We start from the raw sequence: 114856 nt of genomic DNA, 5'->3' as shown, positions 1-114856 counted from the left end.
TATCCTCAAAGAGTGAAGTAAGAAAATCGTTAAAAATTCGCGCTGGCTCAACCCCACGGTTTCTACCGTCGCAGACAGTTTCTCCCCTTTCTTCACAGTCATTCCCCCCTTAATACTGTATATAATTAAATATTTCTTCCTTCCCCTTATTATCCTGTGCTGCCACATAATAGTAAAGTTTTTAATGCCAAACTGCCTAGTACCAATTTTTTGGATTCGATCTATTGTGGGATAGGAGAATTCCGAATATTCTGTCGAGGTTTATTGTGAAATAGTTTAAAACTAAAAAAGAAACGGCCTATGATAAGGCCGTTTCAGTTTGTAGACAAAAGGGGTTCGGAATTAAAAAATTCTGAACCCCTTTTGAAATTCCCTTTGAATTTTCGCCTAAAGTTTAGAGATTGGGGCTCTACGAGCCCACTATGTTAGGCCATTTTTGGACCTTGCCATGTCCAATTGGCCATCTTCTTTAAATTAATGGCAGCGAAAGTAAGCATCGCCTGCATCGACAATTTTTTAAGTCCCCTTAAAGTAGTCCAACGCATACCATGCTTTTCTTTTGCATCTGCGAATACACGCTCAATCGTTTCTTTACGTTTTGCATATATAGGTTTTACATCTTGATGATGACGCAGATGATCTGCTTCTTCCACATGTGTTTGCCAGATATGCCGTGTCACCACTTTTTGACAGTCTTTGCTTTCTGTACACCGAGATAAAAATGAGCATGTTGTACAAATTTGTTTTGGCGATTTGTACTCGCGATAGCCCTCTTTATTTGTTGTTGAGTACTTTAAAGTTTCGCCCGAAGGGCAAAGGTAACAATCAAAATGTTCATCGTATACATAGTCCTGTTTGCGGAAAAATCCTTCTTTGGTGCGAGGACGTGTATAAGGTAAAGCCGGTATGATTTCTTTGTTAAATAGGTAGCTTGTAATCGCTGGTGTTTTATAAGCTGCATCTGCGGCAACGGCTTCCGGTTTTCCAACTTTCTCAATCACTTGTTCAACTAGTGGCTCTAAGATCTGACTGTCATGTGTATTTCCAGGTGTTACAATCGTTCCCAATACAAAACCGTTGCGGTCTGCGGCCGCGTGGAATGAATAGGCAAACTGTTTTGTTCGTTCATCTTTCACATAGTAGCCACTCTCAGAATCCGTTGTACTTTCTTTAATCTCTTTGGTCTCTTCTTTATCAAATTTATCTGGTGGAAAAGGCTTTTTTCCATGGTTTTCACGATCTTGATTGATTTCTTCTTGAAGACGTCCTTGATACGCTCGTGTTTCTTTACGAACGATTTTCTTTTCAAATTTCCGTTTATTCGCACTGGCTTTCACATGTGTGGAATCCACGAAAACGTGTTCAGCACTTATTAACTTTTTATTAGCAGCTGTCATTAAAATGCGATAGAAAATCTGTTCAAACAGATCTGTATCTTTGAAGCGTCGCTCATAATTTTTCCCGAACGTAGAGAAATGAGGTACTTTATCATGGAAACCATAGCCTAAGAACCAACGGTAAGCCATATTGGTTTCAACTTCTTCAATCGTTTTACGCATGGAACGAATACCGAAGGTATATTGAATGAAAGTCAGTTTAACTAAAATAACTGGATCAATACTTGGGCGTCCTACCTCTGAATACATATCTTTCACCAAGTCATAAATGAAAGTGAAGTCAATGGCAGCCTCCATTTTACGAACCAAATGGTTCGGTGGCACCAGTTGATCTAAAGTAATCATTTCAAGTTGATCTCGCTGAATAGAATCATGTTTAGAAAGCATCCTCATCACCTCAAGTTTTAATACTTCTATTTTAAAACAAACATGACTCCAGGCAAAAGTGTTCTATCTAAAAGGTAAGACAAAGTTGATTGGAACGGAAGGTACGAGACTCCTGCGGGAAAAGCGCGTCTAGGGGAGACCCCGCAGGCGAAAGCCGAGGAGGCTCCCCGACCGCCCGCGGAAAGCGAGTGCCTGGAGTGGAAATCAACGTCCAAATTGTACAAGCCATAAAAATAGACAAACTCGATTTTCATCGAGTTTGTCTACAGTCTGAAACGGCCTATGATAAGGCCGTTTCTTTTTTTTCTTACTGTTCCGTTAAAATGATCGGATCTTCTTTTGTAATGACGAGGGTATGTTCATATTGGGCGGAAAGCTTTCCATCTGCCGTTCTCGCCGTCCAGCCGTCTTGGTCCATTTTCATATGCCATGTTCCTGCATTCAGCATAGGCTCGATCGTGATGACCATGCCCTCTTTTAAACGGGCACCTTTACCTGGCTTACCATAATGTAGGACGGTAGGGTCCTCGTGCATGGTTTTGCCGATTCCGTGTCCTGTAAAATCGCGGACAACAGAAAACTTTTCACCTTCTGCATATGACTGGATTGCATGCCCGATGTCCCCGAGACGATTTCCTGCCCGTGCAACTTCAATGCCTCTATATAAAGCATTCTTGGTTACATCCATTAAGCGCTGAGCTTCTTCGGAAACTTCTCCGACTGCATATGTCCAAGCTGAATCCGCCAAACCGCCGTTAAGGTTCACCACCATATCGATCGTGACGATGTCTCCCTCTTTTAGGGCTTTCTTTTGCGGAAACCCGTGACAAATCACATCATTCACTGATGCACATGTTGCATATTTATAACCGTTATAGCCCTTTTGTTCTGGGGTAGCACCATGCTCTGCCAAGTACTTATCTACAAATTCTTCGATTTCCCAAGTCGTGATTCCCGGTTTTATCATTTTTGCAATTTCTCTATGCGTCGCAGCAAGAAGTTTGCCCGCTTCATGCATCAAATTTATTTCTCGTTCACTTTTAATGGTTATCATGTAAAATCCTCTTTCGTTTTATAACTTATCTGCTTGAGACTCCTTATTTATCATATGCCTTTTTTTATATAAAAAGCAACCAAAAACCCGGTAAAAATCACCGGGTTGATGAATTCATGAAATTTTCTGTACCTGTAATTCTGATAAATTAAGCTATAAATTACAAAAGCCTAAAAAGGATCTAGCGATTACTTATTTACCCGATTAAATATTCCAGGTGTGAATCTATATAGGCCCGTGTGTATTAATTGGGTACAGTTTCCCATTCAATGCAAATGAAACTCTTCCTGTTTCCTCTGATACTACCAATACAAGGGCATCACTCCGTTCAGATAAACCTAAAGCAGAGCGGTGGCGTGTTCCCAGTTTCTTTCCCCCGGTTGACCTGTCTGAAAGCGGAAGGACATTTGCTGCGGAAACAATCTGATTTTGACTAACCAAAACGGCACCATCATGCAGTGGATTTCCAGGAAAAAAAATCGATTCCAATAAAGAATGGGTTAACTCCGCTCCTATTGAAATGCCGGGTTGAATCAATGAATCAAGGGGATCTCCCCGTTGAATTACAATCAACCCGCCATGTCTCAAATTCGATAAATTTTGAACGCAAGTTGATAATTCGGGATATTTGTCCGTAAATGGTGACAAATAACAGTTTAAATAAAATGTTGCTGCTTTCATATCAATGTATATGAATTTATCCTTTATTTTCTCGAAATTTCCAAGAAGACAATAATTTTCATCACCCATTGCTTCTAAGTTATCCTGTAATGCCGATATTACTTGGCGTATCTCCTCTTTTAACGTTTGTTTCATTGGTGAAAAATCACAATGGCCATTATTCACAGGCATGCACCTCCCTTTAATTATTCGACATCTTAATTGCCTCTAAAAGACCATGCTTATTTTCCCTAGCTTTATTTATCCCTTGTTCCATTAATAATTATGAATGTACTTAAAGTTTGTCTTCACGATAATTAATTATTCATCTTTACTATCAATCAGCAGTGACTTCACATTTTTTTATGTCATATGGACAAGTTAAGAGAATAGTTATATTAATGACCTGTTGATAGATATCCTATAATAAGAGGTGGTATAAGATGCCTTATGTAACAGTATTTGACCAAGGAACGTTTGAAGTTGAAATGGGAAAAAAAATTAGTATTGGCATTGGAAGATAACGGAATAAATATTCTCCACCGATGCGGTGGGAAAGCTAAGTGTACAACTTGCAGAGTGGAAATATTGGCAGGTGATTTTTTGGAGGTCACACATAAAGAAAAAAAGGTCTTTGAGGAAAAAGGAATGGAAGATCATTTGCGTTTATCTTGTCAAATTTACGTGAATGGAGACATAACCATTCGGCCGATCAAAACGGTTGAGAACTCTGGACTTCCTGCTGGGCCAAGGCCTGAAGACTAACTAGTTACATAAAGAGGGTAGTTTTATCAAAAAACATCAAAACGACTAAAAATATTTTTTCTAGTCGTTTTGATGTTTTTTACCTAAAGCTAAATGATTTACTTTTTTCCATGACCGCAAAGTAATTATCTTCATTATCAGCAAAATTGAAGACTCTTCCAGATGGCATATTTACAAGTTCTCCCACTTTGATATTTTTCTCCGAAAAGTCTTTATATAATTCATCAAGATTTTCCGAGTAAAACATTAATGAAGGTGTAGCAAGATTTAATTCAGGCTGCATTTTAGCAATGAATTCCTTATTATGCAGGATGATGCTCGTTTGTGCATCCTTTGTTGGGGCTATTTCAATCCATCTTAGCCCTTGGCCGTTATCTTCTTCAGAAATTACGCTAAATCCGAATTTTTCCGTCCAAAATTTCAATGACTCATCTTGGTTATTAACGTATAACATAATTTGACCGACTTTATTAATCATTGGCTTCTCTCCCTTTCTGCTTGTTCCGTAATTAATTGAATCGTTTATGTATAAGCATCATGCTGGTTGGAAAAATATAACTGATTAAATCGTATAATAAATGAAAGATTTAATCAATATTTACAAAAATTGAATTTTCCCTCTTTTGGGAAGATTTTTGAAAACCAACACAATTGTTTAAGGAAAGCAGATATCTCTTACGAATTTCGCTTAATTGTTTCTTCTACATATTCCAAGAAATCTATATGTGCCGAACTCCCTTCCAGATGTTGAGCTACCACAGTCAATGGCACTATAACTCTATCTCTCTTTTTGGAGTAAAGAAACGTCTCTGTTTTAATCCCCTATTCACTTCAATCAAGTGCAGAAGAAAAATGATATACAGAATCATATTCATACCATTTATAATCTTGATATATATTCCTTTTTATAACTTCTCCAATATACGCACCTATCCTTACCACAAAATTATCAAAATGATTCTTTAAAAGTTCTCTCCCCATTTGAGTAGTGCCTAATCTTTTCGTATAAGCATCTATATAACGAATGCTTTCAATAGTAAAATCCAAATTTCTCTTTGTTAGGTTCTCTTGATCCCAATTGTCATCTGACACATCCTGATACATTAATTTCGCAATGCCTTTTAAATCATTTTTTATTAATTTAGTTTTATTTAAGGAACCGAACATATGACATTTCCCCTTTTTACTTTATCGATTTGTTAATTATACATTAATGGAATTGCTCCATTGTTTAGTAAAAAAGCTATGCAATCTTTATATTCAGGAATTTGCAGGACTTTTCGATTTTTCACAGAACTTCTATACAGAGTATTGATCAAATGAGAGTGAAATGGTGGTTCTTTCGAAAGAGGGTTTGTTAAATATATTGGAAGGCAACAGGAGATTGACGTTGCGGGTGGTTGAAGCTTTCCCTGAAAAGGAATTATTCCATTATACACCGGCCGGGAAGCTTCGCCCTTTCGCAGAGATGGTTAAAGAAGTCATGAACATTGAGACTGGATATATGCGTGGAATTGCACTGGGTATTTGGGAGTTTCCAGATTCCTTTGCCGTAATTTCCACCAAAGAAGAACTCGTATCAGCATGCGAAGCAATAAGGGATGAGACGAGGAAATTGTGGGAGGAAATGACCGAGGAAACGCTTGGAGTGGTTGAAAAAGATCCTTTTTTCGGTCCCTCACAAAGCCACTTTGATAGACTTCAATATGCCCTGGAAAATGAGATCCACCATAGGGGACAGGGTTATATTTATCTTAGAACCCTTGGAATTGAACCACCGGAATTTTTCGTAAGGTAATCATGCATTAAGTAATAAATTTGGCGCAATGAAAAATAAGAAAATAGGAGTGAGATACATGTCAGTTGATGCATATCTTAATTTTAATGGGAATTGTCGACAAGCAGTAGAGTTCTACGCAGAGGTTTTTGGAACGGAACAACCAAATATCATGACCTTTGGGGAAACACCGCCTAATCCAGAATTTCCCCTGCCAGAAGAAGCGAAAGATTTAGTCATGCATACAAGGCTTACTATTAATGGTAGTAATATCATGTTTTCAGATACTTTTCCTGGTATGCCTTTTGTAGAAGGAAATAATATCAGCCTTGCATATGTCGGTAATGATGTGGAGGAAATTAAATCGATCTTTAACAAACTAAGTGAAGGCGGCACGGTTGGTCTAGAGCTGCAGGAAACATTCTGGAGTAAAATTTACGGTCAGTTAACCGATAAATTCGGAATCCAATGGCAATTCAACTTCGAAAGCTGAGAAACGGAATTTGGATATAGGACTTTTCACGGTTGAAAAGTTTCTATATCCTTTTGTATTTCCATCACCTTGAGTCAAGGATATCGTAACAAGCAAAGGAAAAAGGGGATTAGTTAAATGATCGGTTGGAATACACAAAACACAACCTAACCATACATCATTATCTTGGTTCATCATAAATGGTGTATAGTAAAAGGGTACTTTCAAGGTATTTAATCTTATCGAATCCATTCTCATTTCCATGATCATATAGCAAGGATGAAAACAAAAAAGGAGAAAAATGATGAAAAACAAAATTCAAAAAATCACAACTAACCTTTGGTTTGATTCACAAGCCGAAGAGGCGGCAAAGTTCTACACATCCATCTTCGAAAATTCTAAAATCGGAAGAATCACTAGCTATGGAAATGAAGGAAATCAAATCCATGGAAAGACATTGGGTTCAGTGATGACCGTGGAATTTGAATTGGAAGGACAAACATTCGTAGCATTAAATGGCGGTCCGCAATTCAAATTCACAGAGGCAATATCATTTATCATCCATTGCGAGGATCAAAAAGAATTGGACTATTATTGGGGGAAACTCTCAGAAGGCGGAGATGAAAAGGCGCAAGTGTGCGGTTGGCTGAAAGATCAATTTGGCGTGTCATGGCAAATCATCCCAGAAAACCTAACCGAGATGGTAAACGACTCCAATCCTGAAAAATCGGAAAGAATGATGAAAGCGCTGCTCCAAATGAAGAAAATTGACATTAAAACTTTAGAGCATGCGTATCAAGGATAAGTTCCAATAAACAACATTCTGGTAGTGAACGATTTTGAAATAGTTAAAGCCTAATTTCTCGGTACTTGTGAAATTAGGTTTTGAAATTTACCAATGTAGAAAAGAAACAAATGGCATAATGATCTAGATGGTTTTTAAGGGAGAAATAGAATGATGGACAAAATATTCACAACAGCACTTCAACGTGGCGATGAAATAATTGAAAGAAAAATCCGCTATGACTCTTTAGTTGTAGAACATACCTGTTTGCTGTTAAACGCACAAAATCAGCATGTTGTGCTTTTTCATGAAATCATGGATGCGTTCACGATGAAAGCGGGTCCTATAGAATTAAACATACCCATTGGAAGTTATACGATTGCTTATTATTGGAAGGACCGCCCTTATAATTTATACATTTGGAGAGATAATGAAGGCAATTATTTAGGTTCCTATTTTAATATTGTAAAAAATACATATATGGCTGATAAGTTGTTATCCTTTGAAGATTTGATCATTGATATCATGGTGCTTCCGGATGGGTCACATTTTATTTTGGACGAGGAAGAGTTACCTGTGCCCTTAGAGCAATTTGAGAGTGGTTCTGTTAAACAAGCCTTAAACTCTTTACTTGATTCCATTGATATCCTTCTTTCACAAATCATTGAGGAATCCGGGAAACTCTATAAACATTACGACCTCCTTCCATGGTTGAACAATAAATGACAATGGTTTTGATTCTTTGAACTCCGCAAAAGAGGTAGCATTACCATGAAAAAAAGCCTACTTCATTCAGTAGGCTTTTTGTTCCCCTCACTCACCATCAGCTTGAGCCGATATACTGTCGCCAAGCTCCTCAATGTTCTTAGATACCTTTGCACTGTATGAGTAGTCACCGTAACAATATGGGTACCGAAAATTATCCTTGTCCCCGCCGCAATCATAGAGCTTGGGGTTCTTTTCGACCTGAAGCATGGAGAACTTCTTCGCAAGCTCTTCATTATGCTTGCCCCCTTCATTCGCCACGAAATCAATATAACCAATTCCCATGTTATATGCTTGAATGATCGTGGCAAAATCCACGCCCTTTTCATTGCCATATTCATTGATCCTCTTAAAATGTTTCACCCCATACTTAATGCTTTCCGTTGGATCTGTGATTGTATTTGGATCAAGACCCGCTGACTCAGATGCCTGCATTGGGTCACCGCCCCGTCCTCGGCTTTCCTGCTGCATCAAAGCAATCAATGTCGAAGTATGCTCCTCAAGTCCGTATTTAGCCAACTCCCCTTGAAGAAGTGAGCTATACTTTTTTACGTTCGCGAAAGAATCAAGCGTATTTACTGATGTGGAAACATTTTCGGAATAGGGGGTTTTCATGATTTCCTTAATGAGCAAAAATGCAAAAACCAGGATAAATATGACAAAAACTTTCTTTGATTTCTTACGTTTCTTCTTCTTCACATTCTCTCTCCGATATCTCTAAGTTAATATATTTATATCTTAACAAATAGTAAGACTAATAACTATTTAGAATACCCAATTAAATGTTTTGCAAATGAGATTACCATGCATATTTTATCGAACAATGAGACACCCTATTGGTTGGAGGTGATATGTATGGACAAGAAGAATGAAAAAGAAGAAATCCTTGATGATAAAAAGAAAAAATATAGAAACGAGTTTGGAGCAGATCCGGATGAACAAGAAATGAACGGTCTGTATGGTATGTTGGAAACTGAATATGAAGATAAGCTTCATGATAAAGAAAAGTAACGATTGGCTTCTTAAATGTTTGTTAAGCGCCTTAATATGGCGTTTTTTTTTATGAGTTCCGTTACTATTCTAATGGTTCCTATTTCGTTTCATATGTTTTGATTTTTAAAGTTTGAATTCATTTGGTCATTAACTAAAAGGATACGATTAAAAAGGGAGTGACCTAATACTGTCACTCCCTTTACACTTTTAGTATTGTGAAGATTGTCCGCCATCAATCGGAATGACTGCCCCGTTGATGAACTCCGATTCCCCTGATAATAGGAAGGCGACTAAACGGCCGACCTCTTCAGGTTTACCAAAGCGTTTCATAGGATTCACACTGATGAAATCCGCCATTGCTTCTTCCCAATTTTCCCCGCCTATTTGCCTGAATGAACCTTCTACCATTGCCGTTAAGATAACTCCTGGTGCAATGGCATTAATGCTGATTCCATATTGACCATATTCTATGGCAGCTGTTTTCGTTAAGCCTGCAACAGCATGCTTACTCGCAACGTACGCACTTTGGTTAAGCACAGCACGAATTCCACCTACGGAAGCCACGTTCACCACTGCCCCTGATCCTTGTTCTTTCATGATTGGCAGAATGTATTTCATACCATAGAATACACCATTGATATTGATGTCCGTTACTTTGTTGAAAACTTTGCTATCGTATTCAGCCATAGGGGCTTGTTTACCTTCAATACCCGCATTATTATAGAATGCATCGATTCTGCCATACTTGCTGACTGTTTTGCCTACATAGTTCTTTACTGCTTCTTCATCCGATACATCTGCAGTGACCAGAAGCACGTCCGCTTTTGGTGCAATTTCCAAGATTAATTTTTTTGTCACTTCCAAAGATGCATCGTTTAAATCAACTAATGAAAGTTTAGCCCCTTCTTTAGCCAATTCCAATGCGGCTGCTTGTCCTAAGCCTGAGCCTGCCCCAGTAATGATTACAACTTTGCCATCGAATCGTTCGCTCATTTGTCAAAACTCCCTTTTTAAGTTTTCTCGAAAATCCTTTGATTATAATTATCCTTTAAAGCTTAAGAATCCATCATCAACAGGGATGACCTGTCCATTAATGGCGTCCGCTTTTTCAGAGAACAAGAACGTTACAACTTCAGCAACTTTTTCTGGCTGAATCAATTTTTTCCTCATATGAAGCTGAGCCAAACTGTCCAGGAACTCTGGATCTTCACCAATGATCGGCGTTTCGATAAAACCTGGTGCAACGCCGACGACACGAATCCCATATTGCGCAAGTTCAATTGCACCGGATTTAGTCATGGCGATGACTGCAGCTTTTGCGGCATGGTAATTAAAGCTGCCAATTGAAACCATCGTCCCATATATAGAAGCAGTATTAACGATCGTTGCCCCAGTTACACCAAGCTCCACCATCTTCCTTGCTGCATAATACATGCCATAATATACGCCGTGTTGGTCAACATCAACAACTCTGTGGTATGATTCTGGATCCATTTCCAAAAATGGTTTTACTAGCCCAATTCCAGCGTTGTTGAATATGCCGTTGATGGTGCCATGATTGGCAATTGCTGATTCGACCATCGCTTCCACTTCTTCCGCTTTAGCTACGTCCACTTTCACAAAAGATGCCGTACCTCCCTTTTGTTGAATAGATTCAGCCGTTTCCTTAGCGGCAACATCATTATAATCAGCCGCTACGACAATAGCTCCCTGTTCAGCTAATTTATATGCCGTTTCCTTACCAATTCCGCTGCCCGCTCCTGTAATTATTATGACTTTTCCTTTTAAACTCATGTATGGGTCCCCCTTTAATAAAGATTTTTGCTTATCAGATTAAAATGGCCCCTCCGTCGATTACAAGTTCTTGACCAGTAATGTGGCTGGAAAGATCGGATACTAGATACATCATTAGATTTGCGATTTCCTGAGGCTCAGCATACCGGCCATCCGGAGTCGTTGCTTCCAACTGTTTTCTAGCCGTTTCTGCTGCCGCGGAATCACCTTGGCCAAATCCGCTTTCAATCGACCGCATCATAGCCGTGTTGACGACACCTGGGCAGACCGCATTCACCCTGACACCATGTGGAGCAACTTCGACACCAGCTGTTTTCGTCATTCCAAGAACCGCATGTTTACTTGCGCCATACGCCACCATGTTTGGCGTTGCCAGTAAACCCGCTCCAGAAGCTGTATTCACGACTGCCCCGCTTTTTTGTTCAATCATATGGGGCAATACATGTTTTAAGCCCAAGAAAACGCCGCGTACATTTATTGACATTAATTGATCGAAAACCTCAGTAGGATAATCGATAAGAGGCATTATTTTGCCTTCCCACCCGGCATTATTCAAGAAAATATCGATTTTGCCATAGGAATCTATCGTTTTTTGAACATAATTTTTAATGTCGTCTTCCTTTGTAACATCGGCCTTTACGAATTTCGCTTCGCCGCCGTTTTCTTTGATTTTATTTACCGTTAGCAAGCCAGCCTCTTCGGAAAGGTCTACAACAACCACTTTGGCTCCATTTTCTGAAAGTGTAATAGACGCTGCCCGGCCGATACCCCCGCCGCCGCCGGTAACAATTGCTACTTTTTCTGTAAAATCGAATGCTTGCATAATATTCTCCCTTTCTCCCTTTAATCTTGGTGATGATATTCTTGTTTGAATACGATTACATCATAACATTACTTTTGTCGATTGTCGACAATTTGGTTTTAGAGTCAAAGACTCTACATCACTCCACGACTCAAGGCTTCATGAATTTCATTTTTTGCTTTAACGAAATCATCTTCTAGAATGGCCTCAACGGACATTTTTAATCTGAAATGGAAGTTTTCCATCGTTTCCGTATTCCATTGACTTTGGGCAAAAACCATGAGAATATGACTGGCTTCTTCAAAAAATCTTGATAATGCTTTATTATTAGCGATTGAAAAAATATAGCGAAATATCTGTGTTGCCCTTTTCTGATACTCGATTACATTGCTATTTTCACACTCATCTGTCGCACTTTCCAAATGCCTTTGTAATGATTGTTTATATTCTGCGTGCCACTTCCCTTGGGAAAAATCAATGCCCATCTGGATCAGCCCGATCGTAACATCATTATATTCAATGATTTCCTTTTGTGAAAATGGCTTGACGATCGTTCCCCGCCGCGGCATCCTCTCAACAATACCGTCAACCTGCAATAGATAAAGGGCTTCCCGTACGGGTGCACGGCTAGTGTTCAATTCTTTGGAAATGTCTTCTTCGACGATTTTCTCTCCAGCTTCTATTTCACCTTCAATGATTTTTTTTAAAATGTGTTTAGCGATTTGTTGTGGTAACGATTCTCCAAAATAAATGCCATCTGTCAAATTGGAAGAATTTCCAAACATCTTTCAGCACTCCTATACATCTATAATTAATTTTAGTTCTTCTAGTATAACATAAGGATAGGAATTAACTTCCTTTATAAATCACATCCATTAATGGTAATCAACAAAAAAAGCACATATAAAGAGCCCATTTAAGAAAGGGCTCCATGAGGTGCTTTTTTATTCGACTAGCCTCGGTTTCGCTGGATCGCAGTTTGGCTTTTCCATGTCTGTCGATTCAGCGAGTTTCGTTAAATAATAACATTCTTCGCGCCACATATGATCGGCCATTAATGGCGAAAGAGTTCCAAGAGCCTGGGCACTGAGGTCAAGCTCCTCCAATTCAAGCAGGAAGTGCTGGAAGAATTTAATTTCCAATGTGACGTCCGCATTCATTTTTTCCAATGCTGGGAATGTTGACAGATTGGTTCGTAAAAATCCAGCCATTTCAACAGCTTTTAAATAAAAATCATTAAAATGTTTTTTATATTGCTCACTTTTCTCTTTTAATCTTTTTTCAATATCATCCATATTGGATGATATTGCACCTGCATGTCCTGCTGCATCTAGCAGCCAAAGCAAATGATGATGAAGTTCATGAAAAACCGGTGGCATTTGATTTGCATTGAAATATTTCAATAATCTTAAATATTCTTCTAATTCGTTCACCATATGATTAATGAATGAAGGTGAAAGATGTATCTTAATTTTACCTACCAGATGCTCTTTTATAAGACATAGCTTAAACTCCCGAAATCTTAATGTCTCTTGTTCTGCTGTGGCAGTAAGTTGCGAAATCTCTTCCGAATTGGCTTTACCAAGGAGAGTATCAAAAATTCGAATGAATTCTGAGGCAATTTCAATGTATTCCACTTCGACCGGAGCTAATGACTCATGGATGAACCTGCCATGGTCTCCTAAGATTTGCAGCCAAAACCGATGCTCGAATCTTGCTGTTTTCTCCAAAAACTCGTTCATTTGCTCTCCCCCATAATTTAAAGTATAAGAAACTCACTTATAATTTGTATTCTTAAACCTACAAACATATTAATATAAATTATATGGGGCGTAATCAATCTAAAATTGATTCATTAACCGCATGATTGTACATCGACCGAGACAAAATCCTGTCACATCCCCAGTGAGTCAAACGTGTTCATCCTTCTCCCAAAACGTTCATTTGTGTTCTAAATTAAATCTCTGGCAGTATAACTAAAAAACTAGTGTTCTTCGAGTGGTGAAATTTGCAAATCAGGTCGATAGGAGGAAGGTAGATTGTCAAAGGAATTAATGAAAAAGCCTTTCCCATATTCCTTGTCAATGGTTAAATCACTCTTTAAAACCAAAGCATAAAATACATTTATACATTTGCAAAGGAGATAATTCCATGAACCATTCATACCAAGACGCACTAGCCATTATTGGAATCGAAGGGGCACACCCTGGTGGATTTGAACTGACTAAGCAACTCTTAAAAAATGAAAAAATCGATCATTCGTCAAAAATCCTTGATGCCGGATGCGGAACTGGGCAAACCTCAGCTTTCTTGGCAAAAACGTTCCTTTGCCGAGTATCAGCGCTTGATCATCACCCTGAAATGGTGAAACATGCAAAAAAAAGATTCCAACAAGCTAACTTAAGCATCGACCTATATGAGCATTCAATAGAAGAACTGCCTTTTGACGATAATTCTTTTGATTTGATCATAGCCGAATCAACGACTGCATTCACTGATATACAAAAATCACTCAGTGAATTTTACAGGGTCCTCAAACTAAAAGGAACTTTGTTATCCATTGATATGACAGCGGAAGCCAGCCTTGATTCTGCCTCAAAAAAGGAAATCATGAACTTTTATCATTTAAGAGAATTATTGATGCAATCCGAATGGTTAAATTCCTTCCGACAAAACGGATTTTCAGATGTAAAAATCTTGAGATCGAGTACCGTCTTAGAGGAATTAATGAATTCTTCAGCTCCAAATAGCCCCCTTCAGCCTTTGAATGAATCTTTGGAACGAGTCATGGACGAACATTACCGCCTCATTTTTTCTTACGGAAACAACCTCGGTTATAGAGTATACAGAGCTAGTAAAAAGTAATCTCCAGATTCAAAAGATACGGAATTTGTTTTTATACACGGGTTACTGAATATAGCAATTATGAGCACAATGAAAAAACCTAGAACAAGTTCAAGGTTTAAAGGAATGATAATATAGTCTTAGGCTATGATCCGTACACAATTTCGGCCATTCTTCTTTGCGGCATATAAGGCTTGATCGGCCAGTGGCATCAATGTTTGGATGGAATGGCCTCGATCTCCAGCTTCAATTGATGCATGAGTCACACCGAAACTGCAGGTAACGGAAATCTTCTCTCCATTAACCTCTGAAATACTTTCAGAAACCTTTTCCCTTATAACATCGGCCAACTCATATGCAGTGGGTAAAGCGGTATTCGGCAAACTTACGATAAATTCTTCACCACCATAGCGCCCCAATAGATCTCCTTCCCGAATATATTCTTTTGCAGTATTTGCAACATGCATTATGACTGCATCCCCTGCTTCATGTCCAAAAGTATCATTAACATTTTTAAAATGATCGATATCAAACATGATGATTGAAACACTGCCGCCTTCCCTGCTTAGAGCATCGAATAAAATTTCCGATTTTTTGATGAAAAATGTTCTATTCAATATTTGGGTTAATCCGTCCAAGCTGGCAAGTTGTTTCAACTTTTCCAGCATGAGCACTCTTTCAGTTACGTCGGCGAAGGTAATGATCTGTCCGATAGGCAGGTTGCTTTTATTGAACACGGGTGAAAAACCAATATGGTAATGTTACCATATCACCATTTATGCTGCATGTAAAATCACTGTCTTGCTTAAGGTCGATTATTTCCCTAAGATGCTGATTCCCATTTAGCAAACTTGTAATCGATTTACCTATAGTATGTTCATCCAACAAAGGTATGACTTTGCGCATTCCATGGTTATAATCAACAATCAAACCCTGTTGATTTAAAACGATGACACCCTCTTTCATACTTTCAAAAACCGTTTCCCTGGCGATCGGTGCTACATTGAACATTTGAAAAGTCAATAGTGCCGCACCATGAAAGATAAACGTTATACTCATGGATACAGGACCAAGATCGATACCATATGAGCTTAATCCATTTATATAATAGTAATTTGCTAATATAGGAATAAGCAGACCTGCCACCATCATTGATATTTGCATCCTGAATCTGAATGAAGAATTTTTCAACTGCCTTAGCAATATGATTATACTTATCATCACACATAAAAAAAGAAACAGGGAGTGAACGTAAAACCAAGGGCCGCCCACCAGTTTAATTATTGGAAAAGGGCTATCGCCTCTCAATCCCATTGATTTGTAATAAAAGTGATGAGAATCATTTGTATAATGCATGAAAATGGTGATGAACGGTATGATGAAGAGTGCATATTTCCATACCTTCTTGATTCTATGCCCTATATATTCTATGCACATCAACAAAAGGAAGACTGGAATGAAAGGCAAGGCCAAGTACTCGACCCTTAACCAGAATATGATTTGTTCCAAAGATGTACTGGAAAGTTCTAAAGCATAGGAAAAAGTAAAAATGGAAGACAATAATGTCACGATAATATAGGGTTTTGCTCCAGGTGCATCCTTGATCTTTAATAGTGCAAATAAACACAGGAACAAACTTAAAGCACCTGCCAATATAATTACGAGTATGTATAACGATAATTCCCGTGGCATTGCGAATCAACTCCGTTTAACAAAAAAATACTTTTTTCGTATATTATATAGCACTTTATGACTAGGTGACTAGCGTTTATTCGGGGAATTCTGAATTTTAAATGACTGATTTATATGCCGTATTAGGAAGCTATTTACTAACTCCCAAAACTTAAAAACCCCTGCTTCATCACTTTGAACGTGAGCGGCAGGGTTTCTTCACTTATAAAAAAACGTATTATACCTTCTCTGTTACTGCTGTGAATCGCTTTAAGAAGGAGAGTATTTTTTGATAGACGGCAATTTCATTTTCTTTTTTGGAAAATCCATGTCCTTCATTTTCTAGAAGCATATAATCGACATCTCTTCCTTTATCCTTCAACGCTTGAACGATTTGATCCGATTCCTCTTTGACGACACGGGGATCATTTGCCCCTTGAATAACAAGCATTGGCTTTATCATGGATTCTAGATAGGTAATAGGCGAAAACTCGATTAGTTTTTCTTTATCTTTTTCCGGGTTTCCTACCCATTGGTCCATGACTGGCTTCCAGTCTTCAGGTACAGAATTGATAAATGAGAATAGGTTGGATGGGCCGAAGATATCGACAACCGCCTTAAAATAATCCGCATGTCGCCCGTGCAGCAGAAGGGCCATGTAGCCTCCGAAGCTTCCGCCCATCAAAAGAATGTTGCCTTTTTGTGCATGCCCTTGGTCTATCAGCCAATCAAGGCCGGCTACATTATCAAGTCGCGGTCCATTTCCCCAATCTCCCTCTACCATTTTCATGAATTCCAAACCATAACCAGTAGAACCGCGGAAGTTTGGCGCGAAAATACTGTAACCGTTATTCAGGAAAAATTGAAATGAAGCTCTAAAAAACTTCCGTTCTGCAGCTTGAGGTCCTCCATGAGGCCAAAAAATGACTTCACCATTGTCATTTTCCTTTTTTGCCCTAAAAAATAACGATTCGATCTCCCGGCCATCAAAGGAAGGGTATGTAATGATGTCCGGTTCAACCAATTCATTAGAATCGACGCCAGGAACAGTATATTTAGTTAATGATACCCACTCATCACCTGTATTTTTATAGATATTATGAGGCTTGGTTGCACTCATGCCAAATAAGTAAAGCGTGCCTGATGCAGCAACTTCAAGTTTATTAATGACACTGCATGGCACAGGGATGTTTCTCCAATTTTCATTTTGCAGATTGATTTCATATAATTGATCCTCTACACCCTTTTGACTGGTTATATATAATAATTGATTCTCTTTACTATAAGTAATGGCAGTAAAACTCTCATTCTCCAATTCTTTAACTTTACAGAATTTGTTTGTTTCAAGGTTGTATGAAGCCAAATAAGTATAGTCCGAATCATAATCAGTCAATAAATATATCATCGAATCCGAAACAAAAACCCCATCATTCACTGTGTGTTGTTTCTCTGTCGGCGGAGTGAGCAGGATATCTTCGTTCCCTTTTTTTGCATAGAGAAGAGTATATGTATTAGCAAAGTGTTTATAGTAAAGTAAGGTTTCTTCATCAGGGCTGAAGCCAAATAAATAGGTCGCTGCATCTTTCCCCTCCAGTACCAGCCTTTCCTGTCCTGATTCTAAATCCAAACAATAGGAATTCAGAAAGGAAGGATTTCCTCTGGATGTCGTGTAATAGAGCTTTTTACTGTCATTCGATAATTTTGGCATGAAATTACGTGTATTTTCATGATTAACGATTTCCTTCATTGTCCCTCCATTCAAAGGAACTCCGTAAAACTGGGTATTTTCATTACCGTCTTGATCGAAACCAGCAATGATAAACCGGCTCTTCTTATCATATATAAGCCCTTGGCAGCTTTGATCGATGGATGTTAGAGGATAAGGAAAGGAGTTTGGCAAATCCATTCCCCATAAATTATACTTGCCGCTCAAATTGGTACTGAAAACCAGATGTTTTTCATCTGGACTTACAGCAAAATCAGTAATGGAAAACGTTCGTAAAAATTGCTCAACATCAGGTTTTGGAAAAGTGATCATCATTGGCAACCCCTTACTTTTATAATATTAAGAAATATCTGTAAATAATTATACCATATTTTTCCTCGCGACTACAGGTAAATATACTCCCGCAAAAATTGCTGCCTGATAAATGAATTAATCAGCTACGATCAAAACATCAAGGTGTCTGACTTCTCGTAGAAGACGAGCTACAATAGATCCACCGACAATTTCTTGCCATCTCGTTCTTGCTGATTGTCCTAAAATGATTTGTGTTGCTTTTTTGGTCTGTAATTGTTTCTTGATCTCCTTGAACACAGATCGTCTATCCCTCGTTGTATATAATTCAAAAGTGCCTCCTAAGCGGTGTGTAAGGCTTATCAGTTTATCAAGTATCAACTTTTCATCAGTTTGCCGTTCATTTGGATGTTTGACGAAAATAACATACCACTCCGCTTTAAGTCTGTAGGCTATGCGGAATCCCCTTCTAATTAAACGCTCAGAATCCGCTCTAAGATTGACACAGACAAAAATCACTTCATCTTTTCGCCATGGTCCCCTTACTCCTTCCTTACGTTTCTTTGATTCTAATCTGTCATCCACATCATCCGCCAATTCACGGAGCACAAGTTCTCTCAACGCTATAAGGTTCTGTGTCTTGAAAAAATGGCTAAGGGACTGTTCCACTTTATCCATGGCATATATATTACCTTCCTCCATCCTTTTTCTAAGCGCATTTGGTGAAATATCGATCAGCTCAAGTTCATCCGATAATTGGAGAATGCTGTCAGGTACTGTTTCTCTTACAGAAACACCTGTAATTTGCTTTACGCTATCTTTCAAACTTTCTATATGTTGAATATTCATCGTGGAAATAACCGAAATTCCAGCGTCCAAAATGTCCATTACATCTTGATATCTTTTATGATTTTTGTTACCCGGTACGTTCGTATGTGCTAATTCATCAATTAAGACCACTTCAGGATTCCGACTGATAATGGCATCTAGATCCATTTCCTCCAATAATACGTTTTTATATCGAATTCGTTTTTTAGGCAGGATTTCCAAGTTTCCCACTTGGGCAATTGTCTCTTTTCGACCGTGTGCCTCCAATAGACCAATCACAACATCCATTTCGTTTTCCTTCAACTGATTTGCTTCCCTTAGCATTGTATAGGTTTTACCAACACCAGGAGCAGCTCCGATAAAAATCTTAAATGTCCCTTTTTTTACCCGTTCCACTTTATCGCGCATTTCATCATTGGAGAGTCTGCGATAAGGATTTCCCTTCTTTTTATCCTTCTTGATTGCGGGGATGGTCCTCTCACCAAATGCTTTTACAAGGTCTGCCATAATATATACATCGATGCTCTTGGACTTTCTCATTATTTTATTGACTATTGAACCGTTGACCGCTTCTTCCCACACTGACTTTTTTGAATGACCCAGGATAATTCGTGTTATTCGATGCTGCATGGAAAATACGACTATTCCTTCAGCTATTTCGTCTCCATTCATTATAATCTCAAAAAATCTCCCATTTAATTTATTGACCAGTTTTTGCATGGAGCTTTTAAAGATTTCTTCCTCTTTTGATAATTTTTTTGCTAGTGGGATAAAGCTGGCGATTAAAAATTCACCGCCCAACCGCTTGGCAATTTGATCTCCTCTTCTTATTAATATGGAGCCATTCCAATGATATTGTACACAGACCAATATTCTTTCCGTAGCACCAGAAGGCCCCATTAGCCCTTCTTGTTCCCTGTGTTCAGTCAGGTCCACTTCAACTTCTTCCGCTAAAAACCTGAGTGACAATTCCCTAAGAGTGGCTAGATTACCATTGTTGTAAAACTGTAATGGGCACTCGTCTTGTTCACTTATCTCCCCTTTTTGCAGACGTTTTAATATGGCTTCAGGGGTGACGTCCAATAAACGTACTTCATCAGCTTTGGTCAATGTATCCTCTGGAAGCGTAACCTCTACGTGGAGTGAAACATTCAGTAATTGCTCTGCGACTTTCTTCACTCCTTTCAACTCATATATATTCAAGGTAGTAATAACACTGATTTCATTATTAATTAATTCCTTTACATCATCCAAACGGGTGGCGTTTTTTGCATGTATATGGTTTTTATGTGCCAATCGATCAATTAAAACAACTTCGGGATTCCGTTTATAAATCTTTTCCAAATCAATATCCTGTTCTATGTGTCCATTTTGCTCCCATTCTATAGTCGGAATAAGTTCAAGACTGCCTAATTGTTTAAGTGTTCCACTACAGGACTTGTTGACCACACCGACAACTACATCAATCCCACGTTCCTTCAATTCATTTCCTTCAAGCAGCATATGGTAGGTCTTGCCTGAACCGCTTACCGCACCAAGTATAATTTTGAGCCTTCCCCTTTTGATATTGGAAATCGACTCTAGAATTTCGCCTGGTGTTTTCCTTCGAAATTGTTCCGACATATTGGCCCTCCAATTCTAGTAAAAGGAAGTCTACTAAACTCTCCAGAACATGGTTATTTCAATTCATCCAATGCCATATTCAACTCCAAAACATTAATTCGGGGTTCACCAAAAATCCCAAGTGATCGGCTGCTCGTATGTTTTTCCACTAGAAGATATACTGTTTTTTCGGATAATCCCCTTTTAAGAGCAATACGAGGAACCTGTACCTTCGCACCATTTGGGGTAATATTGGGATCAAGACCTGAACCCGAATTCGTCATTAAGTCAGAAGGTATCTCTGCCTTATCGATAGTAGGGTTTTCTTTTAAAAACTTTGAAATGTCTTTTTTTGTCCGGTTTATGAATTCTTCATTTGAAGAAGCAAAGTTCGGCGTACCTGAACCAGCCGCATTATATTCAATAGAAGATACACGGCCATGAAAATACCCAGGATCTTTAAAAGTTTGACCGATCATTTCCGAACCGATCAATTCACCCGAATTATTTTTAATTAAACTGCCCTCTGCTTTTGCGGGCATCATCAACTGTGCCATTCCTGTCATCAAAATCGGATAGGCCATTCCACAAATGATTAGAAGCACCATAACAAATCGGAAATTTTTCAACATGTATTTCCACCCGTCCTTACTTTATATTTTCAAGCCACTTTTAAGACTACAAGAAGCAAATCAATTAATTTAATTCCCAAGAAGGGGACTAACACGCCTCCTAATCCATACAAGAACAAATTCCTGGTCAATAATCTTGATGCGCTCATGGGAACATATTTAACACCTTTCATTGCCAAGGGGATAAGCAAGGGAATGATGATGGCGTTAAATATTAAAGCTGACAATATGGAACTTTGGGGTGTCGCCAATCCCATAATGTTCAGGGCTTCCATTTGAGGTATTGCATGCATGAACATGGCTGGTATTATCGCAAAATATTTAGCTACATCATTAGCGATGCTAAAGGTTGTCAATGCCCCCCGGGTCATGAGCAGCTGTTTACCAATGGCTACCACTTCAATGATTTTGGTGGGATCTGAATCTAAATCCACCATATTAGCGGCTTCCTTCGCTGCGTTTGTCCCTGTATTCATCGCCAATCCCACATCTGCCTGCGCCAATGCCGGCGCATCGTTTGTACCGTCTCCAGTCATGGCAACAAGCTTGCCATCCGCTTGTTCACGCTTGATTACAGAGATTTTATCTTCAGGCTTAGCCTCGGCGATAAAATCATCGACACCAGCTTCTTTGGCGATTGTCTCAGCTGTTAACGGGTTATCCCCTGTGCACATAATGGTTTTAATACCCATTTTCCTTAATTCATCAAAACGTTCCTTCATGCCTGGTTTCACTGTATCTTTCAAATATATAGTGCCAAGAATACGGCATCCCTCTGTGACAACCAATGGAGTGCCGCCTTTTTTGGCCACTTCATCACAAGTGTCTTTCAAACCGATAGGCACTTTCCCTCCCTCTTGCACTATATATTTCATTATCGTATCAACTGCACCCTTTCTGACCCTTTTTCCGTCAGGAAAGTCCGTTCCGCTCAATCTGGTTTCCGCCGTAAATTCAATACCTTCCGTACCGTTTTTATCCAGCCATTTTTCAGGTAATCCATTTTTTCGGGCTAATTCCAAGACTGACCGGCCCTCAGGAGTTTCATCATGTAAAGATGCATATACGGCATATTGGTTAAGCTCTTCCTGACTAATGCCGATAGCCGGGATTAAGGCAGATGCCATCCGGTTACCATGTGTTATTGTTCCTGTTTTATCAAGGATGATCGTATTAATATCGCCTGCGGCTTCCACCGATTTTCCAGACTTCGCAATTACATTGAATTGAGTTACCCTATCCATACCTGCTATTCCTATCGCCGAGAGTAAGCCCCCGATTGTTGTGGGAATCAGGCAAACCAGCAAAGCTACCAGGGTAGCGGTTGGAAGGGTAACTTGAATATATGACGCAATCGGTACCAGAGTGGTACATACAAGTATAAAGATGATGGTTAAGCTAATCAGTAATGTACCAAGTGCGATTTCATTCGGTGTTTTTTGCCTTTTTGCTCCTTCAACCAAATTAATCATGCGATCAAGGAAGGATTCACCAGGGTCTGCACCGACTTTCACTTTGATAAAATCGCTGATGACTTTTGTACCTCCTGTCACAGAACTGAAATCCCCCCCTGGTTCTTTTATTACGGATGCCGATTCACCCGTAATCGCTGATTCATCGATAGCAGCCACTCCTTCAATGATTTCTCCATCCGCCGGTATTATATCGTTTGCCTTCACTAAAACAATATCGCCTTTGCGTAATTGCAAGGCATCGACTATCATTACGGAACCATCTTTCTGAAGCAACCTAGCTTTAGCATCCTGCTTTGTCTTTTTGAGACTATTGGCTTGTGCTTTTCCACGTCCCTCTGCAAGAGCTTCGGCGAAATTAGAAAAAATGATCGTTACAAATAAAATGATGGATACTGCAACGTTATACCCTCTATCAGACACTCCGCCAAGAAGCGCAGGAAATATTGATAGAAGAAGCGTAATGGCAAACCCCACTTCTACTACAAACATGACGGGATTGCGTGACATAACTTTTGGATTCATTTTTTTAAGTGCATCTATACCAGCCTCGTAAACCATGTTCTTATTTACATTCGCTATTTGCACTATGCTCATTTGAAATGCCCCTTTTCAACATTTATCTTATCGTAAGCCACTCAGCAACCGGTCCAAGCGCAATGATTGGAAAGAAAGTCAAAGCTCCAATAATCAAAACTGAAGCCAAAAGAATGACAAAGAACGTACCATTATCCGTTTTGAACGTTCCTATAGTCTCAGGAACACGCTTCTTTACCAGTAATGATCCTGAGACGGCAATCATGGCAATCATTGAAAAATAACGTCCGAATAACATGACTAAACCAGTGGAAACGTTCCAAAAAGGGGTATTGTCTCCTAATCCTTCAAAACCCGAACCATTATTTGCTGCTGATGAAGTAAACTCATAAACTACTTGAGTAATACCATGAAAGCCCGGGTTTGATATAGCAGCTGAACCCATTTGTGTCGCTAAAGCGATGGCAGATGGAACTAATATGATCAATGGGTGGATCAGAATCGCTATAGCTATTAACTTCATCTCCCGGCCTTCAATTTTCTTACCCAAAAACTCAGGTGTACGTCCCACCATAAGTCCGGCAAGAAATACAGCCAATATTGAGTACATGAGAATATTGACCGTACCCACACCATCCCCGCCGAATACACAATTCAACATCATCATTGCAAGTGGAGCTATACTTCCCAGCGGTGTTAGGGTATCATGCATATTATTTACCGATCCTGTAGTTGCAGCTGTAGTTATACTTGTAAATAATGCACTCTGAGCCACCCCGAAGCGCACCTCTTTCCCCTCCATACTTCCCTCAGTTTGTGAGAGGCCAATTTGCTCCAAAGCTGGATTACCATTTTTCTCATTAATATACGTAATGCTTAAGAAGATAAATAACATGAATGCCATCGCTGAAAATAGGATCCAGCCTAGTTTCTTATTCCTCGCCATATATCCAAAAGTCAACGGAAGGGCAGCGGGTATAAGAAACATGGATAGTATTTCCAAAACATTCGTGAAACCATTAGGATTTTCAAATGGATGGGCAGAGTTGACCCCAAAGAACCCTCCCCCATTAGTGCCTAAGTGCTTAATGGATTCTAGTGCCGCTACAGGTCCCCTTGCTATATTTTGGGTGTCTCCTTCCAATGTTGTCGCTACTGCCGTCGGGCTAAATGTTTGCGGTACGCCTTGGGATACTAGGACTAAACAAATCAATATCGATAATGGTAGCAGAACCCGGATAATCGTTCGTATTACATCCACATAGAAGTTTCCTAGACTCCGCTGGCTGGTTAAGCCCCTAAAAAAAGCCATACATAAAGCAATGCCGGTAGCTGGGGTCGTGAACATCAGGAATATGATCACTGCCATTTGAGATAAATAAGTAAGTCCCGATTCCCCACTATAATGCTGTAAATTGGTATTCGTAAGAAAGCTTGCAGCCGTATTCAATGCCAACAATGGCTCCATGTTGGCAATCTTACTGGGGTTGCCAGGTAACTCCCCTTGGAAGCGAATGATAATATAAGAGATAATAAACATCACTAAATTACTTATCAGAAGTGCCTTGGTGTACTGCTGCCATTTCATATCTCCCGTCTTTAAGCCGGATAGCTTAAAGATAAACCTTTCCATCCCTCCAAACACGCGATCTTGTTTCGTTAATTCAAGGGAATAAACATCCGTTAAATATTTAGCCATTGGTATCGCTAATACAACCGCAATTGCCAATACCACAACGATTTGCAATAAATCCATTTACTTCTCCTCCGTAAGTCACCCTTAGTATTTTTCCGGATATATGAGGGCATGTATTAAATACAACGTTACCGCCCCGACGATTATCAATAAGAACATCTCCCTACGCTCCCTTTGCAATTACCGTTTATATTCTTTTTAGGATTCATTCATTTTTGTAATAGCCACCAACGAAATGGATATATTATCTATCCCCTTCTCTTTTCCCGCAATAATAAAGCCTATATTCTCCTTCACCTCCTTTAAGATAGGTTCCATTAAACTGTTCTTTTGCTCAGACAGACGTCCTTTAAGGCATAAAAAAATAGACCAATGTTACTTTTCCCCAAGTTTGCAGCACTGCACAAATGCAATCTCCTTCCTACAGCGTCATGAACCATGACGAATCAGAAAAAGAAAGATATACAGAAACAAACATTTAGTTGGAGAAAAAGTAATCATTGGTCTACTTAACGCCCAGCAAGCATTAGAGCCTACTCCACGATCCGTCTTCCAAGAAACCTTTTCAATTATAGGCATAATAAAAAGACCTACGGAAATGTCAGATTGCCATTTTGCTATAGCATAACAAAAAAGCCTCCTGAATCAAGGTGGTCTTATGACCTCCTTCGCTTTAGCCGACGAAGTTAGCTGACGGGTAGGATGGCGAAAGAGTATCTCATCCCTTCTGCAAATGCAGAATTAACCCCATAAATAGTGGGTCCTCCGTTCTCAATCACTTGAGATTTGGCCGGTATCTAATTGTTTTTCATGAGGATTATTGTACGCTCCTCATTCAAGGTTTGTAAACTCATAAAAACCATTAAAAACCTTCATATTTGATTAATTAAGACGATATTCACCCAATTCATCGTTAAAAATGATATATTTCTTCAATTTACTAAATTTTTCACTTTTTTCTAAAGTTTTACAAACAGTTATTGACAGGAACTTATACGTGGCATTATGATAAATCCCATAAATTCGTCGATGAACTGGAGGCATTATGTCAAGTACAAAGAAAAGGATCGAAGCTGAAATAAGCGAAGCATTCATTAAATTCCAGCGTGAATTGATTGGAAGAGGACCTCAGGAAACGAAAACTTATATAATCAATGATATGTTGATAACCCGCTTCAAGGGAGTCCTTACTGTAGAGGAAAAGCACCTTGTGAGTCACAATTCAGGCAAAAAACTTGTGAAAAAAATGCGTTCATTACTTCGTGAAATGTACACTAAGGATTATGAAAAAATAGTTGAAGATCTTACGGGGTGTAAAGTACTTTCATCTCACAGTGATATAAGCACTAAAACAGGTGAAAGAATCGAAGTTTTCATTATGGATAAGGATTTGGAACGTCTTTTTGAAACCATCAAATAAAAGGTGCAATTCTTCTAGTTAAATATTATATTAAAATATTTTTAACTGAACTTGTATTTAGAACCATCAGTAGGGGAAAATCATTATTTTCCCCTACTGATGGTTTTTATGGATAATTTTTCTTTTAACCATCTTTCATACATTCTCCCATTAAACCACCTGCTAAAAAACGAATATAAACGGTAGATTAATCTTCTTTTTGAATAAAATTCCAAAAATTCTTATACCAATAAAAATTCTTATTTTTCGATTATTGTCAGAATCATCACCTTGGATTCTGCAGTAATTTAAACTATTAAAATAATAATCTATTTCTAGTTTATCTCCATTGAGCATCAATCGATATATCTTCTTGCTCCGGCATATTCCTCTCCGTATCCTGATGTTTTTATTTCATCTATCCTTACATGTGTTGAGCTGTTAGGAGAATGGATCATTTTGCCGCCACCAATATACATTCCGACATGATGCACCTTTCCTTTCCCTTTATCATGGGCAAAAAATAGTAAGTCACCTGGTTGTAGATTTTCTTTTTCAACCTTTTTGCCATGCTGAGCCTGAATGGAAGAGTCCCTTGGGATCGTTATTCCATTAGCATGGTACATCGTATACGTAAATCCAGAACAGTCAAATCCAAAACCGGACATTCCAGCCCATAGGTAAGGTAGCCCCAAAAAAGCTTTTCCTGATTCAACGATGTCCTTACCGGTCGGGGCTGGTATTTGATTTTCATTTTGATAGACTGACACGTCTTGCTTTTCCATCCATTTTGCCCCATTACCCGGTGTCATCACCTTCACTTTATCTCTTTTCACCTGCAATAGCGGAAGGCGGGTATTGAAGCTGACTTCCATGAATTTGGACCGAAGTTTCGAATCCGAATAAAGCCATGTCTTTGGGGCATTTATAAGGGCAAATCCTCGTTTAAATTGCTTCTCAAAAGAATGCCCGTCTTTTAATTGTGCCTTTGGCATCCATCCTGGGTAACCAATATCATTACGGGGTGTAGGTTGATTGGCAACGGCTACTTTCACCCATCCACCCCGTTCTTCAAGAATCGTCACTTTAGAACCATATAAAGCTTGTGTTTCCAGGTTACCTACAAGCCACAGCTTGTCTTCATATTTCATTGAGCCGATCCATTCATTCAAATCAGCGGGATTCGATGCAGAAGGGGCATCGATTTCCCTTAATAATCCCGGCTCAGTCCAAAGAGTGGCCACGTTCACATCAACATAGGCAATTCTCTGCTTCTCCCTGGAACTAGCTTCATTGGGACTGAATACTAAAATACCAAAAGCAAATAAAGATAAAACAAAAACGGTTAACCTTTTCAAATCATTCACCCTTTCGAAATTGTTTTTATTGAGTAAAAGAGGATTTCCTCTTGACTCCCAGTCCAGGTTTATCGGAAATGAGAAGTTGATCTTTCATAAATTGAATGCCTTCAAATGGCTCATTCTTAATCCATAATGGGGCATCTAAATCAATCTTCGTTATATTTGGATGGGCGGTTGCCAGATGAGCCGCGGCCGCTACACTAACGGATGATTCCATCATACTCCCGATCATGCATTCCACCCCGGCTGCTTCTGCCATATCGGCGATTTGGAGTGCACGTCGAATTCCGCCAGTTTTCATTAATTTGATATTAAGGAAATCAACAGCATGTTCATTCAGGAGCCTCATGGCATCACGTGGGGAAAACAAACTTTCATCGGCCATGATCGGCACTTGGACAGAGCGTTTTATTTCTTTCAATCCTTCGATATCATGGGCTTGCACGGGCTGTTCCACCAAATCAACGTTCAGCTTTCTTTCTTCGATTTCATGAATGATGGAAATCGCTTGTTTTGTTGTCCACCCTTGATTTGCATCAATTCTGATCATAACCTGTTCGCCAACGGCAGCACGAATGCAGGCAACGCGCTCCACGTCATTCTTCCAATCCTTCCCCAGTTTTATCTTCATCGTAGAGAATCCGCTTTCGATAAGGGACAATGCCGCCTTTGCCATTTCTTCAGGTTCATCAACGCTGATTGTCATATCATTTTTCAGGACATTAGATTTACCGCCAAGATATTGATATAATGGGAGCTGCCATCGTTTGCTGACTGCGTCGTACAATGCGATTTCAACAGCAGCTTTTGCACTTGTGTTAGCTACACAGGATCGTTGGATCAGCTGAGACAATGCATTGATATTCTCGATGTTGCGGCCAATTAGATGTGGTGTGATTACTTCTTCAATGACCGTCATGATTCCTTTTGTAGAATCACCTGTGATGGCAACCGTTGGGGCTGCAGCCCCCAAACCTTCCGTTCCATCCTCCAATTTTACGGAAACCATGATGTTTTCAATTTCCATTGCAGTGCGCAATGCAGTCTTGAATGGCTTGACAAGTGGCAAGGTTTCCACTGATACTTGTAAACTTTCAATCTTCATATTAACAACCCTTCCTTAAAAGCTTGAGAGTATATATGATGTAAGAATTCCAAAATAGGTGCCCAGAAGACTGCCAAGTACTGCCATCAATATCCCGACCGGTATTAGCGCCCGGTTGAATGCACCTGCCAATATGGGGGCCGATGCCACGCCCCCTATGTTGGCCAAAGAGGCAACTCCCATTGTAAATAGATCCAACTTAAAGATTTTGGCCAAAATGACCATGATCAATCCATGAAAGAATAGAATCATAAAGCCGGAAATAATATACACAGGTGCTTGAAACAACTGTGAAAAATCGGCATGGGAAGCAATTAAACCAATGACGATATAAAGCATGACTTTGGAAATTTCCATGGAACCGGCAATACGCCCAACCTTCGTGACAGCCAGAATTAATCCTACGGTCGAAGCGATGATGATCGTCCAAGTGGTTCCATTCACAGCGGCACCGAGTACCGGCAGTCTCTCCCCAATTTTGGTTGCACCTGCTGAAACAATTAAAGCCAGCGCCAAGAAACCGATCAATTCCACGAATCCAAATTCCGTCTTGGCGGTTTCCCCCGCTTCAAGCTCGGAAGTCATTTGATCAATGAAAGATGTATCCGCTTTTGTCCAAATATTGAATTTACCAGCAAGAGGCACCAGCCAAAACAAGAACATGACCCAAATGGAATAATTGACTGTATCCATGATCAACGCATAGCCAAAAATATTTTCAGGCACATCGAGTATTCCTTGCAAGATCACCATATTGGCAGAGCCCCCTGTCCAGCTTGCGCTCAAAGCCGAGAATGCCTTCCAAGTTCCTTCCGCATAAAAGCCGTTCATTAAAACGTAAGTAAGAGTGAACCCTCCAATAATGCTGAATGAAGCCGCAAAAAAAGTTAAAATCATCTTTGGTCCAAGCCTGATGATTTTCCGCATATCGCATTGTAAAAGCATAAGCATCAACATGGCAGGCAGCAGGAGCCCCCGTATGGTGCCATATGCACTTTCGACTGACTCACTATCTGAAAAGACCCCGAATGTTTTCATCAGAGCCGCTCCAATATAAATAAGGACAATACCAGGAACATACTTGAAGAACTTTCCTCCTATCTTTTTTTCCACAACCGCAATCACGGCAGTAAATGCCAATAAAAAGCAGACAAACATCACACCATCTTGAACCATATTCCATACCTCCTTAAATTTTATAACATAAGGTAATTTCCATTTTATTCACACTCATCTATTAATTCTTGCATGGCACTAATAGAAAAATCCAGCTGCCAAAGAGCGCGTACGCACTCTTTAACAGCTGGATTTCAATTGCGACTGACAAAAGAAGCAGCTATAACTTATAAAGTTGCTGATATTTGATGCTGGCATTCCTTAGGGCGACGGTCAGTGCTTTCTGAGATGAACCAAAATACCGTTGCTCAATTTCTGTCTCCAATTCATCGGGCCGAAGAATGGATTTACCAACTAACATGGATTGAATGAAGCGTGATGTAATCGATATCGTGGTCGAGCATTCCGCATCCACTATTTCATGCGTATCACGATCAATGACGAACCCGATGAAAAAGCAGTTGAATTGCTGTGTAATTGGATTATTGGACGGTGCCTTCGATTCGCCAACTATATATACTGTATTCTGTTGAAACATGATTGTTGTGCCTCCTGCCATTACAGACATCATAACAGGTATAAATAGGGTGACTATCTATATTATTACAATATGAAATGGTTATATATATTTTAATATATATAGCAATCATTTGACAATATATTTTGTATATTAAGTCAATTTCCGATTCCTTCGGCCAGAGCATAGATAAGTTCTATAACTAATACACCTATCAAACTGGAAAATCACGAAGAATAACCAGGTATTGTAAAAGGACTCGTTTCAGGGGTCATTTTTTTTAACCTACCCCCGCACTTTATTGGACCTACATTCGGACGACAATGGTTCGGGATCCAACACATCATTTCAGCCCTTCGTATGGCTCATATTTCGCATACATACCTTTTCGGCGATTACGATCCTTGAAGGTGGTTGCTGCACCACTTTTTCGATTCTCATAAAGTTCGTCCATATCCACTGTACCGGTAATGATGGTATGTTCATTCATTACCGCCTCGGCCACTATTCCATTAGCAGGCCAAGCGCTGTCACAGGGGCTAAGGATACTGGCACGGCCATATCCGTTTGGTAAGGGTGATCCTGGTTCACCAACAGTGGGGCAATGAACAAAATATACCTGATTTTCGATTGCACGCGCATGTGCGCAATGGCGAACTCGCCAAAAACCAGCCTCTGTAAATGTGTATGATGGGCAAAAAATGATGTCGGCCCCGTTCACTGATAATATCCTTGAAATTTCAGGTATCTCCGCTTCATAACATACCGCTATTCCTATCTTGACCGGACCCACGGAATAAACCTCCAGTTCATCACCTTCAGAAGTATGCCAATTCGCTTCAGCAGGAAAGATATGAGTCTTTTTATGCTCAACGACTGATCCGTCTTCATCAAAAATATAAGCAATATTGTAGTATTCATTTTCGCGGCGCTCCAGATGAGTGCCTGCAATGATGACCTGTTTTCTTTTTCTTGAAAGTGACCTGAAAAGATCTTTGTATTGATTGGTATATTCATCGATCCTGATAACGGACGAAGCATCCTGTTCTCCAAAGGCCGCTGATAATCCGATAGTTAACAGTTCAGGAAAAATGATATAATCCGAGTTTACGGGAACTTGGGTGATCAAGTCTTCTACTTGTTCCTGAAATTCAAGGAAAGTTGACACTTTTTCTACACGAAATTGACAAGCCGTTATTTTAATTTTCACAAAAGCCCTCCCATATCATGTTTTTTCAGTTCTTCCAGACTTTTAAATGAAATCAGGATATCTTGTCCAAATCAGTCATTTCGGTCTGTTGCATGGAGATATGTTTAGTCAGGGCACTTACAAGGAATGTTACTAGTAAATTAATCAACAAAGCAATGACGCCTGTACTGATATCATTAATTACATGTGGGGTATTTGGCAGGAATGTAGCAACCTTCACATCTGCAATTGTCGCATATAAAACAATCAGGACACCTGCCAATATTCCAGCCATCGCACCATACTTATTGATTATATTGGTTTTTGGCAAACTGAAAAACAAGGACGGGGCCAGTTGCGTAATTAAACTGTAAGACATGATATTCAGGATGGCCAAAGCCTCGCCGCCTGTAACCGTTACAATTAAAGCAATGATTGAGATACCAATAATGATTATCCTTGAGACAATCAATTGATGTGTTTCAGTCGCAGCAGGGACCAGAACTTTGAAAAAGCTATTTGTCAGACCTACAGATGCAGCCATTAGCATGACTGAAGCCGGTACTAGTGCCGTCAATAAACCTGCAGCTCCGATAACCCCTATCACCCATGGATCGAATGTTTGAATCGCCAGCCTTAAAAGTGAGAGATCACCATCCGCCCCTTGCAAACCCGGGATTTCCATGATGGCTGTAAATCCAATGAAAAAAACGAACAGCAGCAACAATGTGTATAAGGGTAAAGCAATCGCATTTTTGCGAAGGGTCCTTTCCCCATTGGACGATAATACGACCATGAATGTTTGTGGCAGCAAATAAAATCCTAGTGCATTCAGCAAAACGGTGGACACAAACCAGGACTGACTCAATCCCTGATCCGCCAAAACCAACATTTCCGGTTTAGCAGCTTGCACGGACTCGAACATTGGCTGTATGCCTCCGAAGTAATGAACTGGAATGTAAATCCCTAAAAAGATGACGACCACCAAAATCATGAAATCTTTCAGTATGGCTGTCCATGCGGAACCATGAATGCCTGAAATCATTACATAGGTAGTTACGACCACAGCACCGATCACACTTGCAGCAACTGGTGAAATTGCTCCGTATGATGCTTCTGAAACAATGATACCCAATCCTTTGAGCTGTATGACTATGTACGGCACGAGGGCTAAGCTTCCCAATACAGCAACGATCATCCCCATAGACCTGCTTTTATATTTAGATGCAAAATACTCTGGTTGAGAGATGATGGAATGTCGTTTTGAATATCTCCATATTTTAGGGACGAGCCAATATGATAGGACATAAGCTAAGAAAATATAGGCGGGAACATAATAAGCAGCGGCACCTTTTGAGTATGCCCACCCACTTCCGCCCAGGAATGTAAAAGTAGTATAAATTTCACCTGCTATCAAGAGAAAAATGAAGAATGTACCGAAGCCCCTGCCCCCTACGGCAAATTGCTCCATATCCATATCCTTCCCTTTTCTTGCTTTAATCCCTAAATAAAGTGCTAGAACCAAGAATATGGCAATAATGAACAATGAGAGATTCATTCAGATTCACTCCCTTTATTATCAGGATCGAACTTATAGACGATCATTAAGATAATCGATGCCATCACCATCCAAAATGCAACCCAAAATAACAAAAAAGGCATTCCCCATATGTACGGTTCTATTTTATTTGCATAGGGCAATAAACCTAAAAACCCTATAAATGGAACAAAAAGCAATAGCTTAATTGCATCCAAATTATACCCTCCCCCATTTAGGTTCCTTACAGGATGCATCACCATCAGTCAAGCTGACTTTCATACTGAACTGATGGTTTGATAGCACCCTTCGGTCACTGTTATTTACTGTATTCAACCAACCATATTTCCGCTTAAGATGACTGGATGGCAAGGACCGTTTCCAATATTACATTGACGCCTTTTTCACAATCTTCCCAAGTAGTAAGTTCCTCTTCGCAATGGCTTTTTCCGTTGATGCTTGGGACGAAAACCATGGCAGTAGGTATATAACTGGCTATAAACTGTGCATCATGTCCTGCACCGCTTACCATTCTTTTATAGGGTAGGCCTAGATAATTGGTCGATTGCTCAAGCAAATTGCAAATGGATTTGTCGAACCAAACGGTATCCCTGTCCCACAATTTTTTCGCTTGGATGTCACAGCCGTCTTCTGAACCTGTAGTTATAAGGCTTTTAATGACTTCCTCCACCTTTTCGATGACTTTGGAATCTTTATGTCTTGCCTCTAGCGAAAAAACCACTTTATTAGGGATGACCGTATGGATATTCGGAAACACATTCACTCTGCCCATCGTAAAAACCAAATCGTCACCAAGCATGCCTAGCTTCTGACGAGCCTCCATAATCAAGCTATTCGCAGTGAAGAAAGCATCTTTTCTCATATTCATCGGGGTGGTTCCTGCATGATCGGATTCGCCTGTAACTTCTATCTCATAGCACACCATACCAAGGACACATTCAACGACACCGATCGTGAGAGATTCACGTTCAAGAATGGGCCCTTGTTCAATATGCAACTCTAGAAATGCAGTCGCTTCTTTTAAACGAGACTCTTGATCCCCTGCATATCCAATGGCATTCAAAGCACTTTCGAAAGTGATTCCTTCACTATCCGTCTTTTGCAGCATGACGGATTTTTCGAATTTACCCGAAAGAACTCCCGAAGACATCATGGAAGGTTCGAATCTGGCTCCCTCTTCGTTCGTAAAATTGACGATCATTACCGGAATTTTAGGCTGGATATTATTATCGACCAGAGTACGCACGACTTCCAAGCCTGCAGCTACACCCAAGATACCATCAAACCGCCCGCCCCTTTTTACTGTATCCATATGGGATCCCATTACAATAGGTGGTTTGTTTTCAAGTCCCGCTAAAGTGGCGTAAATATTCCCCATATCATCAACCTTAATGGTCATACCCAATTCTTTACAGCAAGCGCAAAAATAATCACGGACTAATCGATCTTCGTCGGAAAGGGATAGCCGTGTGACCCCGTTGTTTTCTGTGCGTCCAAAATCAGCAAATTTCTCTAGCGTACGACTCAGCCGCTCACCATTAATTAATAATTTTTGCTTTTTCATAGCGAATATCCCCCTTTTAGATAACCTGCTAAATCCTCTTCGTTCGCTTAAGCCAAAAAAATGTAAGTGAAGGTCTTGTTGTTTTAGAATAGTCACGCTAGATTATATTTCCACCATTGTTTCCCTATGATAAAGAATCTCCCCATTCAGAATCGTCGATTCAACTTTCAAATCCTTGATATTTTGGGAATCCACTTTCAATATACTATCATTCAATACTACTAGATCGGCCAGCTTCCCTGCCTCCAGGCTGCCTTTGACTTCTTCATCGAAACTAGCAAACGCACCATTCCATGTGTAAAGTTTAATGGCTTCCAATACGCTAATCGATTGAATCGCACCTATTTCCGTACCAGACCTGCTTGTTCTATTAACAGCAACGTGTATGCCTAATATAGGGTCGTGATCAGTAACGGGAGCATCTGAACCGGCTGCGGCCAAGATGCCATTATCAATAAAATCACGGGCAGCGTACATATGGTTGACCCTATTGCCGTAATGTTCAATATATATATCACCGAATTCATAAGGAAATGGGGGGTTGGGGATTGGGATGACTCCAAGTTCTTTCATCCTCTTTTGTAAATCTGGCGAAGCTATTCCAGCATGCTCAATTCTATGTCTATGATCTTTTCTGGGCGATTCATTCAAAGCCTTTTCCACGCAATTTAAATACATCTCTATTGCCCTGTCTCCTTGGGCATGGACTGTGATCTGAAAGCCTCTTTTATGTGCCTGACCTAATACTTGATAGATCTCCTCTTCTTTATAATAAAGAATGCCGGAATAACCAGGATCACTCGTATAAGGCTCACGGGTGGCAATTGTCGGACCGGTACTGCTGCCATCCGTAAACAATTTGGCTGGTCCGATTTTGAATCTTTCGTCCCCCGTTCCGGTTATCACTCCCGAATCTACCATTTTATTCACGAATTCATGAGAATTATTCAATGAACCGACCATCGCATAGATACGGACACGTATATCCTTATTTTTTATGGCCTGCTGCATTAAACGGAAACTTTCAGGACCATGAGCACCAGCTTCATGAATGCTTGTAATGCCTGCTTCAATGAAATGCTCCGATGCTATTTTGACTGCCTTCAACAGTTCACTTTCTGAATAGCTTGCGCTGTCGGCCATTATCATATTTGCTGTTTCAATGAGTTTTCCTGTAATCCTCCCCGCTCCATCCTTTTCAATGATCCCTCCAGTGGGATTCTCTGAGTTTTCATCAATTCTAGCAATCTCTAGCGCCCTGCTATTCACCACGCTTATATGGCTGCATGTGCGGTTCACTATAATGGGATGGTCTGTTGAAATAGCATCCAATTCCGCTTTTGTTGGATAACGTTTTTCTTTCACTGCGGTCTCATTGAAGCCCCAAGCGCGGATCCACTCACCTTTAGGGATCGTCGAAGCTTTTTTCTTCAGATCGATTAACAAATCTTCTACAGATTTGATATGTTCAGCTTTACAGCTTACTGCCAATTGATTGACACCATACAAGATAAGATGAATATGTGAATCTATAAACCCAGGAAGTAATGACTTTCCCTGTAAATCAATCACATTTGTTTCTTCTCCGATAAATACCTTGATTTCCTGATTCGTTCCGACTGCCGAGATACGGTCACCGTTAATTGCCAGGGCTTCCGCGACTTCATTTTTTTGATTTACGGTTATGACTTCGCCGTTTATGAACACGATATCAGCTTTCAACCAACACACCCCTTCCTTTTTGTTTCACCCTCAGTTCTGCCACTTCTTCCTTTGCTGTCCCCGTCGCCGCTTATCGGAATATTCTGTTTTCAACAGATTCATTATATCCACAACAGATTGTGAAATCATTAGACAAATAGTTAAAAATATCATCGTTTTTTTATACCTTTTATATAATTATGTCTTATTTCCCATGGTTTGCTGGCACCAGCCCCCTCTATTCCTAAGGGGACTATAACCAATCAAAAAAGGATAGATTCAGCTGCTTATTTGCTTATCTATCCCACCATTATTCAATTACAACCGATTGTTTCTCCCGATAATGCCAATGGTCAAATACTGTTTGTTTTCTTGAAAATCCCATGGCCAGTATCGAAGGGTTAATTCGCTTTTATCCACTTTTTCAATAAACGTTTTTACCCCTATCAAGGCTGCCCCATATCCCACGTTCGAGGCCAATGCAAAGATGGCATTCAGCCCTTCGTTAATGGTATCCATATACTCAGGTTCGATTTTTAAGATATCAGTCCATGTAATACAGAATCCATTTTGCTTGGTACATTTAGAAATAGAGTGATTCACTGTACGAACGATTTCATCCCTTACATCCAAAATTCCATTCTTCATCTCTTCTGCATCTTCTTTCCGATAGTGGTTTGCATGATCGGAAAGAAGCTCCATGGCCCAATTATAAAATAGTTGAGTATAAATGGCGGAAGTTGCCACGATATCAAAATCATTATAATAATTAGCAAAAACACGGTCAGAAAGCTGACCTAACCGATTCTCGGTATCTTTTAGATACCGAATAATTCCCTTTGCCGTTTCACCACGATACAGCATGGAAGATAGGTGGTGATCAAAATCCACTTTATCGAGGCCTGTTACATCAATTTCAATAAGTTGAATTTTCTCCCGGGTCCGTTCAGGCAAATTTGCCGTACCCTTTTCCATACTTTCCATATCAATATCAAATAGGAATATGGAGTTACATTTAGTTGCCAGATACTCTATATCCAAATCATCGCAATTGCCTGCTCCGACGATTGCCACTTTATCTACGAACGCTTTTTTCGAAAAAACGGCATCGAATAAACCTGTAACTTGTATACGATGCTGTTTCCACCGCAACTTTCTGTATTCATCCCGATTATGGTTCATTTTTCTTTGATAGGTTTCCAAGTCAATCTCTCCCTTTAGGGTACTAAGGATTTATTTATTGTAACAAAGTATCCCGATCTTTTGGAGGGCTGGTAATTTAGATTTCGCACTGGGGAAAAGATAGGCTCAATTTCCATAGAAAAATGAGCGATAAAGATGTTAGAATAATATGGGAATTATTTTAAAGTAGCAGTAATTACAGGAGGGTGTTCCTTGAGCAAAACAAAGAAGATTTTACTTACTTTATTAGGTGTTTTTTCAATCATCTTGGTCGGTGTGGTGATCCTTTTGTTTTCATTCACACAGAGCATGAAAGCAGATCCTGATGAAGAAAAGAAGATCCGGGTTCAAGCTGAAAGATATTTAGAGGAAACTTTTGATGAAGGAACCGAAATATATGATGTCCTATATGACAATATGGGAAACCGGGGCTATTTTGAATACGCAGCTAAAGTGAAACATGAAAAATATGGTACGAAATTTCTCGTTTTCTTTAATGGTGAAACAGGGGAAATGGAGGATACATTTCTTTCTGATAAATGGCAAGATGATGCAGAGAAGGAAATTAGGCCATATGTTGAAAAAGAACTGGGTGACGTGTTGATTTCGAAAGAAATGGAAGATATTGCAGAAAGCGAAGATTGGGAGGAGATTCAAGAAGAAATAGGCGATTATAATCAATTACTCTTGGTCTTTGATGAGGGGATCGGTAAAGAATTGAAGATTGATCCGAATAAACCAGCCAGCTATAAAGATTACGAAGTTTCCCCAACCATTCGGATTACCCTTTCACGTAAGAAACAGGATGCAGATGAAGACCGCTTTACCTCAGTTATCAATGCCCTAAAAAAAGATAGAATCCTTAAACATGGAAATATGATTGTAGAAAATATTAGTACCAATGGTGTGCCACTTGAAGATGACGAATGGCATAAAAAGTTTTAAACCATCATATAGTTTAACAGGAAGGTAAAGAGCAGTTGCTCTTTACCTTTTTTGTATATGGGAAACAAACCCTTCAAAATGGCTCTTTCCTCTAGTAAACTATCCAATTTTTTGAAATGAATCGTTTATCGCGGTTAACCACATTGGCGAAAAGTTCTTATTCTCACGTCAAAAAAATTTTTTTAATATAAAAACGAAGAATCCTTCCATGCATTTAAGGTGAAACCGCTACTTTTTATGAATAAATGTAACTAGTAAAATATATTCAATATCTTCAGAATCTTCCTTCGGCCACCGATTCCGATTGGTAACGCTATCACTTCCATTCCTGGAATAAAAATCTTAACAATCTCAGATTTCAAAGGATTTCAGCCAATCCTCATTATACCCTCGGTGGTAATATACTCTATTCATAAATAATCAATAATAGGAATTTTAACCCAGGACTTTTACCCTTTTTTCAATCGTATAAATATTCAAAAAAATGTCGAGTTGAGTCATCTATCCTTTTACCCTTATACTAGGGTAGAAAAATCGAAGGAGGAATTACATATGAAAAAGGAAATTTCAATCATTGGTGTGCCAATGGATCTTGGTCAAACTAGAAGAGGAGTGGATATGGGGCCAAGTGCCATCAGATATGCAGGATTAAGTGAAAGACTTGAAAACATTGGCTATACTGTCCGTGATGAAGGTGATATTAAAGTAGAAATACAGGAAAGAGCACAAAGTGATAGTGACACAAATTTAAAGAATCTGCAGGATGTAGCAGAAGGTAATGAAAAATTAAGTCAAAAAGTGGATGAAGTCATCCAAGCAAATCGTTTTCCTTTAGTTTTAGGGGGAGATCACAGCATTGCTATCGGGACATTAGCCGGTTTAGCGAAGTCTACTGAAAACTTAGGGGTAATATGGTATGATGCACATGGAGATTTAAATACTGCCGAAACTTCCCCATCAGGAAACATACACGGTATGTCCCTAGCCGTAAGTTTGGGTCTTGGCCACCCTGCACTGACTAACATCGGCGGATATTCTCCAAAAGTCAAACCAGAGAACATTGTCATCATTGGTGCCCGTTCTTTAGACCAAGGTGAGAAAGAGTTAATCAGGGAAAAAGGAATTAAAGTCTATACGATGCATGAGATTGATAGAATGGGTATGACAAAAGTGATGGAAGAATCGATTGCCTATCTGAAAGAACGTACGAATCTTGTACATTTATCACTTGATCTTGATGGTCTTGATCCAGATGATGCACCAGGGGTCGGTACGCCTGTAATGGGAGGCATTAGCTACCGTGAAAGCCATCTTGCCATGGAAATGCTGGCTGAAGCTAATATCATTACATCGGCAGAGTTTGTTGAGATAAACCCAATATTGGACGAGCATAATAAAACGGCTGAAGTTGCTGTCGCATTAATAGGCTCATTGCTTGGGGAAAAATTACTTTATGGAGCGGAAGAACATATCACTCCTGATTTATTGGCTCAAGTTAAATAATCGGACACTTTGTTTTTGATAGAAAGATAGAGAGTCCTTTAAAGTGATACTCCATAGGAAAAAGCCCATACTTCATTTATGAGCTTCTTCCTCCATTGGCGGATGATCGACTTGAATCAATTTACATCCCTAGTTTCCTGACGCTTGGCTTCCTTTTCTTTAATAAGCGGCGCTTTCGAAATTAATTCTGCATAGGTACCTATGTATATTGACTCATGCTTATTTAATGCAGAAGTAATCTCCTTTCGGAGGGAATTCGACATCATCTAAGAATCAGATTCTAAGCTATTAGACTTGTGAAAACAAAAATTCCCTAATAACGTCCATAAATGAAACCGTTTGCACCCATCAGGTAAAGGAGTTTTTCAATGAAAACAGCAGAAAATCAACCAAATGAATTAAAACGGAGCATGAAAGCAAGACATTTATTTATGATTTCAATAGGGGGATGTATTGGTACGGGCTTTTTCATCGGTTCGGGCTATACCATTCATGAAGCAGGAGCTTTCGGCGCTATCCTCTCTTACATAGTCGGCGGCTTCATCATGTATTTAACGATGCTTTGTCTAGGTGAACTTTCCGTTGCGATGCCTGTTTCCGGTTCGTTTCAGACATATGCAACAAAGTTCATCGGTCCTGGCACCGGGTTTGCCATTGGATGGCTTTACTGGTTAGGTTGGGCAGTTACAGTTGCCTTGGAGTTCCTGGCAGCTGGCCAGCTTATGCAAAGATGGTTCCCTGAATCACCCGTTTGGATGTGGTGTGCAATCTTTGCTTTTCTCATCTTTTCACTAAACGCCTTATCAGCAAAGGCATTTGGCGAATCGGAATTTGTTTTTTCTAGCATAAAAGTATTGGCCATCATTCTGTTCATCATCGTTGGCGGTGCTGCTATGTTTGGTTTGATTGATATGAAAGGTGGACAAGAGACTCCATTTTTCTCAAACTTTTTCGCTGAGGGTCTTTTCCCTAATGGGATATCGGCCCTGCTAATCACAATGATTACAGTGAACTTTTCCTTCCAGGGCACAGAGTTAATCGGAATTGCCGCTGGAGAAAGTGAAAACCCTGAAAAGGTCATACCAAAATCCATCAAACAAACGGTGTGGAGAACCCTTTTCTTCTTTGTTCTTTCGGTCACTGTACTTTCGGCGTTGATTCCAAGGGAAAAAGCAGGTATCTCAGAAAGTCCATTTGTTGTTGTACTGGATAGTATCGGGGTTCCGTATGCAGCTGACATCATGAACTTCATCATTCTTACAGCACTATTGTCAGTGGCGAACTCCGGCCTTTACGCTGCAACGCGTATGCTTTACTCGCTTTCAAGGGAAGGTATGGCAAGTCCGAAGCTTGGTTTGGTGAATAAGAGAGGAATTCCGCTTAATGCCCTGCTCATCACCCTGGCGATTGCCGGTTTGTCTTTACTTTCTAGTGTAGTAGCTGCAGACACTATATTTGTCTTTCTTCTCTCCCTTGCAGGATTAGGTGCACAAATTGGCTGGATTGCCATATCTGCTAGTCTTCTTGCTTTTAGAAGATCATATACCCGCCAAGGTGGAAAGATAGAAAATCTGAAATTCAAAGTTCCGTTATACCCATTCATCCCCATTCTTGCTTTAGTAACAAACTGCATCGTCATGATCAGTTTAGCATTTGTTCCTGAGCAGCGAATGGCCTTGTATTGCGGGGGAGCATTCTTCCTTGGATGTTATGCGGTTTATCACTTTAGAGTGAAGAAAAACAAGACCATAGAAACGCCTAAGCAGGAAGTTGAATTAAATGCCGGTAAAAAAATGGTCATTTAATCCAGAACGCTGCGAAGTATAGTAAGTGGTGAAAAGCGATTTTTACAATCCATCAAGATTGCTTTTCAAAGAAGAAATACCCTGGATGTTTACACACCCAGGGTATTTCTTTTATTTAGTCACCATTCCTGCGAGCTACCCAATGGTAAACCGCTTTCCAGCTTTTTTAGTTCCCCTAACTGCCCCTGTATATAAATAGGAAGTTAAATTTCAAGCTCCATCTGGGCAATAAAAACAAATATCAAAACAAAAAAATCATCTTAATCGATGATTTTATATTGTGCAAATTCCTTTAATTTAGGCAGGATTGGCTCTAAAATTTCCTTGGCTATGTAATCGGTATCCAATCCAATGAAGCGTTCACTTTCCATGTCGACCGATCTCGCATTTTCCGGGTCATCACAAAAAATAAACGATATGATTCCGTTATCTTCCGTCATATCTACATATTTAAATGCAATGTCATGTTTCGTAAGACAACTTTCAAACGCAATGCACAATTCATCTATATTTGATTGACTAATAGATGTGAATTTCATATTGATCATCCCCTCTGCTAAAGGATAGCAAAATAAAGCATGAATTTCAAAGCGAAATTCGTGTCCCACTCTTATGTTCTTCTGACACTTTCGACCGAAGGAACCATGGCAACAGAAAAGCCCTCGTTTGGAATATCACCTTATGAAGCCTTTTGATAAATGTCATGGCTAATGATTTCTCCATAAGAAATGAATGTAACCAAATCGATTTCATTTCCAATTCCCGAGCTTACCCTTATTTAATTTTTTATCTTTCAACAGCGATCAAGAAGGATTGCCATAGGCATAATCGCACTTTGTATTGCCGAGATCTGCAGTTCCTCATGAATATTCCATGGCATGTCTCATATCTTTATACAAACACCTTGTTAGGAGTGGACCAACATGAAATCTTTTTATAAAGGAACGCTCATCTTGATTGTCGCAGCGTTTTTTGGTGAATGTATCGAATTTTTAGTGAACATGCTCCTAGCCAGGGAATTACACGAGGAGGGCATGGGGCTTTATATGTCCATATTGCCAATTTTCTTTTTGATATATGTGATCGCCAGCCTTGAATTACATATTTCCATCTCGAAATTCGTTGCGGAAAATAAACAGGCCATGCATTATAATCTTATCATTCATGCACTTAAGATGGCTGCAGTCGTCGTATTGGTAATGTGTGTAGTCATGCCTTTCATACTTTCCTTCTCATCCATAATGGACAAATACCATCCCTATATTAAATGGCTGCTCATCACATTGATCCCAATAGTTGCCTTTTCGTCGATTGCAAGAGGCTATTTCATGGGTGTCCAGCAAATGGGGAAGATCGCCTTTTCCAACTTTTTAAAAGATATCATTCAATTCGGCTTGCTTTTCCTCATCTTTAACTTATTTCATTTTAACCAGGAAAAGTCATTATTGATGGCCTTTTTTGTTTTGATCGGCAGTGAGTTCCTCGTTTTTCTTTACTTGATCAACCTTTTGATTCTTCAAATGCGGATCATGAGGCGCGGTACGAACTCATGGACAACCGGTAAACATGCACGGCAAAAGTTATTGGCGGTTTCTCTGCCCACCATGGGGTTAAGGATATTCCATGCGATAACAAATGCCATCCAACCTTTTTTGATCCACACTGCCCTTCTCTCGGCAGGATTCGGTGCGGTAGTGGCTACAGAGCATTTTGGGATGCTTACTGGAGTTGCAATGACGATCGGCTTCTTTCCAGCCTTTATCGCGCATTCCTTAATGATCATGCTCATTCCGAATGTTTCGAATGCTTACAAGAGGCAGGATAAAGAAAAATTGAGGGTTTTATTGCAAAAATCGATGTCTTTCACCGTATTGTATGGAGTTCCGGCCGTGATTTTCATTTATTTCTTTGCGGAACCTTTGACCTCCCTCTTTTTTTCTTCAACATCTGCCGCATACTATTTAAAATTATTATGTCCTTACTTCCTTTTTCATTTTTTTGTCATTCCCATGCAAGCCTATCTCATCGGCCTGGGTTTAGTGAAAGATGCTTTCATCCATACGGTATGGTCCCATATTGTTGCCTTTTTAATGATGTATATCCTAGGGTCTCAGGCTTCTCTTAATATGGGAGGAATCATTTTAGGAATGAACACTGGTGCGGTATTATTAACCTTCATGCACTACTTGACCATTTGCAAAAAAATCGGCATAAGCATCTTACTGACGAAATCAAGATCGATATCGATAAAGTGAAGCCAAAAGCAAGTTCCGCACGGCAAAAACCTTGCTGTTATTGGTTTATAAAGATTTAGATTAAAAATATTGAGCCTTTCCCTGTACATATCCCCTTCGTTACTGTATATTTCAACATACTTGGGTAATAATCAAGTAAAATGGTTTAAACTAACCATACAATAGTAATGGAGTGATTTCATGAGTAAAGCTAAGGCTAAGAGCGGAACAGGTAAAGGTACGGGCACTGGAACGGGCAAGAAGGGCTGGAATCGTTGGAAAACAAGTGCCAACAAGAAAAAAAGCGCCAAACCATATGTTAGTAAAGGCGTCAAGCATTCCAGTGATTCAAAAACATCCGGCCATTCTACAGGTGACAAGACAGAAAAATAATTTCTTGTCCTACAAAACATACAAAATTTATGTTTGTTCCATATTCTCATACAGGGTGTTAAGAGATCTGTATGAGAGAAATGGGTCTTATAGATATAAACCACTGGCGATATCCATATGAGGCATAAGAGTACGGCCATTATACATACCATCAAAAAAGACACTCCAAAACCGGGCAGTGTCTTTCATTTTTATTTTTTTCTTTTTTATCTAATTTGGCTTTTGGGTTTGATAGCATTGATTTTTTTCGGGGAAAACTCTGTACGGAAGCCGTTAGTGGCTTTTTTAACAGAGTTTGTAACTGAATGTATCGCTTCACCAACATCCTGTGCAGAATCCAATAATGGTTCAACCGTTTTCATTTTAGTTTTTACATCGTCGGTGATTTCATTTGCAGTTTGCAATAGTTGTTTCGATTCGCCGGACAAATCGTGGATGGCATTTCGCACCTCAGCCAATGTTTGATTGGCTTCCCCTATCGTGACCATTCCCTTTTGAAGTGTACTTATTAAAAATACGACCAACCAAATGAAGGCTAAAGCGATTGCAGCCACACTATATTGAATAATCAAGATAAAGCTCCCCCTCTGAATTAAATAGTAGAAACGATTATTTTAATAGGTTAGTGAATCCCGGGGTGCCTGTTTTTAAAGATAAATGATGATTCTATTTGAGTTTTATTTGAACCCCCCCACCTTTAGTTCGAGTTGAAGGAGCTGACGGTGTGGATAAATCCTTGGGTCGGCTTTCCAAACTGGCTTCTTTCATGGAATTGGTTACATTATGAATCATTTCCCCAACATCTTGAGCGGATTCCAGCAATGGATCTACATTTTCCATCTTCCCTTTTACATCCGCTGTGATTTGATTGGCAGAGTGGATCAGTTGTTTGGACTCTTGCGTCAATCCATGTACAGCATTTCTTACCTCTTCCAGTGTCTTATTTGTTTCTTCCAGCGTTCCCATTCCTTTACGCAGCGTCTGGTTGACATTATATATCAAATACACGACGGCTCCGGAGACACTGGCCACACTTAATTTAATGAACATTTTCATATATCCACTCCTTTCATTTAAATTTATGCATTGTCCCTTTCATTCATTCCCTATAGTCCATTACTTGTCCAATCAGTTTTAAAGAACCATTTACCTTTTCCCAATAGAAGTTTAAAGGATAGTTTAATGGATAATAGTAAGGGAAGACCATATTAGGAGAGATTGTTCATGTCACATGAAAATTATTCATCTGTTATCCAAACTTTAAATGATTGTATCACCGCGTGTAATCATTGTTACGACGCATGCTTAAAAGAAGAACATGTAAACATGATGGTGAAATGCATTCGCTTGGATCGGGAATGTGCGGATATTTGCTCTTTTTTAGCACAGGCGATAGGGAGAGGAACCCCGTTTATTTCAGAGTTGGCTGAAGTTTGTGTCAAGATTTGTGAAAGCTGCGGAAATGAATGCAAAAAACACGATCATGAACATTGTCAAAAATGTGCCGAGGCTTGTTTGAGATGCGCAGAAGAATGCAGAAAATTAGTCGCTTGATGTATGGAATAGCATTAGCTATTCCTTTTATTATCCTTTCGCCTTACTAACCGACTACTTTTTGAACCTATTAAAGGATGATGATATTTTTTATATATTCTAGCGAGGTATTTGTTGAAATTTATATACCAAGAATTTTTCAAAAATACGAAAAACAGCTATTGAAAACCACCCTTTTTAGGCACACTAGTACTAAAAACAGGAGGATATTATGACACCTCGGAATGTTCCTGCTAAAGATGATTTAGAAGTGAAAGATACCCCCGCTTCACCTGATAAGGAAAGTGAAGCAGCTAAACTCAATCGATTATTAGGTGCGGTCATGCGATATTTATCAGATGATGAGCAAGAAGAAATAGATATAGAGTATCTTCTCGAAAACACCGAAGGGCTGCGGGATTGGTGGAGCGAATATAGGGAGCTTGACCGAAAACGGGTCGAAGAGGAAATTAAAAATTCCCTAACGGATCTATCCCTTGAAGAACTTGAAAACATCCGTGAACAAATCCGTACAAAGGCATAAAAAAAATCCCTGCATAGGGATTTCAGTTTGTAGAATGGTGTGCTACCTAAAATATATAATAAGACTAGAATATCCTTCATGTTTTTTTACTGTAATCCTTATTGGATTGAACAAATTTGCGACACTCCTGCCGATTTACTGGCTAGCCGGACACCGCAGCCGCTTTGATGTGGCTTGGCAGACAATAGGCGGAAAGGGAATGGATTTCCGAAATCAACTGAAACGTTTTTTATTTAAAAAACGGCAGTCAAACTCGCCTTTTTTTCGAGCTTGTCGTCTTAAATCCCTGCATTGCGATAAACCAGATCATGCATGATTTTTTTTCATACTCAAAGACATTTTTTGAATTTAACAATCATTCCGTTCATCCGGCACCATACACCCTAGGATTTAAACGCCACTCAAGGAACTTAGTTCTAGTTGATGTATCATGGAATCAACTAATGCATGCAATGGATTTAAAACTGTCTGTCCTGTCTGAAGTTCATATCTCCTTGCTGCTTCGACCATTGATAGTTGAGCTACAGACAGCCGTCTATTTTCGTTTTTAAACTGGGATAGGCAATTCATGATTTCCTGATTATATCTTTCTCCCAATCCCTGCATAATGAATTCAAAGGCACCGTCGATAATGATGACTTCAAAATCCACAGTCCCATATTTTTCAGCATGTGCAGTTAAACGTTTGACTGTTCCTTCAACAGTGGCAGGGTTCGTGAATAATATCATATGCGGTTGCTGCAATTGGCAAATTTGCTCAAAATATGGTTCATCGATTTTAATGATGGGCATGGGTAAAGATAGTTGTTCTTCGTTTAATAAAGCAATATAGTTTGTACAGGTTATCAGGATGGCATCCACTTTACATTCGGCAATCCATTCGACCTGTTGTTTAACCTTTTTTTGAGCAACCGAATAATTAAAATTTTCATCCGTTGACACCCGCTGCATTAATCCCGGATCTACAAAATGAAGCCATTCAATATCGAATTTCGAGAATGCGGTTTCTATGTATTCTATATTTGTATAGTGTGCATGCAAACAGCCTATCTTTTTTTTCATAAATCTCCCGCTTTCGTCAGTTAGTATTCTGATTATTCTAACACAAAAAAACCGCGACACATTGACCGATGGCAGCAAAAACGATGATTAACCATGTCCCTCCTGTTATATCGGGGTAAAAAGACTGCTTCTTTGAGCCAGATTGCTCAGTAGGTATGAATCGGGCTATTGAGCATATATTTATCAAGGCGATTACTAGAGGAATCATCAGGAAACTGGAACATCAGTAATCAAATTGCTGCTCATTTAAAGTAAAGTAACCATTAAGAGAAACAAACCGAAGTCAGATAAAAATCATTATATTGGAGAGTGTTCACCATTCTTTACTTAATTGCGATTATTTTCCCTCCATTAGCCGTATTATTGGCCGGTAAACCCATTCAGGCTGTGCTTAATTTGGTCCTCACACTATTTTTTTATGTCCCTGGATTAATTCATGCAATCCTGGTGGTGCATGACAAGAAAGCGGATAAACGAATGAAGCAGCAAGCAGTAATTATAGCTAAATCGAAACGAACGACTAAGTGATTTATGCAAACACCAATAACCCGAATGCAATTCATTCGGGTTATTATCAAAAGAATTCGTTTAATTGAATCTGTGCGTCTTTCTAATCCCTCTATGATAACAAGCGTCACATATTTGAAAACGTGAGTCATCAGGAAGCCTTTTTCCACAGCGCTTGCATTTTTTTTGATAATTCAACATTTCATCTTTTAACTGATCATGAACGCCATCACTGATTTCTTCACGGATACGCTCCCAATAAACAGCTTCCGTACGCTTACCCATCCGATATAAAAATAATAGATGAAGACCTATCGCTTTATAAGATAGCTCCAATTCCTCAAGATTCCTTGTCTTGATGATCGGTTCAGGAAGGTCACTGTTCTCGGCAATCGCTTCGACCGTTTCCAGCCACTGTCTGATCAGACTTGGTTCTTTTGCCGAAAAAGGAATATGCAGGAAACCGTATAAATCCATTAAAGAAAAACGAGCTTCGATTTCTGTATCCCGTATCAGTTCGTAAAGCTCCCTTTCTTCCGATAGCGAAGCCTTTTTCGTGCCTTTAGGAGGCTCAAACCTCTCCCACATTTCGAAAAATGTCCCCAGGTTCCGGTAATATTTTTGAAAACGTTCAAATACAGCAGAGGTTGGTGCGATAGTGAAGGTTTGAACTGGCTCATCTACCTGTTCCAGCAACTTATTCATGATTTTGATTTCTGCTGTAAAAGCTACCTTCCCCGTGTCATAAATCCCTTTTCTACCCGCTCGGCCTGCGATTTGCTTGATTTCTTGAGAAGTCAATCTTCTTCTTCGTGTCCCGTCGAATTTTTCATTTTCAAGAAAGACGATGCGGCGTATTGGCAAGTTCAATCCCATTCCAATCGCATCGGTGGCAACGACAACTGATGTTTCACCGCGATTGAATAATTCTATTTGCCGTTTTCTATTTTCAGGAGGCATACTGCCGTATATCATGCTGACATTATGTCCACTCTCTTTAAGCCGGGATGCTGTTTCCAGTACCTGCCTTCTAGAAAAACAAATGAGGGCATCCCCTTTTTTGGTATACTTCAGTCCAAACTCCCTTTGTTCCACCTCAAGCGGTATTTCCCGTCTGTATTCGTGAAGTTCTAAGTCGGCTTCATTCAGAAGGTTCAGAAGCATCTTTTTGATATTATTGCTCCCGATTATGTGTACTTCTTTCGCATTAGCTTGCGTAATTGCCCTAAACCAAGAAAAGCCTCGATCTTTATCGGCAATCATTTGGGCTTCATCTATGACGATTACTTCATGGTAGTCTTTTTCATGAAACATTTCAACGGTACTGGAGACATGATTAGCACCCTCAATAGCCTTTTCTTCTTCACCGGTTTTTAATGAGCAAGGTACACCATCCGCATTTAATTTATCAAACACTTCAAGTGCAAGCAGTCTAAGTGGAGCCAGGTACATACCGCTTTCCGCTTGTTTCATTTTTTCCAGGGCCTTATGCGTCTTCCCTGTATTGGTCTCACCGATATGCAAAACATATCTAACTTTTTTTCCTAATGATGGAGTATAGGCCTTACCGATGATGTCATCGATCATCCTTTGCTCTTCTGCCCGCTTCCTGGCTTCTTCTGCCAATACTTCAGCTTTTCTTCTTTCTCTGTTCTCCACGTCTATTTCAAATATTTCTTCGTGCAATATTTCATTAAAAGGAATTCCTTCAAGCTTCAGTAAATCAGAAAGGTATTCTTCCTGAAGCTCATCAAAACAGGACTGAGACAACTCGGCCAATTCATCGCTTAGTATACCTTGAAGGGCATCAACCGTCAGCCTTTCCCCATAGGACTCCAAAAAATCCTGATGCAGTGCGGCAGATAGATGGTTCAAGTATTTGTCAGGGGCTAATTTCATTATGAAATCCGAAACTAACCTTTCATACCTGTAGTAGTAATTTTCATATTCATAACGGTTCCGGCCCCAACCGATTAACGAGTGGATATCGCCTGTCAGCTCTTCGAAAAAGTCAGTGACCATTAGGTATTCGGCAGCTTGAAAGCCGCCCTCTTCAACCAATTGTTCTTCAAGCAAGTACGGATCGACATATTGGAATTTCGGCTTATTCTTAAGATCTTTTGCCAAAATACCGGCAATATAATACCTGACATGTAAATATAAAAGAAGTGAGTTATTTTCGAAAAATGAATTGGCCTCTTCTTGCAGCCTTGCGCGTATTTTCCAACGCTGCTTGGCAAGCCGCTGTTCTTCTTGTCGCCTAAAGAATTTCTCCCTTGCATTTTTATATCTCTTCAGCCAATCCTCTTGATTGTCGGCAAAGGTTTTTTTAATCCACGTTAAGCCATCAAATGGGCGATACTTCTTTAATTCGTTCCGGAACATGCTATTGATCAGCTTATGATCTGAACCTTCCGTTACAAATCCCCTTTCGCTTAAAAAAGCCTTTTTTTCCTTTCTGGGCACATCGTTTGATGCTTTATTTAACCAAACATTTATCCAAATTTGCTCAATGAAAGTCGTCCTGTCTGATATATATTTTGAATAAGAAGGCATTGTCTCTTGATTCTCTAAATAAAAATCCATATCCTGGATTATTTTTTCTTTTGTATTCTCTATAGCAATAGGATATATAGTTTCTAATTTTCCCATAATGATCCCCTTTTGAATTATCCAATATGTACTTTATTACTTCCTTTTATCCTCCCCAAATTTTTTGTTAAAATGAGCGCAATACATTCGTTTTATCTATTTAATTCATGTGCTCCGTTATCGAGAAGGTGCAGAAATGCCAAGTTGCTTTACCTTTACGCTCATGGATAAATATGAAAAATGCGCTAATTACGTACATCCAAGGTGCACTTACCATTTCATTTACAGTATAATTCTTGATGAATAGACTGATCATTGACATAGATTTTATGGATTATGAAATGAAACCCATCCCGGAAATCCAGAAACGGATACAGAAATTCAGCTAATTGATAATCAGGCAAATAAAAATTTAATGATATTAAAAAAGCCGAAAATAAAGTAAAGTTCTCAATTACAATATTCATCGATAAAACGAATCCAACCCCTTAATTGAGTTTAGTGGAAATCCGGACAACTGTCACGATATTCAGATTCCGCTTTTATGTCTTTGTCGTTCAATATGAGAAATAACATCCGGAAATCTAAAAAGACTATTGATAAAAGAGGAGCCTGAGAATGATTCAGCAAGATATCAACTATTATAAAAATTTTGATTCCATCGCTAAAGAAGTATTAGCACTATTAGCTCAAACCATTGAGGTCAATACATTTTTCCTTTCTATAGTGAATCCCATCCAGAGTTTCATGATCAAGTCCTTCAATAGACATGCAAAGTTGATTTGTGAAGGTGACATCCTTCCTTATAATATGGCTTATTGTAAATTAGTTGTTGAAAATGGCTTGGAACCACTTGTTATCCCGAATTTGGTGAAACATGAATTGACTAGTGGCCACCCTGCAACGAGGTTTATCGGGAATGGTTGTTTTATGGGAGCTCCCCTTATAAATGAGGGTGAAATCATTGGGACATTATGTGCATTCGACATTAATCCTCATGTTTTTAAAGAATATGACCTAACCCTCATTAAGTCTATGGCAGCTTTGATTAGTCATGCCATCAATCTTGAAAAAGGGATTATCAGGGATCCTTTATCAGGTCTTTATAATCGGAACTTCATTTATAATTATTTTGATTATCATCAAGATAAAACGAACGAAGAAATGGCCCTTCTTTACATCGATCTTGACCATTTTAAATTTTTCAATGATTCCTTTGGACATGTTACTGGTGACGACGTCATCAAAAAGGCTGCCGAATGTTTTTTGCAAACCGTCCCCGAAGGCAGTCAGGTGGCTCGAATCGGTGGTGATGAATTCATTGTATTATTAAATCCTTCGCATTGTGAGGATTTAATGAAAAGCACTCAGCAAAACGCTGAATTATTATTGAACCATTTATCCACCATGCCCATTACCATTAATGGAAAAGATCATTTTGTATCAGCTAGCATAGGGATTAGCTTTTATCCTCATCATGGTACGGAAATGGAGTCCCTTTTGAAAAAAGCGGACCGGTCCATGTATATGGCCAAAGAGTCTGGACGGAAAAATATTCAATACTTCCACCCGCAGTGATCATCCGCAAAATAAAAAAACCAGTTCTCCTTAGAGACTGGCTTTCTTTTACCTTAAAAAAATCCAACGTTTAGCTTTCAGCTTTTGTAATAGCTTGAGCAGATCAGCATTTCCCTTATGTATCCGTTTCTCGGATGGTGAAGCGGAGGGGACCGGGATGTTAACTCTCTCGGGCTTTTTGTTCATATTCTGAAAGACCCTTCCTATTCTTTGATTATGAATAGTATATGCGGGTTAACCATTAAATATCATAAGGAAAGGAAAAACCCCTTCCTTCTTATAAAACATTTTTTAACCGGCTGAAACGTGCAGCTTTTTCTTTTTGTTTCAGGATAATGCGTTCGTTCTGTTTCATCACTTTTTTAGTGTGGGGACTTAAACCTACATCGGGTATTTTAACCTGTGGTTTGATTACGGTAACTGACACGTCGTTGCCGGCTTTATCATAAATGCTCATTTATCCTTCACCACCTGGTTTTTGTTTTATGACCATATCGAACATCATGATTAATAATGCTATCAATAAACAATCGACTTCTGAAACGAAGCTTTCTGATTTAACGTCAAGGATATAGGGTTCCATCAAAATACTGACAGGCTGCAAAGCCATTTTCTCTTCATCATTATAATACGTATCTTCTCTTTCCAATGTAGCACGAATGGTACTGCCATTCAAGTTCGGAAGCCCATTTATCACCGACTGCTTGTCCTGTTCGGTTTTGAAAGGAAGGATTTTCACGTTCATCCCTTCCTTTGCTGCATATGCTTGAAGGAGAATGCTCAAATAAGCCAAGTATTCCTTATTCGTTTGATAATACTCAGGTATTCCTTCTTTCTTTAGGAGATGAAACATATTCTTGACCTTTTCCCTATTATCCGTTAATAGTTTATCACTTTCCGCAACGGCTTTTGTTGCATAGGATAGCTCGTTATCGCCAATCTTCGATATATACATGCTCAAGAACACAAACATATCAATCAGGATGAATACGATAGCCATGATCAAGAAATTTTTCCACTCATTAAAAATGCTCATCGGATAGAAATTCCAATAAATCAGTGCTCCCAGTATAAAAATGATATACCAGGTTTTTCGAATCGCTTCAATCCTTTTACTAACCTTGTCTTTATATTTCCAAGAAAGAATGACATAGGCTAATAAAGCAATAAATACTACCCATACAAAGACTCTGAAAAACATTAACAATCGATTTATCACCCTACCCTTCAGCTGCTACATTCCTTATGTCCTCTATATTATTCATTATATATATCTCTATTCCCTGCCTGAGACGGGTGAAACTTAAACATTTGCCATAAGAAAAAACTCTCCACCCAATGTAATTTTACAGTTTATGAATCATATCTTTATCATTTATCTTGTGGGACATCATAGTAAATAACTGTATAAATTCTGTGATATGATATGTATTAATAAAAGCTATGATTACTATTGGAGGAAGCTATCATGATGAAAATTATTAAGATCCTCATTTCTACTTTTATACTATTGTTACTTTTCCTTAACCTCTATCCTCCGCTTGGAAGACGGACAAACAAAGAAAAAGTAAGAAGTTTCACTACTAAAGAGAATTTTTCCAAAGGGAAATTCCAAAATCAGATTCCTGCCAGTCAAGCGATGAGTCTTAAACATACTGGTTCCATTTTACGTGATTTCATAAAACCTAATCCAAAGAGGAGGCCCGACAGTCCCATTGTAATTGGAACAAAAGAACCCGCTTCTAAGAATTCCAATAAAATCACCTGGTTTGGTCATTCTGCATTCATGTTGGAGTTAGATGGGAAAACCATTTTAGTGGATCCCATGTTTGGCAAAGCACCCACTCCCTTTCCATGGTTCGGGAACAAGCGCTTTAGCGGGGAGCTGCCTTTTGATATCGATGTGCTTCCTCCTATCGATGCCGTCCTGCTCTCACATGATCACTACGATCATTTGGATTATTTCTCGATAAAGAAGTTAAAAGATAAGGTCAGTCAGTTCATTGTCCCACTCGGTGTCGGTGGACATCTAGAAAGATGGGGCGTTAAACAAGAACTGATTCAGGAACATAATTGGTGGGATGAAGCTTCATTCAAGGACTTGCAATTTATTTGTACGCCTGCAAGGCATTTTTCTGGTAGAAGTATAGGCGATGGCAATACGACACTTTGGTGTTCTTGGATAATTAAAGGAAAACAAGAAAAGGTATATTTCAGCGGCGATAGTGGTTATGGCAGCCATTTTAAAGAAATCGGCGAAAAATACGGTCCTTTTGATTTAACCTTAATGGAATGCGGCCAATATGATGAACGTTGGTCAACCATCCATATGCTTCCGGAAGAAACTGTTCAAGCACACATCGATGTACAAGGAAAACGGATGATCCCCATTCATTGGGCAGGTTTCACATTGTCTTTTCATGACTGGACAGATCCGATAGAACGGGTAACAAAAGCAGCCAATGACCTGGGTGTCCAGATCTGCACCCCTCAAATAGGCGAACCGGTAGTGCTTGGTTCGACGGATTTCCCTCAAACAAGATGGTGGAAATGAAAAAAGGGGTTCGGAATTAAAAAATTCCGAACCCCTTTTAAAATTCCCTTGAAATTTTGAGTTTTGGCGATTTGTACTCGCGATAGCCCTCTTTATTGCTGTTGAGTACTTTAAAGTTTCTCCCGAAGGGCAAAGGTAACAATCAAAGTGTTCATCGTAAACATAGTCATGTTTGCGAAAGAATCCTTCTTTTGTACGAGGACGTGTAGGGTAAAGCAGGCGTGATTTCTTTGTTAAATAGGTAGCTTGTAATCGCTGGTGTTTTATAAGCTGCATCTTCGGCAACTGCTTCTGGTTACCTTTCTCAATCACTTGCTCAACAAGTGGCTCCAAAATATGACTGTCATGTGTATTACCAGGTGTTACAATCGTTGCCCATACATAACCGTTGCGGTCTGCGGCCGCGTGGAATGAATAGGCAAACTGTTTGTTTGTTCATCTTTCACATTGTATCCCCTCTCAGGATCCGTAGTACTTCCTTTAATTGCTCTGGTTTCTTCCCTATCAAATTTATCTGGTGGAAAAGGCTTCTTTCCATGGTTTTCACGACCTTGATTGATTTCATCTTAAAGACATCCTTGATATGCTCGTGTGCGAATAATCGCAAATTTGAAAAGAAAATCGTACGCAAAGAAAAATTTTAAACATAGTTGATTGGAACGGGAGCTACGAGACTCCTGCGGGAAAAGCCCGTCTAGGGGAGACCCGCAGGCGAAAGCCGAGGAGGCTCCCTGACCGCCCGCGGAAAGCGAGAGCCCTACGTTCCAATCAACGTCCAAATTTATACAAGCCAAAAAAACTGTAGACAAACTTGAACTGCCCCGTAAATGTTAGACACCAAACTAACATTTACGGGGTGTTTTTTATGGCTAATTTTTCTGCCCAACAGAAAATATTCATTGTACGACTTTACCTTGAAGGAAAGCACAGCTATATGGATCTTCAGAAAATATTTGAAGTTTCTTATCAAATGATTCAAGGATGGGTTCGTTTATACCAAATTCAAGGAGCCGATGGATTTAAGAAATCCTATACAAGTTATTCTACGGAGTTTAAAATGGATGTACTTAATTATATGAATGAAACGGGTATATCTTCTTACGACGCAGCCGCAAGGTTTAATATTTCATCTCCAGCGCTAATTCGGACGTGGAGAATAAATGTTAATGCCTATGGATTAGATGCCCTAATTTCTAAGAAAAAGGGGAGACCATCCATGAAAAAAGATATCAATCCATCCAAACAAATTGAAGGTTCGGTTAAAGAGCTTGAAGAACGAATTAAACAACTGGAAATGGAGAATGCGTATTTAAAAAAGTTAAATACTTTAGTTCAAATGCAGGAAAAATTACAACCAAAATCAAAGCGCAAGTAATTTATGAACTAAAGTCCATTTATGAGGTTGTGGCCTTAATTAAAGTCGCTGATATTCCACGTAGCACGTACTATTATTGGGAAAAACGCTTGAATCGAGAAGATAAGTATTCGAAGGTAAAAGCCACTATTCAGTCTATCTATCATGAACATAAAGGACGTTACGGTTATCGTCGTATCACAAAAGAGTTAAAAAAATATGGGTTTTCTCACAATCCAAAGACCATCAACCGCCTCATGAATGAAATGGGCGTAAAATGTTTAGTCCGTATGAAAAAGTATCGTTCGTATAAGGGGCGTGTTGGTCGAATTGCCCCCCATATTTTACAACGTGATTTTCAAGCCGAGAAAATGAATCAAAAATGGGTAACAGACGTAACGGAATTTCATTTATTTGGGGAGAAACGTTACTTATCCCCTATCCTTGATTTATGTAATGGTGAAATTATTGCCTACAAAGTGATGAAACGGCCTGTTTATAAACTTGTTGGAGATATGTTAGATGAGGCGATTAAACACCTAAAACCAGAAGATACGGTCATCCTCCATTCGGATCAAGGGTGGCATTATCAAATGAAGAAGTATCAAAAAACCTTAAAAGATTCCCGCATTATACAAAGCATGTCCCGTAAGGGAAATTGTTTAGATAACGCAGTCATGGAAAACTTTTTTGGCTTGTTAAAGTCTGAATTGCTTTATCTCCAAGAGTTTGAAAGTATGGAGCACTTTGAAAAGGAATTAGATGATTATATTCATTACTATAACCACAAACGAATGAAGGTAAAATTAAAAGACCTGAGTCCGATAGAATACCGAACTCAGGTCTTAGAAGCTGCTTAAATTATATGTCTAACTTTATTGGGTCAGATCACTTGATTTTCATCGAGTTTGTCTACAGTCTGAAAGGTCCATTCCTATTGGGATGGACCTTTTTCATTCATTTACAATTTCCCTTCATTATACTCAAGATTCACTTTTATTGAATGCTCTCTCTTCACTCCAAAATAATTCGTGCCTATTACACCTAAAATGATTAGTATCGAACCCAATATATCATAGATCGTAAGCTTTTCATTTAGAATGAGAGCTCCTGCTGCAATCGTGACAACAGTGGAAAGATTTGCAAACACACTCATTTGGGACGCTTTTATTTTTGATAAAATCGTATTGGATAATAATGAAGTGACCAATGAAGCCAATATTCCCAAATACAAAATGGAACTGATGAATTCCATGCTCGACCATGGTGTAAAGAATTCCGGCATCGTACCTTGTTTTAAATGGGTAACGAGTGCAGCTGCATTAAAAATGACAAAGCCTGTTCCCATCATGAAAAAGGACATTTCACCTGGTGTATAGTCCTTGGCAAGTGAACGGGTCATCGTTGTATAACAAGCCGTTGCAATACAGGATAGCAGGATCAACACCATCCCAAGCATGTCGGAAAAATTGATGGTGCTCCCTTTCATCACAAAAATGAAAATGACCCCAACTACCGACAAGACAATCGAAAGTTTTTGATATAAAGATGTTTTCTCCTTAAGGAAGTATCCAGCTATCATCAATGTTAGAATTGGAGTGACGGCAGAAAGAATTCCAGCATCGGTGGATTGCGAATACTTAAGCCCGAAAGTTTGAAAGGCAAAGAAAAGAGTTGGGAATAATAGAGAAAGCGGTACAAGATTTTTAATCGACTCCCAAGAATAGTTCACCTTAATGACTTTTACGGCGACCAGCAACAAAATGATGGCGAAAGAAACCGTGAACCGGAACGCCAAAGTATCAAGGGGATTCGATTCAGCAATCGCCATTTTCGTGAATAAGAAAGATAGGCCGACAATACTTGAATGAAATAACGCTAACATGTATGCAAATGATCGGGATTTCATGGCTGCAACTCCTCAACTAGATTACTATATTCCTATTTAGGTATAGTACCCTTTGCATCTGTATTGCAACCCAAGTTAGAGGTAAAAAACTGGTCTTTTTCTGGATATTTAACGAATTAGAGCCTATTACAATAATGTATGGTCGAATTAAATCCGAATGCATAAATCGTAAGTAATATTAATCGACAATGACAGAGTTTTTTGGATAGGTTTCTTCTAATTCAATACTATTGTAGGCAATTGGTTCTTCAAAGGATGTCCGACTTTTCTGTTTTCTTTTCAAATACATACTGATGGCATAAGCAACTGTGAAGTTTATCAATAAAGCGATTAAGCCAATATTAATATTCAAGAAATTCATCTGAGCCAGATGCATACCTATGGCGAACAGATCCCCTGTAATGAGGCCGGCTGCAATACCTGCAGGTCTTATGGAGCGGAAAAAGAAAATCGATAATAATCCAGGCAGGAATTGCCCAAAACCATAATAGGCTGTGTTGATCAAGTTCAGCATCAAGCTTGGCGCCAGCAATGTTAACCCCATCGAACACAACAGATAGAAGGACAACAAATCAGCACAAACAACATGATAACAATATCTCTTTTATGAAGAATCATATTCATGCCTTAACGGTGATGCCCAGTTAATTTAATAACAACACTGTAAAGAATGATCATTTACCGTTTCATCTATGATAAAATTTCAACGAGGAAGCGAGGTATACATATATGTTGGTTACTATTGTAATTTTCGTTATGGCTGGTCTGGCGGAAATTGGCGGCGGTTACCTTATTTGGCTTTGGTTAAGAGAAGGTAAATCCATTTATCTAGGCTTAGCCGGAGGTTTCGGGTTGGTGTTATACGGCATCATTGCAACATTTCAAACCTTCCCTACCTTTGGCCGTGTATATGCTGCATATGGCGGGGTTTTCATAGTTCTTTCTGTTTTATGGGGATGGGGCATCGATAAGAAAACCCCTGATTTATATGATTGGATTGGAGCTGCAATCTGTTTAGTCGGGGTTTCAGTTATTTTATGGGGCCCTAGACAGTGAAAAAATTAAAGGGCACAAGGCCCTTTGGTTTTTTTACCATACCTCCAAATGTTGTTTTGACTGATTTTCATTAGATTATTTCCATACAGTGATCCAGCTTGGGTGTACATCATATCAATTTCTTTTCCTGCCTGTTTGCCGTCAAATTGCTGAAGTTATCCTGTATGAACCAAATCGCCATTGCTGCAATTATGCATGGTATGGCAAAAGCTAAAAAATTGACTTGCAATGACAACTTCATATCAAGCAGGACCCCACAGAAAGTAGGAGCGAGTATTCCGCCAATTCTGCCGATACCCAATGCCCAGCCGACACCTGTAGAACGGATTTCATTCGGATAATACTGGGATACATATGCATTCGTTACGATTTGTGTACCTGTTGTCGTACCTCCTGCAATGGCAATCAGTATATACAGCATGACCATGCTTGGCTTGAAGCTCAGCATCGTGAGGGTAATGAATCCTATGACCAGGAAAGTAACCAGAATCCTCTTGGAACCATATCTATCTGCAAGCTTCCCTCCAACGATCGCCCCAAAAACTGCTCCAAGGTTCAATACGACTAAGAATGTCAGGCTTGAACCTAATTCATATCCTGCCCCTCCCATGATTTTTGGCAGCCATGTACTCAAACCATACATTACGAACAAACACATGAAAAATGCAGTCCAGAACATGAGGGTGCTCAAAGTCCTGCCATTTTTGAACAACTGCTTAACTGGAAACCCTTTCATTTCACTTTTGAGTTGCTCCTGAAGGACAAAATTATCATTAATGGTGTATTGCCCGTCTGCCTTCACTTGATTCAGAACGCTCACCAATTTGCTTTTCTTGTTTTTTGTCATGAAATAAATTATTGACTCAGGCAGCAATTTATATAGTATGGGCATGAAGATCAACGGGAGTGCACCAAGCCAAACCACTGCCCGCCAACCAAAGTTCGGAATTAGGTACATCGCCCCCAATGAAGCGACAACTCCCCCTAGTGCGTGTCCGCTGAACATGATCGCAACCAGGGTACTTCTAAGTTTTTTAGGAGAATATTCAGTAATGATTGCAATTAGGTTCGGCATGACTCCTCCCAAGCCTAATCCTGCAATAAAACGTTGGATTCCAAAAGAAGTTGGATCATCGGCAAAACCTGAAGTAAAGGTAAATACGGAAAAAATGACCGTACAAATCAAAATGACTTTCTTTCTGCCGAATTTATCCGCCAGCGGTCCAAAGACCAACGCTCCTATCATCATTCCAAACAATGCATAGCTGCTGAATAACCCCGCCTCTACAGCAGTTATCCTCCACTCCGCCATCAAAGATGGCAGAATCGTCCCAAGCATGAACATATCATACCCGTCACAGATGATGATAAAGATACAACATAATAAAATCTGTAAATGAAAACGGTTAAATTTTTGTTCATCAATCATTTCAGACACTTGGATTGTGCGCATTTCCTTCCCCTCTTTCTGCTTTTAGTTAAAATACAAATTATACATATATAGAACTAAGTTCACTATATATTAACCTATTTTTTAGAATATTGTCAATAATCAAAGTTTGATTAGCCATATTAATCAACAAAAAAACCCTCTTATCAAAGAGGGCTTTTTTGTGTATAAGGATTAAGCTTCCAAGGCTTCTTTACGCTTTCTTTTCCTTGATTCTGTTATTAAATCATAACCAAGATAAAGGATGATGGCTCCGCCTAACAATTTAACATATAACGGAATGTCCGCTACAAAGAAGTAAATCATAGAGAATAATGTCCCTATAATGCATAACCAAAAAATTACATGTTTTAAAATTTTCAAAGTATTGACTCCTCACAAAAGATGAGATTAATTTCTAGTTCGCTCCACTTTAAGGGAGAATTAATTATCCGTACCTTCATTCTAACATTTATTCTTTATAGTAAGAGTGACTCATATTGCGAAATTATGAACATTTAAGCAACTTTTCTCAAAAGTAGGTCACGCCAAACAATTTCTGGAAAACCTTTACGCTATTTCTGGTCTATTCGCCATTTCATTACTATGGCCAAAAAAGGCCAATAAAACAAATAGGCAGGGGTATCCCAGCACTGCATTTCATGCATGTAGTTCACAAGACGTTCATTTTATTGGATTCTACGACCATTTCTTCCGTTGGTTCCGAATGATCCTGTTTATAATAAGCCATTTTCACTGGAACGAATGATAAGGCAACCGCAGCAATGAGACCCGGAATGGCGAAGGCGATGAAATTCAATTGGATGGGTAGCGAGATGGATAATAAAAATCCGCCGAGTATGGGCCCGAGCATACCGCCAATCCTTCCGATACCAGAAGCCACCCCTAGTGCAGTCGATCTAATATTTGGTGGATAGTACTGGGAAACATAGGCTTGTACAAGGTTTTGGGTACCAATGGTACAGGCTCCTGCAATCGCTACCAATGTGTAAATCACAAATGAGCTTCCGCCCATTCCCAATAGTGTCAAACTTACAGCCCCAAGCGCATACATCGGCACAAGCATTTTCTTGGAACCATAACGATCACAAAGTTTAGCGATGATAAGCGTGCCCACGATAGCGCCGCCTTGAAGGACGATCAAGAAACCTAAGCTTGAATTCAGCGCATACCCTGCCTCGATCATTAGCTTTGGAAGCCATGTATTCAATCCATATACCATCAATAAGCACATGAAAAAGGCGATCCAGAACATCAATGTGCTAAGAGCACGGGAATCCTTAAACAAACCAACAATCGGCATATTGGCTTCTGTTTTTTTCACTTCCACAAGTTCGTCCTTGATGTCGAATTTACTTTCCGGACTTACCTTGGATAATATTCTGATTAGTTCTTCCTTTTTGTTAATTCTGATCAGATGGGTCGAAGCCTCTGGTAAACGTTTCATCATGAAGGGTAAAAATAACAATGGCATTCCGGCAAACCAGAATATTGATTCCCAACCTAGTGTCGGCATAACCAGGATGCCCAGTATCGGCGCAAGCATCCCTCCGAATGAGTAACCGCACAAAACGATTGAAACGACCATGCTCCGTATCGTTTTCGGTGCATAATCCGTCAATAAGGCAATGACGTTCGGCATGATGCCCCCAAGCCCTAATCCCGCAAGAAATCGGAAAGTCGAAAACATCGTAGGCGTATCCGCAAATCCACATAAAAGCGTAAATAAACTAAATAAAATAAGTGTAATCGCGATTACGTTTTTCCTGCCAATCCGATCTGCTAATGTACCAAAGAAGATGGCCCCGAACAACATTCCAAATAGACCGTAGCTGCCCATAGCCCCCGCTTCCACGGAAGTAAGGTTCCATTCCTCCGTCAATAACGGGACGACTGTCCCGTATACGACAAGGTCATAGCCGTCAAAAAGGATAATGATAAAACACCATGCCAGCAATCCAAAATGAAAGCGGTTAAATTTACTGTTGCTAATTACCTCGGTCGTATTAACTTTAGCCATAAAATTTTTCTCCTCTCTAGGTGACTGCATTAATTCCATCCAAATGATAGCGCTTACGTAATCATTCAAAAAATATTCGACTTGTATATTTTATATAAATAGTGAACCGAGTTATCTAATTGTTATTATAAATGCTAATTATCTGATATTTCAATAAAAACTTTCACAAATTATTCATAATTCGTGAAGCCTTCACATAACCAGGTTAATTACTGGGTATTTACGATTTCTGATAACATCCTTTTTATCCGATTTTCAACGATCCAAACCGTAAAACGACAAAAAACCAGTCCCTTATCGGACTGGTTTCTAATTATAAAAGTAGTAAGCCGCAATTGCCGTATTCAAGTAAGAAAGTTTTAAACCACCACTCCTCAAAGTGGGTGTTTGCAGAAGCAATCCTGTTGTCCAAGTCAGTGACGAGGCATAACATTCCTGTTTCAATATAAAACTCCCTATTACAGCTTAAAGGTTAAAACTTAATTATCATTACGAACAACGCAGCTTGTATAGTTATAATACCGAAATATCTTCAAACTTGCAAGTTTTATCATTCCCATGCAACAAAAAAATTTCATGCCACACATTAAGCTGGTGTAGCCAAATCAGTTACATGCCCAAAACGTCAGACGTCACTCTGGTTTACCCTCCCCCACTTTCATTGAAATCTTTTTAGGGGAATAACGTAATTGGGTAAGTAAATATTAATAAAAAGAATGTGCAAGATAGAATGGTGAGGGAATTGAAGTGTTTGCCTTGCGAAGATCATCGGATGTTGATCACTATAATATATTCTAAATACCATTTGCAAATACATGGAAGGAGTCTATAATATTAACTAATAGATTTGATTGGAGTGACTGGTTATGCTTTCAAACATTGGTTTTCCCGGTTTAATTTTAATCCTTCTTTTAGCTTTAATTGTTTTTGGACCGAACAAGCTGCCTCAAATCGGACGGGCAGTCGGCACCTCGCTAAGGGAATTTAAGGATGCAACCAAGGGAATAACAGAAGAAATACAAGAGGAATTCAAAGATGACGTACAAGCTGCAAAAAAGGAATCGATAAAATGAAAAAGACGCCTGCACGCAGCAGGCGTCTTTGATGCGTTTGTGGCGCAGAACCGTCAGGCCACATCCCGACGTTTAGCTAAAAGCTTGTTCTTCGACTTACACAAATTAGCTCATCGCTTTATTAATATAACATTAAACTTATATTTTATCAAGTGATTTATTGAGCAGCCTGTTAACGGCATCCAATGGGAAGTGATTTAAATCCCTGTTTATAGTTTGTTCATATTCTATAGACCGCTTTGGGGGTTTTTAGAAATATTCTATCGAGTTATTTATTAAAATACAAATTAGCCTATAGAGCTGATCTCAAAAACCGTTCAACTTCATTACAAGTTCATTGTCAATTGAGTCAATTGATCCGAGGAAACGGCCACTTGATTGAACGCTTCATTAATTTCCTCGAATATATCATTCAGCTCTGTCATTTCCTTGGTGATCTTAATATTCTGCTCTTTAACAGAAAGCATGGCCTTTGCTATATCAGTAAAAAATATGCCCGTTTCATTTCCTTGTTTTGTACCTTTAGTAATTTCCCCGCTAACCATGGAAATTGACGTGTTCATGACATTGGTAAAATGAGCGATTCCATTAATCAACTTCACTACTTCAGAAACCGAGTCCTTGGTATTTTCTGATAGCTTCCTTACCTCACCAGCCACAACCGCAAATCCTTTACCATTTTCACCAGCTCTTGCCGCTTCAATCGCTGCGTTCAACGCCAACAAATTCGTTTGCTCGGCAATTGAGGTGATGATCGTGACAATTCGTTCAATTTCCTTTGAAGTATTGGAAAGCTGCTCCATATCTTTTGAAATGATCGTCATTTGCTCCTGCGTTTTTACCAATCTTTTCTCTAATCCCTGTAACAGTTCGACTCCCTCATTTGACTTTCCCTCTGCATGTATGGCTATTTCTGACCCCTTTTGGGTGAAATCATGAATTTCCCCTACCTTACTTGCCATTAATTGAGTTGCTGAACTGGTCTCTTGACTGATTGCTGCCAATTCCTCTGCATTATGATTGACCTGTAGTTTAATCGTCTCTTTTTCTGCTAAGTTTTTTTGGCGAATCTTCTCATTTTCAAGTTCATATGCCTCTAAAACTATTTGCTGCTCTAAATTAAAAATTTTAGTGACAGCCAGAATGTTATCTTGATATTGCTCAATATTTTTTATGTTGGAAATCACATGAATGATCAATGATTGCAATAAATCCTGAAATGCACTCATATACCATTTTGGCTGAAGTCCAATTCGCACATGTACTTGTGCGATAATATAACGCTGTTTAATATATGCATCATCAATGGTTCCGCTAAACATTTCGAACATATGACGATGCAGTGTCTTTTTCAACCTATCAACAGAACCATTGTCCTTAATGATTTTTATTAAAGAGGGTTCATTTTCTAGATTTTTATAAAAATCCCCTACAATTTGTGTCAAATGTTCCTTCACTTGTTCCTGTAAAGAACGAATTATGCACAAATCCTCGATGGTCAAATGAATCATGTCCACTTGATTCAATACGCTCGGATAATCCCTGATATTGATACCGACGTGTTCTTTATATTGCATATAGTCTATAGAATCTATCTTTTGTTTATTTCTCCATATTCTTTTCATGATTGAATTGCCCCCCATTTTTTACCCCATATATACTATTTCGACATAAGTCTGTTTATCTTAATTCACTTCGAGAAATTTTCTTCTTTTACATAAGACTTATGAACGATATATGTCCAAACAAAAAAGACACTCCAGAGAGTGTCTCAGATCGTATACTTTTTTGAGAGAGTGTAGGATATGAACGTTGATTTCCACTTCAGGCACTCGCTTTCCGCGGGCGGTCCGGGAGCCTCCTCGGCGCTCTTTTCCCGCAGGAGTCTCGTACCTTCCGTTCCAATCAACTGGAATCTATTTTAAGAATAAACTGTAGGCTGGACTCATTTCGAACACTTGAATAAGACTAGTTTATATTTTTTGGTTTTTTACATCTCTATGAAACCCTCACAGGATTGAAGAAATTCGCGACACTCCTGCTGAATTTAACTGGCTAGCGAAAAAACAAAAATACATGAAGGATAACCAAGCTTTCATTTAAAATCTTGGTTCGGGGAGATAGCCTTCAGCCTTCCTAACCCCTTTAGTCGTCAAACTGAAACTCTCAAAAAGTGTTTTTTCAATGATCATTTTCCTGCTGGTTAAGATTGGAATGCTTACGGGAATAAGCGAAGTAAATGACTACTCCGATAGCCATCCAGATGAAAAACCTTATCCATGTATGACTCCCTAGCTGAATCATCAAGAATACGCAAAAAACGATGGCCAGGCCGGGAACGAGCGGTACTGCCGGACAATAAAAAGCTCGTTTCATATCCGGTCTTGTTTTCCGTAAAACGATGACCGCTACGGAAATCATCGTAAAAGCAGTCAATGTTCCGATGTTGACCAACTCTGCCAATTCACCAAGAGGTATGAATGCTCCCAATACGGCCGCTATCATACCAAATATCCATGAAGCTGCATAAGGTGTTTTATATTTTTTATGAAGTTTTGATAAGGATTTTGGCATCAGCCCATCACGTGACATCGCAAACATGATTCGCGTTTGTCCATACAACATTACCAAAATCACCGTTGTCATTCCGAGGAAGGCACCTAGATCGATGATTCCTGCAACCCAATTTTGTCCTGCGCTTTGCAAGACCAAAGAAATCGGGTGATCAAGAGCCTTACTGAATTGTGCATACGGTACCACACCTGTCATGATTAAACTTACAAGCATATAAAGCACAACACAAATGACCAAGGAACCGAGGATTCCGCGTGGTAAATTCTTTCCTGGATTTCTTGTTTCTTCAGCAGCAGATGCAACTGCATCAAAGCCGATGAAGGCAAAGAACATTAATGCGGCAGTTGAAAATACTCCATCGATACCAAATGGCATGAAAGGCTGCCAGTTTTCCGGTTTCACATAATAGATAGAAGAAACGATGAACAACAACACTACCAACACTTTAATAACGACCATTATATTATTGATTCTGGTCGTTTGTTTCGTACCTATGGAAATCAAAAAGGTAATCGCCATGACTATCAAAAAGGCCGGCAAGTTCATATAAGTCGTGACACCTTCGACCGAACCTGGTGCTGCCGTCAATTTCTCTGGAAAGTTAATTCCGAATCCACTTAAAAATGATTGGAAATAGCCCGACCACCCAGCCGATACGGCACTAACAGCCAATAAGTATTCAAGAATTAAATCCCATCCGATTATCCAAGCGGCGAATTCACCTAAAGTTGCATAAGCATACGTATAAGTCGAACCGGATACCGGCACGGAAGCTGCAAATTCTGCATAAGAAAGTGCAGCGAATAAACAGGCAAGCCCAGCAATGACGAAAGATAATGAAAGTGCAGGACCAGCATTCACTGCACCAGTACCTGTTAATACAAATATGCCTGTCCCAATAATCGCTCCAATTCCTAGCATCGTTAAATCCCAAGCCCCTAGTTCCCGTTTCAATCCCTTACCGCCGGAACCGGCGTTTTTCAACAAGTCCTCAATGGACTTCTTCCTAAAAATACTCATGTTCTTTCCTCCGTAAATTTTATAAACTATTCTGAAAACTACAGACAAATAAATTCACTTTCATTTATATCGAAGAAATTTCGACAAATTTCTACAATTCCTGAATTGTCTGACTTTCAAATTATACGTATTACCCCTTCCTTCGTCAATGATTTATTATTGTAAAATTCTGTTTTTTGAATTTTATTTGGAAGGTAATCCTTAATATTCAACAGGAATATCAATATTTAACAAATAAGGATTAACAATTCATTATTTTAATATTAATAAAGTGCGCTACTTGTATAAGTTTCTAATATTTTTAATCCAATATAAGTTCATTCGTTATTTTTGTATAAGTATTATTATGAAATAATACTCCAATATTATCCTGATCATTCATGCACCAATAGTTTGACGGAATCAAAGTACATCACTATACTTATTAAGTCTTAAAAAAAGTACGGGAATTATGCTTAATAATTGAAGAAGGTGACATTCATGGATTTTGCAATTACCTATCTGTCTTTTTATTTAATCCAAGTCGAAGGAAAAGGCGATCAGGCTGATAAGCGTTTTAAACATTTCCAAACTCTTGATACAGAAGAATACGAAGAAAGTCCTCTAAAGGATTTTTTGGATGGGGAATTGATGAAGATTTCCAAACGGAAAGTCGACCGTCATCCAAAAACTGAACAAATACCAACGAAAATTGGTTCTTTTATTGTCGAAGAAGGACATGCACTTGATTCCAACCCTAATTACAATGTATTTAACCGTGTTCGATATGCAAAAACAAAACAGGAATTCCAAGAGGAAAATGAACAATTCACGCGGTCTTATATTGATACGAGTGCCGTCCGTGGCGGTGTCTTCATAATCGCATCGGCAAAATTAACGAAATATCTTGATGAACCATTCGTTTTCTTACTAAAATGTGATTTCGAGCCGAAAGTTGCTTCCATTTCGGATGAACGGACCTTGATTAGGCACGTTGAAATGGCAATCACCACTAAAAATATGAAATCCATACAATACCCCTACATGCCCGAAGAAGGAATGGTCGAAGAAGGCGAACTGAAAATCCACCAGGCCTCACATGCCCGCTACTTCGAGGACTTCTTGAAGTTCGTCGAATATGGGGAATCGATGCCTGAAATCATGAAAAACCAGGTTATCCATATGGTTCATGAACATGTATCCGCTCAATTCGAAGAAAACAGTGACGAATTGCACAAATTCGAACAGGACCTGGAAATCTGGGAAACAAGCGATAAACGGGAAATCCAGGAACGCCTTGAAACCCACCAGGTCGTCGAAGCCACAGCCCAAATTGTCGAGCATACACCTGAAGCCGAAATGCGAATGAAACTAGGCAGTACATCCGTCAAAGGACTGTTAGCCGATTTTGGCGAAAGCATCCATTTAGGAAAGATTAATGGGAAGTATGTATTGATGATAGAATCCAATACAATAGAGTTCGATAAAGGCGTTTCGCCGATTGAATTTCATAAGCCGGATGATTTGCAAATACTAATCGAAAAAATCATAAATAAAAGTTGATTCTTTTTAATGTATGTGACCATAAATTGTGACCAATAAATCATGTAATTATTGCTTTATAACAATGGTTTCAGTCAAATCTGTGACCAATTTTGTGACCAATTTTCAAACTAAAATTCAAACTCTCAAACCTCTATTATTTACTCTAAATTTGACCATACTACTAACTTATAGTTAGTAGTTTTTTCTTGTAATAAAGTATTGATCTAGTTTCTTCTATATATGTTAATCCCCCAAGCTAAACCCCAAATCAGTTATCTTCTCTAAATAATTCACTTCGAATGTCTTCACAAAAACGCCATAGAAGTATCCGAATTTATCCCTCCCTTACCTTTCTCTCTATAAATTATAAAAACTCCACTCGTTTGGAATGGAGTCATAACTTTTCATCTTTTCGCCTCCTTTTAAATGTTACGAGATCGCAAGGTTTTATAAAAACATTGTACTGTAATCCATGTAGTCATCTGCTTCATCGAAAACTGAGATATTTTCGCATTTGTGATTCCAATTGTTTATGTTAGGCACAATGACTGTTCCATCGTTTAATGTAATTTTCATTTCAATAGTAGAAATTCCTTCAAGTTTATATAACGCTTCAATTAGTGCTTGTTTTTGGTTGTCCGAATTTTGGTTAAAGTTAAGTTCAATGCCCAAGTTTGTGAATACTCCGAAAGTTTCTCTTACCATTTCTTTACCTTCTACTGCTACTGTTTGATTTGTCATCCCTTAATCTCTCCCTTTGTTTTGTTATATCGAATATTATGTCTGTTTACTCGAATGATATCTTCGCTTTTCTAAAGCTAATATACCATTTACCAAATATGGATGTCAACACCAATCCGAAAAAGTTTTATATTTTTTTAAAGCTATGGTACACTAAACTAAAGATATTCAATATAAACCTAAAGGAGTGGGTTACATGTTCACCTATGCACCCTTAATGGCTACACTACACAAACGTAAAATAAGTAAGGTTGATTTACAGAAACAAACTAAAATTTCATCATCTACATTGGCTAAGATAGGAAAAGATGAATTTGTATCAATGAAAGTTCTTAATGAAATCTGTGATGTACTTCATTGTGAAATCGAGGATATAATTGCTCATGTAAAAGAAGAAAACCACCAATCTTAAATAACTGGTGGTTTTTTGTATATAATGGAATTTTATTGTAAATGATATTATTATCACTAGCTTTTCTTTTTCATTATTCTCCCTTAACTGAGCTGAGGAATATTCCTTAGCTTTTTTTCATTTTCTCACCATTCGATCGTTTATCAATATTTTTTGTTTGATGTTACAAGTTCGAAAACGCCATTGCCATTAACCTTAAGTTAGGTTCATTTTTTCTTTTTACTGTAAAAGGAGGCTTATCCATAGCTTTATGTTTATTCTCTTCTTGTTTAGTCGATTTTTTCTCCATGAAATAGTCCTTTCAATTAATCTTCATTATTTTTCATCGTCAATCTTTTTGGCTAATTTCTCGTATAACTCTAAATCCTCTTGTTTTCTTTTTTCAAATTCCTTATTTGCTTTGACTACTTCCTTTCTTATTTCTTTTGCATCCAGATTATGCTTTTCAGCAAGAAGGGCGTATTTTTTTAATAAATAAGCCTTAACAGAAAACTCTCCTAAAAATCTAGTTTCTCTTATCCACAACCCTTTATATCCTTCAGGTTTTTCGCATATTAGGGTAACGACTCCATTTTCATCAATATATTTTTTACATTTAGCATTTCTTCCATCAACATATTCTTCAACAAATACTCCAACGTAGTCAGTTATTGTTTCATTATTTTCATCCGTATGCTCTTCAATTAATCTCCCATGTTCATCTATGTATTTTTTATAAGCCATATATACAAATCAGTCCTCCCATAATAGATAAATCACTTATTTTTAAATACAAGATAACCTGTTTTCTTCTTCGGCAATAAACTCAAGAAGTTTCTTTCTCATATATTCATTGATATCAATTTCTCCCGAGCAAATTACTTTTACATCTGTCATATCGACTTCATCAAGATTAACTTTTTTATTTTTTTATCCAATTACTCATCACTCCTTATCTAATATTTGTGATTTTTTAATCTTAACTTTTTCCTCTATTTGTTTAAAATAATCTGCTGCCTTATTATCATCACCACAAAATTTCGCTAAAAATAATTTTCTTCCTATCGTATCTAGTTCATGATCATTAAATCCTCCATCAAAATGTTTGAAATAGGCATCACTAAGCATTTGAGCCATTCTCTTCAAATTTGGTTTTCCTGTTTCCCATGCAATTCCAGCACCTTCAACGTAAATGTAATTATCTTTGTTTGCTTCATCTACTCCCATTATCTTTCTTAACCTTTCAATTTCTTCCGCATCCATCTTCTTATTTACTTTCTTAACCATCAATGAACACTCCCTTGTTGTTGGATTCTTCACCCTTCACAACTTAATAATCTCCAAACAAAATAGCTTATATTCACTTTTCATTAAATTTTCTATAAAAATAGAAATACATAAAATTATATAAAATATAAGAATAATACGTAAAATTATATAATAGGAGAAAGATGGAATTTCCAATAAAACACCTTCACTCCCTTACTTCTACCGCTACAAGGTCTTCAAACTTCACCTTAATAATATGTCCCTTCTCATTTTCCAGCTCCAAATATATCGCCTTTGTGAATGGATCTAACCTATGTATCATCCCAACATACTCCCAATCAAAACCATCTTCCCAAACAGTAAACTTTACAGGTGAAGCAAACTCCATTGCGGTATGTATCTTGTTTTCAAACTCCTCTATTTGGTATTCGTCTAGAATTGGCTTTACTTGTCGGTAATAATCCTTATTCACATCGTTTAATAATTTAACGTATTCAGGTAGCATCAAAGCTGGTTGCCATTTAAGCTTTCCACGATCTTTTATTGACATAAGAACATCTCCATTCATTCTATAAATACATTATAGAACATTTGTTCTTATTTTAGTCAAAAAAATGAAGGGTAAAATTTCCCTTCTATTGATAACGGAAATATCTTTCCTGTAAAAGTGTTTTAATTAACCCCTCTAAGTCTAGAGTACCCTCTTCAGTAGCTGTACCAATTCCCTCTATATAAGTGTATTCTTCTGTATCAATTATTTTTAAGCCTTCTAGGTTGCGCATGTTTATTCCTCCAGATATCAATCGATAGACGTCAAAATTACATTATTCAGTTTTTCAAATTCCTTTATTGCAAATTGGATTGCTTCTTCTTCACTATATTTTTCACGGCACAACTTCACAGGCATACAATCATCAGCCATTAAGAATACATGATCATCAAATAACTGTAACTTAGCCTTTATGTAACCGGTTCGCTCAAAACTCAATTCTTTCAATTTCACAAAATCAGCCTCCCTCATAGCCTATATATTCATTATATAGGTAAAAAGTCCTTGTGACAGTATTGTGAATAGATTAGCAATATTTTTTATTTGTGACAGAAACGTAACAAACACGTCTTAATCAAGAGTGTTTCTTCTGTATTTCAGATTCAATTCGAGTAATTACCTTGCTCATATTCCCATTGATGGTACTTCCACTGAACCGCAGCGTTTTCCATCCAATTGATCTTAAGTATGCATCTCTCTTCCTGTCATGAGCCTTCGCTTTTTTACTTGAATGAAAATCTTTACCATCACATTCAATGGCTAGTCGATATTCTGGAAGTGCCACATCAATTCTATATCTTCTTATTGGATACTGTGCAGTTGCTTTATAATCCCTTATCCATAACGCTTTCAATACCCTCTTCTCAATAGGACTTTGACATTTATCTAATTCCACAAAGTATGGGGGAATGTATTGATTCACCTTCACTCCTCTGCTTCTTCGTATGTCCAAGCATAGAAAGACAAACCCTGATATAACAAGTCCAAAAAACACCACATATTCTACCATTGTAAATAAATTTCCCCTTTCTCGTAGGTACAAGCAACATCTACGAACTTTCTACATATCATTTACCAAAGTCGATACGATTTCTTTAATAAATTACCTACTGATTATTTGAAAAAAATCAGATAATTACCGACTGTTCAGATACTTTGTTTTTACTAATTATCATTACCAATGAAATACAAGTTTAACCCGTTGGTATCACTGCATTGAAGGAATTTGTTAAGAGTGAACGTAGTGAGGGATTAAGGGGGAGCGCGAGGGGATTTATTTAATTTGTAATTGACTGAGTATTTAAAAGGAGGAATTATTTTTATGAGAAGAAAGCATATTATAGAGTTGCATTCATTTATGGACAGAAGTTTTAAAAATAAAAAGAAGGTAAATAGGAAAACTAGTCCGAATATTAACCTATATTCGGTAAGTCCACTTATCTTATTAGATCCTACAATTTGCCTTATGGGTGTTGGCCTTGTATCCATTGCCTTATTGGAAAAGTTTTTTGAATATCAAGGAAATTATGATGTAGCTGAAGCCCTACACATAGGAGTTAATATTGCTATACCTTGTATAGCATTCGGATTTATATGGAAATTAATGCTCGCTGTTAGTGGTGCGTTCCTATGATGAAGCTATGGAGAGCAAAGATGAAGCTGCGAGGTTCATTGATGAGGGCATTTAAACTTGGTGGAATCCATAAACAAACTACAACGCAATCAAAGACGTATACACGTTATCCAAAGATCCATGATGTCCATATTGATGAGGAAAATGAAGCTGTCCGATTTACATTCACTTTACCTGATGGTGCTAATCCTGATTTAGTTTTGAAGCAAGAATGGGTATTCAAACAGTGCTTTGGAAATAACATTGAAATAGATGGTAAGGTGAAGAAGTTTATCTTGTGGTGCTATTCAAAGGACATGGAAAAAGATATTCCATACGAGTTTAAAAAGATTCAACCTCATTGTAAGGATAAAATAATCCCTATTATGTGTGGTGTAGATAGGTCAGGTAAGTTGAATGTTAAGGATATGGCAGAAGAACATCATATATTGCTCACAGGAACAACTGGAAGTGGTAAGAGCTCATTAATTAGGGGAATATTGACCTCATTGATTCTGCATAAGTCACCAAATGAAATACAGTTCTTACTTGGTGATTTAAAGTTTTCAGAATTCGGCATATACAAACGACTTCCTCATGTAATGGGTGTTTATATGGATGCTAAGTCACTCCTCCCTCCTCTTCAAATAATTGAAAAAGAAATGGTTCGAAGAGGTAAATTACTTGATGCGATGGACGTTGAAAGTATTTATGAATTAGAAGTGAAGCTACCTACAATTGTGATTTGTATTGATGAAGTTATATTGCTTAAAGATAAACCAAAAATAATGAAGATAATTGAAAGTATGTCCTGTATAGGTCGTTCTAATGGTGTTTATCTAATGTTGTCAATGCAACGTGGTGATGCGAAATCATTAGGTGGACAATTAAAGAATAACCTCACCTTTAGAATATCAGGTAAACAGTCAGATGAAACAAATGCAAAAATAAGTGGATTGAAGCAATCAGTTGACTTAGATACTGCGGGTAGGATGATACTTTTAACTCAAGGTAAAGAAAGAGTAATTCAAGTACCTTATATGGATAAGAAAAAAGCTAAAGGTTTACTTGATCCATTTAAAGTGACACAAGAAAAATCAGAGCTTGAAGATGTCGCAGATCGAAAGGTAAATGAATTTTCATTAGATGAGGTGTTCGATAGTGAACCAAAGGGATAAAGCCATAATTAATGACTTGAGACAATTCAGAATGATGTCAAGGAACCAGATAGTTGAATTACACTTTAAGCATCTTAAGAATCCTATAAATTCTTGTAATAGTGTTTTAAAACGTTTAACAAGGGATAACTTTATCAAATGCAGTACTCTTCACTCTCCATACGTTTACTTCACCGTTGACTGCAATATTAAACCAGACTCAACTAAAATCCCCCATTTCCTTGAACTTGTAGATACTGTTATTGAAATGAAAGCACATAGGGAAACTAAAAACCTCATGATTGAGCCTAAATATGGTGTCAAAGGAACAATTGAACCAGACATCTTTGCTATTTGGTTTAACCCTATATTTATCGAGGTTCAACGCAATGTTTACACGAAAGAAGTCATGCAAAAGAAAATTGATCTTTATGAAAATTATTATGATACAGGCGATTGGAAAGATGAACCTTGGCAAAGACCAGATAAAAAGGTATTTCCATCTATCCTAATTATTACTCCTACTCGATATGCTGTAAAAAGTACAAAGCTAGAAATTTATCAATCCCCTTCTATATCTGACTTTATAGAAAGTAGATCAGGTGAATCAACTCTACAAATCACACCTAAACCGGTTAAAAATGTTATTCAAACAAAGGGGGGATCATTGAAGCTAAAAAAATAAAATTAATTCACAACACATATCCTTCCCTGTTAAACTTTAAATGTATATAATGGGTTATTATACCTATATCTTAAGGGGGAAATAAGTTTGAATGACAACGTTAATAATGTTGTTTATATAATAGGCAAGGATAATGTGGATTCAATCCCATTTGATGAAAGCAGAAAACCAATTCCTTTATATGAGGGATTATATGATATGACAGTTTCAGGAAGGGTTTATTCACATTACAGAAAACGCTTCTTAGCCAGATGTAATGATGAATACGGATTTCATGTTGTATCACTTTACAAAAATGGTCAGAGTAAAGATTTTAATTTATTTGTTTTATGGAAAGAGACATTTGAAAATAAATTATCTGAGTACGATTTTAAAGGTGCTAGAGAAGTTATTTATAAATAAAAAAATGTTTTATAAAGGGAGAATAATAATGAAAAAATATTTTACATCACAATATCAACTTAAAGAAAAGAAGAATGGTAATAACTTTGATGTTTGGTCTCAAATGGATAAAGAAACTGATCATTTGAGTGTTTACATTAAAGAAGAAGATTTTATTTACAAGAATGAAGAAGGTACACGGGGAACAGTGCGTACAGATGCCAAGATTGAGCTATTCTAATTGATATAATAATTATTTAAAATTTTTTTATTATGAAAGTGAGCAAAAATAATGATACACGATGATGATTACCGTATTAGTTTCCCAGAAAAGAAAATCTATATTACAAGAAATCACGATTGGGCATTTGCAGCTTGGGAACTTGCTAAATTAAGAGGCGAATTAAATGAAAATGCAACATTAATTCATGTTGATGGACATCTCGATAATATGCCCGATGGTACTAAGGTAGAAGGATTATTAAATATTAAAACACCAGAAGATATATACAAAGTAACAAGTGATTCTTGTATGAAAATTGAAAACTTTATTTGGGCAGGTATAGCTACGGATACTTTACAAAGAGTTTTGTATGTAAGCCATCAAACATACTGCAGTGATGATATAAATGACACATTAAAATTTGCAAATAATGAACCTGAATGGCTAATTTTAAATGAAACAATTAAGCGAAAAGACTGTACTGCTTTAAGGTTTAGATTTATAGAAGATTTCAAATCATTTGTTGAATTAGGTATCCTTGATTCTGGATTTTTAGACAGTAAATCCCTTGTTTTAGATCTGGATTTAGATTATTTTATACTTAATGATGAATTATTGAGTGAAAGTCAAATATATCAGAATCTGAAGCTATTAAAGAATTTATTTAACTGGGATTTAATTACTGTAGCTTTATCACCTTGGTATTGTGGTGGTGAAGAAAACTGTCGACGAATTTTAGATATATTTTTTGAGGTGTTTGAATTAGATATTGAAAATGCAAAAGAATGGTAAACTATTAAAAGCCCCTACTCAAACAAGTAAGGGCTACATTTTTTTGTAATCATGTTATGTAAGATAGTTTATAATAAATATAGAAATATAATACAAAAAGAAGAGAAATGAAATGTTTGCAGATCGAAATATAGCAGTTCTTCCTAAAGAGTCGAATTAATTCTTATTAGAAAACATCTAATTTTAGTTGATTAAGGAGTAGAATTTTATGTACACAAATTATCAAGAATTAATCCAAGATTTAATTAGCCGAGGTTATGAAGGGGATTATTGGGATTATAAAGAAGAATGGCATAATGATAACGAAAAATTAATACATGATATTTTATGTTTTTCCAATACACTACATGATCGAGATTGTTACCTTATAGTTGGAGTAAGTGATAATGGAGATATTAAAGGAATCAACAACAGAAAAAAGCAGGCAGATGTAGTAGATATGCTTAGAAGTATGCAGTTTGCTGGCGACTCTGCTCCCCAAATAGAAATGATGTATCTTAGCATCTCTGATAAAGATGTTGATGTAATGGTAATTAAAAATTCTGATTCTGTGCCTTTTTATATCAAAAAAAGAAATAAGAAATTTTATAAGATCCAAGAAGGCTATATTTACACACGAACCGGAGATAGCAATACGCCTATTAATCAAAATTCTAATTACAATGTGATCGAGAAACTTTGGAAGAAAAGGTTAGGGATTGATAAACCTGTTAAAGAGAAAATATTGAAGTTGTTAGTGGACAAAAGCAATTGGGAAGAAAATGCTGAAGGGTATTATCATAATCTTCACCCTAATTACAATTTATTATTTGGAGAGTATGAAAGAGATCGCAGTCCAATGTTCTATTCTGCATTACAAACAGATACAAATATGTCTTATGAACCATTGTACGCTTGTTATAATGGTATGAAAATTCATACGTTTGAATTAGCAATTTTAGATGGTGGAAGATATCTAACCAATGTACCTGAGAGGGCATATATTCCATTAGACCAATATCATCAAAAGTCAATCCATTACAGGTTTTTTATTAAAGGAACATTGGATTATAACTTACATCGTTTTCTTTTGGATGAAACAAGTGAGGAAGCAGTCACTGCTAAAGATAAGTTTTCAAAATTAATTCTGTATTTTGATAATTGTGAAGAAAAAAAATCCTTCGATTATTATATATCGATAAATAAGCAAGAAATTATTAATAAAATTCAAAATTGGATGGAAAAGAACCGAGGATACCATTTAGAAGATGAATATAAAGAAAATGTTATAACGTCCTTAATATTAAAAGATATATTAAATGGATGGAAAAATGACAATAATAAAACGGTTTAATGTCTTATTTCCACCCACTCTTTAAGTTTAAATAAAAAATTCCTTCTCATAATCTAGAAGGATATTTTGTTTGAATTATCCTATTACAATATTTACTGAATATCCTTTTTTCTTTAACTCTGCCGCTAATTTAGTCGCATTCTTCTTATCCGAGAAAGCACCTACTTGTACCTTATGTAAAACACTTTTCTTTTCAACTGGTTTAGCTTGTTCCTTCAGCTTTTTACCTGATAACGTTTCAGCTATTGCTTTACAACAATCATCAAAGTTCTTCTTGTAAGCATCAGCATTCGTTTTAGTATCAACAAAACATACCTCTATAAGAATTGCTGGTTTAGCTGTTCCCTTTAGGAATCCTAGATCAGTCCGTTTCTTAGCACCACGATCCTTAATTCCAAGTGCTTCAGAAATAGCTTTTGATACCTTTTCAGCCAATGCTTTATTATCATCACCATAATAAAGAACCTCCGTACCGCCAGTTTCCTTTGTTCCTGCATTAAAATGCACAGATACATCTAAATCCCGACTTTTACTATTATGGTATTTTACTATTTTATTGATATTGTCCCGTTGTGTTTTTGACGTATCATCATTAAATGTATGTACTTTACAATCTAATTCTTTTAGATATTCAGCAACTTTCGGTACTACCTTCCTAGCTTCATTAACTTCATCTAGATACCCACTTGCACCACGTACTATTTTAGCGTGTCCACTTGAAATAACGAATTCATTCATTTTAAATTCCTCCTTGATTATTTATTATCCTGTACAATAATTTGTTTAATTTCATTTACATCTTGAGCCAATGTTGAGAATGCTTGAGCTTGTGTTTCAATTACATCTTGATTCTTTTCAATTACCGCTTGATAATTTGCTTCACGTTCTTTATTAGTTTTCATTGTTGTCCATAGTAACCATACGAATAAGACTGCGTATCCACCCTGTTTTAAAAACAAATTAAATATTTCTGTTTCCAATGTCTATCCCCCCTTTCATCGCATAATAAAAAGCCGCCCTTTTGGGACGACTTAATTGTGTTGCCATTTAGTTTGATAAATGCGGAAATTGTACCAATAGCTTTAATACAGATCAATTTCCTCTATGGCGATGTCAATATATTTTTGGTCAATGTTTAAGGCATTACTTAAAAAACCCATTACATCTCCACCTGAGATGAAAATTTGTCTACCAAAGTCATTATTATCAGCAAGAACTTTAGAAATCCTTTTGTTTTCGTTATCATCTGCTAAATTTACTTTTATCTGAGCAATACTATGGTAATCATCTTCATAGGAATGATCAACTATCACTTCAATCATCTATTTACACCCCCTAGTTTATTTTCATTATAACGGATACCCTTATAGCTGTAATCCAGAATTTCTGACCTTTAGAATATGATCTTACCGCTCAGTTTTCCCTCTCGATTATACAGTTGCGCCCATTGCATCAACCCAAACTACGGGAGCCACCGTTTTACACCATATCGGCTTACCTAAGGTAGTATCGAAATAACTTTCACCGACTATATAATCTGTAGGTCTGTTTGCTGTTGTTCCACTTCTCGCAGTTTGAACTTTATAATTAACACTATTCTTTCTGACGAAAGTATCGGCCTCGAGCAAAACAGACCCGTTTGTCGGTTTGACCCAAAAATTTCCCGTAGGAGTGTATTTTATACCAGCGTTATTACTTGTGGTTGTCACTTGTACATAATTACTGCCATCAATGGAGATTAATAAAGCTGATACATTATTCGCGCTCATAAGATTTAATAATTTTGTGTTTGCATTGTACGGAACTAATTCGAATGCGTACTCGTTAGCAATGGGAGTTTTTAAATTATATAGCTTAACTTTTGAACTACCACCATTATCAAACCACCTTAAGTCTCCGTCATTTCCAACCGTAAACAAGTTGTATGTCCCTGTATCATGTTGTTTTCTGCATTCTAAGAAATTTCCGTTTCCTACATAACCAACTGGTTTATCATTTCTTCTGCTGTCATTTCGTGCGTTCTTTAGCGTCAATACAGGACTATCCCCAACGTTATCCAAACGCATCATTTCACCGTCTGTATAATGATGAAAAACAAACCCTATCGGCGCTTCTGTTCTCGGTAAGCCTTGACCAGAGAAATTCGCAATATCTACTGCACTAATATCACCGGTTCGCTCGTTTAGTACGTTTATCTTTTTGTTAGTGAGATTCACTTTATCCGCCAACTGTGCGGAAACAACACTCACCTGACCTTCAACATCTGCCTTTACTTGTGTTACCATTGATTCCACATCACCTGCAGTCACCACTCTATTCGGTGAAACCGTAGGTGGAAAATTAACATTTACGTCAGTCATTTTTTCACTCCTCATTTTAGACAAAATAAAAAAGCCTCCATAAAGGATGACTTAAAATATCATGTCAATAACCTATTTTTACGCACTCAACATTTCCTGAACATCTGAGCGCCATTGTAACGGGACATTTTCAATCTTCCGTAATCCTAGTTTGATTAAGTCATAGTATATTTTTGCCAAGGTCAAATTCCTCCTTTTATATTTTCAGCTAATTCTGCCACCGCTAACATCATATTAATTTTTTCGATTTCCATTTTTTCAGCCATCTCAGCAAGGGCCAGTTTCAATTCGGTGTTTTCCTCTTTTAAAACCTGAATTTCCGTTGGTTTGTTTTCCATTTCGTTTTTCTGCTCAATTTGTTCTTGCTGATATCCTGTATCCTTAACTAAATTCCCGCTTATTAATTTGTAAATGAACGGGTTTTTGAGGAATTCATTGTTATCTTCAACAGTCATTTCAACATCTGAAGCACTACCCCTAGTACTACCGAAACCGTTAACCCGTTTATCTATGCCAATATTTATATATACTTTCATGTATTCCCCTCCTTAAAAAGCTAATACCCGTCGTAAAACTGCGTCATCGCTTTGTGAAAAACTGTTTTTATTTATATCATTGCCTTTTACCGTGGAATCCGTAAAGGACAATTGTTTAATTGTTGTTTGAATTTGTGTTTCACTTACATAGTTCGGAACCTGGAAATATGCATTCGCTCCGGTTCCTGGAAACAAAGAAGGGAATGTTTTCGGCACAAATGTGAAAACAAATTGGTAATCATTAGTTCCAACACCTACATCGTAATCACTCCAAACTAAGATCCATCCGTTCGGACATTCTGATAATTTTTTCGAAGGGGTAATTGTATCGACTGACAACGGATAAGATGCACCCTGCCATAAAAGAGATTGGTCAAACAACATATTTTTAACCGCGTCTGCTTTTGCTTGCGCCCCTGCTGTTGTTTCTTTTCCATTCCAATTACTTTTATCTTCCGCTGTAACAAATTGATTGTTTGTATCCTGTGTAATAATGGATGCTGGATGTGTAGTTGGATGAACGTAATTATTTGCATTTGTTGCAACGCCGTTTAATTTAGTTTTATCCGCCGCAGCCATTAAACCAGATATTGTTGTAGTTGCCAGCGTTTTATCTGCTGCATTATCTTGCAAGTTTTTCAAAGCTAGGTATGTTAAATTCATTTGCCAGTTCCACCAGTCGGCCGGCGGGTGTTCATCAGGTAAATACCCAACCGCTCTTTTAGATTCTGGTGGTGGTGATCCTACCGCGTTCCATACGGGTAATGCTTGATTAAATGGCATACTGTGCCCTCCTTAAATTGGTAAATCTTCTACTCCTGACGGTTCATAAATGGCGCTCAATGTTCCACCTGTACTTTGGTCAACTGGCGCAAAACCTTCAACACTTGTTTCTACTTGGTCTTTAACTCTAGACATTCGGAACGTTCCTTGTAAATTGATACTTTCCACCATTACGCCAGCTGGTGCGACTCTTTGAACTAAAAATCCGAATTGAGAAGTTGATAACCCGGCATCATTTAACGCTTTGATTGGGAGTCCTTCAATCCGTAGTGCCGCAGCCTTTTTTCCTTCTGTTACTTCGTACATAGCTCGCATTTTAATCGTAGAGGGGTCAGTATTTAATGTCCTTGCTATTACCTCTATCATGTTATTGAACGTTCCATTACTGTTATTACGAGCTATCCTAGCTAATATAAGCAACCTTAAAACTTCATCACTCACATTTCCGCGTTCCTGGCCCCAACCTTTTCCGATTAAATCAAGTGTTGTTCCTTTTGCTTGCTGGATATCACGCCATGATTCAATTTTTTCAAAAGTTAATCTAATTTCATTTGTTTTTTCCGTGATCAGTAATATATATTTCCCAATCATCGAATTTGGGTTCTTTGTAAAAACATCAGTCAATTTTCGAAATGTATCAATAAATGAAATCATACTGTCACCGTAACGGCTATATTGGTTGCGTTCGTTTGTGCAACTTCATTTGCTGCTATAGCGATATTACTTGATACTAATGTCCCGGATGTTTTACCAATTTTAATTACTACATCCTTAACCCCTTGAATTTTCATGACTTCATAACTCAATTGAGATATAACAACCTTGTCTCCCATATTTAACCCTGTATAAATTGCCCCATTACTATCCGTACCACCAATAAAGCGAACAATCGTATCTTTTACCTCTGTAATACTTGAGCTCTGAAATGTGTTATCTGTGGTCAGGTTAACGCTCGAAAAAACATTAACTGTATTAGCTGGTGTATAGGAGACTTTATGAGAAACACCACTCATATCCAATACTTGAAAGGAAGATGTGCCGAACGGCTCAATACCCGCAGGACCCTTATCAAATATAGCTTCTGCGATTTCTTGCCCATTCCCACCTAATACATAAACTTGATAACTATTAGGCGGTGTCCCGTTCACTGTTACGTTTGTATTGTTATTGTGGATGTTTGCAGCCCTTACACCTAAAACGTTTTGTACAGCTGAAACAATGCTGTTAGGCGTTGAATATCCTTTAATTCCATTGGTATCCAATAGCCTTTTTCTTAATTCGATATCTGTCTCTTTTTCTCTGCCACCTGTAATAGCTTCAGAGTTTATTACTGTTTCAATACTTGCACTTGGCTCACTTTGTACGGTAATAGTTCCAGGCAATGTATTACCAATTAAACCAGCTCTAAGACTTACAACTGATCCCGTACCTATTCCAGATGAATTCAATAACACATCTTCTTTTAATGCATAATCTACTCCTGTTTCGGTTTCGAATCTCGTCCCAGCATCAACGGTATAGTTAGGCGTTCCTGTGAATTCAACCGTTCCCTCTGCGTATAATTCCGGGTTCCTTTAAGTCAAAAAGTAACTAGTTAAGTAATCTAGGTTTTTGTCTTCTGCTTCTGAAGGGTGCCCGCTATGATACACCTTTTCAGCTAATTCCCATACCTTTGCAAGTATCCATGATAAAAGACCACTGATAATACCGTTAGGGCTTTTATATGATAAGTTCACATCTTCACCAAACAGTTCCTTTTGTTTTTGATCAATTTCTTCTTTCAAGTCTGCTTGATTAGGACGGTTAAACCCTTTTTCCGAAAGTCCCCATGCCATTAAATTTCAACTCCCTCCAACTCCAAAACTCCCCCGTCTTCTTTGCGCATGACGATATCGATTGAAATTTTTCTATTCCTTATATCACGAACAAAGGTTATATTTTCGAATTCTAACGGTTCAGTCGTTCCAATCGTTGATTCCATTATGATATCTTTAGCCTCTGTTTCATTGAAATTCTTAGAAAGTATAGGACTTCTGTCCATTCCCTCTTCGGGATCTAAAAACCATTCACCTTTTTCTGTTTGCATGCACATACGGGCTTGCTGAGCTAATTCTTCATTACCTTCTATCATTACAAAAGAACCGTTTTCAAAAACAAGGTCACCGTTTTCATCTAATTTGAATGATTTCATAAGTCAAATACCCCCGTTATCACACCATCATTTAAATTAAACATCCTTCTCATTCCAGGATCAAAAGGGACTTTTTGAAAGTCATCCATCGCTCTTTCTGCTATTTCCACCCACACCACATCTCCCTTTACTAAAGGGCCGACATGTCTAACAACTGGCACAGCCTCTACCATTGCATGTTTAATTAAATCCCCTTGTTTATCCTTTGCCATAAAAAGATATTCGATATCTGCTGATGGCGGTTTGGAATCAGGGAAGTATTTAATTACCCTTGCTGGTTGATTCGTGTGAACTTGCAACATAATATTTTTAATAACATTATCAACAAATCTTGATTCTGAACTCAACAGTCCACCTCCCTTATTCACATGAGAATTCTGTATAAAAGTCGTTCTTATCCGCTACGTGTTTCCCTTTACAAGCTCGATATTTACCGTTAGCCGTCTTTGATTTCAATTCTATAATGCTACAAGTGGTAATACGGTGTTGCATTAAGCATTTAACCGTGTACCCTGTTTTATTATCTTCCGTGAATGTTGAAGGACTTCCAATCAATCCAGTTTCCTCTTTTAATACGAACCTTTCGTCCATTCCTTCCTTCAACGGTCTAATGACCAACTTTCCTCTGCGGTGATAAATGATGCTACCGCAATCCCTCGCAATATCTTCTAAATCGTTGTAAATAAGCTTGGATATGGTGTAGCCTTTTTTATATACTTTGTCATTCTTTAATTTCATGGGCGCACCTAGTTTGACGCCTAACAAATCTAGCATCCTTTTAATCATGGTGGAACCCTTCGTATTTTTCTTGAAGGTTATGGAATCCTTTTTCCCTTTGTCTGCTGTCTTACTATCAATCTTCTTTTTTGTGTAATCTTCACCCTCAGAAGTGTAAATCGTTGTTATCTTATCTACCCCTTCGAATTTCGTTTTGATGCTATATACCTTGCCTATACTTAAAACCCCAACATCATTCGAATACCCAGCTTGCACGGTTAACGTATCACCTGTTTTGAATTTGGAGATTGTATCTTTGGATAAATTATATAGTTGCACCGTGTTTTTATTAGGCTTCATATCATCATCGAAAATAATTTCGAATCTAATGTGAAGATCTTCATTTGTGAATGTGGCTCGTCCGATACTGACTTTCATAACCCGTTTAAAGTTATAAGTTGTCATCTTCATCATCCGCCTGATCATTAATATATAAGAAAACGGTTACCCCGAAGTTATCCCAGGTAATACTCGTTTCGTTATTTGATAAATCCATAGGAACCAATTGTGGCGCTGGTAATGTTAGATCTGATGAATCATTCCATAGTGGTTTATTCAATATCATTTTTTCACCTAAAATTATTTCTTCGTCTTCCTCACCATCAGTAGGTCGATAAAGATTTAAGGTGAAAAAGTCCCCTGATTCGTTATAAGCAAACTTAAGTTTAAAAGTCTCATCCGCTAGGTCAATATCGAACATTTCAGGGATATTTTCTTTGTCAACAAGGATGTAATCCATTCGCTCACCTACTTTACTCTTAATTTAACTCCTATAGGGATACGTCGATCCGGGTATTTATTCCAAGACCTCAATTGTGGTATGGATGATCCGTATTTTCTACTTAAATCCCAATAAGTATCGCCTTTTTTGGTAACATGATATTTCTTAGTACTAGTTGGTTTTTTCTTACTCACTGGTTTTTTCTTGCCACTTTGACTTGTAGGCTTCTGTACAGGTTTCTTTGACCCTGAAGCCTTTTGCCACGAAGTGGTGGAAATACGAATGCGTCTCAATGAAATGTCAATTGCCATTCCGTTTTGCACATCTGAACTTCTTTTGCTACTTATGCTGGTAATAATCACGTTCGAAGCACTCATTTTACCAACGTATTTAATGATTTTCCCGCTTTCCATAATGGAAATCAGTTTATTTTTACTAGTTTCATAGTTAGACGAAAGGATATAACCACTAATTGAAAAATCAGGGGAGCGTTTGGATACATGATCCGTAAACGGTTGCCCTTTTTCAACGGCATATTCTGTGACGTCCACCTTGTAACTCTCACTTTCATCTTCTATAAATAAAGACACATCATCCAGTTTAGCCATTAATATTCCCCCTCTGGCTCATATAGGAAGCTGAGGTGATCAAACACTTCTTGAATTCCCTCTTTCACTTGCTCTTTTACGCTCTTACCTTCACCGCTCGCCCCTGAAATGTAAATGGTAGGGCTTAGTGTTATAGAACTTCTAGAATTAGTTACAGACCCCGCTGACGATGTTGGTTTATATGTTTGTGGGATGCCACCAGTCATATCGACAGCCATTTTTTGAACATATTTTGATCCATCTTCAATACCAAGCCCCATACCTTCCGATACGAAACCACCATATTCAAACATGACTCGTGAAGGACTGTGAATATCTAATAAACCGGTAACAGCTCCTTTTATACTCTCCGCCACACCTGCAGCTGCTTCAACTGCTGCTCCTGCCATTGAACCAATACCGTCAATCAAACCTTGGATTATATCTTTACCTATTTGCATTAGGTCGATCGCTTCAAAGAATCCTTCGATACTGTGCCATATTTCTTCTGCCGTGCCTTTGATCGTTTCCCAAGCACCTTCCCAATCTCCTTGAAGAATAGCCATTCCTGTTGCTATCAACCCAGTTATAAGTGAAATCCCTATATTGATTACCGCTTGTATAGCAGCCCAGGCAATTTGTATAACGCTAGAAATTATAGTCCACCCAACAGAGAAAATGGTTTTTATAGCAGCCATACCAACTGATATATAACCCTTGATGTAAGCCATAAAAACAGATACAACAGCCATGATTTGTGCTCCATGTTCTGACCAAAAAGCCTTGATTTGCGCTAGTTTCGCCATGACGAACGTGACAATTGCTTGTAAGGCTGGTTGTACTGTTTGAACTATGGCAGCCCAGGCAATCATCGTATTGGTTTTGATCCATTCCCACGCTGCAAGTATCCCATCACGGAACCAAGCTACGTTATTCCAGGCCCATATAAATGCTGCTCCTAAAGCTATAATTGCAGCTGCAACAATCCATACTGTCGCACTCATTGTTGCTAAGAATGTTACAACTGGTGCAATCATTTTGAAAAAGAATCCAAAAGCTAATGTCAGTCCTTTTACATAACCAACACCTAAACCTAACGGCAACAATATCAATGTTAAAGCAGGGATTAACAATAAAATACCTTGTAATATCATTGCTATAGCTGGATGCGCTTCATTGAATTTAATCACCATTTGACCTATTGCTGTTACAAAATTATAAACAGGAACCATGATCAATATAAAAACATCAATCATTGGTTGGATAGCTTTCCTTAGAGTGGAAACCATTGTATTAAATGAATCAGCATATTTTTTATTTTCCATGGCCGCATTATGTATGGCTCCATAAAAGAAGTAAGCCGCTAACCCTGCAGCGATTGCAACGATAGGCATCGCACCCAAACCTTTATTTAACCTTTGTGTTTCTTCGTTCAACTCTTTCATGCTGGCGTTCGGCCCTAATTGTTGCAATGCAAAACGGGCAGTATTAGCATTGTTAGCCATCCTATTAAGGGTTCCGACCACTGCTAAACCTGCCCTATTGGCGTTATATAGAGGATTATTCATGCGGGCAATTGCGGCGGCGTTTTTATCCGCTTGAGGTGTCATGTTAGCGAATGTTCCAATCGTTCTATACATACTTTGTCTCATTCTGTCATCATTCGCCATCATGCCGTCTGTAGCTTTCTTATGTGCTAATCCCATTTTATCAATTGCACGTATTAATTCATCTGTTGTTCCACCATACCTTCTGCCCACTTGCGCTAGTTTGAAAAAATCATATTCGGCAGCGACTAAGTTGTTTCGAAACTTTTTAAAAGCATCATTTTGATTCCGCCAACCCATGTTCATTTCACGCATCATGTCTCTTGAATCATCGTTTAAATCTCCATAAGATCGCCCCATTAACCGCGATTGTCGGATAATATCATCCATTTCCCTGTTGATACCTCGTAATGGATCAGCGTCTGCCATAATATCCAAAAGTATATGGGTTTCACGAACTGCCATGTAATCACCACCCTATTTCTTCTTTTTGCTATTTTTCTTCATAGCGTCATCCCTTAATTTCATCATCTTGTCCAAGGCTGCATTAGCAATACCGAGTTCCGTTTTGCTCATAGCGAAAGCTTCGGTATAACTAATGTTGCAATCCTCTGCCATGACTAAACGCCATCTTAACCATTCTTCCGGTTCTTCAACCGCTGCTTTCCAAGGGTTAGATGTCAGATTTACCGACAAGAAAATTACTGGCTGCCTTGAAGACCTCCGTTTGGTGATTAAAGTTTTCTAACTCTTCCCAGTAATCCCAATTGGTTCTTTTCCCATCGATAAAAATAACTTTTTCCATTAACCCTTCCCAAAGCTTCGTTTGTTCCATCCCTCCATTAGCGCCAGCTGCTTTATCTCTCAGCATCATTCCCGCTCTAGCTCCCGGATGTTGAAGTGTGTATTTTTTCTTCTCTCCATTTTCTAATTCGATTACCAATTCTTCTTGTTTCCCTGCTACTGTTGCCATATATAACATCTCCCTTTTGTTTGAGTTGTGACGCGCTTTCCCCATAAAATATACCTCCTATAAGATAAAGGACAGCGAACTGTCCCCCACTTATCAAACGTCTGTATAGTCAAATACTTTAATTTCAAATTCTCTTTCGCCTGTCTCGTCAGTAATAGATCCTTCTGGTGTTTTTAGAACCATGGCTTGTGAACCACCAATTTTCTCACTGTGTTCGCCACCAGTGTTTACCCATATAGCAAATTGTTTTCCTGTATTAGCAAGTTGCTTTAAGAATCCAACCTCAGGAGAACCTTGCATAATTAGAACGGTAATTGTACCGATTGAATTAATTTTCTTGGTGATACCTACTGTCCCTGTCACACCAACTTTTGGTTCAAAATTATCCTCATCTTTTTCCCATTGAACGGCATCCCCTTCAGCAAAGTCTGTTAAATACCTGCCGTCAACAACAACGCTAACTTGCGAAGCGTCAAATGTGTATGAATTTGTCATCTTGTAGCCTCCCTATCTTCTATTAAATACTTACAACGCCTGTAACTCTAGCTTCATGGATTGCTCCACTTTTTCCATAACTAAAAGAACCTCCCGGATAAACCCGCAAAGCTCGGTCTTGAATGTCAACTTCATCTCTTGATAGAGTGGTAACAGTGTAATCAGGTAAACCACCTTCAAGTGTTGCAATAATGCCATTTTTAAATCCTCTTTGTAGAGTAGTAGACATAGCTGCTTCAATTGCGCCAATACCTCTAGCATCATATGGGATTTTAGGAGCGTTACCGAGTGTATATGAGATTTCATTTTCCATATCCGCTTTGATCCAGTCTTGTCCGTGAATATCATCTATATAAGACCCATCTGCTAACCAACCCTCAGATAATTGCCCACGACCACCTTTAACTATGTAAGCAACGGCGAAATCAGCATCAATTGCATTAATTTCTGTTTCATTTAAATATCTTGCTGTGACACCTTTTAAGCTTTTAAATTTCCATGTAATTGACCCTACTGTTTGTGAACCTAGATCACCAACTGCAGCAGCATCCAAATGTTCATCGGCAATGGTGTGGTCATATATCTTGGTGCGTTTTTTGGCTTTCAACGCTTTTCTATTCGCCTCTGTTCTAACTTGAACCACCAAGAATTTAAAATCTTTATCACTAATAAATGTAGCTGCTGCAAGTTGATCCGCTGCCAGGTCATTTGCAACCAATGCAAAATGCCATTCACGACCATAGAAAAGTGCCATTGACGTTTTAATGTCTGTCGCATAAGTAGCAACCGCCACTTTATCAGGACGATTATCTTGTTTAAAGATAGTTGCCGCTTTTGCTTCTACCGCTGTTCCTGTTGCATAGTCTACTTGTAAAGCTGCCAATGTTGAATATTCTTTGTATTCTGCTGCACCTGTTTTTTGAACAAAAATTACAGGTCTTCCTAGTCCAATTTTAGGTGCAGGTGATGCTACGTTGATTTTTACTGATACATCTTGTAATGGCATTTCATAACCTCCTTAAGGTTGTGTTTCTGTTGTTAATGTTACTTCTTCTATTGCTTCCATTTCTTTTACATCTGAATGTCTAATTCGCAAACGTAAATCAAACCCCACTTGTCGTTCAACCTCAATAGAAATAAAGTTATCCCGACTTCCAAAACCATCTATTCTAACGACAGCTATCCCTTTTTCATAAAGTCTTTGACGAGTGCCAGTTGCTTTTAAAAGTGAGGCGGATTGTTGTGCTAAAGATAAAGCTTCAAATGAAACCTCTGATATCCAGGTATAAGATATAACTATCTCAACATCTTCCGTCTGTGTTTCTCCACCACTTCTATATGTCTTTACATTCAAATAAGGACTAGTTACTGTGTATGTGAAAAATGGATAAACAGGTTGCTTTTCTGTACTCATCCGTTCTATTCCTATGTATGGTAACTCTTTGCGCAATTCATGATTAACTGCACTTACAATTGCCTTGTAATCAATCAAATTGATCCACTCCTTTCAGCGCATAAACACTAAAATCAGCAATATCAGAGTAATCGTTTTGACTTTCTACACTGTAAGTGGTTCCCTTATATCGGATCTTACATTTATCAGGAATGTCATGAACCAATGAATATAAGAGCCTATCAGATGAAGTAATCCTTCCACCGCTTTGGTATATCTGTTTGTCTGTTGGGGACACAATGGCACCCTCAGAATGTTGTATAAGAGGCAGAACTCCTGAATTAATCGGTTTTCCCAGATCATCATAATCTGTAGGGTTAGTGGGCTTATTTTGATTTACTGGATATTCAATGGTAAACGAAACAGTATATCTCCTAATCAATGATTTGAATCTAAAGGACTTCATGTGTAATCGCTCCAATCAATCTACCTGTATCAACAAGTGGATTACTACTTCCCTTTTGGTCAACGGTGAATGGGTGATTTGAAGGATCATTTAAATTCCTAGCAAACTCCTGAAGCTTTCCTTCTGCTTCAAGGCCAATTGCATCTAATGCGTTATTTGTAGATGGTTTACCCTCTATAATCGCATCAACCAACAAATTAACTGCTTTATCCAAAATCCCCTTTTCATGTTCATCCCATCCAGCACGTATATAAGAACGCTCAGGAATTGTAATGTGAGTAGTTGACTTTTTGAGAGGTAATCCTTGTGAAGCCAAGTAGCCCCGCATTTTATCAGTAACTTGTATTCTAGTCCCGTATTCCTGAATAGCAGCGATTTCCCCCATAGTTATATCTGAATCTCCATGACCACTTTGAGCCGATTCTCCAAAAATACCTACAAGAATTTGTTTGTTGTTCAATTCTTCTGCGTGTTTGATGATCTCAGGTATCTTATTTTTATCTTTAATCCTCACTCGTCCCATTAGAAAAACCCTACTTTTGTGTTGTAGGGTTTCCAAAGTCTATATACAGGTGTATACCTTTGACTATCACTTGTGAAGGTTTGAGTTGCTCCTGCAAGGGAATCGCTCACCTCTCCTACAGGAACAGTTAGGTCTATTTCAATCATTAATGCAATTCCCTTTTTAACAGGAGATGGAATGAGTAAATCTGCATTTTCACTTTCAAATGAGGTACCGCACCATTCTTTAGCATATTCAATAGCATCATTAAGAGCTATTTTCAACGAATCATCTTGGCTTGAATCATCAACAGGAATACCTAGCCTTGTTTTAAGTTCAACTAAATCCATCGTTACTTACCTTCAGGAGATTCAATATTTTTGTCCTGTTCAGCATCAGAAAGCTTGGAAGTGATTTTTTCCTTTTCACCTTTATAACCTAGTTTTTTCAGAGTCTTAATTACTTCATCTTCTGTTGTTTTAAATTCACCATCTACAAATTCACATAATGGCTTGTTATTTTCCTTATCCCATACTGTACCGAATCCTTTAAATTTCATTATTTACCCACTCCTTATTTCATTAATCCTACTGCTTTTAATTTAGCTAACAATGCGTTAAAATCTGCTTTCAAAGCTACTACATCAGCTGCAGAAGAATCTGCTTGAGCATCCATTTGCAATACTTCTTTTAGTACTAAATCAACTCGTGAATCATTTTGTAATTTACCCATTCCCTAACACCCTTTCTGATTGTAATAAAAAAAGATAGGTACAAAAATGCACCTATCCACTAAATGTTATTAAGATGTAGCTAGACCAGTGATTGAACCGTGTAAAGCTTTATTTCCGTGATCTAGTCCCATTTGTCCAAAGATTTGGCCAGATTCAGCAGCACCTATTTTCGCTAATTCCTCATAAAACAAATGCCCTTTCTCAGGTACTAATTGAAGCACAGGAGAGACATGAGCCATATCGAATAGTCCAACTTTATCTGCTCCAACAAAACGATCTAATACAATACCGATTTTACCGAAGTCAGTTTCAATTTGTTGAATGTCTAATCCACCAACATTACGATCTTGTGGAGCATATCCATAAATACTAGTGATTACTTGTTTTTGGAATGCATTTGTAAATAGAACCATATTGTCAAAGCGAGCACCATTAGTAAACATGTCCCGTAACAGTTTATCAATCATTGCTTTAGTTAATTGCGCACCTGCACCAGCGACTGTATTTCCTGTTGATGTAAGTTCGAACATACCACGAGTTTTATCAACTGTAGCCGCAGTAGTCGCAAGGTTGTATGTTCCATTTAGGAAAGTGTGTTCAGCATCACGGGCAATTTTAGTCAATGCACGAGCAATTTGAAAGTCCTTCTCAGATACAACATTGTTAGACTGTCCTGCAATGTTCAAGCCGGATAGTTTACCTCCATTTGATAAAGCACGGTATGTAATATTTACTGATTCTTGGAAGATTTGAGTTACGTTCTTTGATTGATCACGTACATAAGTTACTGCTGTTGGTGCTGTTGTTGAAGCTTGCTCAGAGATAGCTGGTTGTGCTGGATTTGGATAGCTGTATGTAGAATCAATTGTAAATTCATTAGATGTTGTTTGTTTGCCTCCAGTTAATCCTCCAGCCATAGAAAGAAATGGTGTTACTTCTGCATCAATTGTGAAAAGCTCTCCTGAATAGTTTGGTAAGTTAAATGAATTTCCTTGTCCGTTAATGTTTGTTGGCATGTGATTGCCCTCCTAATTTAAAAGTTATTTTTGTAATTCGTGAATCTTATTCTTTAGTGCAATTTGTAAAGCTGAATTTTTGGATTGAATAGCCTGTGTATAATCTTTCTGCAATTGATCTAATTCAGATAATTGTTTACCTGAACCAGCTACAGGTGGTCTACCCGGTAAAGCAGCATTAGCAGCTACTTGTACAGCCTCATTAAATGCTGATTTAAATGCCTGAATGTTTTCATTTGTCGTTTCTGCAGTGTCTGAAATTAAGAATGAAGCAAATGAAGCTGGTAAACTCTCAGAGATTAATACTTTTTCGGTTTCAGTGAATAATTTTTCTTGATTGAATTGTAAACGTTCAGCCTCAAATGACTTTCTATCCTCTTCAATCTTTGCTAATTCTTTATCACGTTCAACCTTGAATCTTTCTTCCTGAGACAACTTAGCAAGCTTTTCTGCCTCTTCTCGTTCTTGTTGAATACGTGTTTCTAATTCCTGAGTAGTCTTAGCTTCCCATTTTTTCTGTGCTTCTGTGACTCGTCTGTCTGCCTCTTGTTGTAATTTAAGATTTAATTCTTCTTGAGTTAGTGTAATGCTCTCAGGTTTCTGTCCTGCTTCATTATTAGGATCAGCTCCTTCATTTTCTCCCTCTGCAAAGAATTGCATATCCAGTTTTAACGGCAAATCAGGTGTATGAACGTGTTTAAATAATTCCATAGTATATATTCCTCCTAGCCCTCTACAGTTGCCATATGGCCCCTATATAGTTCTAATTTAGTCCGATTAATTATGATGCCCAATCGACAAAAGGCAAAAAAAGCTTCCAAAATTGTCCGCGATATTTTTTAAGGGTAGTAGTAATATGCAATGTCCAAAAAGGGGGTATGGGGAGGTATCCTTTGGACAAATAAAAAAGGAGTGTCAGTTAGACTCCCCTTAGTTATCTTTCTTCCTTATTTACAATACAATGAAGTATAATGTGGTAAGAAAATACGTTATAAGTCTTGCATACGGCATTCAAATCGACTACCGATAGTCAATCTTATGTAAACTATTAACAAGGTTAAAGTATTGATACATCAAAGTTTGTATAATTTCTATGTGGTTATTAACATACATGTTTATATACATCTTGATATACCAACGTTTATCAGCTACTTAATTAACAATGTGAAATGAGATAATGTATAGAATCCTGTATAACAAGTCTAAGATCCTAACCTTTCCTTCTCCCATTCATCAAGCTGCATATCCTCTAAATAATCATGTTGAGTACTACTGTTGATACCAAGGATCTCATAAGTGAGGAAACATCGACAATTAATCGTATTTTCTGGTCTAGAGAACATTTTAGGTGCTTTAGCTGTGTCATCACCTATTCTAAAGTCCCCTTTTACAAGTATAGTAACATCATGTAATGCCGTATGTTTTACCCTTACTCGCTCATCTCCAACACTGTTCCATTTCTTCCCCATCTGTATTCCTTTACTCTCAGCATGCAAAGCACTATTCAATTTAGCCTTCTCAAATACTCTCCCACTCTCTGTCCTAACAACTCGATTAGCCTTAACAACATCGCCTTCAAACACTTCCTGAACACTTTTACTCATCGTCTTATATGTGCTACCTCTAACCAATCCCTGAGTAATAACATTACGCAACTTTAATATCACATCATTACGATTCTTTTCTAAATGTTCATTCAATGTTAAATAGGCAAACTCATTTTCAATACTTTGTTTCACAACATCTAACTTCAATGATCTATAACCTAACTTAACTTTTGAATCACTCTCAATAGCCCAACCACTATAATAGAAGGAATCAGTATAAACATCATACAAATGACTGTTCAAATCAGTCTCTATATCCTTATACAATTCCTTCATGATACCAATCGTAGCTTTATCAAATGATTTCATGCGACCATACTTGTTCATCTCTTGGTATGTAAGTATTCCATCAACTTCATAATTACTATATGTCTTCATTAAGAAAGTAAGAAAATCATTTAATGCCTTCTCATAAAAACTAACGACATTATTCTCAAGCTTGTTTGACTTCCTCTCCATTTGTTGTGTTAGCTTCTTTATTCGTTCCATTAATCTGTTCATCAATTTCATCCTCAACATTTAAACGGATATATTCTTCATTCTCATGCTCAATTAATTCTTTTTCATAAGCAGGATCTTCAATGTGAGCCATCTTACGTAACGTTTGCATACTTGCAATATTAGTCCCAACTAAAGCAACAGCGTTAGCAATATCAGTCTGGGTATCAGTAGGCAAATTCCTCTGGAACTTAATATCAATATCTAAATAATCGTATTTCTTGCTGATATTAAGAATATTAGTAATCATCCTAATCCTACGCTGTAAGCCTTCTTTGAAATATCTTTCCTTTGTACTTCGAGTGTTTTCTAATGGTAAAATTCTTCGTTCAAGGGCCACACCTGACGATTCTGCGAATGATTTATCTGTCATATCTGGAACTTTACTCAAATCAAGAATATCCTTCTTAGTGCGATTCTTTTGATTCTCTTTCCACTCGGAATTTATATTCTTAATTAACCATTCCGCATCAGCTTTTTCATCTTTCTCCACCTTACCGAAGTTTAACAATCTTTTTTCTTTCATCTCTTGAGTCTCAGGAATATTATCGATTCCCCATACTTTTAAAATTGCATCTGTACTGGATTCCGATTCATTTACATCATCACTCACTAAGGCTTCATAACTCTCATTTAATGTAATAATACCTTCAAAATCAGACTTTAGCTGGCTTCCCTTGTTCCAATAATAATTAACTGGCACTTCACCGTATCCATGCACCTCTTCACTCACAAGAAAGAATTCTTCATTATCCTTTTGTACAAAATGATAGTTAACATGCTCTGAATAGACATAAGCATGTAATGATTTAGAATCATCTAAAACATCTTCATTTTCCCAATATCTGATTGCTAATATAAGATTCTCTTCTACACTGTTATCGAAAACAAGAATTATATTATTCTCTATCAATGGTAAAGGCCTGAATCTAGGTTCTTTTTTACCAGATTTGGTTTCCTTAGTATAAAGAATTTCTACTCCAAAACCATAACGACTACATTGTTCAGCAATTTCATAATTAATTTTCTGTTCATCATTAGCATCATAAATATCCTGTATTTCCTGCATATATTCTTTATTCTTACTTGAATAAACAACTGGCTTTCCCATGAAATAACCAACTTGCTGATCACTGATATACTCACACCAGTTAGCCACAATTTTATTATTTGGCTTACTCTCGTCTGCAAATTTTCTATCGAGTATTTTGTGTTCACCCAGATAGTATTTGTGCATTTTTTCTTCACGTTTTGTATCATGCTTATAAATAAGCGTTTCAATTATTCCAGGTACAATAACCTCAATTTGACTTTTATCTAACCTAAACAATATTCCACCTCCTACCATATACCAAGTGATTCTTTAGTCAATTCCTTCATCTTGTCACCTTTTAAATCAATATGATCATAATCATCTAAGGCATACCAAATAGCACTGAGGCTATGCGGATCAGTGCTGAATTCATCTTCTTTTATTATTCCTTTTGAATCCTTTTTAAATGTTAGCCATTGCAACTCACGAATTACATTAGGACACGCATCACTACAAATAATTTTCTTAAACCTTTTTACCTTTTTGGTGTATTGCAGTCTGCTCCCCTTATACTTCCTTGTTGACCTCATGTTAAATCCTTGTTGTCTGAAGTATCTAATAGTCTTTGGTTCTGCTGAATCACCTTTTATCAATTCTTTTGTGAATGCAAAATCTTTTAAATCCTCTGCTGTCTCCGGGTCGGTTTTATTTTTGTCATAATATTCATAATGAATGTAGAGAATATTTTCGTTTTTATCAATTACAAGCTTTACCAAACAATTGTAAGATGTCGCAAATCCGAAATCCATTCCACATTTTCGTGAAGGATTTTGTATTTTCCTTATCTTTTCAATTATTTCATCATGAGGCATTGTTTGAAACTGCGAGAACACCCGTAAACCACTAAATCCAAATCTTCCTTCAAATTTAATCCTATAGGTATCGGGATCATATTCTTTAGTTTCTTGTAAAGCTTCTATGTATTTCTCCGTTGCAAACTTATTGTCAGTAACTACACTGTGATGATAATAAGTATCCTCTAATTTAATAATTCTTTTTTCATACAATTCTTCGTCATTTAACCTAAAGTAATTCTTTAAATCATCTTTAAAAAAGAAACGATATGTCCAATTATCTTTTGATACAGGGTTAGTGGAAAGTAAAGTATGTAAACTTAATGTTGGATGTCTTAAACGTCCTTTAAGCTCATGGTAAACTTCTTCCCTAATCTCAGAACATTCTTCAATCCAGATGACGCTGATGTTTACCAAACTTTTCAATTTTTCTGTCGAATCTCCTCCCTTGAAGATAATCTTTGAACCATTTGGAAAAAGGATTTGCATAGGATTCAAGGTAAAATTAAATTGATTGTGTAACTCTAAATGATCTTTAACAATTTCTCTAAATAATGCATAAGTGGATTCCCGATGAGTTTCAAACGTATTCCTTACAACTAAAGCTGTCCGTTTTTCACTTAATAATTTGAGGATGATTTTAAGTGCTGTATTAAAAGATTTGCTTGATCCATACCCTCCAACTAATAGATAGTTAGTGTGATCCCAATCATAAATGAAATCCTCAAAGTGTGGATTGATTTTTAATTCAGTCATCTTCGCCAGCTCGTTTTAAAACGATTTTAAATTCCTTATCTGTATCTCCATCAATTAAATTAGTAAATTTACTTAATATCTCTAAAGCTTTAGTTCTATCGCTTAATTTCAGCGTAGGTGCTTTACCACCTGCAATGTACTCAATTACTGAACCATCTACAGTTGTAGAATCTTTAAAATTAAGATAGTTTGCATTGTACTTATTACCATTCTCATCAATTTTTTCTTTCGTTCCAAAATCAACGTAATCGGTAATATCGGCAAAGGCAATTTTAATGTACTGCTCTAAAACATCCTTACTATCCATCAAAGTTTCTGTAAATAATTCCTTCTTCAATTTCTTAATATAGTTGCTAATTTTCTCACTCTTCATTAAAATATGAGCCGCTTGTTTGTCATACTTCGTTTCATCAAATGCTTCCCGATATGCTTTAGCTGCATTAAAGTGTTTCAAATAGTGAATACAAAACATTCTCTCCTTATCAGTTAGATTGTCATCGCCCTCTAATAATTCCTCAAACTCATCAATTTTCTTATCCTTTTCCATTATTAGACCTCCTTATATTAATCAAAGAAATTAGCTTCCACTACCGCTGCCATTATATCCACATGAATATGTGAGTTAAGAAGCTGTTTCGTTCCAACATCTGCATTGTAATAAGAAGTAGCAACTAACCCTTCATCATCACCTTGTAATTCTGCAGCAAACGCATAATTCTTAATTTTACCTTCTCTAGCCTGCTGTGTTATGTATTCTAACTGTTCAATTAAGTCTTTATCCTTATTAGGAAAATGTATAATTTTAGCCATAGCTACTCCTTACTTCATAATAAAGAACGCACTAATCACTGAGTATTTTAATCAATGATCAATGCATTATTAGTTGTGTTCTCTTTATCTTTAACAAAAAATAAAAAGCACCCAAGAAAGGATGCCTTAAAAACACTATTTATATAATTCTTTTTTCTGCTCGTTACTTAAGGAAGTAATTCTATCTACATGTTCATTGTATTCTTTATTAAAATCTTCGTAAGTAATTAACTTGTTATTAATAAGTATATCCCTTACTGTTTGTAACAAAATTGTATGTTCTATTCTAGATTGTTTATTTAACTCTAATTCTTTTTCTAATTCCATTGGTAACACACCTCCTTCTGCCTATAACTTTCGACATCAAGGGAGAATTCCCCTGTATATAATTTCCTATTAATGTTATAATTTAGTAGAAAGAGAGGTGAGTAGTATGGGAAATCAACACGTTACACCTCATCCTAATGGAGGATGGCAAGTAAAAGGCGCTGGAAATACAAAGGCTACATCTAGACATAATACTCAAAAAGATGCGATTGATTCAGCTAAGTCTATAGCTAAAAATCAAGGATCTGAGCTTTTAATCCATAGGCCAAATGGTCAAATAAGAGATCGTGATAGCTACGGAAATGATCCATATCCTCCAAAAGGATAAAAAATAAAATAAAATAAAATAAAAAGCACTCGACCATTTCGGTTAAGTGCTTTTTCTATTCACGACGTTTTAAACCAATAATATAAAAAAAGACCCGATTACTCGGATGTCTTAAAAATCATTTTACTTATTTATGTGAATCTGTTGCTTTAAAACTTCATTATACCCTTCACTTTCGGCTACTCTATACATTAATGCAATTCTTTGTTTTTTTAACTCTTCAGTTTCTTCCGCTTCTTCCAAACTATCCTTCTTTATTTTAAGAAAAACATCATATAAATCTTTCTCAATGAATGATTCGGCTATTCTCCATGCATTTTTCTCTGCAAGGATTCTGTTTTCCTTTATTGAATCTACAAGTCTTTCATTAAACCCATTTTTTACAAGCAAATTAAAACTACTTGATATAACATTTCCTAATTCTTCTAATTCAGGGTCAAGAACATGTCCTAATTCGTGATATAAAATAACCTTAGAATAATCTTCTAGAGATATTTCATACATTTTGTAAGAATAGTCCAGACTTTTTAAGTTCACTTTAATTTGATTTTCTATGGGATCAAAAATCATATCAACAGAGTTATCATCGGTTAAGACTAAATTTACATTAATGTTTAAGTCATTAACTATTTCTTGTAATGAAACAATTAAACTATTTATAGTCAGTTCACTCCCATCAAATATTACTTACTTAAACAATATTCGACAGAAATGACAAAAGTCCTGCTTATATATTCACTTAATATTTCTTCTGTCTAGGACAAAATTCTGATCAATAACCTCCAACGCATCAAATTCATCAGTAAATAAAGAATTATAAAATAAACCACTTTCCGTAATTCTCTCCATGGTTAAATCAATTATTCTACGTGTCTCATTTTCATCTTCAAGATACATCTACAATCCCCCTTTTTTTGACATGGGTTTGTAAAGATTAATGTTAATTTTTTAAACAAATAAAAGAGACCACCTAAAAGTGGTCTTCTTAAGTGCATCCTATGGCACTAACTCACCAGTTAGCTTAAAAAGGAAAACATTAACAATGCTTTTTAAAAATAAGAGTTACTAAAAATCCCTTAGATTCTAATCCAAGGGATTTCCAATATAACACTTATTATTGTAGCTTTTCCGCCCACAATAATGCCGTGATGGAAAGCTTCTTTTCCCATTTAAAAAGCTAAGCTCTTTACTTTGCTAATAAACCGTCAATTGTAACAAATTCATAGCCTTCTGCTCTTAATTGGTCAATCATTTGGGGCAGTGCCTTCACTGTTCCTTCTAATTTCGAATTTTGGAAATTGTGCTGCAAGACAATTCCACCGGGTGATTTATCCCTATTCAAAATCGTCATTATTTCCTCTGCGGATGTACCACTCCAATCGAGTGTGTCTACTGACCAAAGAATGTTTTTAAATCCTAGTCTTTCAAATACAAGGGCATCTGCAGGTGTAAAGTCGCCATATGGAGGCCTAATTAATGTAGCTTTTACGCCTGTTACTTTTTCAATTATTTCGTTCGTAGATTTAAGTTGCTGAATAACCTGGGACGTATATAGTTTGGAAAGTTCCGGATGATCCCAAGTGTGATTTGCAATGGTATGTCCCTCGTCTACCATTTGTTTTGCTAATTGTGGAAAATAGGAAACTTGCTCCCCAACAACGAAAAATGTGGCAGGAACACCTTTTTCTTTTAATATTTTTAAAATTTGAGGTGTAATAAGGTTGTCAGGACCGTCATCAAAAGTTAATGCAATTTGCTTTTTGGTTGTTTGGGCTTTTTCGTAAGCGATTGGCTTATTCGCTTCTGGCGTGTTTGTCTGAATAAAGGTTCTGTAAATCTTTGGATCATAGGTAACGGTCATTCCCAATTTCTGTGCAGTCACTAATAACGGAACATACGGTCGCCCGTCAATTGTGGTTGTTGTCGTAGCCAGATACTCACGGATCCATTTGTTTTTTCCCTTATCGTAATAGTCCATATATGTTTTATCTAATGGCAGGGCAACAATATTATTTCTCTCAATAGCGATAGATTGATATTTTTCATTCCGGTCAACAGTAGCACCTGTATGCTTGAAAAATATATCTGGTACCATCAAACGGTCATTTTGCATATAATAGCTCGTCTTAATAAGTTTTCCATCAACAGAAATAGAAGCGTATGATACTGTTTGGGCTTTGGCTGGCGCTACACCAAAAAGGCCTGATACGATGAAGGAAATGAGAAGAATTGGTAAAAGTGCTCTTTTTGCCTTCATCTTGGTTACTTTAAACATGATTATCCCCCTGTTTTTTCTATCTTTATTTATACAGGTATATATTATCAGGAACTTTGTCATATCTATATAGAATATTAATGGAAATAAAAAAAGGAAAATCAGGATATTAAAGGCTTGATTATGGCACTTGAAAATTTAGAACAATAATTTAAATTATACTGCTCTTAACTAGTGGATTTCGTGCCTTTAGCTCGACGTTTGCCTCAATATGACTATATGGATATGTGTAATACAGTTTGTCTGTTATGTGACATAAATGCCATGCCTTATGCAACTAACCTGTCCCGTTAGTTTATCAAGGAAATCAACAACATCCTTTAACAGAGCCTTCTAATAAAAAAGTCAGCCCTTTTGGTGGACTGACTCATTGATTTATATTCTATGTATGACTTATATATTCTATCGTGGTTTTCTATGTAATATTTATTCTATGTATTAAATACTATGTAATTTCTCTTCAATGCAGTAATCAACAAATTCTTTAGTTCTAAAATTCCGTATTCCGATAATAAAACACCTACGACCATGTCTTGTTCTTCCTCTTCTAATAGCTCCCACTCTGGAGAAAACACTGATTCATAAAAACCCAACTTATGTATGCTGATATTTCTAAATTAACCTATAAATATGTCCATCGGTTCCCGTTTCACAAAAGTATGAGCTTTCCTCTCATTGATTTACCTTCTCTTTGTATGAAAAATTCAAGACAATATTCTGAATGCTACGAAATGAAACATTTAATTCTTTTCCTTTTGTTTTATAAAAATCCATTTTAGTCATGTTAGAGGTTAAATGCTTTACTTCCTCTCGTATTTCTCTTGCAATGTTCATTGAGAGCCTGGTCTTATTCCAATACCTATCCCTGGAGTTCTTTTTATTCCCAACATCAGTAATCAATCGTAAATTTTCAATTTTATTGTTTCGTGGATTTTTATCGATATGGTCAATCTGTAATCCTTGTGATAACCAGAAATCTTTTGTAGTTCCATATGCTGAACTAAGTACAATCTCATGTTTATACATTGGCACCATTTCTTCCGTTAAATCACACTTAAGGGTCGTCATCAAATATTGACCGTGATCACCTGTTCCTTTGCAAAATTCATCCTCAATTAACCATCTGTTGCTTACTTTACTCCATACTCTCCCCGTTGGTGTGTGGCACAGGTATCTAGAAAAACTTGGTACTGGGGTCATCTCGCCTTTCAAACTTTCAAATTCTTTTACTGCTTCTTTCATTTTACATTCCTCCACATATTTTTTTAGCGTATAAACGTTTGCCTATACACTTATTGCAGCACCACATAATTTAACGCATAATAAAACCCACCTAATTAATAGATGGATTCTATATACGCTAAATGGAGATGTGGAGTCTCCAATAAATGTACAGTTGTTGATTAAAATAAAAAAAGACACTAACCGTTAAGTCAGTGTCCAATAATTAATATTAAATAAGTATTATCCTCATTCATTTCACCACAGGGGGTGGTAACCCCCTTATACATTGTCAAACAATATTCAAACTTACAGATAAACTTTTTTTCCCTATCTTTTCAACTTTAACTTTAAACTCTTTACCAACGTAATCTTCAAGAAATATTCTTTCTGTATCGTCAATATATTTTTCTTGAGCTATTCCACACACATACTCATCATCAACGAATATTCCTAAATAGTTTCCATTTTTACCTAGTTTAATTTTATTCTTATTGATTTTTAGGTTAGTATCTTCTCCACTTTCCATACCTACAAACCTACATTTAAAGTTAACGATTCTCTTAAACACTTTATTTTTATCTTCTACCCTCATGCTTTCACTTTCACTCGTTTCAATATTGGATTTGCGTTCATTATCAAAATCAACATAATGGTATCCCATTTGATTTATCAAGCGGTACTTTCCATCATTTAATGAACAGACAAAACTCACATCTTTTATAGAAGCAACCCCGTTTTTCACCTCTAAAATACCTTCATACTCTTTATCTCTTCTGTTCAATTCAGGAACTTCAATAATATCCACCTTAATATTTTTCTCTTTTGCTTTTAAATTCTCCAGTAACCCTATAGCATTTTCAGTGCAAATCCAAGGAAAAATGTATGAATTTGTTCTAACAACTTTCTTATCATCCCCTCTTTTTGTTTTGCTTGCCTTGTACTCTATATACGCACATACGGTAGTTAAAACACTTGGATTGTCACAGACATCATTTAACAATTCCCTGGTCTCTTTATAAAGGTCTTTGTACATTAGTTTTACCATTTTTAATAAACTTTTTTCTTCATCATTAGCTCTTACTTTTTTAATCTCTTTTTCTCTTTTCCAAATTTCGCCCTTCTTCTTTGAGTACTCATTATAAATTGGCGCAATCGTATCAACTAAATTAAAAAATGTTTCTTGATCAACCTTTTTCATTTCAGTAATTAGGTCATAGCTGCTCATGTCCACATATTCATTTTCAAAGTATTTCACATTATCAATTCTTTTTTCTATCCCTCTTTCAAGACTTGAACAAAATTGATTCAGCGGGCTTTCAATTTGAAGATATTTATAATCATTTTTCGTACTACCCACATCTTCATAAATGAATTTTTGAAAGTATGGTTTATTATTTTGTAATTCTAACAATACATCAGGTACAACTGGCGTTGTTCCCTTTTTAACACTGTCAATAAATTCTGCTTGTAATTGTTTACAAACTCCAATAGCTAACTCACTTTCACGTAAATCACCTTTTTCCAAAGCATACGATTGGATCAAAGTGTTAATGTTTGTAACTACAGAAGTCATATTAGAGAGATTTTTCATTTCATAATTTTCAATACTATTTTTATCGTATTTAAAAGATGGCGCAGTTACCTTATCGTCATCATTAACAATTACTAAATCATCTAATACAGCATTTAATATGGTGAAATCTTTTGTAATCAGAACTTTATCCCCATCTAGGTCAGCACCAGACAATTGAGGCATTGTTAGATCTTTCGTGTTTAACTGAATAACATTATCTAGATGTTGAATATATTTATTATCCGAGTTAATAAAATGTCCTTTCTTTACTTCATGCCAGCTAGTTAAAGGATTACGCATCATGACATGCTCACCAACACTACCTTTACAATAAAACTCATTAGCTTCTAAAAAACCTTTAACTTCTTTTCCTGACACATATTCCATAAAAGCAATACAGTCACCAGTAATGAATTTGTAGTTTGATTTAATTGGGATTTTCCCTATCAACAGCTTTTTTAATCCTTCTTTTACTTGCCTTCTAATAAACCTTTGTACTCTCGGGTCAAAAATCATTCTTTCGTCTGTATCAATGGCCTCTTGAATATCTGTATCTAATCTGTCACTTTGGGAGTTTTCATTATTGATGAGCATATTGAGGAATGTCTTAACTGAAGCAGTGTCATTTTTATTTATAATTTTCATCAACATTGAAGCATAAGGAGTAGCTAACGTCTTAATATCCTCAAAATTTAAATTCAAGGAATTTAGGAATTGATAATTCAAAGTAGAATAAATATCTGTATCATTTACAGACTTAACGTAGTTTGCAACACCAATATAATCATGACCGTACTTTTTCAATAATTCGGTATAATCCTCTACACTTTCAAATAACCACTTGTTTTTACCTTCTTCGGCCTCCTGTTTGGCCTTGAAACAACTTTCAGTTAAAATGATATCCAGTTCATCTACTTCAACCTGGTTATTCCATAAATCTTTTATATGGGTAATCTTATTTTCTTTAAACCATGATTTTAGGTCAAATGTAATTGCCAATCCTTTTACGTAGGGCATCCTAATCTGGTAACCAATACTTCTGTATTTCAGTTCTAATTTTTCAGATAGTTTTTTAGCATATTCATAGCTAACTAATCCTTGACCATCGAATGGTACGATTTCATTTTTATGATTTTCTACAAGTTTCACATCATATCCAAGACTAAATTTATTTATTAAGTTTGGTTTCTCCTCTGTTTGTTCCAAAGAGTAAACTAAGTAAGGCATATCCTTTTCCTTAAATACTTTGTATCCGAATGGTTTGTCAAGTTGATCCATTTTAATTCTTCTGTTTTCTCTGTTCCAGCCATTTTTAGATTTAACTTCCTTATCTACCACTATAGGCATTGATCCTCTAATATAATCACTGGTATATAATTCTTTAACTTCGTTCATTTTCTCTCTGTACAATTCCTCTAATTTTAGTGCTTCTTGGTACAGTATGTATTCTTCATCATTTTCATCAACTTCAAACTTAGAAACCATTTTCACATCATCAGTTATAATTTTTTCAAAATCTTTTACAATAGCAATCTTAGGTAACCCTTCGATCAGATTTAGACTGGTTAATGACAGTCCTAAAGCTGCCTCATATTTAGATACAACTGTCTTAGATGGAACTTTAGACAATGTAATAGCTTCCTTTAGATCATCGTCTAAATCTTCTTGTATAAATAATGTTCTTTGTCTCATTGTCATTGAAGAAGATTTACCAAAACGGACATATTTTGTTCCTTCAATATAAACACCTTCTCGCATAATTCGTTTGTATAACTCTAATTGACCGTCTTTTTCCTTGGCAGATATATTTTCAGCATTTAAAACAAAAATTTCACCGATATAGTTTTTACCATCAGTATCGTAAGTTTTACCCGTTATCCTATACAAAGTATTAAAAAGAATGTTCTCACTAGTTAATTGTGCTTTATCAGTGGAAACAGGTTTGAGTATTAAATAATTACCATCTTGAATTAAATTTTTAAATTTATAATGAAAAATATGATATTGATTTCTTTTCTTAGCCATCATTATCTACCTCTTTCGCTTATTTTAATTTGATTATTATGTAATTGGTTATTTTGCTAAGTATTTTTCAGCATGACTCAAAACATACTGAGTATTCGGAAAAAAGTAAACAAACTTTGTCGGCTCATTTTTATCATTTTTGAGTTTTAATAATCTGCATCCATTCATCATTAAATAGCCAGCCATTCGCTGACTAAATACAACGTAATCTTTTACATTTGAAATGTTACTGATCATTTAATAAATCCTCCGTTTATTTAAGTTTGACCTCAATGAAGTCTACACCACGGGGTGGTAACCCCGATAAAACGGTTGAGAATTGGGATGGAAAAATATATCCGTTACATTTAATAAGTAAGACCTTGGGGAAAGCTCCAGTTTCACGAGCAAAGTACGCTCCTAAAACTTCCACTCTGCATTTCCCCAAACCCCTTTGCGCTTATTAATTTTAAAAGTTGTCTATTCAACTACGTTATATATAATATTAATAATACCCATTTTGAATAGACAACTTTTATTCACCTAATTTCATCGATAATACATTCACATTTTGGATTAATGAAAGTATCGACCATAATAGTTCCATTTTCTAAATATTTCTCATTTGTCCTCATTTTGTGGAAAGTTTTCAATACACCTGATTTTACTTCTTCAAGTGATTTCTTACTTCTTCGTTCCATATTAGTAAGTATCTGTTTCTGTACTGCTTGATTTAATTCCACCATTAATGTTACATGCTCATGAGTTAATTCAACTTTATTAGCTATGCGTGTAAGTTTACCTACATTTCTAATGATGTTATAGGAATCGTAATAATACATAATATTAGCTTTCTCTGATAGAATCTTATTGACTTCTTTCTTATAGTATTTCCACATTTCCTTCTTAACGATATCCTGCTTATCCTCACAGCCTAATTCAATCATTACCTCATCTTCAACTTGCATGATTAATTGAATTTCTTCCTTTGTAGCAAGCCTATGTGCTTCTATAACATCACCATTTCCAATACAGACTGTTTTCACTTTATTCCAGTAAATCATACTTTTGCGTTCTAATCTGTCTAACATGGAATCAATATTACTTTTGAATGTACGTTTTGTAAGGTGAAAAAACTCTTCAAAATATGCTTCTTCAATATCTAAGTAGGCACTAACTTTACTCTGGTTGTAATTACCGTATGTAAAATTCTCATTAATCATCTTCATTTCTAATAACAACATGTTGATTGTCATAGATAATTCCCCATCTTCCTGCTTGCTTAGGATAAAAATAAGCATTTCATCCATTTTATCTGCATGTGCCAATTTGTTATTTCCACCGCGTTGCTCAACTTTTACTTTTGGATCATCTAATATTTTCGAAATGATAAATTTATTTTTATCCTTCAAATAAGTGAAATAACCTTCCCACTCCTTTAGCTGCGCTTGTTTGGAATATCCTGTTTTCACTTTTTCATTTAATGCTTCACATAGTGCCTTGTAGTTTTTAAAGATTTCTCCTTCACTAAGGTTTCTGGTGTTGATAATATTACTCATTTTTATATTCCATAACTCCTTTCGTCCTTAAAATAAAAACTGTTCTTTTATAATGCTATGTATCTTTCTTTAAACTTTTTAAAAGATCACTTCAAAAACTGTTTCAATGAAGGCTTATATTTGACTATTAATTCATCTAATTCATCCATAAAATTTTGATTATCAATTAAGTGATCCGCAATCAACATTAATGATTCCATGTTGATACTTGTAGTAATTCCCTTTTGGGCTGCTTGCGCCATTTCTACACTATTTTGGATAACTTCTTTGTTTGGATTATTCAATTGTTCTTTTAACTGTCTCTGTATATCATAAATAAGATAAATACTTGTTATATTTTGTTTATCCATTGATGTTAATTCCTTTGAAAATAACTCCCTATTAATATGGCTAAATTCTGGAATTTTTGTCACTAAATCATTTATTCTCTTTTCTGGTATCTTTGTTGTTTTACCTTTTGTCCAATCAGTAATAGTTTGATTACTGACTCCTATTTTTTCTGCAACCTCCTTGTATTGGATATCAAAAACCTTACAAATAAACTCTAAGCCTCTCAAAATTCTCACTCCAAATCTGATTGAATCAACTTTCCTTATATTTATAATAATCTGATTAAATCAGATTGTCAATAATATACATGTAAATATTTAGTGTTTTCATTAAAATACTTTTCAAAATAAAAAAACCCCTAAAAAGGGGTTTAAAGGAATAGAATATTCGATTATAATTATTTGATCTTACTTTTCAATTCTTTATCAATACTGAGTTTCTTAAATATCTTTCTATTTTCCTCATCTTTAAAATTTAACGCTACATAAATCTCCTCCTCTGATTCTTGTAATAATCCAATAAGCATAAGGTAAGCTGGTTTACCTTTAAATAAACTCCCAAATAAACCATCATACTGTATACTTAGTGGCACTTGTGGTAATGGAATTCGTTTATCCATCACTGCATACTTTTGGGATATCAAAATACCCCATTTATTTTTCCCTATTATACTGGGACTTAAGTCATCAACATACCTTACTCTGTGAAAATTTTTATACAGTAAGTCTAATATTTTAAAAACATAATCTTTATCTTCTTCATGGTTTTTATTTATCACTCTGCCTATTTTAGAGTCATAAATAAAATCATGCTCTTTCATTTTCAATAAAAGTTCTCTTGAATCTACACTCATCATTTCCCCTCCTCTAGCTGCATAGGTTGATTGTATGCATGATGGAGGTTAGATATAACTAACCCAAAGTTATATAGAGTTATTAATTTTACTTTTACAAATACGGTATTTAAACAAACAAAAAAAGCAGTTATCACACTGCTTAAATCGATTGTATCAAGGTTTAGTCGAAGTCACGTATGTTCCTGCGATAAAATCATGTATGGCTCTATGATCGCTTCTTAAACCGACCATGAACATACTAACAATAAACCCTATCCCTAATGTAACAACATAAACTAAACCTGCAATTAAATTTCTTAAAAGCATTGTACCTAGACCTAATTTTTTTCCATCCACCCTAACTATTCTTATGCCCATTATTCTTTTACCCACTGTATAACCATACCATAATATCGGCACAATCAACGTGTAAAGTAAATCAATAAGGGTTGAAATATTATCTTCTTCCCAATCCCCAGTAATCCAACCGAAAATTAATGATAATGGTAAAGTAATAATAATGCCATCAAGTATTAGTGCTAAAAGTCTTTTCCAAAAACCTACTGAATTGCTCATGTCTTTCCTCCTGTTGTTTTAGTTACAGTTAACAATATTACCGATTTCAGGTTAATTTGTAATGAGTCTTTATACCCTTATGATTTACTTATTAATTTAAAATTTCATTAAAAATTAAGTACCATGATGAATGACCATAAATTAATACCGTGTTAAAATACTTGATAGAGTAGATAGCGGGTTTGAGAGTCATAGGAGGCTCTTAAGCTTTGAAAGGAAGCGTAAAGAAGAATTTAAATACAAAGAAGTGGGATCTGGTATTTGACGCGGGTAATGACCCCCTGTCTGGAAAACGTAGACAAATTAAAAGAAGAGGCTTTCTTACCAGACAGGAAGCTCTAGATGCAATGACATTATTAAAATCAGAATTCCTACAGGATGAGTTTACCGACTTGTCTAACTTAAGTTTAGAGCTTTTCATGGAAGAGTGGTTTATAGAACGCAAAATCCACTTACAAGCAAGTACTTATGAGACACATCACATATACTTTAGGACTGTTATAAAGCCTAGGCTAGGTCACTTTAAATTACAAAAGATAAGTCCCATGATAGTACAAAACTTTATCAATGAATTGGTTCAGGGTGATCATTACTCTGAGTACACAATTCATCTGATATTTCGTATTTTAAGTTCAGCAATGAAGAAAGCAACTGCAATAAAATTAATTAGGGATAATCCTACTATTGGCATTACACTCCCTAAGATAAACAGAAAAGAAATTAATGTCTGGTCTGGAGAGGAAATCAATCATTTTATAGCAGCATCCAAACAGACTAAACGGTTAACCAGATGCTTTCCTGGATTTCTTATTGGATTTTTTTGCGGATGCAGAGAAGGCGAGATTCTTGGCTTAAGATTTAAAGATATTGATTTTGATAATCGTGTACTCTATATCCGCCAAACTTTGACTCAAAAAGCTGAGATAAAGTCAGGTGCTAAAAATAGATCCAGTATTCGTTCTATTAGCATTCCAGAAAACCTAATACCAGAACTCATAAAACATCGTGAAATGATAATGGGAGAAAAGCTCTCACTTGGTGATAAATACCAGGATCATGATTTAGTAATTTGTACTCAAAATGGAAAACCGATTATACCACGTAATTTTAGAAAAGAGTTTTATAATTTGACTGAAAAAGTTGGTTTACCTAAAACTAAATTCCATTCAGCTACAAGACACTCTCATGCTACATTACTTATTCAGCAAAATGTGAATGTTAAGCTAATTAGCGAACGTCTCGGTCATGCTAAGATCGGAACGACTTTGGATATATACAGTCATGTGTCCTCTAACATGCAGAAGAGTGTTGCAGTTGAAATTGATAAAGTACTCAATCTGTGACCAATTTCGTGACCAGCTATTACTAAAACTCAATAATATCAATGTATGTAGCCTTCTCTCCCATACATGCCCGAAGAAGGAATGGTCGAAGAAGGTGAACTGAAGATCCATCAGGCCTCACATGCCCGCTACTTCGAGGACTTCTTGAAATTCGTCGAATATGGCGAATCGATGCCGGAAATCATGAAAAACCAGGTCATCCATATGGTCCATGAACATGTATCCGCTCAATTCGAAGAAAACAGTGACGAACTGCAGAAATTCGAACAAGACCTGGAAATCTGGGAAACTAGTGAAAAGCGGGAAATTCAGGAACGCCTTGAAACACACCAAGTCGTCGAAGCCACAGCCCAGATTGTCGAACATACACCTGAAGCCGAAATGCGAATGAAGCTTGGCAGTACATCCGTCAAAGGACTGTTAGCCGATTTTGGCGAAAGCATCCATTTAGGAAAGATTAATGGAAAGTATGTATTAATGATAGAATCCAATACAATAGAGTTCGATAAAGGCGTTTCGCCGATTGAGTTTCATAAGCCGGATGATTTGATGGAGATTGTGGAGCGGATCAGTAGGAAGGTTTGAGAAAGGTTTTGTGAGCAAAAATGTGAGCAGTATGTGATCAATTTTAGACCCTTAAAATACTATTAATACTCTTAAATTTAACTCCTAACTTCTATTTTCAATTAAGAAGTTATATATATTTTTTTGAAATGCATGCTTATCAAGAGCCTAAGTAAATACTGCTACTTAGGCTCTTTTCTTTTAGAACTTGTTTTCATACAACTTCATGTTCAGGTATTCCAAAGTTAAAAATTTCCCCTTCCCTGCTACGTTTAGGCAGATCCTCTTGCATTTTCTCATAAGATTAGTTGATCACCCGGTACTCACAAACATAATTAATTGGAGAGCCTTCAGGAAATTGTTCTTCATGCCATTGAACCACACCCTCTGATGTTTCTACGTTGTATGTAAACACTTCGCCAGTTCCAGCTACATAATCGTGAAGGTCGTCAATAGTAGCAAGTTTGTATTGGAATCCTGCTTGCATTTCTTCTTCAAATACAATCCATTGCTCTTGGTTGTCAGTTACGAATACCTTTTTAACCTCAAAAGTTTGAGTGGTCATATTATTTATCCCCTTTTGCCTTTCGGCTGTTTTTTGTTTGGATTTTTTCGTTGTCCGTCTTGCTGATAAGTTAACTATACTATATAGTATATATTATATCAACAATAAATTACAATTTTTCCAAATTATCTTTTTATATTCTAGACGATATAGGATATAGTATAATTATATAAGTAAATAAAAGGGGTTGTATGAGAATGAAAACTACAGTAAAGGTCACTCCAAGATTAGGTAAAGTATTGAAGGACAGAGGAATGACACAAGTTAAATTGAGTGAACTTACAGGAATCCCTCAAGGAAACATTTCAAGGTTTGATAAATTAGAAAGTCATAAGGATACTCATACAATTTTAATATCCAGAGCATTAGATATATCTATAGAAGATTTATTTGAAATTGAATTAGTTCAAACTGAAGAAAACCACCAATAGCAATTACTGGTGGTCTTTTGTATAAACAGGAAATTTATTGTAAAAAATATTATTATCACTAGCTTTTCTTTCTTTATTAATTCCCCTTAACTGAGCTGAGGTATATTCCTTAGCTTTTTTCATTCCTCTTCAAGCCAAGGTTTATCGTTAAGTTTACCCTTTTTTAATAGTTCATAATATAGGTGAGTGAATGCTTTAGCCATTAATTCCATATTAGACTCATTAGCATAAGTAATTTTACAAGGCGGTCTATCTTCTTTATTTGTTTTTGCACTCCATGGAATTTTTGCGTTTTTTAATTCTAAGCAACCTAATTGACGCATTTTCTTTATAATTTCTGATCTATCCTTATCAGGAAATAGAGCTTCTAATTCCTCGATTGTAGATAATATTGTTTTTTCTTCAAGTATTTTTTCTTAATCTTTGTAAAGGTCTATGGAAGTTAAATATTTTCAAACTTTAACGAACATAAATACTGGCTGTTGTGAGGTAAATAGAAAGTTTCCTTATTATTTAAGTGATTTTTTACAATATTCAGCAAAATATAAGTACTATTTGATTTATACAAAAAGCTCGGTTAGTCAAAAAACCGAGCTTTTGTTACTCTATTTTTTCCATTTTTTAAAGCATTCATAATAACATTCGTAAATATTTTTCGAAGTTAACTCCTTCTACTTTAGAAATTTGCTCCAAGGAGGAATCATTGATAGCCTCTGTCAGGAATGCCACTGCGAGCTGTACGGATTTTTCTAGGTTCTCTCCACGCATCATGCTTCCCATAATCACAGATGCAAATAAATCACCAGTACCTGAATAGCTTTCACCGTTATACTGCGTCGCACTATAAAAGGTTCTACTTCCGTCCAAATACATATTTCCGATAAACTGCTTCTCTGAATCTGCTGACGGTGGATTCATTCCAGTGATGATAACCTGAGCTCCCGTTTCTTGCTGCAACATATTCCCTGCTTCTTCTATCGCTTTAATATAGTCCTCTTCGTTAGAATAGCTATGCAGCTTTTCATAAGACAATCCGGTTAATAAACAGCACTCTGTAACATTTGGTGTAATGACATCTGCACGCTTCACCAGTTCTCTCATAAGTACCAGTAATTCATCGGTAAAAAGTTTATAGACTTCTCCTATATCCCCCATTACTGGATCAACAAGTAAAATGGTTTCTTTTGTATAAAATTTATCTAAAAAATGGAAAATATTATTAATTTGCTCTTCACCAGTAACGAAGCCGGTATAGATTCCATCAAAGGTTACATTAAGCTTGCTCCATTCTTCTATGAAGTATTTCATTTTGGATGTAAAATCTTCACAAAAAAAACTTGGATATCCGGTTTGCGCAGTCAATATGGCCGTTGGTAAAGGGCATGCCTGCACGCCCATGACCGAAAGAACCGGAATTGCAGCTGTTAATGAACATTTTCCAAAAGATGATAAATCCTGTAGTACAACAACTTTTTTCATAATAACCTCCATATGGCCTATCCACTTTAAACTTTATTTATCTTATCATAAATCAGCTAAAAACAGTCATCTCCTCTCTCTTTTCAATACGTATATATCTGTATTTTTATCAACTGACCTCATAGTTTTTTAATAAATTGACACTTTTATAGACACCAGTCTTTTGCTAAAATCATAGGAAAATTCTAGTTAGGAAGGTTTACAGATATGCAAAATACACAAAGTTATTCAAGGTCAAGTCAAAAAACTATGGATTTAATTATTACCGCAATGTTGATTGCTCTTGTGTTCCTATCTACATTCTTTTTGAATATTAAACTGCCAATTGCCGCAAATGGAGGGTTAGTTCATCTAGGAACAGCTATGCTTTTTATTGCATCTATTTTATTTGGTCCTAAAAAAGCAGCTCTTGCTGGTGCGATAGGAATGGGGTTATTTGATATAGTTGGAGGGTGGACATTGTGGGCACCTATCACCATTGTGGCTCGTGGTTTGCAAGGATATATAGTTGGTAAAATCGCTTGGTCAAAGGGTCGCAACGGTACTAGCAATGCTTTCAATGTAATAGCAACAATCGTTTCAATTCCATTTATGATAGCTGTTTATTATATTGGTGAAGGGATTCTATACGGTAATTGGATTGCACCTTTAGCTTCGATACCTGGAGATCTCGTTCAAAATATATTAGGAATTATCGTTGCCGTTCCAGTTTGTGTGGCTTTGAAAAAGGTTCCTTATTTTAAGTAAATTCGCTATAAAGGTAAACGTCAAGTAGCCCCCAAATACTACATGGATGGTGT

At 37.2% G+C, this 114856-nt stretch carries 129 protein-coding genes, 1 other RNA gene, 4 pseudogenes and 1 riboswitch (1 of these 135 only partly in view); of the genes and pseudogenes, 35 read left to right on the top strand and 99 right to left on the bottom strand.

Going from position 1 to position 114856, the window contains the following annotated elements; all coding sequences use genetic code 11:
• The 4 genes from MHB45_RS09970 to cdaS form a co-directional block, all read right to left on the bottom strand.
• Nucleotides 1-102 carry the 5' portion of a helix-turn-helix transcriptional regulator gene (locus MHB45_RS09970; RefSeq protein ID WP_054395858.1) on the bottom strand. The gene continues 660 nt to the left of window position 1, outside the view, so the window shows 102 of its 762 coding nt (coding positions 1-102); its start codon is at nucleotides 100-102; its stop codon lies off the left edge, out of view.
• Nucleotides 103-425: 323 nt separating this feature from the next.
• Nucleotides 426-1784 (bottom strand): IS1182 family transposase, encoded by a 1359-nt coding sequence (locus MHB45_RS09965; protein ID WP_072272405.1) that lies wholly within the window; start codon nucleotides 1782-1784, stop codon nucleotides 426-428.
• A 307-nt stretch (nucleotides 1785-2091) separates the two neighbouring features.
• Complete coding sequence (gene map, locus MHB45_RS09960) at nucleotides 2092-2838, bottom strand: type I methionyl aminopeptidase (protein ID WP_048686380.1); 747 nt, start codon at nucleotides 2836-2838, stop codon at nucleotides 2092-2094.
• Nucleotides 2839-3063: 225 nt separating this feature from the next.
• Nucleotides 3064-3684: a sporulation-specific diadenylate cyclase CdaS gene (cdaS, locus tag MHB45_RS09955; protein ID WP_221408391.1), complete on the bottom strand. Its 621-nt coding sequence runs from the start codon at nucleotides 3682-3684 to the stop codon at nucleotides 3064-3066.
• Between the two features lie 257 nt (nucleotides 3685-3941).
• Here cdaS and MHB45_RS09950 point away from each other — a divergent pair.
• Nucleotides 3942-4263: pseudogene (locus tag MHB45_RS09950) on the top strand (2Fe-2S iron-sulfur cluster-binding protein).
• A 79-nt stretch (nucleotides 4264-4342) separates the two neighbouring features.
• Here MHB45_RS09950 and MHB45_RS09945 read toward each other — a convergent pair.
• Nucleotides 4343-4741: a VOC family protein gene (locus MHB45_RS09945; protein ID WP_072272981.1), complete on the bottom strand. Its 399-nt coding sequence runs from the start codon at nucleotides 4739-4741 to the stop codon at nucleotides 4343-4345.
• A 353-nt stretch (nucleotides 4742-5094) separates the two neighbouring features.
• The gene (locus tag MHB45_RS09940) at nucleotides 5095-5430 is read right to left on the bottom strand and encodes a hypothetical protein (RefSeq protein ID WP_048686387.1); all 336 of its coding nucleotides are present in this window, start codon (nucleotides 5428-5430) and stop codon (nucleotides 5095-5097) included.
• A gap of 163 nt (nucleotides 5431-5593) precedes the next feature.
• Between MHB45_RS09940 and MHB45_RS09935 the strand changes: the two genes are divergently transcribed.
• The 4 genes from MHB45_RS09935 to MHB45_RS09920 all read left to right on the top strand — a co-directional run bounded on the left by MHB45_RS09935 (nucleotide 5594) and on the right by MHB45_RS09920 (nucleotide 8022).
• Complete coding sequence (locus MHB45_RS09935) at nucleotides 5594-6061, top strand: DinB family protein (protein WP_072272980.1); 468 nt, start codon at nucleotides 5594-5596, stop codon at nucleotides 6059-6061.
• 58 nt (nucleotides 6062-6119) lie between these two features.
• Nucleotides 6120-6533, top strand: a complete 414-nt coding sequence (locus MHB45_RS09930) for a VOC family protein (RefSeq protein ID WP_048686391.1) — start codon at nucleotides 6120-6122, stop codon at nucleotides 6531-6533.
• A 283-nt stretch (nucleotides 6534-6816) separates the two neighbouring features.
• Nucleotides 6817-7317: a VOC family protein gene (locus MHB45_RS09925; protein WP_048686392.1), complete on the top strand. Its 501-nt coding sequence runs from the start codon at nucleotides 6817-6819 to the stop codon at nucleotides 7315-7317.
• A gap of 153 nt (nucleotides 7318-7470) precedes the next feature.
• Nucleotides 7471-8022, top strand: a complete 552-nt coding sequence (locus MHB45_RS09920) for a DUF402 domain-containing protein (RefSeq protein WP_048686461.1) — start codon at nucleotides 7471-7473, stop codon at nucleotides 8020-8022.
• An 87-nt stretch (nucleotides 8023-8109) separates the two neighbouring features.
• On the opposite strand, the gene MHB45_RS09915 is transcribed toward MHB45_RS09920, so the two are convergent.
• The gene (locus tag MHB45_RS09915) at nucleotides 8110-8760 is read right to left on the bottom strand and encodes a lysozyme family protein (RefSeq protein WP_072272979.1); all 651 of its coding nucleotides are present in this window, start codon (nucleotides 8758-8760) and stop codon (nucleotides 8110-8112) included.
• Between the two features lie 156 nt (nucleotides 8761-8916).
• Between MHB45_RS09915 and MHB45_RS09910 the strand changes: the two genes are divergently transcribed.
• Entirely contained in the window at nucleotides 8917-9072 is a 156-nt protein-coding gene (locus MHB45_RS09910; RefSeq protein WP_082609346.1) for a DUF4021 domain-containing protein, read from the top strand.
• A gap of 189 nt (nucleotides 9073-9261) precedes the next feature.
• On the opposite strand, the gene MHB45_RS09905 is transcribed toward MHB45_RS09910, so the two are convergent.
• From MHB45_RS09905 to MHB45_RS09885, 5 genes are all read right to left on the bottom strand, one after another.
• Complete coding sequence (locus tag MHB45_RS09905; protein WP_072272978.1) at nucleotides 9262-10047, bottom strand: glucose 1-dehydrogenase; 786 nt, start codon at nucleotides 10045-10047, stop codon at nucleotides 9262-9264.
• A gap of 48 nt (nucleotides 10048-10095) precedes the next feature.
• Nucleotides 10096-10848, bottom strand: a complete 753-nt coding sequence (locus MHB45_RS09900) for an SDR family NAD(P)-dependent oxidoreductase (RefSeq protein WP_072272977.1) — start codon at nucleotides 10846-10848, stop codon at nucleotides 10096-10098.
• A gap of 34 nt (nucleotides 10849-10882) precedes the next feature.
• On the bottom strand, nucleotides 10883-11671 hold the full coding sequence (locus tag MHB45_RS09895; RefSeq protein ID WP_048686399.1) for an SDR family NAD(P)-dependent oxidoreductase: 789 nt from the start codon (nucleotides 11669-11671) through the stop codon (nucleotides 10883-10885).
• A gap of 113 nt (nucleotides 11672-11784) precedes the next feature.
• Nucleotides 11785-12435, bottom strand: a complete 651-nt coding sequence (locus MHB45_RS09890) for a GntR family transcriptional regulator (RefSeq protein ID WP_072272976.1) — start codon at nucleotides 12433-12435, stop codon at nucleotides 11785-11787.
• 159 nt (nucleotides 12436-12594) lie between these two features.
• Nucleotides 12595-13392, bottom strand: a complete 798-nt coding sequence (locus MHB45_RS09885; RefSeq protein WP_072272975.1) for a DUF2935 domain-containing protein — start codon at nucleotides 13390-13392, stop codon at nucleotides 12595-12597.
• Nucleotides 13393-13801: 409 nt separating this feature from the next.
• Here MHB45_RS09885 and MHB45_RS09880 point away from each other — a divergent pair, with 409 nt between their 5' ends.
• Nucleotides 13802-14515: a class I SAM-dependent methyltransferase gene (locus tag MHB45_RS09880; protein WP_048686405.1), complete on the top strand. Its 714-nt coding sequence runs from the start codon at nucleotides 13802-13804 to the stop codon at nucleotides 14513-14515.
• Nucleotides 14516-14634: 119 nt separating this feature from the next.
• On the opposite strand, the gene MHB45_RS09875 is transcribed toward MHB45_RS09880, so the two are convergent.
• The 7 genes from MHB45_RS09875 to kdpA form a co-directional block, all read right to left on the bottom strand.
• A complete protein-coding gene (locus tag MHB45_RS09875; protein WP_340907809.1) occupies nucleotides 14635-15231 on the bottom strand; it encodes a GGDEF domain-containing protein in 597 nt (198 codons plus the stop codon).
• On the bottom strand, nucleotides 15221-16186 hold the full coding sequence (locus MHB45_RS09870) for a histidine kinase N-terminal 7TM domain-containing protein (protein ID WP_340907808.1): 966 nt from the start codon (nucleotides 16184-16186) through the stop codon (nucleotides 15221-15223). Before MHB45_RS09870 ends, MHB45_RS09875 begins: the two co-directional genes overlap by 11 nt.
• 217 nt (nucleotides 16187-16403) lie before the next feature.
• On the bottom strand, nucleotides 16404-18203 hold the full coding sequence (locus MHB45_RS09865; protein ID WP_072272973.1) for a S9 family peptidase: 1800 nt from the start codon (nucleotides 18201-18203) through the stop codon (nucleotides 16404-16406).
• 117 nt (nucleotides 18204-18320) lie between these two features.
• A complete protein-coding gene (locus MHB45_RS09860; RefSeq protein WP_072272972.1) occupies nucleotides 18321-20633 on the bottom strand; it encodes a histidine kinase in 2313 nt (770 codons plus the stop codon).
• Nucleotides 20634-20686: 53 nt separating this feature from the next.
• Nucleotides 20687-21244, bottom strand: coding sequence for a potassium-transporting ATPase subunit KdpC (kdpC, locus tag MHB45_RS09855; protein ID WP_063593520.1), 558 nt, complete (start codon nucleotides 21242-21244; stop codon nucleotides 20687-20689).
• A 29-nt stretch (nucleotides 21245-21273) separates the two neighbouring features.
• The gene (gene kdpB / locus MHB45_RS09850) at nucleotides 21274-23313 is read right to left on the bottom strand and encodes a potassium-transporting ATPase subunit KdpB (RefSeq protein WP_253349383.1); all 2040 of its coding nucleotides are present in this window, start codon (nucleotides 23311-23313) and stop codon (nucleotides 21274-21276) included.
• Between the two features lie 22 nt (nucleotides 23314-23335).
• Nucleotides 23336-25009, bottom strand: coding sequence for a potassium-transporting ATPase subunit KdpA (gene kdpA / locus MHB45_RS09845; RefSeq protein ID WP_072272971.1), 1674 nt, complete (start codon nucleotides 25007-25009; stop codon nucleotides 23336-23338).
• Nucleotides 25010-25609: 600 nt separating this feature from the next.
• A riboswitch (cyclic di-AMP (ydaO/yuaA leader) is annotated at nucleotides 25610-25751 on the bottom strand.
• Between the two features lie 243 nt (nucleotides 25752-25994).
• Here kdpA and MHB45_RS09840 point away from each other — a divergent pair.
• Nucleotides 25995-26369 carry a DUF2294 domain-containing protein gene (locus MHB45_RS09840; RefSeq protein WP_048686417.1) on the top strand — a complete coding sequence of 125 codons (375 nt, stop codon included), beginning with the start codon at nucleotides 25995-25997 and terminating at the stop codon, nucleotides 26367-26369.
• 335 nt (nucleotides 26370-26704) lie between these two features.
• Here MHB45_RS09840 and MHB45_RS09835 read toward each other — a convergent pair whose 3' ends face one another.
• From MHB45_RS09835 to MHB45_RS09790, 10 genes are all read right to left on the bottom strand, one after another.
• On the bottom strand, nucleotides 26705-27715 hold the full coding sequence (locus MHB45_RS09835; protein WP_048686418.1) for a C40 family peptidase: 1011 nt from the start codon (nucleotides 27713-27715) through the stop codon (nucleotides 26705-26707).
• A gap of 16 nt (nucleotides 27716-27731) precedes the next feature.
• Nucleotides 27732-28814, bottom strand: a complete 1083-nt coding sequence (locus tag MHB45_RS09830) for a dipeptide epimerase (RefSeq protein WP_048686420.1) — start codon at nucleotides 28812-28814, stop codon at nucleotides 27732-27734.
• Nucleotides 28815-28829: 15 nt separating this feature from the next.
• Nucleotides 28830-29990, bottom strand: a complete 1161-nt coding sequence (locus MHB45_RS09825; protein WP_340907806.1) for a DUF819 family protein — start codon at nucleotides 29988-29990, stop codon at nucleotides 28830-28832.
• 160 nt (nucleotides 29991-30150) lie between these two features.
• A complete protein-coding gene (locus MHB45_RS09820) occupies nucleotides 30151-30468 on the bottom strand; it encodes a DUF3870 domain-containing protein (protein WP_034312026.1) in 318 nt (105 codons plus the stop codon).
• A 322-nt stretch (nucleotides 30469-30790) separates the two neighbouring features.
• Nucleotides 30791-31657: a carbon-nitrogen hydrolase family protein gene (locus tag MHB45_RS09815; protein WP_048686424.1), complete on the bottom strand. Its 867-nt coding sequence runs from the start codon at nucleotides 31655-31657 to the stop codon at nucleotides 30791-30793.
• A gap of 52 nt (nucleotides 31658-31709) precedes the next feature.
• The gene (locus MHB45_RS09810; protein ID WP_072272968.1) at nucleotides 31710-33194 is read right to left on the bottom strand and encodes a sodium:solute symporter family protein; all 1485 of its coding nucleotides are present in this window, start codon (nucleotides 33192-33194) and stop codon (nucleotides 31710-31712) included.
• Complete coding sequence (locus tag MHB45_RS09805) at nucleotides 33191-33391, bottom strand: DUF3311 domain-containing protein (protein WP_142953081.1); 201 nt, start codon at nucleotides 33389-33391, stop codon at nucleotides 33191-33193. Before MHB45_RS09805 ends, MHB45_RS09810 begins: the two co-directional genes overlap by 4 nt.
• Before the next feature lie 134 nt (nucleotides 33392-33525).
• Nucleotides 33526-34758: a Zn-dependent hydrolase gene (locus tag MHB45_RS09800; protein ID WP_072272967.1), complete on the bottom strand. Its 1233-nt coding sequence runs from the start codon at nucleotides 34756-34758 to the stop codon at nucleotides 33526-33528.
• A gap of 102 nt (nucleotides 34759-34860) precedes the next feature.
• Nucleotides 34861-36480 (bottom strand): amidohydrolase, encoded by a 1620-nt coding sequence (locus tag MHB45_RS09795; RefSeq protein WP_072272966.1) that lies wholly within the window; start codon nucleotides 36478-36480, stop codon nucleotides 34861-34863.
• Between the two features lie 297 nt (nucleotides 36481-36777).
• Complete coding sequence (locus tag MHB45_RS09790; protein ID WP_072272965.1) at nucleotides 36778-37662, bottom strand: hypothetical protein; 885 nt, start codon at nucleotides 37660-37662, stop codon at nucleotides 36778-36780.
• Nucleotides 37663-37854: 192 nt separating this feature from the next.
• Here MHB45_RS09790 and MHB45_RS09785 point away from each other — a divergent pair, with 192 nt between their 5' ends.
• The 3 genes from MHB45_RS09785 (at nucleotide 37855) to MHB45_RS09775 (ending at nucleotide 41894) form a co-directional block, all read left to right on the top strand.
• On the top strand, nucleotides 37855-38586 hold the full coding sequence (locus tag MHB45_RS09785) for a hypothetical protein (RefSeq protein ID WP_048686432.1): 732 nt from the start codon (nucleotides 37855-37857) through the stop codon (nucleotides 38584-38586).
• 552 nt (nucleotides 38587-39138) lie between these two features.
• Nucleotides 39139-40089: an arginase gene (rocF, locus tag MHB45_RS09780; RefSeq protein ID WP_048686433.1), complete on the top strand. Its 951-nt coding sequence runs from the start codon at nucleotides 39139-39141 to the stop codon at nucleotides 40087-40089.
• A 368-nt stretch (nucleotides 40090-40457) separates the two neighbouring features.
• Complete coding sequence (locus MHB45_RS09775; protein ID WP_048686436.1) at nucleotides 40458-41894, top strand: amino acid permease; 1437 nt, start codon at nucleotides 40458-40460, stop codon at nucleotides 41892-41894.
• Nucleotides 41895-42154: 260 nt separating this feature from the next.
• Here MHB45_RS09775 and MHB45_RS09770 read toward each other — a convergent pair whose 3' ends face one another.
• Entirely contained in the window at nucleotides 42155-42433 is a 279-nt protein-coding gene (locus MHB45_RS09770) for a hypothetical protein (RefSeq protein ID WP_141236111.1), read from the bottom strand.
• A gap of 384 nt (nucleotides 42434-42817) precedes the next feature.
• On the opposite strand from MHB45_RS09770, the gene MHB45_RS09765 reads away from it, so the two are divergent.
• The gene (locus MHB45_RS09765) at nucleotides 42818-44149 is read left to right on the top strand and encodes an oligosaccharide flippase family protein (protein ID WP_048686439.1); all 1332 of its coding nucleotides are present in this window, start codon (nucleotides 42818-42820) and stop codon (nucleotides 44147-44149) included.
• Between the two features lie 180 nt (nucleotides 44150-44329).
• Nucleotides 44330-44521, top strand: a complete 192-nt coding sequence (locus tag MHB45_RS09760) for a DUF3934 family protein (RefSeq protein ID WP_034312059.1) — start codon at nucleotides 44330-44332, stop codon at nucleotides 44519-44521.
• A gap of 206 nt (nucleotides 44522-44727) precedes the next feature.
• Here the strand turns inward: MHB45_RS09760 and MHB45_RS09755 are convergent, their stop codons facing one another.
• Complete coding sequence (locus tag MHB45_RS09755) at nucleotides 44728-45093, bottom strand: DUF948 domain-containing protein (protein WP_048686441.1); 366 nt, start codon at nucleotides 45091-45093, stop codon at nucleotides 44728-44730.
• A 94-nt stretch (nucleotides 45094-45187) separates the two neighbouring features.
• Nucleotides 45188-45577, bottom strand: coding sequence for a DUF948 domain-containing protein (locus tag MHB45_RS09750; protein ID WP_072272964.1), 390 nt, complete (start codon nucleotides 45575-45577; stop codon nucleotides 45188-45190).
• 168 nt (nucleotides 45578-45745) lie between these two features.
• On the opposite strand from MHB45_RS09750, the gene MHB45_RS09745 reads away from it, so the two are divergent.
• Together MHB45_RS09745 and MHB45_RS09740 are read left to right on the top strand one after the other, a co-directional pair.
• The gene (locus tag MHB45_RS09745; RefSeq protein ID WP_048686446.1) at nucleotides 45746-46075 is read left to right on the top strand and encodes a four-helix bundle copper-binding protein; all 330 of its coding nucleotides are present in this window, start codon (nucleotides 45746-45748) and stop codon (nucleotides 46073-46075) included.
• Between the two features lie 211 nt (nucleotides 46076-46286).
• Nucleotides 46287-46598, top strand: a complete 312-nt coding sequence (locus tag MHB45_RS09740) for a hypothetical protein (RefSeq protein ID WP_034312065.1) — start codon at nucleotides 46287-46289, stop codon at nucleotides 46596-46598.
• Between the two features lie 390 nt (nucleotides 46599-46988).
• On the opposite strand, the gene MHB45_RS09735 is transcribed toward MHB45_RS09740, so the two are convergent.
• Nucleotides 46989-47660 (bottom strand): hypothetical protein, encoded by a 672-nt coding sequence (locus MHB45_RS09735; protein WP_072272963.1) that lies wholly within the window; start codon nucleotides 47658-47660, stop codon nucleotides 46989-46991.
• Nucleotides 47661-47978: 318 nt separating this feature from the next.
• Here MHB45_RS09735 and MHB45_RS09730 point away from each other — a divergent pair, with 318 nt between their 5' ends.
• Nucleotides 47979-48188, top strand: coding sequence for a YqaE/Pmp3 family membrane protein (locus MHB45_RS09730; RefSeq protein WP_048686465.1), 210 nt, complete (start codon nucleotides 47979-47981; stop codon nucleotides 48186-48188).
• Between the two features lie 60 nt (nucleotides 48189-48248).
• Here the strand turns inward: MHB45_RS09730 and MHB45_RS09725 are convergent, their stop codons facing one another.
• A complete protein-coding gene (locus MHB45_RS09725; RefSeq protein ID WP_072272962.1) occupies nucleotides 48249-50819 on the bottom strand; it encodes a helicase-related protein in 2571 nt (856 codons plus the stop codon).
• A 558-nt stretch (nucleotides 50820-51377) separates the two neighbouring features.
• On the opposite strand from MHB45_RS09725, the gene MHB45_RS09720 reads away from it, so the two are divergent.
• Complete coding sequence (locus MHB45_RS09720; RefSeq protein ID WP_072272960.1) at nucleotides 51378-52337, top strand: sensor domain-containing diguanylate cyclase; 960 nt, start codon at nucleotides 51378-51380, stop codon at nucleotides 52335-52337.
• A gap of 277 nt (nucleotides 52338-52614) precedes the next feature.
• Here MHB45_RS09720 and MHB45_RS09715 read toward each other — a convergent pair whose 3' ends face one another.
• Complete coding sequence (locus MHB45_RS09715) at nucleotides 52615-52794, bottom strand: hypothetical protein (protein ID WP_048686455.1); 180 nt, start codon at nucleotides 52792-52794, stop codon at nucleotides 52615-52617.
• Nucleotides 52795-53538, bottom strand: coding sequence for a type II toxin-antitoxin system SpoIISA family toxin (locus MHB45_RS09710; RefSeq protein ID WP_226990501.1), 744 nt, complete (start codon nucleotides 53536-53538; stop codon nucleotides 52795-52797).
• A gap of 267 nt (nucleotides 53539-53805) precedes the next feature.
• Between MHB45_RS09710 and MHB45_RS09705 the strand changes: the two genes are divergently transcribed.
• Nucleotides 53806-54891, top strand: coding sequence for an MBL fold metallo-hydrolase (locus tag MHB45_RS09705; RefSeq protein ID WP_048882917.1), 1086 nt, complete (start codon nucleotides 53806-53808; stop codon nucleotides 54889-54891).
• 58 nt (nucleotides 54892-54949) lie between these two features.
• Here the strand turns inward: MHB45_RS09705 and MHB45_RS09700 are convergent.
• Nucleotides 54950-55454, bottom strand: a pseudogene (locus tag MHB45_RS09700) (transposase); the annotation flags it as partial.
• A 302-nt stretch (nucleotides 55455-55756) separates the two neighbouring features.
• On the opposite strand from MHB45_RS09700, the gene MHB45_RS09695 reads away from it, so the two are divergent.
• Nucleotides 55757-57105, top strand: a protein-coding gene (locus tag MHB45_RS09695; protein WP_114238069.1) for an IS3 family transposase whose coding sequence is annotated in 2 segments (ribosomal slippage) — nucleotides 55757-56216 and nucleotides 56216-57105 — 1350 coding nt in all. Because the reading frame shifts where the segments join, the coding sequence is not laid out codon by codon here.
• A 101-nt stretch (nucleotides 57106-57206) separates the two neighbouring features.
• Here MHB45_RS09695 and MHB45_RS09690 read toward each other — a convergent pair.
• Both MHB45_RS09690 and MHB45_RS09685 read right to left on the bottom strand, forming a co-directional pair.
• Complete coding sequence (locus MHB45_RS09690; RefSeq protein WP_048681971.1) at nucleotides 57207-58154, bottom strand: DMT family transporter; 948 nt, start codon at nucleotides 58152-58154, stop codon at nucleotides 57207-57209.
• 178 nt (nucleotides 58155-58332) lie between these two features.
• Nucleotides 58333-58686 (bottom strand): hypothetical protein, encoded by a 354-nt coding sequence (locus tag MHB45_RS09685; RefSeq protein ID WP_063593486.1) that lies wholly within the window; start codon nucleotides 58684-58686, stop codon nucleotides 58333-58335.
• Between the two features lie 197 nt (nucleotides 58687-58883).
• On the opposite strand from MHB45_RS09685, the gene MHB45_RS09680 reads away from it, so the two are divergent.
• Entirely contained in the window at nucleotides 58884-59210 is a 327-nt protein-coding gene (locus tag MHB45_RS09680) for a YnfA family protein (RefSeq protein ID WP_072272958.1), read from the top strand.
• 109 nt (nucleotides 59211-59319) lie between these two features.
• On the opposite strand, the gene MHB45_RS09675 is transcribed toward MHB45_RS09680, so the two are convergent.
• The 4 genes from MHB45_RS09675 to ssrS all read right to left on the bottom strand — a co-directional run bounded on the left by MHB45_RS09675 (nucleotide 59320) and on the right by ssrS (nucleotide 63190).
• Nucleotides 59320-60663, bottom strand: a complete 1344-nt coding sequence (locus tag MHB45_RS09675; RefSeq protein ID WP_072272957.1) for an MFS transporter — start codon at nucleotides 60661-60663, stop codon at nucleotides 59320-59322.
• Between the two features lie 171 nt (nucleotides 60664-60834).
• Nucleotides 60835-61023 (bottom strand): hypothetical protein, encoded by a 189-nt coding sequence (locus MHB45_RS09670; RefSeq protein ID WP_053534951.1) that lies wholly within the window; start codon nucleotides 61021-61023, stop codon nucleotides 60835-60837.
• A gap of 289 nt (nucleotides 61024-61312) precedes the next feature.
• Nucleotides 61313-62680 (bottom strand): MFS transporter, encoded by a 1368-nt coding sequence (locus MHB45_RS09665; RefSeq protein ID WP_072272956.1) that lies wholly within the window; start codon nucleotides 62678-62680, stop codon nucleotides 61313-61315.
• Between the two features lie 322 nt (nucleotides 62681-63002).
• A non-coding RNA gene (gene ssrS, locus MHB45_RS09660) (6S RNA) lies at nucleotides 63003-63190 on the bottom strand.
• Between the two features lie 356 nt (nucleotides 63191-63546).
• Between ssrS and tatA the strand changes: the two genes are divergently transcribed.
• On the top strand, nucleotides 63547-63753 hold the full coding sequence (tatA, locus tag MHB45_RS09655; RefSeq protein ID WP_048686086.1) for a twin-arginine translocase TatA/TatE family subunit: 207 nt from the start codon (nucleotides 63547-63549) through the stop codon (nucleotides 63751-63753).
• A gap of 326 nt (nucleotides 63754-64079) precedes the next feature.
• On the opposite strand, the gene MHB45_RS09650 is transcribed toward tatA, so the two are convergent.
• Both MHB45_RS09650 and MHB45_RS09645 read right to left on the bottom strand, forming a co-directional pair.
• Nucleotides 64080-65378, bottom strand: coding sequence for a globin-coupled sensor protein (locus MHB45_RS09650; RefSeq protein ID WP_065421176.1), 1299 nt, complete (start codon nucleotides 65376-65378; stop codon nucleotides 64080-64082).
• A gap of 556 nt (nucleotides 65379-65934) precedes the next feature.
• Nucleotides 65935-67347, bottom strand: coding sequence for an amino acid permease (locus MHB45_RS09645; protein ID WP_048686090.1), 1413 nt, complete (start codon nucleotides 67345-67347; stop codon nucleotides 65935-65937).
• Between the two features lie 480 nt (nucleotides 67348-67827).
• Between MHB45_RS09645 and MHB45_RS09640 the strand changes: the two genes are divergently transcribed.
• Nucleotides 67828-68889 carry a DUF3900 domain-containing protein gene (locus tag MHB45_RS09640; RefSeq protein ID WP_340907795.1) on the top strand — a complete coding sequence of 354 codons (1062 nt, stop codon included), beginning with the start codon at nucleotides 67828-67830 and terminating at the stop codon, nucleotides 68887-68889.
• A gap of 429 nt (nucleotides 68890-69318) precedes the next feature.
• Here the strand turns inward: MHB45_RS09640 and MHB45_RS09635 are convergent, their stop codons facing one another.
• Entirely contained in the window at nucleotides 69319-69612 is a 294-nt protein-coding gene (locus MHB45_RS09635; protein ID WP_268592836.1) for a hypothetical protein, read from the bottom strand.
• A 196-nt stretch (nucleotides 69613-69808) separates the two neighbouring features.
• Between MHB45_RS09635 and MHB45_RS09630 the strand changes: the two genes are divergently transcribed.
• A complete protein-coding gene (locus MHB45_RS09630; RefSeq protein ID WP_252280903.1) occupies nucleotides 69809-70024 on the top strand; it encodes a helix-turn-helix domain-containing protein in 216 nt (71 codons plus the stop codon).
• Between the two features lie 315 nt (nucleotides 70025-70339).
• Here MHB45_RS09630 and MHB45_RS09625 read toward each other — a convergent pair whose 3' ends face one another.
• The 6 genes from MHB45_RS09625 to MHB45_RS09600 form a co-directional block, all read right to left on the bottom strand.
• Complete coding sequence (locus tag MHB45_RS09625) at nucleotides 70340-70747, bottom strand: hypothetical protein (protein ID WP_340907792.1); 408 nt, start codon at nucleotides 70745-70747, stop codon at nucleotides 70340-70342.
• A gap of 201 nt (nucleotides 70748-70948) precedes the next feature.
• Nucleotides 70949-71290, bottom strand: a complete 342-nt coding sequence (locus MHB45_RS09620) for a hypothetical protein (RefSeq protein WP_340907789.1) — start codon at nucleotides 71288-71290, stop codon at nucleotides 70949-70951.
• Between the two features lie 187 nt (nucleotides 71291-71477).
• On the bottom strand, nucleotides 71478-71822 hold the full coding sequence (locus MHB45_RS09615) for a YolD-like family protein (RefSeq protein ID WP_340907788.1): 345 nt from the start codon (nucleotides 71820-71822) through the stop codon (nucleotides 71478-71480).
• An 85-nt stretch (nucleotides 71823-71907) separates the two neighbouring features.
• Complete coding sequence (locus MHB45_RS09610) at nucleotides 71908-72054, bottom strand: hypothetical protein (RefSeq protein ID WP_340907787.1); 147 nt, start codon at nucleotides 72052-72054, stop codon at nucleotides 71908-71910.
• A gap of 17 nt (nucleotides 72055-72071) precedes the next feature.
• Complete coding sequence (locus tag MHB45_RS09605) at nucleotides 72072-72275, bottom strand: hypothetical protein (protein ID WP_340907786.1); 204 nt, start codon at nucleotides 72273-72275, stop codon at nucleotides 72072-72074.
• A gap of 121 nt (nucleotides 72276-72396) precedes the next feature.
• Nucleotides 72397-72831 (bottom strand): endonuclease domain-containing protein, encoded by a 435-nt coding sequence (locus MHB45_RS09600; protein ID WP_340907784.1) that lies wholly within the window; start codon nucleotides 72829-72831, stop codon nucleotides 72397-72399.
• Between the two features lie 312 nt (nucleotides 72832-73143).
• On the opposite strand from MHB45_RS09600, the gene MHB45_RS09595 reads away from it, so the two are divergent.
• The 7 genes from MHB45_RS09595 to MHB45_RS09565 all read left to right on the top strand — a co-directional run bounded on the left by MHB45_RS09595 (nucleotide 73144) and on the right by MHB45_RS09565 (nucleotide 78005).
• On the top strand, nucleotides 73144-73455 hold the full coding sequence (locus MHB45_RS09595; protein WP_340907783.1) for a hypothetical protein: 312 nt from the start codon (nucleotides 73144-73146) through the stop codon (nucleotides 73453-73455).
• Between the two features lie 20 nt (nucleotides 73456-73475).
• Nucleotides 73476-74612, top strand: a complete 1137-nt coding sequence (locus MHB45_RS09590; protein ID WP_340907781.1) for an FtsK/SpoIIIE domain-containing protein — start codon at nucleotides 73476-73478, stop codon at nucleotides 74610-74612.
• Nucleotides 74596-75276: a hypothetical protein gene (locus tag MHB45_RS09585; protein WP_340907779.1), complete on the top strand. Its 681-nt coding sequence runs from the start codon at nucleotides 74596-74598 to the stop codon at nucleotides 75274-75276. Before MHB45_RS09590 ends, MHB45_RS09585 begins: the two co-directional genes overlap by 17 nt.
• 87 nt (nucleotides 75277-75363) lie before the next feature.
• Entirely contained in the window at nucleotides 75364-75678 is a 315-nt protein-coding gene (locus MHB45_RS09580; protein ID WP_340907777.1) for an NUMOD4 domain-containing protein, read from the top strand.
• 28 nt (nucleotides 75679-75706) lie between these two features.
• A complete protein-coding gene (locus MHB45_RS09575; RefSeq protein ID WP_340907775.1) occupies nucleotides 75707-75898 on the top strand; it encodes a hypothetical protein in 192 nt (63 codons plus the stop codon).
• A gap of 51 nt (nucleotides 75899-75949) precedes the next feature.
• Complete coding sequence (locus MHB45_RS09570) at nucleotides 75950-76672, top strand: UPF0489 family protein (protein WP_340907773.1); 723 nt, start codon at nucleotides 75950-75952, stop codon at nucleotides 76670-76672.
• A gap of 208 nt (nucleotides 76673-76880) precedes the next feature.
• Nucleotides 76881-78005: an AlbA family DNA-binding domain-containing protein gene (locus tag MHB45_RS09565; RefSeq protein ID WP_340907770.1), complete on the top strand. Its 1125-nt coding sequence runs from the start codon at nucleotides 76881-76883 to the stop codon at nucleotides 78003-78005.
• Between the two features lie 75 nt (nucleotides 78006-78080).
• On the opposite strand, the gene MHB45_RS09560 is transcribed toward MHB45_RS09565, so the two are convergent.
• From MHB45_RS09560 to MHB45_RS09395, 34 genes and pseudogenes are all read right to left on the bottom strand, one after another.
• Nucleotides 78081-78743, bottom strand: coding sequence for an N-acetylmuramoyl-L-alanine amidase (locus tag MHB45_RS09560; RefSeq protein ID WP_340907769.1), 663 nt, complete (start codon nucleotides 78741-78743; stop codon nucleotides 78081-78083).
• Between the two features lie 17 nt (nucleotides 78744-78760).
• Nucleotides 78761-78985, bottom strand: coding sequence for a BhlA/UviB family holin-like peptide (locus MHB45_RS09555; protein WP_340907768.1), 225 nt, complete (start codon nucleotides 78983-78985; stop codon nucleotides 78761-78763).
• 102 nt (nucleotides 78986-79087) lie between these two features.
• Entirely contained in the window at nucleotides 79088-79327 is a 240-nt protein-coding gene (locus MHB45_RS09550; protein WP_340907767.1) for a hypothetical protein, read from the bottom strand.
• Nucleotides 79328-79435: 108 nt separating this feature from the next.
• A complete protein-coding gene (locus MHB45_RS09545; protein ID WP_340907765.1) occupies nucleotides 79436-80365 on the bottom strand; it encodes a hypothetical protein in 930 nt (309 codons plus the stop codon).
• A gap of 78 nt (nucleotides 80366-80443) precedes the next feature.
• A complete protein-coding gene (locus MHB45_RS09540; RefSeq protein ID WP_340907763.1) occupies nucleotides 80444-80545 on the bottom strand; it encodes a CD1375 family protein in 102 nt (33 codons plus the stop codon).
• Between the two features lie 2 nt (nucleotides 80546-80547).
• On the bottom strand, nucleotides 80548-80901 hold the full coding sequence (locus MHB45_RS09535) for a hypothetical protein (RefSeq protein WP_340907761.1): 354 nt from the start codon (nucleotides 80899-80901) through the stop codon (nucleotides 80548-80550).
• Nucleotides 80902-80913: 12 nt separating this feature from the next.
• Nucleotides 80914-81684: a hypothetical protein gene (locus tag MHB45_RS09530; protein ID WP_340907759.1), complete on the bottom strand. Its 771-nt coding sequence runs from the start codon at nucleotides 81682-81684 to the stop codon at nucleotides 80914-80916.
• Between the two features lie 12 nt (nucleotides 81685-81696).
• Entirely contained in the window at nucleotides 81697-82338 is a 642-nt protein-coding gene (locus tag MHB45_RS09525; RefSeq protein ID WP_340907757.1) for a hypothetical protein, read from the bottom strand.
• Nucleotides 82335-83243: pseudogene (locus tag MHB45_RS09520) on the bottom strand (baseplate J/gp47 family protein); the annotation flags it as partial. The pseudogene MHB45_RS09520 and the gene MHB45_RS09525, both read right to left, overlap by 4 nt.
• Before the next feature lie 15 nt (nucleotides 83244-83258).
• Complete coding sequence (locus MHB45_RS09515) at nucleotides 83259-83519, bottom strand: hypothetical protein (protein ID WP_340907754.1); 261 nt, start codon at nucleotides 83517-83519, stop codon at nucleotides 83259-83261.
• The gene (locus tag MHB45_RS09510) at nucleotides 83519-83875 is read right to left on the bottom strand and encodes a DUF2634 domain-containing protein (protein ID WP_340907752.1); all 357 of its coding nucleotides are present in this window, start codon (nucleotides 83873-83875) and stop codon (nucleotides 83519-83521) included. The genes MHB45_RS09515 and MHB45_RS09510 overlap by 1 nt, the downstream gene beginning before the upstream one ends.
• Nucleotides 83872-84222, bottom strand: coding sequence for a hypothetical protein (locus MHB45_RS09505; RefSeq protein WP_340907750.1), 351 nt, complete (start codon nucleotides 84220-84222; stop codon nucleotides 83872-83874). Before MHB45_RS09505 ends, MHB45_RS09510 begins: the two co-directional genes overlap by 4 nt.
• Nucleotides 84223-84235: 13 nt before the next feature.
• Nucleotides 84236-85057 carry a phage protein gene (locus MHB45_RS09500; protein WP_340907748.1) on the bottom strand — a complete coding sequence of 274 codons (822 nt, stop codon included), beginning with the start codon at nucleotides 85055-85057 and terminating at the stop codon, nucleotides 84236-84238.
• A complete protein-coding gene (locus tag MHB45_RS09495; RefSeq protein WP_340907747.1) occupies nucleotides 85044-85391 on the bottom strand; it encodes a phage baseplate plug family protein in 348 nt (115 codons plus the stop codon). The genes MHB45_RS09500 and MHB45_RS09495 overlap by 14 nt, the downstream gene beginning before the upstream one ends.
• Nucleotides 85392-85399: 8 nt before the next feature.
• Nucleotides 85400-85981: a LysM peptidoglycan-binding domain-containing protein gene (locus tag MHB45_RS09490; protein ID WP_340907745.1), complete on the bottom strand. Its 582-nt coding sequence runs from the start codon at nucleotides 85979-85981 to the stop codon at nucleotides 85400-85402.
• The gene (locus MHB45_RS09485) at nucleotides 85981-87972 is read right to left on the bottom strand and encodes a phage tail protein (protein ID WP_340907743.1); all 1992 of its coding nucleotides are present in this window, start codon (nucleotides 87970-87972) and stop codon (nucleotides 85981-85983) included. Before MHB45_RS09485 ends, MHB45_RS09490 begins: the two co-directional genes overlap by 1 nt.
• A gap of 12 nt (nucleotides 87973-87984) precedes the next feature.
• Nucleotides 87985-88203 (bottom strand): hypothetical protein, encoded by a 219-nt coding sequence (locus MHB45_RS09480; RefSeq protein WP_340907741.1) that lies wholly within the window; start codon nucleotides 88201-88203, stop codon nucleotides 87985-87987.
• Entirely contained in the window at nucleotides 88181-88480 is a 300-nt protein-coding gene (locus MHB45_RS09475; protein WP_340907739.1) for a hypothetical protein, read from the bottom strand. The genes MHB45_RS09480 and MHB45_RS09475 overlap by 23 nt, the downstream gene beginning before the upstream one ends.
• Nucleotides 88481-88573: 93 nt before the next feature.
• Entirely contained in the window at nucleotides 88574-88975 is a 402-nt protein-coding gene (locus MHB45_RS09470) for a phage structural protein (protein ID WP_101222034.1), read from the bottom strand.
• A gap of 22 nt (nucleotides 88976-88997) precedes the next feature.
• On the bottom strand, nucleotides 88998-89981 hold the full coding sequence (locus tag MHB45_RS09465) for a DUF3383 family protein (RefSeq protein ID WP_340907737.1): 984 nt from the start codon (nucleotides 89979-89981) through the stop codon (nucleotides 88998-89000).
• 12 nt (nucleotides 89982-89993) lie between these two features.
• Nucleotides 89994-90467, bottom strand: coding sequence for a phage neck terminator protein (locus tag MHB45_RS09460; protein ID WP_340907736.1), 474 nt, complete (start codon nucleotides 90465-90467; stop codon nucleotides 89994-89996).
• Nucleotides 90460-90834: a hypothetical protein gene (locus MHB45_RS09455; RefSeq protein WP_340907735.1), complete on the bottom strand. Its 375-nt coding sequence runs from the start codon at nucleotides 90832-90834 to the stop codon at nucleotides 90460-90462. The genes MHB45_RS09460 and MHB45_RS09455 overlap by 8 nt, the downstream gene beginning before the upstream one ends.
• Entirely contained in the window at nucleotides 90821-91357 is a 537-nt protein-coding gene (locus tag MHB45_RS09450) for a hypothetical protein (protein ID WP_340907732.1), read from the bottom strand. Before MHB45_RS09450 ends, MHB45_RS09455 begins: the two co-directional genes overlap by 14 nt.
• Entirely contained in the window at nucleotides 91357-91686 is a 330-nt protein-coding gene (locus tag MHB45_RS09445) for a phage head-tail connector protein (RefSeq protein ID WP_340907730.1), read from the bottom strand. Before MHB45_RS09445 ends, MHB45_RS09450 begins: the two co-directional genes overlap by 1 nt.
• Nucleotides 91687-91688: 2 nt before the next feature.
• Nucleotides 91689-91895, bottom strand: a complete 207-nt coding sequence (locus MHB45_RS09440; protein ID WP_340907729.1) for a hypothetical protein — start codon at nucleotides 91893-91895, stop codon at nucleotides 91689-91691.
• A 14-nt stretch (nucleotides 91896-91909) separates the two neighbouring features.
• A complete protein-coding gene (locus MHB45_RS09435; protein ID WP_340907728.1) occupies nucleotides 91910-92068 on the bottom strand; it encodes a hypothetical protein in 159 nt (52 codons plus the stop codon).
• Nucleotides 92069-92137: 69 nt separating this feature from the next.
• Entirely contained in the window at nucleotides 92138-93085 is a 948-nt protein-coding gene (locus MHB45_RS09430) for an SU10 major capsid protein (protein ID WP_340907727.1), read from the bottom strand.
• Nucleotides 93086-93109: 24 nt separating this feature from the next.
• On the bottom strand, nucleotides 93110-93796 hold the full coding sequence (locus MHB45_RS09425; RefSeq protein ID WP_340907726.1) for a DUF4355 domain-containing protein: 687 nt from the start codon (nucleotides 93794-93796) through the stop codon (nucleotides 93110-93112).
• Between the two features lie 491 nt (nucleotides 93797-94287).
• Entirely contained in the window at nucleotides 94288-95193 is a 906-nt protein-coding gene (locus tag MHB45_RS09420; RefSeq protein WP_340907725.1) for a phage minor head protein, read from the bottom strand.
• The gene (locus MHB45_RS09415) at nucleotides 95126-96520 is read right to left on the bottom strand and encodes a phage portal protein (protein WP_340907724.1); all 1395 of its coding nucleotides are present in this window, start codon (nucleotides 96518-96520) and stop codon (nucleotides 95126-95128) included. The genes MHB45_RS09420 and MHB45_RS09415 overlap by 68 nt, the downstream gene beginning before the upstream one ends.
• An 11-nt stretch (nucleotides 96521-96531) precedes the next feature.
• Nucleotides 96532-97833 (bottom strand): PBSX family phage terminase large subunit, encoded by a 1302-nt coding sequence (locus tag MHB45_RS09410; RefSeq protein ID WP_340907723.1) that lies wholly within the window; start codon nucleotides 97831-97833, stop codon nucleotides 96532-96534.
• Nucleotides 97826-98380, bottom strand: coding sequence for a terminase small subunit (locus MHB45_RS09405; protein ID WP_340907721.1), 555 nt, complete (start codon nucleotides 98378-98380; stop codon nucleotides 97826-97828). The genes MHB45_RS09410 and MHB45_RS09405 overlap by 8 nt, the downstream gene beginning before the upstream one ends.
• A 17-nt stretch (nucleotides 98381-98397) precedes the next feature.
• The gene (locus MHB45_RS09400; protein WP_340907720.1) at nucleotides 98398-98643 is read right to left on the bottom strand and encodes a hypothetical protein; all 246 of its coding nucleotides are present in this window, start codon (nucleotides 98641-98643) and stop codon (nucleotides 98398-98400) included.
• A gap of 135 nt (nucleotides 98644-98778) precedes the next feature.
• The gene (locus tag MHB45_RS09395; protein ID WP_340907719.1) at nucleotides 98779-98970 is read right to left on the bottom strand and encodes a hypothetical protein; all 192 of its coding nucleotides are present in this window, start codon (nucleotides 98968-98970) and stop codon (nucleotides 98779-98781) included.
• 106 nt (nucleotides 98971-99076) lie between these two features.
• Here MHB45_RS09395 and MHB45_RS09390 point away from each other — a divergent pair, with 106 nt between their 5' ends.
• A complete protein-coding gene (locus MHB45_RS09390) occupies nucleotides 99077-99298 on the top strand; it encodes a DUF2188 domain-containing protein (protein WP_340907718.1) in 222 nt (73 codons plus the stop codon).
• Nucleotides 99299-99421: 123 nt separating this feature from the next.
• On the opposite strand, the gene MHB45_RS09385 is transcribed toward MHB45_RS09390, so the two are convergent.
• From MHB45_RS09385 to MHB45_RS09340, 10 genes are all read right to left on the bottom strand, one after another.
• Entirely contained in the window at nucleotides 99422-99802 is a 381-nt protein-coding gene (locus MHB45_RS09385; protein ID WP_340907717.1) for a hypothetical protein, read from the bottom strand.
• 231 nt (nucleotides 99803-100033) lie between these two features.
• A complete protein-coding gene (locus tag MHB45_RS09380; protein ID WP_340907716.1) occupies nucleotides 100034-100195 on the bottom strand; it encodes a hypothetical protein in 162 nt (53 codons plus the stop codon).
• Between the two features lie 289 nt (nucleotides 100196-100484).
• Nucleotides 100485-101573 carry a polysaccharide deacetylase family protein gene (locus tag MHB45_RS09375; RefSeq protein WP_340907715.1) on the bottom strand — a complete coding sequence of 363 codons (1089 nt, stop codon included), beginning with the start codon at nucleotides 101571-101573 and terminating at the stop codon, nucleotides 100485-100487.
• A gap of 672 nt (nucleotides 101574-102245) precedes the next feature.
• Nucleotides 102246-102815, bottom strand: a complete 570-nt coding sequence (locus MHB45_RS09370; protein ID WP_340907714.1) for an HNH endonuclease signature motif containing protein — start codon at nucleotides 102813-102815, stop codon at nucleotides 102246-102248.
• 271 nt (nucleotides 102816-103086) lie between these two features.
• Nucleotides 103087-106395 carry an RNA dependent RNA polymerase gene (locus tag MHB45_RS09365; protein WP_340907713.1) on the bottom strand — a complete coding sequence of 1103 codons (3309 nt, stop codon included), beginning with the start codon at nucleotides 106393-106395 and terminating at the stop codon, nucleotides 103087-103089.
• A 48-nt stretch (nucleotides 106396-106443) separates the two neighbouring features.
• Entirely contained in the window at nucleotides 106444-106632 is a 189-nt protein-coding gene (locus MHB45_RS09360; protein WP_340907712.1) for a DUF5659 domain-containing protein, read from the bottom strand.
• Between the two features lie 281 nt (nucleotides 106633-106913).
• Nucleotides 106914-107933: a hypothetical protein gene (locus MHB45_RS09355; protein ID WP_340907711.1), complete on the bottom strand. Its 1020-nt coding sequence runs from the start codon at nucleotides 107931-107933 to the stop codon at nucleotides 106914-106916.
• An 86-nt stretch (nucleotides 107934-108019) separates the two neighbouring features.
• Nucleotides 108020-108490 (bottom strand): helix-turn-helix domain-containing protein, encoded by a 471-nt coding sequence (locus tag MHB45_RS09350; protein WP_340907710.1) that lies wholly within the window; start codon nucleotides 108488-108490, stop codon nucleotides 108020-108022.
• A gap of 170 nt (nucleotides 108491-108660) precedes the next feature.
• On the bottom strand, nucleotides 108661-109116 hold the full coding sequence (locus MHB45_RS09345; protein WP_101222012.1) for a hypothetical protein: 456 nt from the start codon (nucleotides 109114-109116) through the stop codon (nucleotides 108661-108663).
• 156 nt (nucleotides 109117-109272) lie between these two features.
• Nucleotides 109273-109674: an RDD family protein gene (locus MHB45_RS09340; protein ID WP_101222011.1), complete on the bottom strand. Its 402-nt coding sequence runs from the start codon at nucleotides 109672-109674 to the stop codon at nucleotides 109273-109275.
• A gap of 209 nt (nucleotides 109675-109883) precedes the next feature.
• Between MHB45_RS09340 and MHB45_RS09335 the strand changes: the two genes are divergently transcribed.
• Together MHB45_RS09335 and MHB45_RS09330 are read left to right on the top strand one after the other, a co-directional pair.
• Nucleotides 109884-111017: a tyrosine-type recombinase/integrase gene (locus MHB45_RS09335; protein ID WP_340907708.1), complete on the top strand. Its 1134-nt coding sequence runs from the start codon at nucleotides 109884-109886 to the stop codon at nucleotides 111015-111017.
• A 60-nt stretch (nucleotides 111018-111077) separates the two neighbouring features.
• Nucleotides 111078-111602, top strand: a pseudogene (locus MHB45_RS09330) (DUF3898 domain-containing protein); the annotation flags it as partial.
• 283 nt (nucleotides 111603-111885) lie between these two features.
• Here the strand turns inward: MHB45_RS09330 and MHB45_RS09325 are convergent.
• Nucleotides 111886-112146 carry a hypothetical protein gene (locus MHB45_RS09325; protein WP_048681554.1) on the bottom strand — a complete coding sequence of 87 codons (261 nt, stop codon included), beginning with the start codon at nucleotides 112144-112146 and terminating at the stop codon, nucleotides 111886-111888.
• Nucleotides 112147-112343: 197 nt separating this feature from the next.
• On the opposite strand from MHB45_RS09325, the gene MHB45_RS09320 reads away from it, so the two are divergent.
• Nucleotides 112344-112577: a helix-turn-helix domain-containing protein gene (locus MHB45_RS09320; RefSeq protein WP_048681556.1), complete on the top strand. Its 234-nt coding sequence runs from the start codon at nucleotides 112344-112346 to the stop codon at nucleotides 112575-112577.
• Nucleotides 112578-112696: 119 nt separating this feature from the next.
• Here MHB45_RS09320 and MHB45_RS09315 read toward each other — a convergent pair whose 3' ends face one another.
• Both MHB45_RS09315 and MHB45_RS09310 read right to left on the bottom strand, forming a co-directional pair.
• The gene (locus MHB45_RS09315) at nucleotides 112697-112900 is read right to left on the bottom strand and encodes a hypothetical protein (RefSeq protein ID WP_048681559.1); all 204 of its coding nucleotides are present in this window, start codon (nucleotides 112898-112900) and stop codon (nucleotides 112697-112699) included.
• 307 nt (nucleotides 112901-113207) lie between these two features.
• On the bottom strand, nucleotides 113208-114056 hold the full coding sequence (locus tag MHB45_RS09310) for a pyridoxamine kinase (protein WP_048681561.1): 849 nt from the start codon (nucleotides 114054-114056) through the stop codon (nucleotides 113208-113210).
• A 207-nt stretch (nucleotides 114057-114263) separates the two neighbouring features.
• Here MHB45_RS09310 and MHB45_RS09305 point away from each other — a divergent pair, with 207 nt between their 5' ends.
• Entirely contained in the window at nucleotides 114264-114803 is a 540-nt protein-coding gene (locus MHB45_RS09305; protein WP_048681565.1) for an ECF transporter S component, read from the top strand.
• Nucleotides 114804-114856: the final 53 nt, after the last annotated feature.

It is taken from the genome of Peribacillus sp. FSL K6-5616 (genome assembly GCF_038008245.1).
Taxonomy (GTDB): Bacteria; Bacillota; Bacilli; order Bacillales; family DSM-1321; genus Peribacillus; species Peribacillus frigoritolerans.
This window is presented reverse-complemented; position numbering and strand designations above follow the sequence as displayed.

What these genes read in the sequence shown, in the direction of transcription:
- MHB45_RS09820 (WP_034312026.1), bottom strand. Translation starts at nt 30,468, where the DNA reads ATGTTTCAACAGAATACAGTATATATAGTTGGCGAATCGAAGGCACCG.
- MHB45_RS09890 (WP_072272976.1), bottom strand. Translation starts at nt 12,435, where the DNA reads ATGTTTGGAAATTCTTCCAATTTGACAGATGGCATTTATTTTGGAGAA.
- MHB45_RS09600 (WP_340907784.1), bottom strand. Translation starts at nt 72,831, where the DNA reads ATGGTAGAATATGTGGTGTTTTTTGGACTTGTTATATCAGGGTTTGTC.
- kdpC (WP_063593520.1), bottom strand. Translation starts at nt 21,244, where the DNA reads ATGTTGAAAAATTTCCGATTTGTTATGGTGCTTCTAATCATTTGTGGA.
- MHB45_RS09405 (WP_340907721.1), bottom strand. Translation starts at nt 98,380, where the DNA reads ATGGAAAAGGATAAGAAAATTGATGAGTTTGAGGAATTATTAGAGGGC.
- MHB45_RS09935 (WP_072272980.1), top strand. Translation starts at nt 5,594, where the DNA reads ATGGTGGTTCTTTCGAAAGAGGGTTTGTTAAATATATTGGAAGGCAAC.
- map (WP_048686380.1), bottom strand. Translation starts at nt 2,838, where the DNA reads ATGATAACCATTAAAAGTGAACGAGAAATAAATTTGATGCATGAAGCG.
- MHB45_RS09905 (WP_072272978.1), bottom strand. Translation starts at nt 10,047, where the DNA reads ATGAGCGAACGATTCGATGGCAAAGTTGTAATCATTACTGGGGCAGGC.
- MHB45_RS09610 (WP_340907787.1), bottom strand. Translation starts at nt 72,054, where the DNA reads ATGCGCAACCTAGAAGGCTTAAAAATAATTGATACAGAAGAATACACT.
- MHB45_RS09355 (WP_340907711.1), bottom strand. Translation starts at nt 107,933, where the DNA reads ATGAGTAATATTATCAACACCAGAAACCTTAGTGAAGGAGAAATCTTT.
- MHB45_RS09630 (WP_252280903.1), top strand. Translation starts at nt 69,809, where the DNA reads ATGTTCACCTATGCACCCTTAATGGCTACACTACACAAACGTAAAATA.
- MHB45_RS09455 (WP_340907735.1), bottom strand. Translation starts at nt 90,834, where the DNA reads ATGAAGTCCTTTAGATTCAAATCATTGATTAGGAGATATACTGTTTCG.
- MHB45_RS09490 (WP_340907745.1), bottom strand. Translation starts at nt 85,981, where the DNA reads ATGGCTAAACTGGATGATGTGTCTTTATTTATAGAAGATGAAAGTGAG.
- rocF (WP_048686433.1), top strand. Translation starts at nt 39,139, where the DNA reads ATGAAAAAGGAAATTTCAATCATTGGTGTGCCAATGGATCTTGGTCAA.
- MHB45_RS09765 (WP_048686439.1), top strand. Translation starts at nt 42,818, where the DNA reads ATGAAATCTTTTTATAAAGGAACGCTCATCTTGATTGTCGCAGCGTTT.
- MHB45_RS09390 (WP_340907718.1), top strand. Translation starts at nt 99,077, where the DNA reads ATGGGAAATCAACACGTTACACCTCATCCTAATGGAGGATGGCAAGTA.
- MHB45_RS09645 (WP_048686090.1), bottom strand. Translation starts at nt 67,347, where the DNA reads ATGAGTATTTTTAGGAAGAAGTCCATTGAGGACTTGTTGAAAAACGCC.
- MHB45_RS09420 (WP_340907725.1), bottom strand. Translation starts at nt 95,193, where the DNA reads ATGAACAGATTAATGGAACGAATAAAGAAGCTAACACAACAAATGGAG.
- tatA (WP_048686086.1), top strand. Translation starts at nt 63,547, where the DNA reads ATGCTTTCAAACATTGGTTTTCCCGGTTTAATTTTAATCCTTCTTTTA.
- MHB45_RS09360 (WP_340907712.1), bottom strand. Translation starts at nt 106,632, where the DNA reads ATGATCAGTAACATTTCAAATGTAAAAGATTACGTTGTATTTAGTCAG.
- MHB45_RS09720 (WP_072272960.1), top strand. Translation starts at nt 51,378, where the DNA reads ATGATTCAGCAAGATATCAACTATTATAAAAATTTTGATTCCATCGCT.
- MHB45_RS09870 (WP_340907808.1), bottom strand. Translation starts at nt 16,186, where the DNA reads ATGCCACGGGAATTATCGTTATACATACTCGTAATTATATTGGCAGGT.
- MHB45_RS09510 (WP_340907752.1), bottom strand. Translation starts at nt 83,875, where the DNA reads ATGAAATCATTCAAATTAGATGAAAACGGTGACCTTGTTTTTGAAAAC.
- MHB45_RS09750 (WP_072272964.1), bottom strand. Translation starts at nt 45,577, where the DNA reads ATGAAAATGTTCATTAAATTAAGTGTGGCCAGTGTCTCCGGAGCCGTC.
- MHB45_RS09715 (WP_048686455.1), bottom strand. Translation starts at nt 52,794, where the DNA reads ATGAGCATTTATGATAAAGCCGGCAACGACGTGTCAGTTACCGTAATC.
- MHB45_RS09545 (WP_340907765.1), bottom strand. Translation starts at nt 80,365, where the DNA reads ATGACTGACGTAAATGTTAATTTTCCACCTACGGTTTCACCGAATAGA.
- MHB45_RS09445 (WP_340907730.1), bottom strand. Translation starts at nt 91,686, where the DNA reads ATGGATTTAGTTGAACTTAAAACAAGGCTAGGTATTCCTGTTGATGAT.
- MHB45_RS09825 (WP_340907806.1), bottom strand. Translation starts at nt 29,990, where the DNA reads ATGGTTCAAGATGGTGTGATGTTTGTCTGCTTTTTATTGGCATTTACT.
- MHB45_RS09440 (WP_340907729.1), bottom strand. Translation starts at nt 91,895, where the DNA reads ATGAAATTTAAAGGATTCGGTACAGTATGGGATAAGGAAAATAACAAG.
- MHB45_RS09435 (WP_340907728.1), bottom strand. Translation starts at nt 92,068, where the DNA reads ATGGGTAAATTACAAAATGATTCACGAGTTGATTTAGTACTAAAAGAA.
- MHB45_RS09365 (WP_340907713.1), bottom strand. Translation starts at nt 106,395, where the DNA reads ATGGCTAAGAAAAGAAATCAATATCATATTTTTCATTATAAATTTAAA.
- MHB45_RS09385 (WP_340907717.1), bottom strand. Translation starts at nt 99,802, where the DNA reads ATGTATGAAATATCTCTAGAAGATTATTCTAAGGTTATTTTATATCAC.
- MHB45_RS09725 (WP_072272962.1), bottom strand. Translation starts at nt 50,819, where the DNA reads ATGGGAAAATTAGAAACTATATATCCTATTGCTATAGAGAATACAAAA.
- MHB45_RS09315 (WP_048681559.1), bottom strand. Translation starts at nt 112,900, where the DNA reads ATGCGTCAATTAGGTTGCTTAGAATTAAAAAACGCAAAAATTCCATGG.
- MHB45_RS09450 (WP_340907732.1), bottom strand. Translation starts at nt 91,357, where the DNA reads ATGGGACGAGTGAGGATTAAAGATAAAAATAAGATACCTGAGATCATC.
- MHB45_RS09640 (WP_340907795.1), top strand. Translation starts at nt 67,828, where the DNA reads ATGGATTTTGCAATTACCTATCTGTCTTTTTATTTAATCCAAGTCGAA.
- MHB45_RS09930 (WP_048686391.1), top strand. Translation starts at nt 6,120, where the DNA reads ATGTCAGTTGATGCATATCTTAATTTTAATGGGAATTGTCGACAAGCA.
- MHB45_RS09900 (WP_072272977.1), bottom strand. Translation starts at nt 10,848, where the DNA reads ATGAGTTTAAAAGGAAAAGTCATAATAATTACAGGAGCGGGCAGCGGA.
- MHB45_RS09810 (WP_072272968.1), bottom strand. Translation starts at nt 33,194, where the DNA reads ATGAATCTCTCATTGTTCATTATTGCCATATTCTTGGTTCTAGCACTT.
- MHB45_RS09325 (WP_048681554.1), bottom strand. Translation starts at nt 112,146, where the DNA reads ATGACCACTCAAACTTTTGAGGTTAAAAAGGTATTCGTAACTGACAAC.
- MHB45_RS09615 (WP_340907788.1), bottom strand. Translation starts at nt 71,822, where the DNA reads ATGTCAATAAAAGATCGTGGAAAGCTTAAATGGCAACCAGCTTTGATG.
- MHB45_RS09830 (WP_048686420.1), bottom strand. Translation starts at nt 28,814, where the DNA reads ATGAAGATTGAAAGTTTACAAGTATCAGTGGAAACCTTGCCACTTGTC.
- MHB45_RS09560 (WP_340907769.1), bottom strand. Translation starts at nt 78,743, where the DNA reads ATGAATGAATTCGTTATTTCAAGTGGACACGCTAAAATAGTACGTGGT.
- MHB45_RS09575 (WP_340907775.1), top strand. Translation starts at nt 75,707, where the DNA reads ATGAAAAAATATTTTACATCACAATATCAACTTAAAGAAAAGAAGAAT.
- MHB45_RS09635 (WP_268592836.1), bottom strand. Translation starts at nt 69,612, where the DNA reads ATGACAAATCAAACAGTAGCAGTAGAAGGTAAAGAAATGGTAAGAGAA.
- MHB45_RS09895 (WP_048686399.1), bottom strand. Translation starts at nt 11,671, where the DNA reads ATGCAAGCATTCGATTTTACAGAAAAAGTAGCAATTGTTACCGGCGGC.
- MHB45_RS09710 (WP_226990501.1), bottom strand. Translation starts at nt 53,538, where the DNA reads ATGTTTTTCAGAGTCTTTGTATGGGTAGTATTTATTGCTTTATTAGCC.
- MHB45_RS09675 (WP_072272957.1), bottom strand. Translation starts at nt 60,663, where the DNA reads ATGCGCACAATCCAAGTGTCTGAAATGATTGATGAACAAAAATTTAAC.
- MHB45_RS09775 (WP_048686436.1), top strand. Translation starts at nt 40,458, where the DNA reads ATGAAAACAGCAGAAAATCAACCAAATGAATTAAAACGGAGCATGAAA.
- MHB45_RS09925 (WP_048686392.1), top strand. Translation starts at nt 6,817, where the DNA reads ATGAAAAACAAAATTCAAAAAATCACAACTAACCTTTGGTTTGATTCA.
- MHB45_RS09340 (WP_101222011.1), bottom strand. Translation starts at nt 109,674, where the DNA reads ATGAGCAATTCAGTAGGTTTTTGGAAAAGACTTTTAGCACTAATACTT.
- MHB45_RS09735 (WP_072272963.1), bottom strand. Translation starts at nt 47,660, where the DNA reads ATGAAAAAAAAGATAGGCTGTTTGCATGCACACTATACAAATATAGAA.
- MHB45_RS09620 (WP_340907789.1), bottom strand. Translation starts at nt 71,290, where the DNA reads ATGGTTAAGAAAGTAAATAAGAAGATGGATGCGGAAGAAATTGAAAGG.
- MHB45_RS09865 (WP_072272973.1), bottom strand. Translation starts at nt 18,203, where the DNA reads ATGATCACTTTTCCAAAACCTGATGTTGAGCAATTTTTACGAACGTTT.
- MHB45_RS09590 (WP_340907781.1), top strand. Translation starts at nt 73,476, where the DNA reads ATGAAGCTGCGAGGTTCATTGATGAGGGCATTTAAACTTGGTGGAATC.
- MHB45_RS09840 (WP_048686417.1), top strand. Translation starts at nt 25,995, where the DNA reads ATGTCAAGTACAAAGAAAAGGATCGAAGCTGAAATAAGCGAAGCATTC.
- MHB45_RS09550 (WP_340907767.1), bottom strand. Translation starts at nt 79,327, where the DNA reads ATGATTGAAGTGATAGTTGATCATTCCTATGAAGATGATTACCATAGT.
- MHB45_RS09860 (WP_072272972.1), bottom strand. Translation starts at nt 20,633, where the DNA reads ATGTCGGAACAATTTCGAAGGAAAACACCAGGCGAAATTCTAGAGTCG.
- MHB45_RS09650 (WP_065421176.1), bottom strand. Translation starts at nt 65,378, where the DNA reads ATGAAAAGAATATGGAGAAATAAACAAAAGATAGATTCTATAGACTAT.
- MHB45_RS09320 (WP_048681556.1), top strand. Translation starts at nt 112,344, where the DNA reads ATGAAAACTACAGTAAAGGTCACTCCAAGATTAGGTAAAGTATTGAAG.
- MHB45_RS09535 (WP_340907761.1), bottom strand. Translation starts at nt 80,901, where the DNA reads ATGAAAGTATATATAAATATTGGCATAGATAAACGGGTTAACGGTTTC.
- MHB45_RS09400 (WP_340907720.1), bottom strand. Translation starts at nt 98,643, where the DNA reads ATGGCTAAAATTATACATTTTCCTAATAAGGATAAAGACTTAATTGAA.
- MHB45_RS09310 (WP_048681561.1), bottom strand. Translation starts at nt 114,056, where the DNA reads ATGAAAAAAGTTGTTGTACTACAGGATTTATCATCTTTTGGAAAATGT.
- MHB45_RS09665 (WP_072272956.1), bottom strand. Translation starts at nt 62,680, where the DNA reads ATGGCTAAAGTTAATACGACCGAGGTAATTAGCAACAGTAAATTTAAC.
- MHB45_RS09305 (WP_048681565.1), top strand. Translation starts at nt 114,264, where the DNA reads ATGCAAAATACACAAAGTTATTCAAGGTCAAGTCAAAAAACTATGGAT.
- MHB45_RS09940 (WP_048686387.1), bottom strand. Translation starts at nt 5,430, where the DNA reads ATGTTCGGTTCCTTAAATAAAACTAAATTAATAAAAAATGATTTAAAA.
- MHB45_RS09565 (WP_340907770.1), top strand. Translation starts at nt 76,881, where the DNA reads ATGTACACAAATTATCAAGAATTAATCCAAGATTTAATTAGCCGAGGT.
- MHB45_RS09595 (WP_340907783.1), top strand. Translation starts at nt 73,144, where the DNA reads ATGAGAAGAAAGCATATTATAGAGTTGCATTCATTTATGGACAGAAGT.
- MHB45_RS09745 (WP_048686446.1), top strand. Translation starts at nt 45,746, where the DNA reads ATGTCACATGAAAATTATTCATCTGTTATCCAAACTTTAAATGATTGT.
- MHB45_RS09920 (WP_048686461.1), top strand. Translation starts at nt 7,471, where the DNA reads ATGGACAAAATATTCACAACAGCACTTCAACGTGGCGATGAAATAATT.
- MHB45_RS09430 (WP_340907727.1), bottom strand. Translation starts at nt 93,085, where the DNA reads ATGCCAACAAACATTAACGGACAAGGAAATTCATTTAACTTACCAAAC.
- MHB45_RS09625 (WP_340907792.1), bottom strand. Translation starts at nt 70,747, where the DNA reads ATGGCTTATAAAAAATACATAGATGAACATGGGAGATTAATTGAAGAG.
- MHB45_RS09500 (WP_340907748.1), bottom strand. Translation starts at nt 85,057, where the DNA reads ATGACAACTTATAACTTTAAACGGGTTATGAAAGTCAGTATCGGACGA.
- MHB45_RS09525 (WP_340907757.1), bottom strand. Translation starts at nt 82,338, where the DNA reads ATGATTTCATTTATTGATACATTTCGAAAATTGACTGATGTTTTTACA.
- MHB45_RS09345 (WP_101222012.1), bottom strand. Translation starts at nt 109,116, where the DNA reads ATGAGTGTAGATTCAAGAGAACTTTTATTGAAAATGAAAGAGCATGAT.
- MHB45_RS09370 (WP_340907714.1), bottom strand. Translation starts at nt 102,815, where the DNA reads ATGAAAGAAGCAGTAAAAGAATTTGAAAGTTTGAAAGGCGAGATGACC.
- MHB45_RS09515 (WP_340907754.1), bottom strand. Translation starts at nt 83,519, where the DNA reads ATGGCATGGGGACTTTCGGAAAAAGGGTTTAACCGTCCTAATCAAGCA.
- MHB45_RS09410 (WP_340907723.1), bottom strand. Translation starts at nt 97,833, where the DNA reads ATGACTGAATTAAAAATCAATCCACACTTTGAGGATTTCATTTATGAT.
- MHB45_RS09470 (WP_101222034.1), bottom strand. Translation starts at nt 88,975, where the DNA reads ATGACAAATTCATACACATTTGACGCTTCGCAAGTTAGCGTTGTTGTT.
- MHB45_RS09395 (WP_340907719.1), bottom strand. Translation starts at nt 98,970, where the DNA reads ATGGAATTAGAAAAAGAATTAGAGTTAAATAAACAATCTAGAATAGAA.
- MHB45_RS09740 (WP_034312065.1), top strand. Translation starts at nt 46,287, where the DNA reads ATGACACCTCGGAATGTTCCTGCTAAAGATGATTTAGAAGTGAAAGAT.
- MHB45_RS09770 (WP_141236111.1), bottom strand. Translation starts at nt 42,433, where the DNA reads ATGAAATTCACATCTATTAGTCAATCAAATATAGATGAATTGTGCATT.
- MHB45_RS09690 (WP_048681971.1), bottom strand. Translation starts at nt 58,154, where the DNA reads ATGAAATCCCGATCATTTGCATACATGTTAGCGTTATTTCATTCAAGT.
- MHB45_RS09570 (WP_340907773.1), top strand. Translation starts at nt 75,950, where the DNA reads ATGATACACGATGATGATTACCGTATTAGTTTCCCAGAAAAGAAAATC.
- MHB45_RS09465 (WP_340907737.1), bottom strand. Translation starts at nt 89,981, where the DNA reads ATGCCATTACAAGATGTATCAGTAAAAATCAACGTAGCATCACCTGCA.
- MHB45_RS09760 (WP_034312059.1), top strand. Translation starts at nt 44,330, where the DNA reads ATGAGTAAAGCTAAGGCTAAGAGCGGAACAGGTAAAGGTACGGGCACT.
- MHB45_RS09800 (WP_072272967.1), bottom strand. Translation starts at nt 34,758, where the DNA reads ATGAAAAAGCAAAAATTATTAATTAATGGTGAGCGGCTGAGTCGTACG.
- MHB45_RS09965 (WP_072272405.1), bottom strand. Translation starts at nt 1,784, where the DNA reads ATGCTTTCTAAACATGATTCTATTCAGCGAGATCAACTTGAAATGATT.
- MHB45_RS09910 (WP_082609346.1), top strand. Translation starts at nt 8,917, where the DNA reads ATGGACAAGAAGAATGAAAAAGAAGAAATCCTTGATGATAAAAAGAAA.
- MHB45_RS09880 (WP_048686405.1), top strand. Translation starts at nt 13,802, where the DNA reads ATGAACCATTCATACCAAGACGCACTAGCCATTATTGGAATCGAAGGG.
- MHB45_RS09530 (WP_340907759.1), bottom strand. Translation starts at nt 81,684, where the DNA reads ATGCCATTTAATCAAGCATTACCCGTATGGAACGCGGTAGGATCACCA.
- MHB45_RS09375 (WP_340907715.1), bottom strand. Translation starts at nt 101,573, where the DNA reads ATGTTTAAAGTAACCAAGATGAAGGCAAAAAGAGCACTTTTACCAATT.
- MHB45_RS09380 (WP_340907716.1), bottom strand. Translation starts at nt 100,195, where the DNA reads ATGTATCTTGAAGATGAAAATGAGACACGTAGAATAATTGATTTAACC.
- MHB45_RS09885 (WP_072272975.1), bottom strand. Translation starts at nt 13,392, where the DNA reads ATGAACGAGTTTTTGGAGAAAACAGCAAGATTCGAGCATCGGTTTTGG.
- MHB45_RS09485 (WP_340907743.1), bottom strand. Translation starts at nt 87,972, where the DNA reads ATGGCAGTTCGTGAAACCCATATACTTTTGGATATTATGGCAGACGCT.
- MHB45_RS09475 (WP_340907739.1), bottom strand. Translation starts at nt 88,480, where the DNA reads ATGGCAACAGTAGCAGGGAAACAAGAAGAATTGGTAATCGAATTAGAA.
- MHB45_RS09945 (WP_072272981.1), bottom strand. Translation starts at nt 4,741, where the DNA reads ATGATTAATAAAGTCGGTCAAATTATGTTATACGTTAATAACCAAGAT.
- MHB45_RS09425 (WP_340907726.1), bottom strand. Translation starts at nt 93,796, where the DNA reads ATGGAATTATTTAAACACGTTCATACACCTGATTTGCCGTTAAAACTG.
- kdpA (WP_072272971.1), bottom strand. Translation starts at nt 25,009, where the DNA reads ATGGATTTATTGCAAATCGTTGTGGTATTGGCAATTGCGGTTGTATTA.
- MHB45_RS09680 (WP_072272958.1), top strand. Translation starts at nt 58,884, where the DNA reads ATGTTGGTTACTATTGTAATTTTCGTTATGGCTGGTCTGGCGGAAATT.
- kdpB (WP_253349383.1), bottom strand. Translation starts at nt 23,313, where the DNA reads ATGAGCATAGTGCAAATAGCGAATGTAAATAAGAACATGGTTTACGAG.
- MHB45_RS09705 (WP_048882917.1), top strand. Translation starts at nt 53,806, where the DNA reads ATGATGAAAATTATTAAGATCCTCATTTCTACTTTTATACTATTGTTA.
- MHB45_RS09495 (WP_340907747.1), bottom strand. Translation starts at nt 85,391, where the DNA reads ATGGATTACATCCTTGTTGACAAAGAAAATATCCCTGAAATGTTCGAT.